Origin of the sequence: Campylobacter sp. LR291e (assembly GCF_008633915.1) — a bacterium.
Lineage (GTDB): Bacteria > Campylobacterota > Campylobacteria > Campylobacterales > Campylobacteraceae > Campylobacter_D.
On sequence record NZ_VJNV01000001.1, the window covers coordinates 1 to 115,343 of the forward strand.

Consider the following 115,343-nt stretch of genomic DNA (forward strand, 5'->3'; position numbering starts at 1 on the left):
AAAAATTAAAAAATTGTTTAATGCTTTAAAATTATAAATTTAAAGTATTAATATTACTTAAAACTATCACCTAAATCTCAAAAAATCATTAATTATAAAACTTTAATATGCTTTGTTGTAGCTTAAAAACATTTTTAATCCCAAAAAAGTTTGAAAAATACAAGTTTCAATACAAAAATTGATAATTTTTAAACTTTTTTAAAGTTTATTAAAGGATAAAAATGAAAATAACAGTTGTGATTCTAGTTAAGGCAAATTCATCAAGATTGCCAAATAAAAATATCTTACCCTTTGGAGAAAATGAAAATTCGCTTACAAGAAAAATTATATAGGTAAAAGATTCAAAAATATTTTCAAGTATCATTGTAAGTAGTGGTAGTGAGCTTATACTTGATATGGCTAAAAATATGGAAGTTGAAGTGATTTTGTGTCCCAAAAATATGCTGATAAAAGCAGACTATTTGGCGAATTTTTGATTTATTTGTGCGATATTATAAAAAATGGACATTTAGCACAGACTTGTGCTATTTCACCTTTTTTATATGAAAAATTAATGCAAGAAAAAAATTAAGTTACGAAAATGCTTTGCAAAATGATTTTGATAGCTTGATAACTTAAGCATTATGTGCTTTATGATAAAGGTCCATTAAATTATAAAATGGGTTTAAAACATAAAAATTCGTAAGATTTAAAGCATTTTGATTTATTTACAAATGGAATTTTATTTGCCCTATTAATAATATGAAAATTTGGCATTATAATTATGGTCCTAGGGTTTTTCGTTTTGAAGTTAATCAAAAAAAAGTATTGATATAAAATATGATTATTTAGCAATATTTGGTTTTCTATATGAAAATAAGCTTACGAGAGTATAAATGTATAAATTTATACTTTTTGCCTATTTTGTTAAGTTGCGTCTTGAAAATTTGAGACGTAATTTCAGCAATATAATTCAAGTAGATTTCTAGGAAAGTCTTTGGGTGATATTTTAGGTAAGTTTATGATTTGGTGGGTTTATCAAAATGCTAAAAAATCAAATATTAAAAAATAGTAGTTGCTAGTGACAATGAAAGAATAATAAAAGTTTGTGAAGACATTTTAATCCCTTGTATAAAAACCAATGAATTTGAAAGTGCTACTTCTAAGATTCATGCAGTTAGTTTAATTGAAAATGCAGATTTTATATGCAAATTAACGCAGATGAATCATTGCTTAGTGCTAGTTTAATAAATAAAATTTTATCAAATAAGCAAATTATACATAATAAAGAATATGTTTTAAATTTAATTCGCAAGCTTATTTATATGCTTGATAGTTCAAATATAAAGATTGTTTTTGATGAATATTTAAGGCCTTATATATATCTAGAATGTCTATTTTATATCATTTAAAAGGATTAATTTTAGTTATTATAAATATATAGGAGTTTTAGCTTATAACAAAAAGGCTTTAGAATTTTTTGTAAATACTAAACAAGGTTATTTAGAAAGCATTGAAGGACTTGAAACGTTGAGATTTATTGAAAATAATAAAGAATTTATTTATGTAAAGGTTGAAGAATGTAAAAGTTTATCTGTTTATACTTTGAAAGATTTAGATATGATAAGAATCACAATGAATGCATAAAATGAAGGTCTTATGATAACACAAAAAAACAAACTTCTTTTGTGTTTTGCTTCAACCGTAGGACATTTAAATTTAATAGAATATCATTTGCAAATTTTAAAACTACTTGGTTTTAAAGATGAAAATATAGTATTTGCATTAAAAAAGATTGGGTTTTAAATTTTGAAAAATTAAATCTTGGTGTTGAAATTTTAGAAGTTGATAATATTAATAAAAAAAGCTTTAATGTTTTATTTTTGTAAAATAAAACATTTTTAAACGGACTTTTAATAATCAATGGCAATACATTTTTTGAGCTTAAATATATAGAAAGATTGATTTTAATAGTGATTAAATAAAGGTTTTAGTAGAAAAAAAGAAATAGTTTTTATACAAAGGGTTTATCGCTTATTGTAGAAAAGGATGAAATAAAGTAAGTGCTAAAAAGCAGATAATTTTACCTTGGATTGCATATTATGGGGCTATGTATCTTAATGATAAAGATATTTTAAAGCTTAAAAAGCAAATAAAGTATTAAATTTGCCTTATATTGAAGTTTTAGTTAATCATCTTTTGATTAGACCTAAAAAAATAGATATTAATAAGACAAATGATAAAGAACTTAAGGGTGATTTTTTTGCTGGACTTTTTAAGATAAATATTAAAAAATTTGCTGATACAAATGGAAATGAAAAATTAATAGCAAAGATTAGGTAGCTTAAAGCCGTATCAAAGAATTTGCAAAATCACTTGCCTATTATTTTAGATTATAAGATTAGTGACAATGAATCGTGGTTTTCAATGCCTTTTTATGATTTATAAAATTTAAGAAAAAAGATTATTGAGAATAAATTTTCTACTGAAAAAATTTTATATTTTAATTTTTAAAATTTATATAAGATTGTTTTATTTAAAGCAAATAGTAATTTGGTTGACGCAAAGCATTTTCAAAGGGTTTTTAAAAGACTTGAAAAGATAAAAAATATCAAAGCTTTTGATTTAATATTAAAAAGTAAAAGTATAAAGATTAATAATAAAACTTATCCAAATTTATTAAATTTAGTACAAATTTTACATAGTTTTGAACAAAAAATACGCTTTTTTAGTCTAAAAAATTTAGTAATGTGCATGGAATTTTACACTTTCAAAATATGTTAATTGACGATGATAACGATGATTTTATTTAACTGTTTCTAGAGATGAGTTAGAAGGGTATGATATATACCATAATTTTGGAAAATTATGGTATTTTTTTTGATGGACTTTATGATTTAATACGTACAGATCTTTCAAAGGCAAGTTTAATTGCAATAAGTAAAGTGTAGTGAATTTATACTTAAATTAGGTGATGAAAAATTGCTTTTAAATTATGCAAAGATTAAAAAAAGCAATGCGAAAACTTATCGTAAAATATCCTTTGTCACAATATGAATATTATGAATTAAAAATAAAATTTACACAAACTATGCATTTTTCATAGTTAATGTGGTTTCATTTAAAATATGATGAAAAAGAAAGTCGTGCTTTGTGCCTTTATTTAACAGCTATTTTGCTTAATTTTGATTTAGTAAAATCGCTTAACGGGGCTTTATAGAAAATGCATTTTAATTTATATTTGTTGTTTGTATATTTTATTGGTGCAAAAATATTACTAAAAACTTTGCCTAAAATACTAGAATACGTTTTGCTAGATAAAATAAATTATTTACATAATAAACTTGAAAAATATTTAAAAAGACAATTAAATGATAAATTTGCAATAATTCCAAGACAAGATTAAAAAAATATCTTAGTGTGCTTAATTCAAAAAGCATTATTATTTTAAAGAATGATTTTTTGCTTTATAAAGAATTATTAAAAAAATACAAAAACATTAATATAATTATATTAGAACAGACAAATAACTTTAATTTTAAAAAGTTTTATAGTATCATTTTTATAAAATATTCAAAGCTATGTGCCTTTGATGAAAAACAAGATGAAATTTGTAAAGGTTAAATTTTAGCCGATGAGTTTGCATATAAACTTTGTTTATATGTTATAAATGGTGAAACAATTAATTTTAATTGTTTAGATAAAGACATTATAAGCTATAAACAAAAATATTGTTCTTTAAGATTGTTATATAAAAATGATGCAAATGATATTATTTTTTAATCAAAATGTAGGTGATTTTCGTATTAACTTAGAAAAAAAATTGGCAATATTTTTAAACAAAGATAATTTAAAAATATTGATTATATAGTGCTTGTGCTATCAAGCGGGATATTTTATGTTGTTGGTTTATCGTCCTACCTTCAAATTTCATTTTTACCAGCTTTAAAAAAAAGATACAAGTAAGCGAAAGGGCTTTTGAGATTGAAAATGTAGAAAGAGTTATCTTTATAAAAATATGTAACTTAGTTTTCATTTGCTTGAAAATAAAAAAAATCATTCTTGTTGATGAGGCTATTTTTACAGGTGCTATTAAAGTTGATATGTTATAATTGCAAGATAGTAAGGTAGATGAAATTCATTTAGCCTTGCTTTCTCCAAAATGTTTTAATAAATGTCCTTATTTAGTCTAATCTTAAAGAATATTATTGCTTAATAAAATTAAGAAGATTTTATTGAAAAATATTTTAATGTTAAATCTGTTAATTTTTTGCCTTTATTAGAATATGAAAAAACATTAAAAAATATAAATGAAAATTTATATTATGAATGCTTTAAAGATATATAATGTTTAGTGCTATTATTCCAATTAGAAAACAAAAGATAATTTATAAATAAGGTCTTTAAATCACGCAAATTTATTGCAAATAAAGATAGATTTTTTGAAAAGAAATTGATTTAATTAGTGAAATTATTATAGCTAGTAATGACAAGAATTTACAAAAATATATTGATTTAATGCAGGTTAAATTTATTTTAGAAATAAAAAAAAGTGGCGATAATATAGAATTTATGACTAAAACATTGCTTTAAATTTAAAAAATGAACACATAATTTATACACCTTATGCTACTTCTTTGTTTGATACAAAGCAGATTAAAAATGATATTGATGAGTATTTGAATTTAGATTTTAGTATTTATGATTCTTTAATTACTTGTGTTATTTCACAATCTTTTATTTTATAAAAATGGTCCTTTGCATTTTAACGCACATTTTTATACAAATTTAAAAAATCTTTCTAAGCTATATTATTGGTAAATGGTTGTTTTATTATGTCAAAACAATTAGCTTTAAAATATAAATATCAATTGTAGATTATACTTTAAGGGATGGTGTTTATATTAACAAGGGCTTTTTAGTGAAGAAAAAAATTAAAGCAATTATTCAAGGCTTGATAATTTCTAAAATAGACATTATTTAGATTGGTTTTTTGCAAGATTGCACTGCCAATAAAAATGCTATTTTTTAATAGTATAAAGATATCGATACTATTTTAAAAGAATTTGATAAAAAAGAGTCTAAAATTTCTATGATGATTAGAGTAGATAGATGCGAATTTTCAAAATTTCAAAGTTTTAAATATATAAACTTTGCAATAATAGCCCTTTATAAAGAATATTTAAAAGAGGTTAAAAAATACGCTACTTAGGCTATAAACTTTTTTAATCCAATAGCTATTATAAAATATAACAAGGATGATATTAAATTTTTGCTTGATGAGTGTTTACAATTAGAATCTTTTGGAATCTCTCCTGTAGATACCTTTGGAAGTTTTAACTTAGAAAATTTTAACTCAATTTTACAAATTTTTGATGAAAATATACCTAATAATTTTACACTTACACCAAAACTTAAATTTAGCCTTGCCCTTAGCTTTAAAGGCAAAAGAAAGTATTAAAAATAAAAAAACTTGTTATCGATTGTTCTATTAGTGGTATGGCTATGGTAATTTGCCAACTGAACTTTTAGCTGGTTTTGTTAATGATTATGACAAAGAACTTTTGTTTGATTTAAGTGAACCTTGTAAGGAATTTAAAAAGATAAATGAATGAGGATATAATCCAATTTATGCTTATAGTGCCTTGCTAAATATAGATAGAACATATCCTAAGTTATTTTTTAGAAAAAAGCTTTGTTGGTGCTAAAAATATAGCATTGCAAAAACTTGTAAAGGAAAAAAACTTATGAGATAAATTCGAACTTATAAATGCACAAAATACTATTAAGGAAATTAAATTTTAATTTCCTTAATTTAGTAACTTTTTTCTACTTTTCCTTTAAATTCACTTCGTTATAAGCCCCAAGTTGGAGAATTTTTTGCATTCTAGCTGCAACTAGTTCTCGCACGTCCATTTTTTGAAGTTTATCAAGGGATTTTTTAACATAATCAGCTATCATAACAGCAGCAGCTTCTTTGTTTCTATGAGCCCCGTTAGTTGGTTCGTTTATCACATCATCAATTAAACCCTGTGCCTTTAAATCATCAGCCGTTACTTTCATAGCCTTAGTAGCCGCCTCGCTTTTTGTAGGGTCATTCCATAAAATAGCAGCACATCCTTCAGGTGATATCACAGAAAAAACCGAATTTTTCATCATTGCTAATTTATCAGCAACGCCTATAGCTAGGGCCCCTCCACTACCTCCTTCTCCAATTACAACAGCGATTGTAGGGGTTTGCAAGTCGCTAAGTTCGTATAAATTCGTAGCAATGGCCTCGCTTTGTCCTCTTTCTTCTGCCCCTATGCCAGGGTAAGCCCCCGGGGTGTCTATTAAAAACAAGATAGGAATTTTAAATTTTTCAGCCATTCTAGCTACCCTTAAAGCCTTTCGGTAGCCCTCAGGATGAGGCATTCCAAAATTTCTAGCTATTTTTTCCTTAGTTCCTCTTCCCTTTTGTTCGGCTATTACTATGATTTTTTTATCGCTTAAATAGCCCATAAAGCACACTATAGCAGGGTCATCCCTAAATGTTCTATCTCCATGAATTTCATAAGCATCGCTTAAAATAAGCTCTATGTAATCTAGTGCATAAGGTCTATCAGGGTGACGAGCAAGTTGAAGACGTTGAAAGTCGCTTAAATTTTTATATGTTTTTGAAATTTCTTTTTCTAAATTTTTTTTCAAAATAGCAACAGCATCGCTATCGCCTTTAATTTGTGCATTTATAATATCTTCGTCAATTTGTTGAATATTTTTTTCAAAATCTAAATAAGAAGCCATTTTACTCTACTTTTTTAAAAATTATACTACCATTTGTACCACCAAAGCCAAAAGAATTACTCATCACTACTTGTAAATTTGTCTCTTTTGCCTTGTTTGGCACATAGTCAAGGTCACATTCTTCATCTTTAATAAATTGATTTATAGTAGGTGGAACTATATTTTTATTTAAAGCCATAATGCTAATAACAGCCTCAATAGCCCCAGCAGCACCCAGGCAATGACCAATCTGTCCCTTTGTAGAACTAATCAAAGGAATTTTATCCTTAAAAACTGCCTTAATTGCTGCAGTTTCGTTTTTATCATTTACAGGGGTTGAGGTACCATGGGCGTTTATGTAATCTACATTAACATTACCAGCCATTTTCAAAGCCTTTTGCATAGCCATCATAGGACCTTCAAGGGTTGGCGATGTGATATGATAAGCATCAGCACTTTCACCAAAGCCTATTAACTCAGCATAAATTTTAGCCCCTCTTTTTTTAGCCTCTTCGTATTCTTCAAATACTAAAGCCCCGGCACCCTCACCCATTACAAAGCCATCTCTTTCCTTATCAAAGGGCCTAGACGCAGTGGCAGGGTCATCATTTCTAGTAGATAAGGCTTTCATAGCAGCAAATCCACCAATGCCTACAGGACAAATGGCAGCTTCTGCCCCCACTACTAGCATCTTACTAGCACAGCCTAAAACTATGCTTTTATAGGCCTCGCCTACTGCATGCGTACCTGCGGCACAAGCTGTAACGCAAGATATATTTGGTCCTTTTAATTTATATTCTATAGAAATAATACCACCAAGCATATTTACAAGGGCGGAAGGAATGAAAAATGGGGAAATTTTACGAGGTCCTCTTTGTTCGCAAATCACCGAATTTTTTTCTATATTCGGCAAGCCACCAATCCCAGCAGCTGAAACTACGCCAAAGTCATCTAAATTTAAATTCTCATCAAAATTTGCATCACTCATGGCCTCTTTTGCTGCTTTAATGCCAAGTTGTATAAAGCGGTCAATCTTCTTAATCTCTTTACCATCGACTACTTGCAAGGGGTCAAAATTATCAATCTGCGCAGCGATTTGTACTGGAAATTCACTAGCATCAAAAAGGCTTATTTTTTTAACGCCACTTTTACCATCGCAGATATTTTTAAAAGAACTTTCCCTATCTAAACCAAGTGCATTTATCATTCCAATGCCTGTAACTACTACCCTTTTCAAGAATATTCTCCGGCTAAAAAACTATTTTTTCAAATTTTCAATATAATTTACAACATCTTCTATTTTAATAAGCTTTTCAGCATCTGCATCAGGAATTTCAATCTCAAATTTTTCTTCTAAAGCCATGATTAACTCAACCACATCCAAAGAATCAGCACCTAAATCTTCAATAATCTTAGATTCAAGCTTAACAGCATCTGCATCTATACTTAACTGCTCTACTACAACTGCTTTCACATCGTCAAATGTTGCCATTTGTTTCTCCTTAAAATAAATTTGAATTGCTATTTTACTATTAAAAAACTTAAAATTATTTATAGTTTTTTATTATACTATTAAAAATCTAAAAAAAGGAAAGAAAATGTTATTCAAAAATTTAATTAGCAAAAACACTGAAATTTGGGATTCTTACCTGCACCATGACTTTGTAAAAAGGCTTGAGAATCAAAGTTTAGATAGGGAAAATTTTTTGTTTTATTTAAAGCAAGATTATCTTTATTTAATAAATTATGCAAAGTGTTATGCAAGACTTGCTATAAATGCAAATAATGCTAAAGAACTTCGTTTTGCTATGAAATTTCAAAATTATATAATAAATGGCGAGTTAGAACTTCACAAAAGCATTTTAAATTTAGGCATAGATGCAAATAACTTAAATTTAAAGGATGAAAGCTTAGTAAATTTAGCCTATACGCGTTATATGCTAAGCGTTGGAGAAAGTGGGGATTTTTTAGATATGTTAGTAGCACTTAGTTCTTGTGCTATAGGCTATGCTTATATAGGAAAGGAAATTTTTGAAAACTTAGGCGAAGAGACCTTAAAAACTCATATTTATAAAGAATGGATACTAACTTATGCAGGAGAGGAATTTCAAAGTGAAACTAAGGAATTTGAAGATTTTTTAAATTCTTATACTTCAAAGATTAGCGAGACTAAATTTGAAAAATTAAGTCAAATTTTTCATGTAGTAACTAAGCTTGAAACTGCCTTTTGGCAACATGCCTTAGATAAAAAAATGTTTTAAGATTTTTTCTGGCATGTTAGTTTTATCTTATTTTTAGCTTCACTAAAATTATAAAAGTACTCATCCGTTTCATAAGTGATTTGTTTTTTTAGCTTTGGCGGGGTGTAATTCTTAAATTCTTCAAGCAGGGGTGGTAATTTCTTTTGTATAAGTGTCTTTAAGGACATAGCCATTCCATGCCTTAGGTTTTTAATAAATTTGCCATCAATGTCTTTTTTATCTTTTGCCACAAATAAACGGGTCTCAAAGCCTAAATTTTTTAAACACTCATAAAGCTTAATCTTTTCATGATAAGGAGAAATATCTTTATCAAATATTGAATGATAAGAGATATATTTTGATTTTGGGTAAGCACTTTGAGTTTTTAAGTGTTCTTCATTTAGTATATTTCTAATTTGTCTACGAGAAGGTGAGAAAAAATAAGGGTGTTTTGAATTCATGGTCCATAAGGTTTTATCATGGAAAGAAGTTATAATATGATATTCATTAGTCTCGCGTGTATAGTGTATAAGTATCATTGAAGAAAATCTAGTATAATCTATCTCTTTTCCAAGTCCCATAATGCCAAAATTATTATATTCATTTCTAGCAGGTATTAAACTAGTACTAAGTTTTAGTATAAATTTGTTTAAAATCTTAGCTTCTTTTTTCATTTTTATAATATGGCAATTAATTCTTGCAATAGTATTTTTAATACTTTGTGTATCTTTTATATCATCATCACTTATAGGAAAATCAATACTCTTACACGCTGTTTTTAATATAAATTTATCTATATAATCATAATCTAGCGTGGCTCCAAGTGGTTCTATATTTGCAATACAATGATAATCCACACTGCAAACTGCTACTGGATATTCGCTAGTTGTAAATTTGGCTAGTTTGTCCTTATACTTATGATTACTATCTTCTCCAAGCCCAGAAGATATAAAAAATAAGGCCTTTATCTCTTTTTCATCATCAAACCATAAATTAAAATGAAGTTTTGAGTCCCTTTTTTATGTTTAATTCTTCATCGTTACAACTTGTGATATTATAATCAAGCGTTTTTATTATTCTTTAAAACTTTCAAAGGAATTATCAAGCCCTTGTTTTCTTGCACTTAAATTTGCTAGATAAAAAACTTCAAAGTTAGGATTTTCAGGGCTTTCATATAAATTTTTTAAACTTGGATATTTTTTAAACATGGCTTCTTTTACTATTTTATTATCTTCAAAAATAGCATTTGCCCTTAATCTTAAAAAGGTCCCTTCCTTGTCGCAATTACAAAATTCTATGCCATTGTGATTTTTAATATGCTTAAAAAGCCCCTTAGTATTTGAGGTGCAAAAATATATTTTATTGTCAAATAAAAGTGGACTTTGCATAGGTCTTAGTCTAGGATTACCACAAGTTCCAAGCGTAGCTAAAAAGCAAGGACCATTTTCATCTAAAAATTTGTATATATATTCTAAATTCATGTTGTTTCCTTTTATAAAAAATTTTCTTAGTAATTTTAACTTAAATTCTTAACAATTTACTCAAAATCACTTTCTTTTAAGGCTGTGCCAAATTCTATATTTTTTGTAGCCTTTTTACCTAAGATAATACTTAAAAAACTAGGGTGAAGTCCAAAATTTGGCCTAACGCTTTTAACATTTTCTAGGCTAAAAAGTTCTCCTTTTTTAATATTTGCACTTGCATATAAACTTCTTGCAAATTCGCGATTTTTAAGGCCTTTTTGAGTAAGTTCTAAACTGCCTTCCCCAAGCATTTTTTCAGCCTGCCTTACTGCATCAACCATGCTTTTAAACTCATCAAAATCAAGGCTAAAGGCACTATCTTCGCTTTTTATAGACTTATCTATAACAAAATGCTTTTCAATAGCCCTTGCCCCAAAGGCTACTGCCATAACAGGTGCTAAAAAACCTGGGCTGTGGTCACTTAATCCAACTTCTACATTAAATTCATTTTTTAAGCTTAAAATCGCCCTTAAATTTAAATCTTGTGCTAGGGCAGGGTAAGCAGAGGTGCATTTTAAAAACATTAAATTTTCATTGCCCTCACTTTCAAAAATTTCTTTTATTTTTTTAAGTTCATTTATGGTGGCAATGCCCGTTGAAACTATGCTAGGCTTTTTTTCCTTAGCTATTAAACGAATGAAATTTTCATCATTTGCCTCAAAAGACGCTATCTTGTAGGCTACAGGGTCAAAGCGTTTTAAAAATTCAATGTCCTTTTGGCAAAATGGGCTTGAAAAGCATAAAATTCCATTATCTTGTGCGGCCTCAAAAATTTGAGAATGCCACTCATAAGGCGTTTTCGCACTCTCATAAAGTTCGTATAATCTTCTTTTATCCCAAAGTCCACCCTTAATCAAAAAATCATCCTTATCACAATTTAAAGTAAGGCTATCAGGGGTATAGGTTTGAATTTTAATAGCATCAGCCCCTGCCTTTTTTGCCATGGTTATACTTTTTAAAGCTAAATCTAAGTCCCCTGCGTGATTTGCTGAAAGTTCAGCTATGATAAATACTTTCTCATTTGTATCAAAATTTGCTATTTTCATTTACTATCCTAAATTTAAACTTTGTAAAATTATATAATATTTTGTTTTAATCAAAGGATAAAAATGAATGCATTAGAGAAAAAAATAGCCCTTAGTTTTAAGGTGAAAAACGCACTTTTTACAGGGTCTGGTACTACTGCTTTATATCTTAGTTTTTTATATTTAAAAAGACTAGGTAAAAATAAGATTTTAATACCAAGTATGGTTTGCTCACAAATTACTTGTGCAGCGATTAAGGCAGGTTGTGAGGTAATATTTTGCGATGTTAATTTAAAAAATTACACACTAGATTTTAAATCTTTAATTGAAATTTATAAAAAACAAAAAATTGATTGCATAGTTTTAGTGCATATTTATGGGCATTTTTGTGATGAAAAAATAATTGATTTTGCTAAAAAGCATAGTATATTTTTACTTGAAGATTGTGCCCAAACCTATAAGGTAAATAAAAAATGTGATTTAAGCATACTTAGTTTTGGACATACTAAATTCCTAGAAAATAGGCAATGGGGGGGGTATAGTAAGTAATAAACTTAGCTTAAATTTTTTAAAGAAAGAAAATAAAAAATTGCCCTTAAAAGAAAATTTCTTACAAAAATATGATGAATATAGACATAAGTATTATAGTTTAGATAAAAATAGTCCAAAGTATTATGAAAATTTAAAAAATTTATTACTTGAACATACTTTTTTCTTTAAAAGTAAAGAAAATCCTTTGATATTTAAAAGGTTAAAAGAACTTGATAAAATTTGTAAAAACAGAAAGAAAAACTTAAAAATTTATGAATCAATATTAAAACATAAGCTTATTAAAAAGCCTATTTTATCAAAAGATTGCATTCCTTGGCGCTATACTTTTAGATTGCTTAATAATAGAGAATTTATCTTAGAAGAACTTAGAAAGGCAAATATTGATTGTTCTTCTTGGTATATACCAAATCATTTGATTTTTTCTAGGCAAAATTTAAAAAATGCTGAACTTTTAAATAAAGAAATTGTAAATTTATGGCTTAATATAAGTACTAAGAAAATAAGGCAAAATTGTTTTTTTATGTTACAATTATTAAATTCTTTAAATTGTTAGGAGTAAATATGCAAAATCAAGAAGTATGGCATAACAATCATGCACAAAAAAGGCATCAAATAAAATACCCTCATCACACGGTAATTCCTTTTGTTTTTAAAAATTATAAGAAAAAGGATAGGATTTTAGACCTAGGTTGCGGGGCAGGTAGGCATGTTAAATTTTTAGCTGAAAATGGCTTTAAGGCTTATGGGATGGATTATTCTAAAAATGGCGTAAAATTTACTAAAAAGCTTTTAAAAAAGCACTCTTTAAAGGCAAAAATAAAATTATCAAGTGTGGATAATATCCCTTTTAAAGATGATTTTTTTGATGGTTTAATTTGTATAGGCGTACTTGATTATAATAATGAAGAGATTATACAAAAGGCTGCAAATGAAATTTATAGGGTTTTAAAAAAGGGTGCTAAGGCCTTGATAATTTCAAGGAATATCCAAGATTATAGATACGAAAAGGCTGAAAAATTAAGCAAGAATTATACTATCATTAGAGAAAGCAATCCTAGTCTTTCAGCATATGCAGAAAATGGAATGAATGCACATTTTTTTGATGAAGAAGAAGCAAGGTTGATATTTAAAAATTTTGAAAAAATAGAGATAAATGTACTTAGAACTTCTTATCAAAATAACACATTTTGTGATGAAAGCTTCATAATAATCTTGCAAAAATGAATTTAGATGAAAAATTAAAAAAAGACCAAAGGCTTGAAAGCAAGAAAAGCTACTATCTTAGCGAATATTTGTTAAGGGTTTTAATCATACAAAAATTTATTTTATTACCCTTAGCAAAAACTAAAATAACACCTAATCAAATAACCATACTTGCTGGAATTTTTGTTTTAATTTCTTTTGTTTTTATAAGCTTAAAAATGGCATTTGTGGCTGGAATTTTCTTTTTATTGTATGATTTTTTAGACCACATTGATGGCATGTTAGCAAGATATAAAAATATGTCAAGCAAATTTGGAAAATTTCTTGATGAATTTGTAGATAACATAGCCTTTAATGGTGTTTTTATCTTAATCTTTTTTTGTTTTGAAACTAATTTATACGCCCTTATTTTTATCTTATTTATTATGAATTTACACGGAATTATAGCTAGTTTTGTAATAGTTCCAAGGCTTAAAAAATTAAAAACTATAAAAAGATTTGGCTTAAAAAAATTTCTTTTAGACAGGGGTTTTATTTTAGGCATTGATGCAAGTTTATTAAGCTTTTTAATAGCCCTTTCTTTATTTACTAAGTACTTTGACGCCTTTTTTATCTTAATAGGACTTATTTACGCATTTGACATAGTTTACAGACTTATTGAATTAAAGAGAAACGAGATAAAAAATGAATCAAGATAGAGCGTATTGGAGTAAGTTTTACAAAGTTCATAAAGAACCTTTTAGCCATTCTTTATTTGCTGATTTTGTGCTTAAATTTTTAGGCAAAAATGAAAAAATTTTAGAACTTGGCTGTGGCAATGGCAGGGATAGCGTATTTTTTGCAAAAAAAGGTTTTGAGGTTTTGGGTGTTGATTTGTGTGAAAGTGAAATTTCTTTCTTGCAAAATCACTACGCAAATGATAAATTGACCTTTTTATGTGCAAATTTTTGTGAGTTAAATTTTGTCAATGAATTTAGCCTTATTTATTCTCGTTTTACCTTACATAGCATAAATAAAGATGATGAAAATAAGCTTTTTTCGTGGCTAAATAAGGGTTTAAAGAAAGGTGGCAAATTTTGCGTTGAGGTAAGAGGTAAGAAAAACTCACTCTTTGAAAAGGGTGAAAAAGTAAGCGAAGACTCTTTTATATATGAAAATCATTATAGAAGATTTTTAGATTTTAACGAACTTAAAATTAAGCTTAAAAATTTGGGTTTTGAATTATTGTTTAGCGAAGAAAATAAGGGCTTTGCACCCTTTAAAAATGAAGATGATTTTTTTATAAGAATCATAGCTATTAAGTCATAATTAAACGCATTAAATACATATCCTCTCCACTAAGCACCTTTAAATCAATGCTATCACATTTTGGACACCTAAAAATATTTTTTTCTAAAATGCTTTTTTTATCACAGCTTAGACAATGAATTTCAAATGGGGTTATCTCAACACTTAGCAAGGCATTTTTACAATATATACTACCTTCTTTAAAGCTATCAAAGCAACGTTTAAAAAGTTCAATCTCAATTCCACTTAGACGACCTATTTTAACGACAATTTCTTCAATCTTACTTGCATTTTTAACTCTTGCATTTTCTTCGCAAAGTTCTATTAAAGAACTGACAATGGAAAGTTCGTGCATTTAGCAAATTCTAGGCAATAACTCACCCTTAGGGCTTTCTAAAAATCTTTTAGCCCCAAAGGCAGTTTGTAGAATAACGCGTGAGTTTTTTTCGTTTAAAATTTCCCCTATTAAATTTGCATTTTTATTAAAATTTTGCAAAATTTCTAAGGCTTTTAAACTATCTTCTTTTTCAACGCAAAGCACAAAGGTTCCTTCGTTTGCAAGCTCGTATGCCTCGTATCCAAAAAGCTCACAAAGTCCTTTAACTTCATCTTGGATTATGATTTTTTCTTCATATATTAAGATATCATTTAGGCCCTGTTTTGCCCATTCATTAAGCACTCCACTAAGTCCCCCACGCGTTGCATCACGCATAGCAATTATTTTTACATTAGCATTTAAAAGGCTTAAAACTTCATCTTTTAAGCTCTTACAATCACTCTTAATACTTGCATCAAGATCGTTTCTTTTTATCAAAACACTAGCCCCATGCCTGCCTATATCTCCACTTATTAAGATATCAAGTTCGTTTTTTAAATTCTTACACTCGCATTTTTTGATAACTTGTCCTAGCATAGTGGTATTTATATAAATTTTATCACCCTTATCCTTTGGAACTACCTTAGTATCGCCACAAACTATTTTTATATCATTTTTTATACATTCTTCTTTTATGCTTTGTAAAATTTTTTCAAATTCATCAAAGGAAAAGCCCTCTTCAATGATAAAGGCTAAACTCATAAACAAAGGCTTTGCCCCTACCATTAAAATATCGTTTGTGCTTCCTACAACGCAAAGTTTGCCTATGTTTATATCCTCATCTAAAAAAAGAGGAGAAAGGGTAAAACTATCTGTGCTAAGTGCGATTTCATCAGCTTTTAAGCTTAAAATCGCACTATCATTTGCAGCCCTTAAAATTTCATTATCAAAGGTTTTAAAAATGAGTTCTGTTATAAGTTCATTCATTTCTTCACCACCGCCTCCATGTGCGAGTGAAATTTGTTTCATAATCAAGCCTTTTAAAAAATAATCTTAAAAGACACATTTTAGGATTATTGTTTAAATGGTCTTTAAATAATTAGTTTTCATTACAAGATTTTGAGTAAAGCACAGGCGAGACTTGTCCTTTTTTGCGATATTTTTCTGGGATTATTTTATCTTTAAACATTTGTCTTATATATTCTTGGGCTACTTCGCCTTCAAATTCATATATTATCCACATATCTTGAATCAGGTTTCCAATCCCCATTTACCTTATAAACTTCTTTTACTACGTCATTTAAAACGCATAAAACATAAGGATGGTTTTTTGCTCTTTGTGGGTCAATTTTCCAAGCAAAACGACAGGTTTCATAATACCCACTATCTAATGTTTTGCATTGTAATTCTTTTATCGATTTTATCTTGTCTAATTTTTATAATCATAAATTTAGACGTGTTTTTATTTTCTGTAAATACCTTTTTAGAGTAATTTTGTTGTAAAATTTCTGCAACATTGATTCCATGGTCTGCATTTATTCCAGCTACTTCATTATCTAGTGTTCCAAGTCCCTTAAAATCTATAAATGCAGATTCTAATTCTAATGCAGTATTCTCATCATTTAAGCCATGTCTTAAAATCATATGTATAGGACTTAAATCAATGTTAAGTATTTCTTTGATTATTTGAATTTTATTACTTGTTTTTTTTGAATTTATACCTTTCTCAGCTTCTTTAATATTGTTCAAAAACTCTATTTCCCTTGCCTATGCAAAAATAACGTCCATTTCTTGGGTCAATAAGCCCGTAAACATAATAGCCTAATTGTTCGATAATCTCTTGTGAAAATTCTTTTATCATTTTTTCTTCTTTTAAATAAAAAGGATATTGTAAAAAAAAATAAAAAGTCAAGTTTTTAAGCTTTGTAGTATTTATAATAAGCAGCACAGGCACCCTCGCCACTTACCATACAACTTCCTATAGGATTTTTTGGATTGCAAATTTTAGAAAAAACCTTGCAATCATAAGGTTTAGCAAGTCCTTTTAAAATTTGCCCACAAATACAGGTCTTATTTTCTTTTTTGCTTTGAACTTCGCAGTTAAATTTTTTACTTGCATCAAAATCGCTAAACTCATCCTTTAAAGCTAGGCCTCCATTTTCAACAAGTCCAAGTCCTCTAAATTCAAAGTCAACTTCTTTAAAGTATTTTTTAACTAAATTTTGTGCTTTTTCGTTGCCATTTTTGCTAACTGCTCTTTTATATTGATTAAAAACTTCAAAGGTATCATTATTTTTTTGACGTACTATATTTAAAACACTTTCCATTATGTCAACGGGCTCAAAGCCACTTACTGCAATTGGAGTTTTAAATCTTTTTGCAAGTGGTTCATAAATTTTATAACCTGTTATAACGCTTACATGAGAAGGACCTAAAAAGGCATCTATCTTTGCATTTTTATCACTCATTAAACTAATAATGGGCTGGGGTACTACAATATGATTAATATGCAAAAAAACATTTTTTAGCTTTTCTTCTATGATTTTTTCTAAAAGTAGGGCAGTCATGGGCGTAGTAGTTTCAAAGCCTATAGCAAAAAAAATAATATTTTTATCTAAGTTTTCCTTAGCTATTTTTAATACCTCAAGCGGAGAATAAAGTGCCCTTATATCAGCTCCTTTTGCCCTTAAATCAAGCAAGGAAAACTCACTTCCAGGTACCCTTAATAAGTCTCCTAGTGTGCAAAAAATACTATCTTTCATAGTGGCTAATTTTAAGGCTATGTCTATTCTATGGCGAGACATAACGCACACTGGACAGCCTGGACCATGTATAAAATTTATCTCTTTTGGAAGTATTGAAGGCAGGGCAAATTTCATAATAGAATGCGTGTGACCTCCACAAATTTCCATTATATTTATAGGAAATTTCACTTCTTTTTTTATAAGTTGATTTAAGGCTAATATAGTGTCTTTATCTCTAAATTCATCTATGAAATTCATTTAAGCCTAAATCTCCTTCATTTTGACTTATCTCGTTATTATTCATTTTACCAACTATTTCTTGATAGACCTTAATGCTTTCTTGTGCAGCTATTTTATCAATCTTTTCCATAGCCACTCCAACATGAATTAGCACAAAATCACCCACCTTACAAGGTTCACCTATAAGGTCTAAATTTACCTTTCTTTTGACGCCAAGGGTTTGTACTAAGGCGTTATTGTACTCATCTATGTCTAAAATTTCAGAAGGGATTGACAAACACATTTTAAAAAAGCTCTCTTTTTAAACGCAAAAACTTATACCAAAGTTCTAAATTTGTACCATTTTTAGCATCAAGCACTATAATATCAGCCCTTGGGCTCAATTCTTTTATATATTTACTTGCTTCTTTTATATCAAAGTCAAAATATTGTGCTAAATCAGCCTTAGCAATGATAACTAAATCAGCCTTTCTAAACATTACAGGATATTTTGCAGGTTTATCACTGCCCTCTGTTACACTTAAAAGCACCACATTTAAATGTTGTCCTAAATCATAACTTGCAGGGCAAACTAAATTCCCAACATTTTCAATAAAAAGTAAGTCGCAATTTTTATCTAATTCTAAATGGTGAAGCCCGTTGTGAACCATAAAGGCATCTAGGTGACAACTTTGTCCGGTAGTGATTTGATAAGCCTTTGCCCCTGCTTTTATAATCCTATTTGCATCGTTATTTGTCTCTAAATCCCCTTCTATAACGCAGATATTAAATTCATCCTTTAAGGCATGAATTGTGCTTTCTAGTAAGGTAGTTTTGCCACTTCCTGCTGAACTCATTAAATTTATGCAAAGAATGTTATTTTCGTTGAAATGCTCTCTATTATGCCTTGCTTCTTCATCGTTTTTACTTAGAATTTTACTTAACACTGCCACACTACTTGCCTCGTTTAAGCTAGGGTGTGCGTGGTGATTATGCTCGTGGTGACGATGATTATTGTCGTGGTGGTGATGATTTTCCAAAGAACAGCCACAATCCTTACACATTGTTTATCCTTTTTAAAAAATTTGCATATCTTAACATAAAAGCTTTAAAAACTAGTTAAGCGTATGTAAAAAATGAACCATTTGCCCAAGTGCTATTGAACTATCGTTACAAGGGAATTTTAAGGGGGTTAAAAACTTAAAATTTAAGCGAGTTAAAATTTCAAGTAAGGTCTTATTTTGAAAAACTCCACCGCTTAAAATAACTTCACAATCATAATTTTTACTATATTGTATTATAAACTTAGCTAAGCCATTTAAAAAGCCTGTACTTGCCTTTGTTTTATCATGAATTAAGGCCCCCTTTATAGCCTCTTTAAAATTGATAACACCATTTTCTATATAAAAATCATAGGCAAAATTTAGCTTTTTATCGTAATATTTTTCAAGTAAAAGTCCCATTTGAGCCTCAAAACTTAGATTTTGAATATTAAATAAAATGGCTGTAAAACCATCTATTATACGGCCAAGCGATGAAGTAGTAAGCGTGGAATTATTATAAATTTTTTTTAGATTTTGTAAATTTGTATTATTAAAATTATTTAAAAAAGAAGATGCTAAATTTTCTAAGTTATAGTGCCAAATAAGACTTAGGGCTAAATTTGATATCTTTTTAATATCGCTATTTATTAATTTAAAATATTCAAAATGCGTTATTCTTTCATATTCTTTTATATCGCCATAAAAAATCTCTCCTCCCCAAATTTGTTTATCGTCCCCATAACCAGTACCATCAAAGATAAAACCAAGTGCTTTGTTACAAAGTTTAAACTCAAAATAAGTTGCACAAAAATGTGCGTAATGGTGAGAAATTTTAACTGCGTTTTTAAAATCCTTTGTATAATGAAAATTTGGGTGTTTATCAGCTAGAAAATAATCAAATTTTAAATTATAATGAGTGGTAAAAAAGTCTAGTAATTTTTTCATTCTATCATAGCAATCAATGTTTTTTAAATCCCCTATATAAGGGCTAATTATAAGCTTTTTATCATAAAATATACAAAATTGATTTTTTAACTCAGCCCCAAGGGCTAAAATATTTTTATTTATATTGTTTTTAAGGTCTATATAATAGGGATTAACCCCCCTTGAAGTGCGTAAAAATTGCATTTTATTATCATAAATTTGAACTATTGAATCATCACTTGAATTTATAATATCTCTGTCATAATCTAGGTAAAAATCAAAAATTTTATCTAATTTTTCAAGCAGTTTTTCTTCATTAAAAATAATGCTTTCACCACTTAAATTTGCACTCGTAGCAATCAAAGGATTTTTAAAATATTTAAAAAGCAATAAATGAAGAGGGGTATAGGCTAACATTATGCCTATTTTATTGCTATTTGGGGCTATTAAATCATTTTTTATAAGCTTTTTTTGTAAAATCACAATGGGGGAGATATTTGATTTTAAGGCCTTTTTTTCAGCCCCTTTAATAAGGGCAAGTTTTTTTGCCATTTTGATATTTTTACACATTAGAGCAAAGGGCTTTAGTGGTCTATTTTTTCTAAGTCTAAGTTCTTTTAAGGCATTTTCATTTAAGGCATCACACATTAAATGAAAGCCACCCATTCCCTTAATAGCGATTATTTTTCCTTGTCTTAAAAGCCTTGCTACTTCTTTAAAGGCCTTTTTATTATTTGCTAAAATTTCTTGTTTTTTATCTTTTAAATAAGTGTTAATTTTGCACTTAGGACAGCTTAAGGGTTGGGCATGAAAGCGTCGATTTTTAGGGTCTTCATACTCATTTTTACAAAAATCACACATTTTAAAGTTAGTCATGCTCGTATTTTTTCTATCATAGGGCAAATTTTTAATAATGCTAAATCTTGGCCCACAATGAGTACAAGTGATAAAAGGATAAGAAAATCTAGGATTTTTTTTATCAAAAAATTCTTTTTTACAAGCCTTACAAATACTAAAATCACTTAGTAGGGGCGTAGTTTTGATATTTTGCTTTGAAGAAGTGATAATAAATTTTTCATAATTTAAAAAATTTGAGTTTTTAACCTCTAAGCTATCAATTCTAGCAAGAGGGGGCAGGTTTTTATATATCTTTTTTATAAATTTATTTAGTATTTTTTTAGTACAATTCATTTTTATTATCACCCCAAAGCCATCATTATAAACCTCGCCCTTTATTTTTAATTTTTTAGCTTGTTTATAAACAAAGGGGCGAAAACCTACGCCTTGTACTAAACCTGCAATTTCTATTTTAAAAGATTCTTGTTGGTACATAGCTTAGTTGAGATTTCCTAACATGCTTTAAACTCTCTCTTAATAAGGGCTTGCACTCAAAAAGTGAGCCACTAAGTATTGTTTCATCTATTAATTTTTTCTCAAATAAATCATCGTTTAAATCCCTTAAAAAATAAGCTAGGCTTTCAATAGTTCCATAAATGATATTTTCATCATTTACACCGGCTAATTTATAACTCATCATAGAACGAAGTGTAAAAATATAATTAAAAACGCCGTTTTCAGCCTTAAAATCAATCTTAACCCCACGCATTAACCTTGAATTTGAAGCTATATTTAAAAAGATATTACCGGCCCTTAAAAAATCATTATCTAAATGCAAAAACCTAGCTATAATGCAAAAAAGAGAAAAAAAGTTATTTTTGCAATTAAAACTTTCATTAGGCAATAAAAAGGCATTTTTGTAATTATTTAAAAGTTTGCTTGAAATTTCATCACTTTTTAATATTTTATAAATTTCATCGCTATTATTTGGCAAGTTAATCTTTAAGATATTATTTTTTTTATTGATTAATAAAATATCATCAAATTCTTGGGATAATTCTATTAAAAAAGGATTGTTAAATTTAGACAAAATATAAGAAATTCTAGTCATATTTTTATCTTCTTTGCTAAAAATTAATTCCTTTGCCTTTTGATTGATAAATTCAAAGCCCTTAATAATTAAAATACCATCATTTATAGCCATTAACTCAAAGTCATTCTCAAAGGTTTCAATCTTTTTAACAAGCATAAAATTAAAGCCAAGTTTGGTTAATCTTTGTCCTAAAACAAAGCTAAATAAATTTTGACTTAGTTTAAGTTTAAATTCTTTAATTTCTATTTTATATTTTTGTCTAAAAAGGGCATTAAATTTTAATTTTATCAAAGGTTTTTCAATACTTGCAAGTAGTTTTAAACTCTCATTTGAACAAGAAAAGACTGAATTTATAGTATTTATATCACAAGCCATTAAAAAGCTGTTTTCATCTTTAAAATCATAATTTTGAAGTAAGCTTACTTCGTAAATTCCTCTAGTATTTTTAAGATAAATTTTTTCATTGTTATTTAATGCATTTAAGGCATTTTCTAAACACTGGTTAAAATTTTCTTTGTTAAGCTTTATAAATTCGTTATTTAATGAAAATTCAAGCTCGCAAAATATCCCCCATTCGTTTTCTATTAAAATATTTTTTTCTAAATAAGCACTTGCATTTAACTGCGTTAAATAAGGAAAAATGCTAAATTCTTTTTTATGAGTTTTTTCTTTAAAATCTTGCCCTTCATTAACGCTAAAATTCCTTAAAAATACACTGGTGCTAATACTATTTAAACTTTGGCAAAATTTAGTTAATTCTTCTTCTTTGCCCTTGATTTTAAAAATATAAGTATTATTCTTTTTTTCTAAATCAAAAATATAATTTTTTGCATAAAAATAAAGTAAATATTCAAAAATATCATTATCGCTTACATATTCAAAATTAAATTCTAATACCATTTTTTATCCCTTACTTAATAAAGCCTCATCTTTGGAGTTGATAATAGAGTTTAAAATTCGCATAATCTCATCTTCTTCTTCGCTACTTAACTTACTTAAATCCTTTTGTAATAAATGGCTTACAAATTGTTCGTTTAATAAATCACTATCTGCAAATTCCCTTGCCTTTTGAATGATTTTAAGTATCTTTAAATCCTTCGTTTCATACATTTTTAAGCCTTTAAATAAATAACACTTGCAAAACGAGTTTGGGTTTTATCCTTTCTATATGAGGGAAAATTCTCATTTTCAAAGGTGCAAATTTCACTATCTTTTATATTCAAAATTCCATATTCTTTTGCCTTTTTTTTAATTAAGACCTGTAAATTTAAGTAATTTTCATTTAAAAAATCTTTAAAATTTTGCTTAGTAAAGTCTAAAACCTGCCCATTTATCTCATAATGCTTAACACAAATTGAAGGTCCTATGAAAAGGTGAAAGTTATTATTATCTAAATTTGGATATTTTTTATAAATTTTTTCAAGGCAAACTCCTAAAATATCATCAAAACAGCCCTTTCTTCCAGCATGAAGTCCTGCTATAATTCCACTTTCATGCCACAATAACAAAGGCAAACAATCAGCACTTAAAACGCAAAGTGCCATATTTTTTTCAGTGCCTATTAAGCCATCGCTTTGACTTAGATTTTCATCTAAAAATTGAACTATATTTGAGTGAATTTGGTCCATAAAAATACATTTTTTAATATTTGGGGTGTATTCTTTAAAAATATTTTCTTCGCATTTTTTACCCCTAAAAACACTATAATCCTTATCAAAGGCACAAAATACGCCAACTTTATCATTATCTAATAAAGATAAGAAATTTTTTCTATCTCTTCCCATGAAAGTTCCTTTTTTTTATGTATCTGTGCGTAAATATAACGGGATAGTAAATCACTTTCTATATTAATTCTGCGTCCTATTTTATACTCATTAAATAAAGTTTCTTTAAAGCTAATAGGAATAATTGTAAGTCTTATTTGATTATGTAAAATTTCATTTATAGTAAGGCTAACTCCATCAATGCCAATACTTCCCTTATGTCCCATAAAATTCATGGCCTTATCTGGCAAGTTTATAAAAAAATCTACCCCATTTTCATTTTTTTTAATCTTAGCTAAAATTCCTATAAAATCAATATGACCCTGCATTAAATGCCCATCTATTCTATCGCCAAATCTAAGGGCTGGTTCTATATGCACCCTATCTTTTAAATTTTCAGTGGCTAGGTTGTTTCTACTTTCTTTTGAAAGTTCAAGCAAAAAGCCATCTTTTTCAAGCTTTATCACGCTTAAACAAGCCCCATTTACTGCTATGCTATCGCCCAAATTTGGTCTATGTTTAGCCTTTAAGCTTAAAATATTATTTTGATAAGATTTAACTTTAGCAATCTCTCTTATAAGTCCATTAAACATTACTAGCCTTTAAAATAGCTTTTTAAGCAATTTATCAACACTCTTACCAATCTCTTCTTTTAATTCCTTAGTATTAGACTTTGTAGAATCAGTAATTACATTAGTAATAGTCTTTGCTATGCTTGAAGTATCTAGGCTAATCTTAGGATTTTGAGTAGTTCCTGTTATAGAACCATTAAAATCAGCCCTGTCAATCTTAGCACTAAATGGAATATTCAAAGACCCACTATCTGTGTTGATTTTGCCAGAATTTATAACTATATCACTTCTATCAGCCTTCATATTAAGATTAAAGCTAATATTGCTTTTATTAATATTTGCATTTGCGTTAGCAGTATGATAAACATCTGTTGTAATATCCTTTGATATAATGATATTTAAGGCATTTGTAATGGTACTTTTTTTAAGCTTTCCATTATTTAAATTTAAGCTAACCTCTCCTTTTTGAGTGTTTAAGTTATAAGTTGCATTTGCATTTGCCTTACTCTCATAAATATCAGTAAAATCAAAACCCTTAGCCAAACTTGAAAAATCAACATTTTCAAGCTTAGCATTTATGATATTATTTTTTAAGTTTGAATCTAGCTTTCCTTGATAAAAATTGTCACTCATTGCTGTTAAATCAAGGCTTTTATTGAAATTTAACTTTCCATTTAAATCAAGCTTTCCACTTAATTTTCTATCAAGTAAAAAACCAAGCTTTGATAAATCGCTAATATTTAATTTATAAGTTGAGTTTAAAAGCATTTTATTTAAATCAAAAGAACCATTCAAGTTACTCATCTTTGCTAAATCAGTATTTAACACACTTTCAAAATTTGCAAGAGAGTTTTTAAGGGTGATTTTAGCATTTAAATCATAATTTGTATTGCTGGGAAATTTTTTATCTAATAACTTGCTTAAAACACTAGCATTTAAAAGACCATTTGCCTTAATGTCTGCATTGCCATTTAAATTATTAAAATCAAGGCTTGTTAAATTTGCCTTTGCATTTAAAGACCCACTTGCATAAGTTGGCATTCCTATAATGCTTAAAATCTTTGTTATATCAAGTTTACTAGCTTCTAAATCAAGGGTTTTTCCGTTTGAGTTTATATTTAAGACCCCATCTGCAATTACTGCTTTTGCATTTAAGCTTTTTATTTCATTATTTGCAATATCACCATTTGCATTTAAACTAAGAGCCCCCTTAATATTATTATTAATCTTAGATAAATCATCAATATTTGCTTGTGTGTTAAATTTTAAGACCATTGAATTTAAGTCATAAGAGCCTTTAAATTCTTTTATATTTAATAAATTTGAACTAATAACAGCTTCATAATCAATAAGTCCTTTATTTGCCTTAGCATTTGCATCAAGGTTAAAACTCATACTTGGAAATTCAAGCCCTATAAACTCTTTAAGTCCATTAGAATTAAGCTTGCCATTTTTAACATCTGCTTTCGCATTGAAATTTTGAAAATCAAGTCCAATACTTTGTAAATTTGCATTTAAGACTCCAGTAGCTAAATTTCCATAACCTATAATGCCTAAAAGCTTATCAAGGCTAATTTGTTCTAATAAAACATTTAAAATACTATCCTTTAAACTAGCCTCTGCCTTTCTGCCAAGTCCATTAATATTTACATTTAAATTAGTTAAGGTATTATTTTGCAAACTTAAATCCCCATTTATGTTTAAATTCCCATTTAATTTTGTTTTTGTAAGGCTTTCAAGTTTAGCTAAATTTGGAATTTGTAAAGAAAAATCACTATTTAAAGTAGAATTTGCTAAATCATAATCTGTATTTTGCGTTTGAAAATTTAGATAATCGTTATAAATTTTACTAAGTATATTTATCTTATTATCCTTAATATTAGCATTAATTTCAGCCTTTGGATTTGAATTTTTAGGCAAGGTGATATTAAAATCTTCTTTAATTTTTACATAGTTTATACTAGTTGTATTAAGTTTTATGACAGCACTGCCATCAGGTTGTAGATTATTAGCTACAATGTTAGCATTAATATCAAGTACCCCATTTGCATAGTTAGGCTTAGAAAGCAAGCTTAATAGCTTTTCTATTTTAAGATTATTAGCATCGATTTTTAAAGCTATAGGGCTATATTTGTAAATTCTAGTATCTAGCTTTGTATTAGAACCAATCAACAAACCCTCGCCGTCTACATTAAAATCGCTTAACTTTCCAACAATAGACCCATTAAAATCAATGTTTTTATCAAGGTTTAAGCCCAAATTTTTAGCATTATCTTTATCAAAACTAAGCAAATAAGAAAGATTAAATTTTAAAGAAAAAATGCTTATATCCCCATTTAGATTAATATCAAGTAAATTTGCTAATTTAGCATTTAAGCTTAGACTTGAAGTACGAAGTTTAAACTCACTTATATTTAAATCAAGACCTGCCATTTTTGCCTTATCTTGTGCTATGTTTGCTATGATATTATTACCAAAAGTAGTAAAAAGTATAGTATAAAGGGCTATTAAAAGCACTATAAAAAGGGCTAAAAGGGCGTAAAGTATTTTTTTCATTTCATCTCCTTATAGTTTCATTTATAAAGTATATTTAGCTTAATGGACTAAAGTTTTATAAATATTTTTCTTTAAAGTATTGACAAAATTCATTTTTTATAGTATGATTTTGTCACTCAAAAATAAAGAGTGCTAAAAAATCACAAATTTTAAGGACGGACAAAATGAATTTTCAACCCTTAGGAAAACGCATTTTAGTAAAACGCGTTGAAGAAACTAATACAACAGCTTCTGGCATAATTATACCAGATAATGCTAAAGAAAAACCTTTAATAGGTGAAGTTGTTGCTGTAAGCAAGGAAGTAAGTGAGATTGCAGATAAAGATAAGGTAGTATTTGCTAAATATGGTGGTACTGAGATAAAGCTAGATAACCAAGATTACTTGGTACTAAATTTAGACGATGTTTTAGGAATTTTAAAATAAAGGATAAAAAATGGCAAAAGAAATTATTTTTTCAGATGAAGCAAGGAATCAACTTTATAACGGCGTTCAAAAACTAAATGACGCTGTAAAAGTTACTATGGGACCAAGAGGAAGAAATGTTTTGATTCAAAAAAGTTTTGGTACGCCAAGCATTACTAAGGATGGTGTAAGCGTAGCAAAAGAAGTAGAATTAAAAGACAATCTTGAAAATATGGGTGCTTCTCTTGTTAGAGAGGTTGCTAGTAAGACAGCTGATCAGGCTGGAGATGGTACTACAACAGCCACTGTTTTAGCCCATGCTATTTTTAAAGAAGGTTTAAGAAATATCACTGCTGGGGCTAATCCTATAGAGGTTAAAAGAGGTATGGATAAGGCTTGCGAGGCCATTGTTAATGAACTTCAAAAGCTTTCAAGAGAAGTAAAAGATAAAAAAGAAATCGCACAAGTTGCGACAATTTCAGCAAATTCTGATGAAAAAATTGGGGCATTAATTGCTGATGCTATGGAAAAAGTAGGAAAAGACGGCGTTATAACCGTTGAAGAGGCAAAATCAATTAACGATGAGTTAAGCGTTGTTGAGGGTATGCAATTTGATAGAGGTTATTTAAGCCCTTATTTTATCACTAATGCAGAAAAAATGATAGTAGAATTATCAAATCCTTATATATTACTTTTTGATAAAAAGATTACAAATTTAAAGGACCTTTTACCTGTGCTAGAACAAATTCAAAAGACAGGAAAGCCACTTTTAATTATAGCAGAAGACATTGAAGGCGAGGCCTTGGCTACCTTGGTTGTAAATAAATTGCGTGGAATTTTAAATATTTCTGCGGTTAAGGCACCTGGCTTTGGTGATAGAAGAAAGGCTATGCTTGAAGATATAGCTATTTTAACAGGTGGCGAGGTATTAGCAGAAGAGTTAGGAAGAACCCTTGAAAGTGCTACCTTACAAGACTTAGGACAAGCATCAAGCGTAATTATTGACAAAGATAACACAACTATAGTAAATGGGGCTGGTGAAAAAAGCAATATAGATGCAAGAATCACTCAAATAAAGGCACAAATTGCAGAAACTACAAGCGATTATGATAAGGAAAAATTGCAGGAAAGACTAGCAAAATTAAGTGGTGGCGTTGCTTTGATTAAGGTTGGGGCTGCTACTGAAACTGAAATGAAAGAGAAAAAAGATAGGGTTGATGATGCCCTAAGTGCTACAAAGGCAGCCGTTGAAGAAGGCATTGTAATAGGTGGGGGCGCTGCCTTTATCAAGGCTAAGGCTAAGATAAACTTATCTTTACAAGGCGATGAGTTAATTGGTGCAAATATCGTAGAAAGGGCACTAAAAGCTCCTTTAAGACAAATTGCAGAAAATGCTGGTTTTGATGCTGGCGTTGTTGTAAATAGCGTTGAAAATTCAAAGGATGAAAATATCGGTTTTGACGCTGCAAAGGGTGAGTATGTAGATATGTTTAGTGCTGGTATAATTGATCCTGTAAAGGTTGAAAGAATAGCACTTTTAAACGCAGTTTCTGTTGCAAGTATGCTTCTAACTACTGAGGCTACTATTAGCGAGATTAAAGAAGAAAAACCTGCTATGCCTGATATGAGTGGCATGGGAGGAATGGGTGGCATGGGTGGCATGATGTAACCCAAAATCAGCAAGAATTTCTTGCTGATTTTTCTTCTTAATATCTTTAATTTTTATAAATTTTCTTTCAAAAAAAATACAACATAATAAAAATACTTCACATAGCTTCTTTTATGGGAAATATTGGCAACAATGTTTCGCATTTTGGTTTTTACAATATATTAAAAAAAACTAGGAGTTAAATGTGAGTTAGTAAATTTAGAAATGAGAAGATTTTATGAAAATTATACTCACAAAGATAAGCTTTTTTTGGGATGATAGCTTTATTAATCATATAAACTCATTTGATGCAGTTATCGTTGGGTGGATTTTTAGATTCTAATTTAAAAAAATCACCAAGTGCTAACACACTAGCACTAAGCCCAAGTTTAATAAAAAAGATAAAATTTCCATTTTTCATAACAAGCATGGGTATGCACTCGCAAATTCCATTAAATTTAAAAAAAGGCAAAGCAATTTTATTTAAGTCTTTTTGATAATTCTAATATTTACCTTGCTTTAAAAAATGATTTTTCTAAAGAAATTTTTATCAAATACTTTTAACGATGATTGTTTTAAAAAAATAGCAGAAATTTTAGATAATGGTTCTTTCTTTGAAAGTTCAAAGGATACTTTTAAGCTAGAAAAAGAAAGCTACATAGCCATTAATATAGCACAAAGTCAGCTATCAAAAAATTGCGATATAAACTTATATTTTAAGCAATTCAAAAAAACTTTTTTTGTAAAAAATGGCATAAAAATTGTTTTTGTACTCCATTTATACGATGATTTAATGGATTTTTTAAATTTTTTTTGATTTTTTGAAAGATGATTATTTAGTGCGTAAAAATTTTATAATAGCCCCTGTTTTACAAGGCTTTAAAGGCACTCAAATTTTATTTTCTATTTATAAGAATTCTTTATTTAGCATTACTTCTAGGTTTCATTCTTGCATAGGAAATATAAATTACAAATTAACAGCCATAAGCACTTTAAATCGCATAAATTATCTTTTTAAAAGCATTGACATGAGCGAGTATTGTGTAAGCCTTGATAGTGATTTTTTTCAAATTATTATTGAAAATTTTAATTCTAATAAAAAGCCAAATTTTAGCAAACTTGAAAATTTTAAAAAAGAAAGCCTTAAAACTTATGAGAGTATTTTTAAGCAAATGAAAATACTTTAAATTACTTAAGTTTTATGAAATTGGTTCAATAAAAACTTGAAATTTACTTAAATTTGGTTTTTTAATAAATTATTGAATTAAAACTCAAAAAGTATTATTTATTACTCTATAAAACATTATTCTTTAGTTCTACTTCTGTGTTTTTCAATAATTCTTTTCCATCTTTTCTTAGTTTTAAAATTTGTTCAAAAATATTTTGATATTTAGCTTGTAATTCTTGTTCAAAGTTTGGAATTAAAATCTTTTTTAATTCATTTTTATTTATCGCAGCAAGTATAGTTTCACTTGGAAATTTTTTTAGATATTCTTGAAAAAATTCATTTTAAATAAAATAAAAAGAGTTGCATTATTGATTCGATTTGAACGAATTATATAAAATCCAGCAGAAACTAAACAATCATTAAATTAATCAGTGATAATTGCACATTTTGAAAGCGAACCTTCTATTGATGAAATAATTAAATCACCACTTTTTACAATTCTTCTAGCTCTGCTTGGTAAATCTTTACCCAAAGTCATTTTAGGTTCATCTATTTCACCATTTGACATAATATTTGCAAGTTCAATATATCTATAATATTCATCATTGTTTGGAGTAAAATTCGCATTAATTATTTCATTATCTTGTAAAGTTATAAAACCATTCTTATAGTTTTTAATTATTTTCTAGGTTTGCATATTTTAAAGCTATCTTTAAAGTTTACAATTCTATAACTTGGCAATTTGCTATTTAATAAATTTTCTAAAATCATTTTTCACTTCAAAAACTCAAATTTTGTGCTTTTGCAAATTCTATAAAAGCTTTTGCTATACCATCTTTACTATAAATGTTATTTGGATTTAGATTAATCATATTTGGGTCATGGTTAAATAAATCATGTTTTACAAAAATATGCCCAAGTGTATCTTTAATACGCTCGGTTATTTCAGTAATTTCTTCAGCTATTAGATAATATTTTTGAGTTTCTTTATCTAGCATATTATATTTGTCTAGATCAATAGGTATTTTGGTATTTAAGCCAATAATAGGAATTTCTTCATATTTAATTTTTCATCTTTATTAAGTTTCAAATATTCTTCAATACTGATTGTTTTATTATTTTGGTTATCTATTTTTTTAAAATTACTATTTTTTAAAATCCATTTTTTGTGTAAATCTAGTTTTCTAAATTTAGTTATAAAATTATCTTTGATAATTAATTCTTTATTATTATCGGTTCTATATTTTATTGTTGTAATTGTTTTGATTTTTTGATTGTAACTTTTTTTATCTACTAAGTTATCATACTCTTTTTTTAATATTTGTCTTTTATCTTTCTTATTTGTATAAATATTTTTTGTTTCATAAGTATAGATAGTATTTCTAACGTAATTTTCACTACCATATATTTTGTCTCCTGAATTATTTTTACTAGGTTCTTGCATGGTAGCAAAAAATATAGGATAATCATTATTAGATAATTTTGGGCAAATATTTGGAAAACCACACTTTTCATCAGTCCATTTTTGTATGAATAAAATATTAGTTTTTGGTGCAGTATGTGGTTTAAAAGTATTTTCGTGCAATCCTATTACCGCAAGTATTCTACATTTATCAGCAATATAATTACGCAAATATTCATCATTAGTATTATTAAATATGCCTTGTGGCAAAACAATTGCCATACGCCCACCTGGTTTTAAAAAATTTAAATTTCTTTCTATAAATAAAATATCTCTACCTATTTTCTTTTTTAATTCTTCATTTGAATTGTAGCTTAAATCATAAATTTCAAGTTGTTCTTTATTGTTAATATCGCATGCAAAAGGTGGATTTGCCATCAAAATATCAAAATTAAATGATTTAAATTTTTCATTATCATTGTTTGCCATCGGATTTGCACTCATATTAGAAAGTTTGACAAAACCTTTATTATATCTTTCTCTCCATTTTTCATTTTGGTATGATTTTTTCCAATTAGTATAATCTAGTGTATTTAATTCAACTACATTTGTTTGTCCATCACCTGCGATGATATTTAACATTCTGCTTACTCTAACAGATTTTTCACTAAAATCAATACCGACTATTTTATTAATGGCATATTCAAGCTCATCAGCAGTCCTTGTTCTAGTTGTAAACAAATTATAAGTTTTAGGATTTAGCTGTTTCCAAACATAAAAGATAGTATGCATGGGAAAACCACAGCTACCACAAGCTGTATCTATCATTGTTTCAGTTGATTTTGGATTTAACATTTTTACACATATCAATTACATATCTTGGAGTAAAATATTGCCCCATATCGCTTTTTTGATTTTTATTAACTAAATGTTCAAATGCTTCATCGACTATATCAAGGTTCGAATTAAAAAGTTTGACATTTTGCAATTCTTTTATGCAAGATTTTAATGTAGCATGTTGCATATCTATGATAGAATTTTTAGGAAATACACCTTGCCATTTATCATTTGCTTTTTTAAATAAATCACTAAATTTTCTATATATTTCATTTAGTGTGTCTTCATTCTAAATTCCATTACTCTAAAATCAGTATCATTTATTTCTTCAAGCACCTTTCCATAGTCATTTATCCCAATTGCAATTCTATCAGCATCTGAACTCGATTGAATTTCATCGTATAATTTGATAAAAATAAGTTTAAAAATTTCATCAAAGGCTTTTTCACTTGGTTCATTTGCACAAAATCTTTGTTCTACATTTAAAATAATATCTTTTAATATTTCGTTTTTCAGTCTGTCATTGAATATAAGTTGTTTTAATGTAAATCTGTGATTTTACATCCATTCGTTTAAATCTTCACCATTTTTAGGAAATTTATCTATACCGAGTTCTTCATTAAAATAGGGAAATGCATAAAATTTAAGTAGATTATCGCCATTTGCAATTACACCTATTTTTGGATTTTGTTGACTGCAATATGATTTCATTTGTTCATTAGGTCGTTTTACTTCTATGAGTAAATTTATTTTGTTTCTATCGTATTTATCTAATACAATAATATCTGTTCTTTTTTCTCTTATCTTTGATTTTTCAGCAAAGAGAACTGGTGTTTTAAATATAATTTGTTCTTTTGTATAATTGTAAGTTTCTATCAGCATATGTGCATAATGTTGTCTAACTATTTCTTCGGGTGTTAATTTAAAATAATCTCCATCATCATTTTGCCACGAATGATACATTCAATGCCTAACCTCTCCCCCTATACGCTCTTTAATACGATTATTTAGCCATTTAATGTCTTTTTCATTTATTTGAGCTAAACTTTTTGTATCTTCTTTATCAAAAATTTCATATATTGTTTTTGCCATTTTGTTCCCTTTATTTTTTATATGTTTTATGTTGTTATAAATTAAAATAATGGTGGCTCCGATTGGACTTGAACCAACGACTTCCACCATGTCAAGGTGGTGCTCTACCAGCTGAGCTACGGAACCAAAGGAGATATTATTGCAAAATTTTGCTAAAAAGCTTTTTAAAATTTTTAAATTTACAAGGGGCTAAATTATGTGATAAATTTAAATATAAAAATGAGAGAGAATAAAAGAAGTAAGAATAAGCTAAAGCAAGGTATAAAATTTCTTGCTTTAGCAAAAATTTACACAGGCATTACCCTAATATTTGGGCTTAATTCTTCTTGTAAGATAGTCTCAATGGCATACAAGGTAGCACCACTTCCACTTGAACACCCACTACAAGCTCCAAGGTAGCGAATATAAACGTCAATTGTCTTATCGGTTGCCTTTTGTATGTCAATTACTTCCATATCACCTCCATCATTTTGCAACATAGGGCGAACTTCGGTATCTAGGATATTTTCAACGGCCTTTAATTGTCCAACAAGGGTCATATCATCAAAGATGGTATCTGAATTTATAGCTTTTTCAACCCTTTCTTTATCCATTTCAGCCCTAGTTTGAGCTAGTATATCTACTAGATAATAATCCCTTTTTTCATGCCCTCCAGGTCTTACACAGGACTTACAAAACGCCCCTGCCTTTGTGTATTGAGTGATTTCTTCAACGCTTTTTAAATCATTTAATTTAATTACCTCTTTAATAGTCCCTAAACTTACCCTAGCACACTCACAAACTATAATCTGGTCTTCAAAATCCTCGGGAGAAATTCCCTTATAATGTGCTGCTGCTTGTTTTATAACATCATAAGCCATAACAGAACAATGCATTTTTTGAGGTGGCACAGCAGGGGTGTTTGGGTCATCTCTCATTGCAAATTCCACGTCTAAATTTGTTATCTTAACGGCTTCATCAACCGTTTTTCCTATACATAAATCAACCATAGTATCGCTACTTGCAATAGCAGTACCACAACCAAAGCTTTTAAATTTCGCATCTATTATAGTATCTGTTTTTTCATCTACTAGCCAAAAAAGTCTCACTGCATCCCCACAGCTTTCAGCCCCAAAATCAGCCACAATAAGCTTAGCATTAGCCTTTTTAGCATCCTCTTCATTAAATTCACCCATGTGTAAGGGATTATTCATTCTGTTTTGTACCTTTTGAGAATATTCATCCCAGATAGAACCACCTATTAAGTTATTTTTAGCCATAATTTATCCTTTGTAATTGTTCGGGTTATAAGCATAAGTGCTAGAAATCGCCCTTAATCTCTTCGTTGCCTTATTAATCTCTTCAATCGCATAATCAATCTCGCTTTCTGTATTAAAACGCGATAAAGAAAGCCTTAAAGCAGTGTGTGCAAGGTCGTTTTCAGCCCCGATTGCATTCATTATAGGATTGCTTTCTAAATCCTCACTAGCACAGGCTGAACCCGTACTTGCTGCTATGCCATTTTTATTTAAATCCCAAAGCATAGCCTCGCCTTCAACGCCTTTAATACTAGCTAAAATGGTATTTGGAATTCTATCTTCTTTCTTGCCAACCACGCTAGTATCAGGCATTTTTAAAATAGCATCTTCAAGTTTATCTCTTAATCTTCTAATGTGAGAGTCTTCAAAATTTAGCATAGAAGTAGCGATTTTTAAGGCCTCTCCCATAGCTACAATCCCAGCTACATTTAAGGTTCCACTTCTTCTTCCTGCCATATGTTCTCCTCCATGTAAAAGTGGACTAAGATTAATGCCTTTTTTAATGAAAAGTCCACCAATTCCCTTTGGTCCATGAAATTTATGAGCTGAAAAACTAGCTAAGTCAATCTCGCTTTGTTTTAAAATTATCTTTATTTTTCCTACAGCTTGAGTGGCGTCTGTGTGAAATAAAGCCCCTTTTTCATGGGCTATTTTAGCCATTTCATCTACATTAAAAATCATTCCCGTTTCATTATTTGCCCACATAACGCTAACTAGGGCAGTTTTATCGCTTATCACTTCTTTTAAATTTTGAGGCGTTGAAATGCCATCATTATTTACAGGTAAAGTGATAAGCTTAACGCCAAATTTTTCTAAAAAATTAGCAGCTGCACTAACAGCAGGGTGTTCTACGCCACTTATTATAATTTCGTTTCTATCTTTGTTTAAGATATAGTCAAAATACACGCTTTTAAATACCCAGTTAATACTTTCAGTAGCACAGGAAGTTATAATAATATCATCTAAATCACTTGCTCCAAGTCCAGCATATAATTTATCCATAGCATCTTTTAAGGGCTTGTGAGTATCGCTTCCAAAGCTATGTAAGGAATTTGGGTTGCCATAATTTTCTTTTAAAAATGGTAGCATTAACTCGTAAGCCTGTGGGTCTAGCATAGTAGTAGCGTTGTTATCTAAATATACTTTCAATTTTTTTCCTTTAAAAATTTAATTAGGATATACTTTATCTTTTTTGTAAAAAATCAAGGGATAATAACAAAAAAATATAAAAAAAAGTTTAAAAATTTAATTAATTTTCAATAATTTTTGCAAAATATTTAGCAAAATGATAATGTTAAATTTTTGTTTAAAATATATTTGTTTAAGGCTATATTTTTAAAGAAAATAAGACCTTAAAAGGTCTTATTTAGTGCCACAATCAAAAACAGTGGCCTCTATTTTTAAGAATAAGCTTTAGTTGAATTTGGGACACAAGCAATGGATTCAGGTGAACAAAATGTTTGCTCGCTAGTGATTGAAAGTACTATTCTTTTATTACTAGCATTTTTACCTATAACATCTAAAGCATTATTTTTTAAATCATTTATGGCTCCAGCTCTTAATTCACTGGTCCTACCTCTTTCAAAATACTGACTAGCCCCACCACTTAATGTTATAGTATCATTTCCTTCGATATTTCCTAGCGCCTTACAATCATAAGGGGCAGTTTCACTAGTAGCTATGCTTTTTGCTACTGCTTTTAAGGCAACTGGTTCATGGTCTACAATCATAGCAAAACCACAAGCACAAAAGCTGCAAGCTATAGCATAAGTAAGAATTTTTTTATACATTTTTTCTCCTTAGATATAATTTTTAGCGTGATTACACGTTTTTTTTAAATTTTTCTTAAAATAGGCATAAGAAATTTATATTTTTAAAAATAGATTAGAAAAAGGGGTGCAAATTTTAGAAAAATGATTTTAAAAATTTTGATAATATAAATTAAAATTTTAAAGCTATTTTTTAAAATAAATGATAATATATTTTAAATTTTTTTATATAAATAGGGCTTTTAAAGTCATTATTGTTACAAAATAAATTTATTAATAATTATTATTAAAAATTTATTTTTTTATAAGCATTATTATTTTAAACTCGATTTTTTTAAAATTAATTATCAAAAAGGAGAATATAGTGAGTAAATTCACAAATGGGGGGGGGGTATGCGTAAGCTTAGTTTTTGTGCTATTTGTGCTCTATTTTTTGCAAATGAGGTATTAGCTAATGAAAATTTATCTAGCGAGGGTAATTTTACACTTAAAGAAGTTGTAGTTAGTGCAACAGGTTATGAACAAGATATAAAAGACGCCCCTGCTAGTATAAGCATTATACCTAAGGAAGATTTTTTAAATAGACCTATTAGGGACTTAGGTGATATAGTAAATGAGGTGCCAGGCGTAGCTACCACGGTTACTAAAACGGGGGCTACTACTATACAAATGCGAGGTATGAGTAGTGATTATACCTTGGTGCTAGTAGATGGAAAAAGAATGAATATGTCTACTGGCTTTGATGGTAATGGCTTTGATGCGACAAGTGGTTTTATACCTCCTGCTAGTATGATAGAAAGGGTTGAAGTTATAAGAGGTCCTGCTTCTATCATTTATGGAAGTGATGCTATGGGTGGGGTTATAAACATTATCACTAAAAAGAATGTAGATAAGGTAAGTGCTAGTATAAGTGCTGAAACAAGACTTCAAGAACACCACGGGCGTTGGGGTAATGTTTATGGCTTAAATGGAAATATTTTTGTACCCTTTAGTGAAAGCTTTTTACTCAATTTAAGGGCTAAGTACTTTGAAGGAGAAAAAAATAGATTTTATATTAGTGAAATTCCAAATTATACTACAACAAGTACAAATCCTTACACAAGCCATTCTCCAACAGGTTATACAAATTATTCATTAGGTACTAGGCTTTCTTATTTTTTGGATCCTTATAATAGCTTTTATATAGACTTTGATTATGGCTTTCAAAGATTGGGTTCACTTAATACTTCTTCTTCTCAAGTTACAGCAGTAAGAGAATATCATAAGTATAATCTTGTTTTAAATCACGATGGTGAGTATGATTTTGGTAAATTTAACAATTATATTCAGTTCTCAGATACCATTAAAATGCCAGAAATAGTTGGAATAGGCGATGATTCAGGTCCAGCAAATCACGCATCTTTAGTTTATAATCAAGCAATAGCTTATGGTACTACCTTTACTACGGATTTGGATTTTGAAAATTATGGGGCTTTAATCTTAAATATGGGTCCTTATTTTTTCTATGAAAAGCTTGTAACTAGGTCAAATAGTTTTAGAAAGGATGCTTGGCAAGGGGCTATTTTTGGTGAGGGTGAGTATTTGATTAATGATTATGTCTCAACTACGGCTGGAATTAGAGTAAATGAGTTGCAAACCTATGGTACTCATGTAAATCCTAGATTTTATGTAAATTTTTATCCAAGTTCTTGGCTTACCTTTAAGGCAGGAATTGCTAGTGGCTTAAAATCTCCTGCCCTTGAAACTAGATATGATGGGATATATGATACTGCTACTAGTAGTACAGGCTATGATTATTATGGTAATACAGAACTTGACCCTGAACAAACTTTAAGCTATGAGTTAAGCTCTATTATAGAAAGTTCCTTTGCAAATTTCACTATAACAGGCTTTTATACTACCTTTAAGGATGCTATAAATAGTAAAATTTATCAAAATGGAGAAGAATTACCTTTTGGATATGGAACTTGTAATAGTAGTGTAGGTACAGGTTGTTCTTTGTATGAAAATGTGGACGAGGCAGTGTCAAGAGGTATAGAAATAGCTATGAATTCTAAGGCACTTTTTTCAAATATAATCCCAAGGGGAATTTGGCTTGATTTTAGCTACGCTTATACTGAAACAGAACAAAGAACAGGGGATAATAAGGGCTTAGCCTTAAATGATATCCCAAAATATAGTCTTTTTTCAAAGCTAACCTATAAAGGCACTAATTGGGATCTTTTTGCAAGATATTCAGGTAAATTAAAAACTCCTACTGATAATTCTCATACTGCAAATGTGGGACCTGGTGCTTATTTTAAAAATATGCATGTTGTGGATTTGGGAGCTGATTATCGCTTTAAAAATGGTATTACTATAAGTGGGGTTATAAATAACTTGTTTGATAAAGACTTTGTGGATTATTTTACCTATCAAGGTACTCGTGGTACAAGTTACTCAAATAACTATCAAAGAATGATACCGGGTAGAAATTTCTGGTTAAATGTTAGGGCTGATTTTTAATCTTCAATCTTAACGCGATTAGTTATAGCCTTGCTAAGTGAGATAAAATCTACATTTTCAAGGCTAACCCCACTTTGAATTCCTTGTGCTATTTGACTAAATTTTAAATTTAAAAATTTTAATTTATCTTCTACATAAAAAATAATCGCATCGCTGTTAATACTTGCAGTTATAGCAAAAAATAACTCATTTGCCTTTGTATTTTGTATCATTGAGATTAATTTTTCAATGTTTTCATTGCCTAAATCATTTAGCACAAAATAAAGCCCGTTATAACTTTTGCTTTCTTCAAGTATTAAGATATCCTTTGGGTTTTGTACTATGCAAATGATATTGTTATCTCTGTTTTCATCGCTACAAAACTCGCAAAGTTCGTTTTCACTAAGACCTCCGCATTGTTCGCAAAATCTTATAAATTGCAAGCCATTTTCTATATTATTTGCTAGTTTTAAGCCTTGAAATTTGTTTTCAATACATACAAAATAAGCAAGTTTTACTGCTGTTTTTTTACCAATGCTAGGTAAGCCCTCAAAGCTTTTAATTACTTCGTTAAATTTTTCTAAACCATTTTTCATTATTAAATTTTATCAAATATCACCTTAAAGCAGTGTTTTTTGTTTTCATAGGCATATAATAAATCAAAATTATGCATTTTACAAATTTCATTTATTATATAAAGTCCAAGGCCGGTCCCCTTTACCTTTGAATTTTTATCTCTTGCAAATGCCCCTAAATAATAAGAAAAATCTTCTTTTAAGGGCTCACCCTTATTTTTAATCAAAAAATACTTTCCATAGCACTCAAGTTCGCAACTATTATCGCTTGCATATTTTAAGGCATTATCAATTAAATTTTTTAAACACAAAGAAAACATTTCCATATCTACATTTAATAAAGCATCTTTCATTATCTTAACGCTTACTATCTTTTCAAAATTATCTTGCATTAAAAAGGTTTTGGCTTCTTTTAATATAGAAGTAAAGCTATGTTTTTTAAAATCTAAATTATAATTTTTAGAGAATAAATACTCAATCTTAGCAAATTCATTTATCAAAGAATCAAGCCTTTTAAAAATTTTAACGAGTCTGTTTTTTTGCCTGTTTTCAGTTATTAACTCAGTTACTATTCTACCTTTTCCAATGGGCGTTTTAAGTTCATGCATTATCATTCTTAAAAAAAGTTGACGAGAATGTATTAATTCTTGATTTTTATTAAAACTTTTTTTAAATTCATTTGCTATTTTTCCTATCTCATCATTTTTATAATGGCTAAAATCAACGCTTTTTCCATTATAGGTTGCACTAATTTGAAATTTTAAAGTATTTAGTGGCTTTAAGGATTTTAATATAGAAAAATACATAAACACAAGAAAAGAGCTAAAAACAATAAAGCTAGTTAACAAAAGCTTGTTAAAACCATAATCTAAATCGTGTTTGAAAGTTCCATTAAGGTCTTCGCAACTTACGTCAAAATATAGATTTTTTTGAAAGCTTACAGATGAGAGTATACAATTTGCATTGTTAGCCATAAATATAACCTGACCCTTACTTCTAATATCTTGTATAAGTCTAGCATTATTTATAGTTATAAAGCCACTAGTATTTAACTGCGTTTTGATATTGTTTTCAAGCTCACTTGTGTAATTATTTAGCAAATTTTTAATTAAATTTTCTTGCCTAAATCTTTCTTCGCTATCTTTAGTATTTATTTCAATGTATAGTAAAAGTACAAAGAAAGCACACATTAAAACAAAAATACTAACAAACAAAATATTTAATTTTGAATGTATAGAATAATTTTTCATCCTATAAGCTTATACCCTATGCCCCTTACTGAAAAAATATGAGTAGGATTTTTAGAACTATCACCTATCTTTGTCCTAAGTCTTCCTATGATAACATCTAGGCTTTTTGAATCCTTATCTTTTAAATTCTTACACCTGCTAACTAGTTGTCTGCGAGAGATTGAATATCCGTGCTGAGAGATTAGGTATTCTAAAATTTCATATTCTGCTGGAGTTAGGGTTAAGATCTTGCCCTTATATGAAATCTCATGTTTTTTATCATCTATGCTAAAGGCTGAATTTATAGCTTTATAAGAGGTGCTTTCTACCCTTTTTGCCCTTCTTATTAGGCTAATAATCCTTGCGTACATTTCTTTTGGGTCGTATGGCTTTGGTAGATAATCATCAGCCCCAATTTGTAGACCCACAACCTTATCGCTTAAATCACCTCTAGCTGATGAAATGATTATAGGAATATTACTTCTTTGGCGAAGTTCTTTACAAATTTCAAGCCCGTCAATTCCTGGCAAGGTTAAATCAAGTATCAAACAATCATAATTTGAGATATTATTTTGCAAGGCTATCTTTGGGTCTTCGTAATTTGTAATTTTTATATTAAATTGTTCCAAATATTCAGAAAGTAATTGAGCAAAATCGGGGTCATCTTCTATCATTAGCACATTAATCATTTTCTCTCCTTAGAATTACTACAGAAATTTAAAAAAATCAAATTTCTTTTGCGATTTTATCTAAATTATATTGTAAATTTGCTAAATTACATTTTTTATTTTTTTAAAAGGGTAAAAAAGTGGAATTAAGTTATTATGAAATTTTGCAAATTTCTCAAAGTGCGGATAAAGAAACCATAAAAAAGGCTTATAGAAAATTAGCCTTAGAATATCACCCTGACAGAAATCAAGGCAATAAAGAAGCAGAAGATAAATTTAAATTAATAAACGAGGCCTATGAAATTTTAAGCAATGATGAGAAAAGGGCAATTTATGACCAATATGGCAAAGAAGGGCTTAAATCAGCAGGTGGCTTTGGTGGAGGTTTTACTGATTTTGATGATATAAATGATATTTTTTCAAGCTTTTTTGGAGGTGGGGGTTTTTCAAGAAGAAAGCGTGCAAATGAGACAAATTTTGAATTAGATTTTGCTATTTTAGTACAACTTAGTTTTAAAGAAGCTGTTTTTGGTTGTTCAAAAAAGGTAGATTTTACTTATAAGAAATTTTGTCAATCTTGCAATGGTACAGGGGCAAAGGATGGCAAAATGAAGACTTGTACTAAGTGTGATGGCAGGGGTCAAGTTGGCATGAGACAAGGCTTTATAACCTTTGCCCAAACTTGCCCAGCTTGTAGGGGCAAGGGCGTTGAGGTGGCTCAAAGTTGTCATGATTGTAGTGGTAAGGGTTATAGCGAGTTAAAGGATAGTGCAGAGTTAAAAGTACCAGCAGGCATTGATACGGGTATGAATTTAAGGATACAAGAAAGAGGAAACATATCAAAAAATGGCAATCGTGGTAATGTTTATGTAAAAATTCAAGTTGCACAAGATGATACTTTTTACAGAGATGGCGATGATATTTATATAGAATTTCCTGTGTTTTTTACCCAAGCAATACTAGGGCAAAGCATAAAGGTACCTACCATTAGAGGAGAAGCTGTTTTAAATTTGCCAAAGGGTGCAAAAGATGGTCAAAGATTTGTTTTAGCAAATGAGGGAGTAAAGAATTTACATGCTGATAAACTAGGCAGACAAATAGTACAAATTGCCATTAAATTTCCTAATTCAATCAATGATGAACAAAAAGAATTACTAGAAAAATTAAGCGAAAGTTTTGGGATAAAGGATGGAATGCACCAAGAACAACAAGGCTTTTTTGAAAAAATTGCAGCCTGGTTTAAAAATTAATTGTTAAGGAAAAAAGGTTAAAATTTAAGTTTTTAAAAAGGGGATAAGGTTGTTAAAAAAGCTTTTTTTTATACTAAGCAAGGAAGATAAGCACTTTTTATTTTTATTGTTAATCTTTTCAATCTTTATTTCTTTTATTGAAAGCTTTGCAATATCCTTAATAATGCCCTTTGTAGCTTTAGCAAGTGATTTTTCATATTTTCAAACAAATAAATTTTTATCTCAAATTCAATCCTTTTTTGACTTTAGTCCTTATGAAATGGTACTTTATTTTGGCGTATTTTTAGTTATATTTTATCTTTTTAGAGCCCTTTTAAATGCCTTTTATTTTCATCTTTTAGCCTGTTTTTCAAAGGGTAGGTATTGCAATCTTTCTTATAGGTTATTTGCTAAGTTTTTAAATATAAATTATGAAGAATTTACTCAAAGAAATCAATCTGAAATTTTAAAGACAATAACAGGCGAAGTTTATAATCTAAGCACTATGTTATCATCGTTTTTATTAATGATGAGCGAAGTTTTTGTAGTATGCTTACTTTATATTTTAATGCTTTTTATAGATATAAAAATCACGCTTTTATTAAGCTTATTTATGCTTGTAAATGCCTTTATTTTAATAAAAATTCTTTCACCAATTATAAAAAAGGCAAGTGTAAGAAGAGAAAGTGCTATGAAATCTTTTTTTGAAATTTTAAACACGAATTTAAACAATTTTAAATTTATCAAGTTAAAAACTAAAGAAAGTGGGGTTATAAAGCTTTTTAAGGACCAAGCCTTTGTTTTTTCAAGGGCAAATATCACAAGTGAAAGCATTAACGCTATACCTAGAATTTATCTTGAAGGCGTTGGTTTTTGCGTTTTGGTCTTGCTTGTTTTGTTTTTACTTATTCAAAACAAGGGCGATATATCAAATTTTATGGCTACAATATCTGTTTTTGTACTAGCCCTTTATAGACTTATGCCAAGTGCAAATCGCCTTATTACAAGTTATCATGATCTGCTTTATTATAAAAATTCCCTTGATATTATTTATGAAAATTTATTATTAAAAGAAGAGAATTTAGGCGAAGAAAAGATAGAATTTAATAATGAAATAAGGGTTAAAAATCTTAGTTTTGCTTATGAAAATAAGGATTTTTTATTTAAAAATGTAAATTTTACTCTTAAAAATGGTGAAAAAATCGCCTTTATAGGTGAAAGTGGATGTGGGAAAAGCACCTTTGTGGATTTATTAATAGGGCTTTTAAGACCAAAGGCTGGGGAAATTTTAGTAGATAATAAGACTTTAAATAAGCTTAACTTAAAAAATTATCGCACAAAAATAGGTTATATCCCTCAACAAATTTATCTTTTTAATGATAGCATTAAAAATAATATTTGCTTTGGAGATAGTCCTGATAATGAAAGGTTAAGCGAGGTTATAAGACAGACAAATTTAAAGGAATTTATTGATTCTTTACCTAACGGGCTTGATACCATGGTAGGAGATAGTGGCAATAATCTAAGCGGAGGACAAAGACAAAGAATAGCCATTGCAAGGGCTTTGTATTTAGAACCTGAAATTTTAGTTTTAGACGAGGCCACTTCTGCACTTGATAGCAAAAGCGAGGAAAAAATAATGCAAGAACTTTATAAAATTTCAACTAATAAAACTATGATAATAATCGCACACAGACTTAGTACCATTACCCAATGTGATAAAATTTATCGCATTGAAAATGGCTTAATTAAAAGTGATAAGCAATGAAAATTTGTTTTATTATAGCTACCTTAAATGCAGGTGGGGCTGAAAGGGTCTTGGTAACCTTGGCTAATGCTTTTAGTAGCGAATATGAAGTAGAAATTATTAAATTTTATCCACAAGATTCATTTTATGCATTAAATGAAAATATCAAAATCACAACCTTAAAAAATTTCAAATTTAATAATATTTATAATAAAATAGCAAGTCGCTTTAAAAAAATGTTTGCTATAAGAAAGGCTTTAAAAGAAAGCAAGGCTGATATTTTTATATCTTTTTTAGATACTACAAATATACCTTGTATAATTGCTAAATTTAATCTTAAAACCCCTTTGATAATTTGCGAACACAGCTCAAAGGGTTATTTAAAGTCTAAATTTTGGCGTTGTGCAAGATATATATTTTATCCCTATGCAAATGCCCTAACCGTGTTAAGTACGGGCGATAAAAAATATTATGAAAAATTTGTAAAAAATGTGCATGTTATGTTAAATCCTTGTCATTTTGAGATTACAAATAATCTAAACAAAGAAGACTTAGTACTTTTTATAGGAAGACTTGATATAAATAAAAATGCAGCTATGTTTATAAAAATGATAAAAGAACTTGATGAAAATTTACAAAAAAATACAAAATTTATAATTATAGGCGATGGGGATGAAAGAAAGAATTTGCAAAATTTAGCCACTTTTTTAAATGTAAGGGTTGAGTTTTTAGGTCAAATTTCTAATGTTAAGCATTATTATGAAAGGGCTAAGGTTTTGTGTCTTTGTTCTTTTATAGAGGGGCTTCCAACTGTGTTAATTGAAAGTTTATATTTTGAGGTGTGTAGAATTTCAAATAGATATGAAGGAGGCTGTGAGGATTTAATAAATGATAAGGTGGATGGCTTTTTAGTAGATAATGAAAAGGCTATGGCAGACGCACTAAGTGTTATTTTAAAGGATGAAAATTTAAGAAAGCAAATAATAACAAATGCAAAAAAAAGATGCGTTGATTTTGAACTTTCAAATATAAAAAATAAATGGCTAAAATTAATACAAGGAGTAATTAATAATGCCTAAGCTTTCAGTTATAATCCCAACCTATAAAAGACCTAAGCTTTTAAGTAATGCAGTTAAAAGTGTGCAAAATCAAAATATAAAAGATATACAAATAATAATAAGCGATGATAATTCAAACGATGAAACAAGCGATATTGTAAAGGCATTGCAAAAAGAAGATAGTCGTATAGAATATGTATTAAATAAAAAATATAAATCAGGACCAAATGGTAACAAAAATAACGGGTTTGATTACGTAAGGGGCGAGTTTGTATGCTTTTTAGATGATGATGACATGCTTTTAGAAAATGCTTTTGATATTTTATTTGAAAAAATTAATCAGGGCTATTCTCATGTCTTTGGTAATTGTTTTTTTAAAAGGGGTGAGATTTTAAGTAATGAATTTAGTGGCTATGGCTTTGATAGAGATTGTGAGGTAAGTAAAAAGGACTTTTTAACTCAAAAATTTATAGGGGAGTTTTTTTCTATCTTTAAAAAATCCTTGCTTGATAACAATCGCTTTAACGATGAGTTTTATGGAAATGAGGCCATTTTGTGGGTGAATTTATATAAGGAAAAAAGTTTTTATATACACAAGGCCTTAAGAATTTATACTATAAATCAAAATACTAGCGTTACAACTCATTCTTATAAACATGCTTTAAGGGTGTTTAAGGGCTATTTAGAGATGGCTAGGATTATAGAAGAAGAATTGATTAAAACAGGTGATAAGGATTATAAAAAAGCATGTGCTAAAAATTATCAAATGGCTGCTTATTATGCAAAATTTGCAAAGGAATATAAGCTTATGTATAAGTATTTGTTTAAATCTTTAAGCTTGAAAATGGATATTAAAACTTTTATATTACTAAGTTTAAGTATAATGCCAAATTCATTAATAAAATTTTTATCAAGGATTAGGGCAAAGCTTTGAAAAAATTAGGAATTTTTATTTATTCTCTTGGTAGTGGTGGGGCTGAAAGGGTAGTAGCTACCTTGCTTGATTATTTAAATTTGCATTTTGAAGTGCATATTATTTTAATGAATGATAAAATTTCTTATGATATAAGTGGGGTTAAAATTCATTATTTAGAACACTCAAGCCCCAGTGAAAACAATATTTTAAAATTCTTAAAACTGCCCTTTTTAGCCTTAAAATATAAAAAACTTTGCTTAAATTTAGACATAAATACCCAGTTTGTCTTTTTAAATCGCCCAAATTATATAGCCTTACTTGCTAGAATCTTTGGTTTAAATGTAAGATTAATTATAAATGAATGCACCACACCAAGTCTTATGTATAAGGGCTTTTCTTTAAATTCGCTAATAAATAAATTTTTGATTAAAAGCCTTTATAAAAGGGCTGATTTAATCTTGCCAAATTCAAAGGGTAATGAATATGATTTAGTACAAAATTTTAATATAAACCCTAATAAATGCAAAATTCTTTATAATGCCATTGACTTAGAAAAAATAAATCAACAAGCCAAAGAAGAATTGCCTTTTGAGGATAAATTTATACTAAGTGTTGGAAGACTTCATAAAAGTAAAAATCACGCCTTATTAATCAAAGCTTATGCAAGGTTAAATACGAATTTAAAGCTTGTTATTTTAGGCGAGGGCGAGTTAGAAAATGAATTAAATGCTTTAATTAAGAATTTAAATTTAGAGCAAAAAGTATTTTTACTAGGCTTTGATAAAAATCCTTATAAATATATGAGTAAGTGTGAATTTTTTGCCTTTGCCTCAAGCTTTGAGGGCTTTTCAAATGTTTTAATTGAAAGCCTTGCTTGTGGTTGTGCTGTTGTTTGTAGTGAGCATAAAAGTGGGGCAAAAGAACTTTTTGAGGATAATAAATTTGGGCTTTTAGTTGAGGTAGATAATGAAAATTCCATGTTTAAGGGTTTGCAAAGAATGTTAAATGATGATGAGTTAAGAAATGCTTATAAAGTAAAGGCAAAAATAAGGGCTATGGACTTTGATAAGGATAAAATAGCTAGGATTGCTTTAAAATATTTATTAGGGTAAAAAATGAATATTATAAGATTGATATTAAAAAATGAGAATTTACAAGCCTTATTGCTTATAATCTTTGCTTATGCTTTTAGCGTTTTAGCTAGATTTTATTGGGTTTTATGGGCTGGGGGCTTTGAACAATTTTATTTTAACAACCAATTAATGATTATTTCAAATGATGGTTATGCCTTTGCTGAGGGTGCAAGGGATATGATAGCAGGATTTCACCAGGAAAATGATTTAAGCTATTATGGAAGTTCGCTTTCAACTCTTACTTATTTACTTTATAAATTTAGCCCCTTTCAATTTGAAAGCATACTTTTATATATGAGTACCTTTTTTTCATCCCTTATAGTAATACCTATAATATTAATCGCAAAAGAATATAAAGTCTTATTTATGGGCTTTATGGCTGCCATTATAGCTTGTATAGCTAAGAGTTATTATAATAGGACCATGAGTGGATACTATGATACTGATATGCTAGTTATAGTTTTGCCTATGTTTATTTTATATTTTATGATAAGACTTATTCTAAGAAAAGATGATTTAATGCTTTTAGCCCTACCACTTTGTATAGGAATTTATCTTTGGTGGTATCCATCAAGCTATACTTTAAATGTTTCATTAATAGGGCTTTTTTTAATTTATAATTTTATTTTTCACAGAAAAGAAAAGCTTTTTTATATGGCTGTTATTTTAAGTGCGATTTGTCTTTCAAATATAGCTTGGTTTTATCAAAGTGCTATCATAGTTTTATTATTTACTTTCTTTATCTTAAAAGAAAAATATTGCAATTTTTTATTTTTAGGAATTTTAGGACTTTTAACTTTAGTATTTTTAATTTTTAGTGGTGGTATTGACCCCATACTTTATCAGCTAAAATTCTATATTTTTAGAGATGATGCAAGCACCTCTTTAACTCAAGGTTTTGTGTATTTTAATGTAAATTTAACCATACAAGAAGTAGAAAGCATAGACCTTGATACCTTTATGCAAAGAATTAGCAATAATGCTTTGATATTTTTAGCATCATTTTTAGGATTTTTATGGCTTGTAAAAGAACACAAAAGCATGATTTTATCCTTGCCTATGTTAGTACTTGGCTTTTTAGCCTTAAAGGGTGGACTTAGATTTACTATTTATTCAGTACCTATCATGGCCCTTGGCTTTGGCTTTTTAAGCTTAAAATTATTAAATTTTTTAAAAAGTTTTAACTTTAAAACACTCATTCAAAAAAGGCTTTATCAACTCAGTATTTTTGCCTTTTGTTTAGTAGTTTTATTAATAAGCGTAGTTATATTTTATAAGGAATTATTAGAATATGAGTTTTTACAAAATGAACTTGGCATTAATAATAAGCTAGATTATACTTTTTTAAGCTTTATTTTTGAACATGAACTCGTTTTTAGCATTATAGTACTTAGCTTTTTTATGTTTTTTATCCTAGAATTTATTTATAGAAAGAAAAAAGAATTATTTCAAACTTGCTTTATTGTTTTAATGCTTGTTTTATCTTTAACTTACGCCTTTAAGCATATTTATGAGTACAAGGCATCAAGCGTATTTACTCAAAGTGAGGCCCTGCTTTTGGATGATTTATGGGCTGTGGCAAAAAGGGATGATTATGTTATAGCTTGGTGGGATTATGGCTATGGAATTCGCTATTATAGTGATGTTAAGACCTTAGTTGACGGGGGCAAGCATTTGGGTAAGGATAATTTTTTCCCATCCTTTGTTTTAAGTAAGGACCAAATTTCAGCAGCAAATATGGCAAGACTTAGCGTAGAATATGTAGAAAAGGATTTTAAAGAACACTACACGGATATTTTACAAGCTATGATGAGAGATTATAATCAAAGCAATGTTGATTTATTTTTAGACTCTTTAAGCGATAAAAAATTTAAATTTAAGGGTGAAAAAACAAGGGATATTTATATTTATATGCCTACAAAAATGGCGTTAATCTTCCCTACTATAGCTAGTTTTTCTAATATTGATTTAGAAAGTGGAAAATCCATGGGCTCATTTTTTGCCCCATCTTATGTGCAAGGTTCTAACAAGGGTCAAATTTATTTAAATAATGGCATAATTTTAAGCGATGATTTTAGATATTTTATCCTAGATGATGATATTTATACCATTAATAGCTTTGTAGAGATTAATTCTATTCGCCAAAATGAAAATAACATAGTTTCTATTGATAAAAATGCCAATTTTTATTTGTTTTTAATCAAAGATACAAGCTTACAAGCTAGATTTATAATAATGGATAAAAATATGTATAAAAGTGCTTTTGTGCAAATGTTTTTCTTTTCAAATTATGATAATGACTTGTATGAGTTAGTTATGAATACAAAAGATGCTAAGGTCTTTAAGCTTAAGGATTAAAATGAGAGTTGGAATTTTAAGCCATAGTGGTATGAGTGTTTATCATTTTAGAAAGGCCTTAATCTTAGCCTTGCAAGAAAGAAAGGACGAGGTTTTTGTGATAGTTCCAAAAGATGATTATGCTGATAAATTGCTAAATTTAGGCTTTAAAGTGGTATTTTACGACCTACAAAGAAACTCACTTAATCCTTTTATAGTATTAAAAAATTTCTTTTCTTTAAAAAAGGTTTTAAAGTCCTTAAATTTAACTCTCATTCAAACAAGTGCCCATAAAAGCAATACTTTTGGCATAATAGCTAGTTTTTTAGCAAAAATTCCTTATAAAATCGCCCTTGTAGAAGGGCTTGGTTCTTTTTATGTAGATAATAATTTTAAAACTAAATTAGTTCGTTTAAACATAAATTTATTGTATAAAATAGCCTTTAAAATCGCAAATAAATTTATCTTTGTAAATTCAAGTGACGCACAATTTATGCAAGATTTAGGACTTAAACAAGAAAAAATTTGCATTATAAAATCTGTTGGAATAAATTTAAAAAGGTTTTTTCCTTATAAAGTTGATAAGGATGAATTTTTAAAAGAGCATAATATGCCTAAAAAGCCTATAGTTTTAATGGTTGCAAGGGTGTTATGGCATAAGGGTATTAAGGAATTTTACGAGGCAGCCTTTGCTTTAAAGGATAAGGCAAATTTTATTTTAATCGGGGGTAGGGATGATAATAGTTCTTGTGCACCCTTAGAATTCTTGCAAAATGGAGCAGTTTATTATCTAGGACAAAAAGAAAATATAGAATATTTTTTAAATTTAAGCGATATTTTTGTGCTACCTTCTTATAAAGAGGGTTTTCCTATCAGTGTTTTAGAGGCTAAGGCCTGTGCTAAGACTTGTGTGGTAAGTGATGCACAAGGTTGCGTTGAAGCCATTAGTAATGGTTATGATGGGCTTTTATCAAGGGTTAAAGATAGCAAGGATTTAATAAACAAAATCAATCTTTTATTAGTTGATGAAAAACTTCGTTTAAATTTGGGTTCAAATGCCTTTAAAGAGGCCATTAAATTTGATGAAAATGAGATTGCAAAAAGATATTTAAGCTTGTATAATAAGGTTGTTAATGTATAAGAATTTTTTTAAAAGGATACTAGATTTTTTAGGGGCTTTGTTATTGCTTATTTGTTTTTCACCCCTTATAATTATAATTTTTATAGTGCTTAAAATTTTGCAAGGAAGTGCTATTTTTACGCAAGAAAGACCAGGACTTCATGAAAAAAGTTTTATTATTTATAAGTTTAAAACAATGAGCGATGAAAGGGATGAATTTGGTGCTTTATTACCCGATGAACTTCGCTTAAAGCCCTTTGGTAAGTTAGTAAGGAGTCTAAGTTTAGACGAGCTACCCCAGCTTTTTAATGTCTTAAAGGGCGATATGAGTTTTATAGGTCCAAGACCTCTTTTAATGGAGTATTTAGCACTTTATAGTGATATGCAAAGATTAAGGCATAATGTAAGACCGGGCATTACAGGCTGGGCACAGGTAAATGGAAGAAATGCTATTTCTTGGGAGAAAAAATTTGAACTTGATGTGTATTATGTGCAAAATTGTTCTTTTATCTTTGATATAAAGATATTTTTTTTAACCATTTTAAAGGTCTTAAAAAGAAGTGGGGTAAATAAAGAAGGTCATGTTACAACGGAAAAATTCAATGGAAAAAACTAAAAAAATTTATATTTATGGAAGTGGAGGCCATGGCCTTGTAAGTGCTGATGTGGCTAGGGCTATGGGTTATAAAAAATGTATTTTTTTAGATGATAATAAGGGGCTTAAATTTGATATATCTTTACCAAAATATGATATTTTCATAGCAATAGGTGATAATAAGACTAGGGAGAAAATTTTTAAAAGAGTTAATAAATGTGGCTTTAACATAGTAAGTTTAATTCATCCAAGTGCGATAATTTCTAAAAGTGCTAAGATTTCAAAAAAAGGTGTTTTGATTATGCCACAAGTCATAGTAAATGCAAGGGCTAACATTCAAAAAGGAGTTATCTTAAATTCAAGTTGTGTAATAGAACATGAATGCAAGGTAGCAGAATTTTCACATATTAGCGTAGGGGCAAAATTAGCAGGTAATGTTAATATAAAAAAACGTTGTTTTTTGGGTATAAATTCGGCTATCTTGCCAAATTTAAGCTTAGAAAAAGATAGTATCTTAGGTGGAGGTGCCTTGCTTTGTAAAAGTGCTATAACAGGCATTTATATAGGCGTTCCAGCTAGAATCAAAGAATAATATTTAATTAATTTATGCTAAAATATCTAAATTTTATAAAGGCTTAGTTATGAGATTTTTTTTATCGCCTCCTCATATGAGTGGCAAAGAACTTACTTATATAAAAGAAGTTTTTAAAAGTAATTATATAGCCCCCTTGGGTGAGTATGTAAATCGTTTTGAAGAAAGCATTAAAAACTATACTAAAAGTCAAAATGCCCTGGCTCTAAATTCAGCCACGGTCGCACTTCATTTAGCCTTAAGGGTAAGTGGGGTAAAACAAGGTGATATTGTCCTAGCATCAAACTTTACCTTTATAGCCTCGGTTGTGCCTATTTTATATTTAAAGGCTAAGCCTGTTTTTATTGATTGTGATGAGAGTTTTAATATAGATATTGCTTTATTAAAAAAGGCTATTAAAGAAAGTAAGAAGAAACCAAAAGCCCTTATTTTAACGCATTTATACGGCAATGCAGCTAGAATGAAAGAAATAGTTAAAATTTGTAAGGATGAAAAGATTGTTTTAATAGAAGATGCAGCCGAGGCCTTGGGTAGCTTTTATAATGGTAAAGCCCTTGGGACCTTTGGGAAATTTGGAGTTTATAGCTTTAATGGCAATAAAATAATAACTACTTCTGGTGGTGGAATGCTAGTTTCCCCTAATACAAAAAAGCTTGAAAAGGCTAGATTTTATAGTACTCAAGCAAGAGAACCTTTCTTGCATTATGAACATAAAGACTATGGCTACAATTATAGGCTTAGTAATGTTTTAGGGGCAATTGGCGTTGGTCAAATGGAAATTTTAGAAGAAAGGGTGATTAAAAGAAGGCAAATTTATGAGTGGTATAAAGAATTGTTAAGTCCTTATTTTACTTTTTTACCAGAACTTAATAATTCAAGAAGTAATAGGTGGCTAAGTACCGCTTTGATAAATTTTAACGAAAACAAGCTTTTTACTAAGCAAAAATGTATTAAGGCAAAACATAAAAATTTAAAAATAAATCCTAAAATTTTAAAATTAATAGATGATTTAAAAGAACAAGGCATTGAAAGTAGGCCTCTTTGGAAACCTATGCACGCACAAGCTGTTTTTAAGGATGAAAAAGCCTATATTAATGGGAATAGCGAATTTTTCTTTAAAAATGGAATTTGCTTACCAAGTGGTACTGCTTTAAATGAGAATGATATAAAAGAAATTTGTGAAATCATTATAAAAAGCATTGAAGGCTAGGTTATGAATTTAGCTTTAAGAAAAACGCAAAGATTAATCTTTTTTTTAAGCTTAGATATTATTTTATTAAGCCTTTCTATATACTTAGCCTTTGAGTTAAGATTTAGTGGAGAAATAGGGGAGGAATTTTACCCTGGCTTAATAAAGGCATGGATTATTTTACTTATCTTAAAGCTTTATTTTTTGTATTTATTTGAAATTTATCGCGTTGCGTGGAGATTTTTTTCACTAAGCGAGGCTAGGAAAATTTTCTTTGCACTAGCCTTAGCAGAATGTGCTTTTTTAATCATCTTTTATTTTTTTAGTGATTTTTTTAATCCCTTTCCAAGAAGTGTTATAGGCATTGATTTTGTACTTTCTTATATGTTTATAGGCACCTTGCGTATATCAAAAAGAATGCTAATTGATTTTAAACCATCTCGCTTAAAGGATGAAGAAAAGCCTTGTATAGTGGTAGGTGCAACCTCAAAGGCGTTGCATTTGTTAAAGGGAGCAAAAGAAGGCTCACTAGGACTTTTTCCTATATGCGTAGTTGATGCTAGAAAAGAATTAATTGGTACTTATTGTGATAAATTTATAGTACAAGAAAAAAGCGAGATTAAAAATTATGTAGCCCAGGGTGTTAAAACAGCTATAATTGCTTTAAAGCTTGAACAAGATGATTTAAAAGCCTTGTTCGATGAGTTAATATCTTATGGGATAAGCGATGTTAAGCTTTTTTCTTTTACAAATAATGAGACAAGAAATATAAGCATAGAAGACTTACTAGCTAGAAAACCAAAGGACTTAGATGATAGTGCTGTAAAGGCATTTTTAAAAGATAAGATTGTTTTAGTAAGTGGGGCAGGTGGTAGTATAGGCAGTGAGTTATGTAAGCAATGTATTAAATTTGGTGTTAAAAAGCTTATAATGCTTGACCATAGTGAATATAATTTATATAAGATAAATGAAGATTTAAATAAATTTAAAGATAAAATTGTACCTATTTTGCTTTCTATATTGGATGAAAAGGCAGTTGATGAGCTTTTAAAACAAGAAAGACCTGATTTAATACTTCACGCAGCAGCTTATAAACATGTACCACTTTGTGAGCAAAATCCACATTCTGCCGTGCTTAATAATATCTTAGGTACAAAAATTTTAATAGATTTAGCTAAAAAAAATCAGGTTAAAAAATTTGTAATGATTAGCACAGATAAAGCGGTCAGGCCAACTAGTATTATGGGTTGTTCTAAAAGGGTTTGTGAACTTTATACCTTAAATTCAACTAGTGAAAATTTTGAAGTAGCCAGTGTTCGCTTTGGAAATGTTTTAGGTTCTAGTGGTAGTGTTATACCTAAATTTAAGGCACAAATTGCAGCAAATGAGCCCTTAACCTTAACTCACCCTGATATAGTTCGTTATTTTATGTTAGTTGATGAGGCCGTGCAATTGGTTTTACAAGCTAGTGCTATTGCTAGGGGTGGTGAGCTTTTCGTGCTTGATATGGGAGAGCCTGTGAAGATTATGGATTTAGCTAAAAAAATGCTTTTATTATCAAATAAAGAGAATTTAGAGATTAAAATAACAGGTCTTAGAAAGGGAGAAAAATTATTTGAAGAACTTTTGATAGATGAAGAAGATACAAAAACAAAGTATGAAAGTATTTTTGTCACAAAAAGTCAAAGCATGGATTTAAATTTTTTAAATGAAAAAATCCAAGAATTATTAAAAAATGAAAATATAATTGATATTTTACAAAGCATAGTACCTGAATTTAAGCATAATAAAAAAGACGGAAACTAACCATTGTTTAATAAAAATTGCTATAATTTTGCAATTTTTTACTATTAATTAAAAAAAAATATAGCTAAAAATGCTATAATGCGAATTTATAAATTTTTCAAAAAGGATGAATTGTGAAATTGCTGGTTGTTGATGATAGTTCTACTATGAGAAGAATTATTAAAAATACCTTAACAAGACTAGGGCATAACGATGTTCTTGAGGCAGAGCACGGAGTTGAGGCTTGGGATTTGCTTTCGCAAAATGATGATGTTAAAGTTTTGATAACAGATTGGAATATGCCTGAAATGAATGGATTGGAACTAGTCCAAAAGGTTAGGGCAGAGAAAAAATACGAAGATATGCCTATTATTATGGTTACCACAGAAGGTGGTAAAGCAGAAGTTATTACCGCTTTGAAGGCTGGTGTTAATAACTACATAGTAAAACCTTTTACTCCACAAGTTTTAAAAGAAAAACTTGAAGATGTGTTGGGTACAGGAAGTGATGTGGCTGGTTGAGTTGTAATCTTAACTTAAGCGATACTATGAAAAAATCTTATTACGAGTTATTTTTTAAGAGCGATGAAAATTATAAAGCCTTGTTTATAGACTTGGTCTTTGACCTTGGCATTGAAGCCATAGAAGAAAAAGATAGTGGTATTTATCTTCGCTCAATTTATGATTTAACAAATATATCAACAGCTCTAAGCGACTTTGCTACTAAACTTTCAAAGTTATACAATAAAGAAATTTTTTTAGAACAAAATATCACAAAAAAAGAAAATAAAGACTACATAGAAGAATATAAAAAAAATATTCAACCCATTTTAATAGATAAATTTTATATACATACAAGTTGGCAAAAAGATAAAAAAAATTTGAAAAATATCATAATAGACCCAGCCTTAGCCTTTGGTTCAGGGCACCATGAAAGTACTTATTCTTGTTTAAAACTTTTGCAAAAATTTGCAAAAAAAGATATGAAAGCCTTAGACCTTGGCTGTGGTAGTGGAATTTTAGGCATGGCACTTTGCAAATTAAAAGCCAGTGTTGAATGTTGTGATACCGATGAACTAGCCATTAAAAGCAGTTTAAAAAATGCAAAATTAAATAAGGTTAAATTTAAAAAAACTTGGTGTGGTTCTATTAATAAAGCAACTCACAAATATGATTTAATAGTAGTTAATCTTGTTTTTGATATTATTAATATTTTGCATAAGGATATTAAAAAGCATTTAAAAGATAATGCTATACTTATTTTGTCTGGAATTTTAAAAAAACATGCTGATTTAGTTAAAGAAAATTTCAAAGACTTAAAATTGTTAGAAAGCCTTGAAATGAATGAATGGCTTAGTTTAGTTTATAAAAATGATAAAAAAGGAATAAAATGAATAATAACAATCCTAATAACCCAAAGGGCAATCCTCAAAATAACAATAATTTTTTTAACAAAAATCCACTTTTGATATTTGGAATTTTTGCTATTGTTATGATAGTCCTTTTTAGAGGGTTTTTTGACGGAAGTAGTCCAATAGGCGGTTTAAGTGGTAATGAATCAAGTAAATCTGTGCCTTATTCTGAATTTAAAAAGCTTGTTGAAAGTGGTCAGATTAATCAAGTTAGCATAGGTCAAACTATGATTAAGGCAGTTTCTAGTTCTACAAATACCATTTATAATGTAAAAAGGGTTAGCAATGACCCTGAATTAATCTCTTTACTTGAAAGAAAAAATATAGCTTATGGGGCTTTTTCTGAGTCAAATTGGCTAACCGACATGCTTTTTTCTTGGGTTTTGCCGATTTTTATCTTTTTTGCTATATGGATGTTTTTAGCCTCTCGTATGCAAAAAAATATGGGTAGTTCTATACTTGGAATAGGCAGTTCAAAAAAGCTTGTAAATTCTGAAAAACCAAAGGTTAAATTTGGCGATGTAGCAGGTGTTGAAGAGGCTAAAGAAGAGGTAAAAGAAATAGTTGATTTTTTAAAGTACCCAGAAAGATATATCCAGCTTGGGGCTAAAATTCCAAAGGGGCTTTTATTAGTAGGACCTCCAGGAACCGGCAAAACCTTACTTGCAAAGGCAGTTGCAGGAGAGGCTGATGTGCCATTTTTTAGCGTTTCTGGTTCATCTTTTATAGAAATGTTTGTAGGTGTTGGGGCTAGTCGTGTTAGAGATTTATTTGAAAATGCTAAAAAAGAAGCCCCGGCCATTGTCTTTATAGATGAGATTGATGCTATAGGAAAAAGTCGTGCAGCAAGTGGAATGATGGGAGGAAACGATGAAAGAGAACAAACCTTAAATCAACTTTTAGCAGAAATGGATGGTTTTGGTTCTGAAAGTTCTCCTGTCATTGTCCTAGCAGCTACAAATCGCCCTGAAGTACTTGATGCAGCACTTCTTAGACCGGGTCGTTTTGATAGGCAAGTACTTGTTGATAAGCCTGATTTTAAGGGTAGGTGTGAAATTTTAAAGGTGCATATGAAAGATGTAAAAATTTCATCAAAGGTTAAGGTTGAAGATGTAGCAAGACTTACTGCAGGTTTAGCAGGTGCTGATTTAGCAAATATTATAAACGAGGCAGCCCTTTTAGCAGGTAGAGATTCTAAAAAATATGTAGAGCAAAAAGACCTTGTAGAAGCGGTAGAAAGGGCGATTGCAGGACTTGAAAAAAAATCTCGTCGCATAAATGATAAGGAGAAAAAAATAGTTACCTATCATGAATGTGGACATGCCTTGATTGCCGAAACTACAAAGGGAGCAAAAAGAGTTAGCAAGGTTTCAGTTATACCTAGAGGACTTGCAGCCTTAGGTTATACCTTAAATACCCCAGAAGAAAATAAATTTTTAATGCAAAAGCATGAATTAATAGCAGAAGTTGACGTACTTTTAGGGGGCAGGGCTGCAGAAGAAGTTTTTATAGGAGAAATTTCAACAGGGGCTAGTAATGACTTAGAAAGGGCGACAGATATCATTAAGGCCATGATTTCTATGTATGGAATGAGTGAGATTGCCGGTTTAATGGTCCTTGAAAAGCAAAGAAATACCTTTTTAACAGGTGGACAAACCATTAAGGATTATTCTGAAAAAATGTCTGAAAGCCTTGATGATTATGTTAAAAAAACTTTGGATGATAGATATAAGGATGTTAAAGATACTTTAAATTCTTATAAGGGTGCTATTGAAACTATGGTTGCTACACTTTATGAAGAAGAAACCATTGAAGGCGTGAAAGTTAGAGAGATTATTAAAGATTATGAAGAAGAAAATAATATGCCTACTCGCTTGCAAGAAGTAGAAAATAAAGATTTAAATTTACAAGAAGGCCAAGAAAGCTAATGAAAGCTTTTATCGCAAAAGAAGGCTATATAAGTTTAGCAGTAGTTTTAATCTTACTACTTTTATGCTGGATATTTTATAGCTTTTCTTTTTTGCTTGCCTTTTTGTTTATAGTGTTTTTAATCTTATTTAGAACACCAAGCATTAATCTAGCTTGTGTTGATAAAAAGGCTATTTTAGTACCCATTGATGGCAGAGTAGTTACCCTTAATACAAGTTTTTGCGATGACTTAGGAGAATGCATAGAACTTAGCATTAAAAATGCCTTGTATGATAGGGGTTCTCTTTACTCACCTTGCAATATGTACATTAAAAATATAAGCATAAAACATGGCTTAAATTTATGCTCTAATTTTAAACTAGCAGATAAATTAAACGAAAGAATTCATATCTTAGCTAAGTCAAATGATTATAAAATAGGCTTTTTGATAAGGGCAAATGCACTTGATAGAAGATTAAAACTTGATAATATAAGTGATACCTTACTTAGTGGACAAAGACTTTCTTTTTTATTAAATGCTAATGTGAGCTTGTTTTTACCATTAAATACGCGTTTGTATGTTGGCCTGGGCGATGAGATTAAGGCAGGGTCTTTGCTTGGATATTTTGAATAGGGTTTAAAAATGAAAAAATTACAACTTATTTATATTTTACCAAATTTATTTACAGCAGCCTCCGCTTTTTTAGGCGTTATTTCAATCATATCTTCTTTGCAAGGTAATTACCAAAAGGCCCTGCTTTATATTATCTTATCTTTGATTTGTGATGGACTTGATGGTAGGATAGCAAGACTTACAAATTCTACTTCTAAATTTGGGGTTGAATTTGACTCCTTGGCTGATTTAGTAGCCTTTGGCGTAGCTCCTGCGATTTTTTTCTATGTTAGTATAGGCATTAATTTTGGTAGGTTTGGGGCATTAATTACTGCTTTTTTTGTAATCTTTGGGGCCATTCGCTTAGCAAGATTTAATGTTACAACAGGTACTTATGAACCTTCTATTTTTATAGGGCTACCAATCCCTACAGCTGCCATTGTAAGTGCTATTTATACCTATGCTTATGTGAGTTATGATTTTTTAAGAGATTATGATACCATCTTTTTAATCTTACAAGCCTTGCTTAGTTTTTTAATGGTAAGCAATATTCGCTATCCTAGCTTTAAAAAGATAGATTTTAGTCGTTCAAGTGTTTTAAAAGTCCTTGTTTGCTTAATAATTTCTTTTTCAATACTTTATCTTTATCCACTTGAAAGCGTTGTAATAGTAGTTAGTGTTTATGTACTTTATGGTCTACTTCGTGCTATTTATATGCTTTGTAATGCTAAATTTAAAAAGCAGTAGATTTTCTTAAAAGGCTTTTTAGTAAAATTTTGTAATAATATTTTTTGATTTCTTAAAAGTAGTAAAAATAAGGAAATTTAGTGAATATAGGAAGTTTATTTGCAGGAATTGGTGGTATAGAAATTGGCTTTAAAAAGTGTGGTTTTGATACGGCTTGGGCGATAGAGATTGATTCAAAAGCTTGCGAAACTTACGCCTTAAATTATAAAAATAAAATTATCAATAATGATTTAAGCAAAGTTAATTTAAACGAGCTTGAAAATATTGACATCTTAACCGCTGGATTTCCTTGTCAAGCCTTCAGCATTGCTGGCTATCAAAAAGGATTCAAAGATGAGCGCGGAAATGTATTTTTTGAAATAATAAGATATTTGAAGCATTTTAAGCCACAAATTATTTTTTTAGAAAATGTTAAAAATTTAATTAATCACGATAAGAAAAACACTTTTAAAATCATTAAAAGCGAGCTTGAAAATTTAGGTTATCATTTAAAATATAAAGTCTTAAATACTGCTGAATATGGCAATATTCCACAAAATAGAGAACGAATTTATATAATTGGATTTTTAGATTTTGCAAAGTATGAAAAATTTTGTTTTCCACAAAAAGTGCCCTTAAAAAGAAAAATTACAGATTTTATAGATAAACGCGTAAATGATGAGTTTTATTATACTAAAAGTAAGTATTATCCAAAACTAAAAGCTGAGATGAAAAATCCTCATACGCTCTATCAATGGCGAAGGCATTATGTAAGAGAAAATAAATCTAATCTTTGTCCAACACTAACTGCAAATATGGGAACAGGCGGGCATAATGTGCCTTTGATAATTGATAGCGTAGATATTAGAAAATTAACTCCAAGAGAATGTGCGAGGTTTCAAGGTTTTAGTGAGAGTTTTCGCTTTCCGCCTCATTTAGCTAAATCAACGATTTATAAACAAATTGGTAATAGTGTTTCAATTAGCGTTATAGAAGCGATTGCAAGAGAAATTAAAAAAGTTGTAAAAGATGACATTAGAGCAGTTTGTTAGGGAAAATATTGTCAAAATAAACGATAAATTCAAAGATAGCTTAGTGCATAGTGATTTTAATGAAATTCAAGTGAAAGAATATTTAAAAAATTGCTTTATTGAAAAAATAAATTCAAAGGATTTTAAAAATACTCTTTTAGAAAAATTTGCTAATATGGAATATAAAAAAAGTAAAATCGTAGAAATTGCCAATGAAGAAATTCTTTATAAGGCAGATTTATAAAATTTTTTAGAAATAAGTATTTTTTTAGAACTTTGGCATTTAATTGACTTTGAAAAATTAAAACAAGTAAATCTTGATTTTATTCAAAATGTCTTAGCAAAAGATAAATTTAAATTTATAGAAAATAAGCTTGAAAAAATTTTAGAAAAAGCTTTGTATTTAGCTTCTATCGATGGCTTTTCTACAAATTTGTTGCATATAAATTCTGGAGTAATGACTGCTAATGCTGGTGATAGTGCCCAATTTCTTTTTTTTGGCAAGGGCGATTTTGGCTGGATTCAATGCCTCAAATGTAGATGTTAGAAGTAGCAGGTATGACGGATAGTAGATTTTGAAAACACGCTTTTACGCATTCAAGTAAGGGGAATTTCAACAGGAAATATCATAAGTTTTAAGGATAGAGACAGAGGTGGTCAAGGAATAGATTATACTCACGAAAGAAATCGTGGAAAAAGGATTACACAAAAAGATTGTGATATTTATGTGGCTGTGGATAAACAAGTGGGATTTTGTTATATTATTCCAATGACTTACGCAGACAAATTAAGCGATGAAGAATGTAAGAAAGTTAAGCTAAAAGATGTCCAAATGTATAAAGAAAATTGGGATATTATCAAGGAAGTAGCTAAAATTAAAGTCGATAAAAAAGGTATTTTTGCGTAAAGTTGTTTAGTATTATATGTTTTTATCTTTTAAATTTATTTTCGTATCTTATTTAGGTTATTAAAATAAAATAAATTCATTTCATCCTTATACTCATAAGTAAGCTTCATGCCATGTGTTTCTAGTATGGTGCTTACTATGTAAAGACCAAGGCCAAAGCTATCTTTTTGTTTTGAACCTTGCGTAAAGGCTTGAGTGTAGTATTCAAGGGAGTTGTTTAGTTTATTGCCCTTGTTTTTAAAGCAAATAAAATCACTTTTTATATAAATTTGTAAGAATTTATCTTGAGAATATTTTATGGCATTGTCTATCATATTTTTAATAGCTGTTGTAAAGAGTTTAAAATCAACATTTACAAAAAAACTTTCATTCATAAAAATTTGGACATTGCTTTCATCAATCATAGCAATTTCTTTTGACTCATCTAAGATATCTAAAATATTGTATTTTTTACGATTGATAAAGGTAGCCCCTGAGGTGATTTGTTCAATGGCAGCAAATTCATTTATTAAAATTTCAAGTCTATTAAAAATATTTGCAAGTCTTTCTTTATATTTTGTATCTTCAAGCATTTCAAGGGTGATAAGCCCCTTAGTGATAGGCGTTTTAAGTTCGTGCATCATATTTCTTATAAAAAAATGCCTAGATTGATTTAGTTTTTCTATCTGTCTAGTAGCTTGATAAAAGGCATCGCCAACCTGTGAAATTTCATCAAAGCCCGTGCTTATGTTTTTTATCTCATTTAATTTGCCCTGTGCGAATTTGTCAATTTGTATCTTTAAGGTCCTTAAAGGCTTGATTTTTTTCAAAACAAAGGCATAAAGTAAGATAATTATACAAATAACAACCACTGAGATTATCTTAAAAACCACATATCTATAACCTTGATAATCCTCGTCCTTATAAAGATGTACTACGCCATTATATATGATATTCAAATAAACACTTTGCTTATAAGATATGATTTGAACTATGCCATTATCTACTTTATCGGTATATAAAACCTCTCCTAAACGAAAAACCTCTCTTATTTCTTTTGGTATGTTAATCTTTTTTAAAGAATCATAATTTTTAGTTCTTTCTTTTAATTGATTTTCATCAATCAAGCCTTTTAAGTGCCAAATTCTAACATTTGCAATTAAGCTATATTTGTTATTTAATTCATTTGTATAATTTTGCTGGTCGTATTTTATAAGCCATAAAAAGGCTAAAACAACACTCACCCCTGTTAAGATAAAAACAAAGGTGATTATATAAAAGATTGACGAGCGATTCATTGAGTAAGTTTGTAGCCTATACCACGTATAGAATGGATATATTTTGGTGTTTTTGGGTCATCTCCCATTTTTTGACGAATTCTACTTATTATAACATCTATGCTTTTATTTGAACTATCTTCTCCAATTGATGAACAATTATAAACTAATTCTTCCCTGCTTACAACTCCACCTTCTTTTTTGATTAAATAGCTTAAAATATCAAATTCAGCATTTGTTAATACCAATTCTTGCCCTTTCATAGTGATAATATGTTTATATTGGTCGTATATTAAGTCTTTTATACTTTTTTCAATGGCTGATTTTGTATTATAAATTCTTCTTAAATGACTTTTAATCCTAGCTTGTAATTCTTTTGGATTATAAGGCTTTGGTAGATAATCATCAGCACCAAGCTCAAGGGCATTTACCTTATCGCTTATATCATGCCTTGCACTTGATATAATAATAGGGGTATCGTATTTTTTACGAATTTCTTCACAAACTTCAAGTCCATCAAGTCCAGGCAAGGATAAATCTAATATTATTAATTGATATTCTTTTAAGGCAAGTTTAGAAAGGCCTATGTATGGTTCATGTGCTATATCAACTTTCATATCAAATTTTTCTAAGTACTCTGCTATAATCTCTGCTAATTCTAAATCATCTTCTATCATAAGGATATTTGTCATGTTAAAATTCCTTTAAAAAAATTTTATAAATTTTAAACTAAAATCTAAAATGAAAGGATAATCCTTTCATTTTAATATCAATAAATTTGCACTTCCATTCCTATAAACCCAAACTTTTAACAAGCCTTTTTTATGCTTTAATATTGTGTTTAAATCATTTAAATTTCTAATTTCTAATTGACCAACAGCAATGATTATATCATTTGCTTTAAAGCCTGTTTCTTGACCTAGTGATTTTTCTTTTACCTTTGTAACCAAAACCCCATTTATATCATTTGTGATTTTAAGCTTAGTTCTATCACTTGCATCTAAATTTTTCAAGGTTAAACCCTCGATTAAGCTTTCTTGAGTGCTAGTATTATTTACTTCATCGCTTTTTAACATAAAGCTAAGTTCTTTAAATTCCCCATCTCTTTCAAAATAAATAGTTATTTTTTGATCAGGTTCAAGTGTGCCTATGTAATTTTTTAAATCAGTTGGAGTTTTAATAACCTTATTATTTACCTTTGTTACCAAATCCCCTCTTTTAAGTCCGGCTAAATCAGCTGATGAACCCTTTTGAATTTCAGTTATTAATGCCCCTTCCTGGCTTTTATAAGCCTTTTTACTATCAGCTTGCAATGGGGCTATTGTAACGCCTAAAAAGCCTCTTTCAATCTTGCCTTTTTCTATAAGTTTTTTAGCAATATCCTTTACCATGTTTGAAGGAATGGCAAAACCTATGCCATTATTTCCTCCACTTCTTGAAAGAATGGCTGAGTTTATCCCAACAAGCACCCCTCTACTATCTACTAAGGCACCCCCTGAATTTCCAGGGTTAATAGATGCATCTGTTTGAATGAAATTTTCGTATTGATTTAAGCCTATGTTATCTTTATTAAGTGCTGATATAATCCCACTTGTAACGCTAAAACCAACGCCAAAAGGATTACCTAAGGCAAATACTACATCCCCTTCTAAAAGCTCGTCAGAATTTCCAAAACTAACAGCATTTAAATTTGAAGTTTCTATTTTAATCACGGCTAAATCCGTTTTAGAATCCTTTCCTATAAGCTTTGCTTGATACTCTGTATCACTACCTGGCAGAGTAACCGTGATTTTATCTACATTATCAACTACATGATTGTTTGTAACAATGTAGCCATCTTTTGAGATAATAACGCCTGAACCTAGCGAACTAACCACTTCTTGATTATTTCTTTGTTGAGGCATATTAAAGTCAAAAAAATGTTTAAAATAAGGGTCGTTAAAAAAATCATCAAAGGCACTTCTAGTGTTTCTAGTAACTGTTTTTGAAGTAGATATATTAACCACTGATTTTTTAACATTTTGAATAGAACTAGAATAAGAAAGAATTTCATCATTTTGTGTAGGATTAATGCGTTTTACATTACTTGGGGCTTCATTAATATTAATAGTTGCTGAAAACAAAGCACAGGCAAGGCTGGTGCATAAAAATATTTTTTTCATAATTTTTCCTTTCTTTAAGAAATTATTTTGCAAGTATAAGCTTAAAACTTTTCTCATTTGTAAATGAAAAAAAACTTGAGTTAAAAAATTAATTAAACTTGATTGACTAAGGCTAAAGTTTTATGTTATAATAGTTGCAAAATTCAAAGGATTTAAAAATATGAGTAATAGTTTATATGACACTCTTGGCATAGCTAAGGATGCAAGTAGCGATGAGATAAAAAAAGCTTATAGGAGGTTAGCTAGAAAATATCATCCTGATATTAATAAAGAAAAAGGTGCAGAGGATAAATTTAAAGAGATTAACGCAGCCTATGAAATTTTAAGCGATCCTAAAAAACGAGCCCAATATGATAAATATGGCGATTCTATGTTTGGTGGGCAAAGTTTTCACGATTTTACAAGAAATGCTGGTGGGGTTGATATGTCTGATATTATAAGAGATATATTTAATAGACATTTTGGTGAAAGTGAATTTAATAGAGGTGGCAATTTTTCAGGCTTTAAATCAAATGGCTTTTCTGGTTTTAAGTCGCGTTTTGAAGAAGAAAATTTAGATAAAAATACTAAGCTTAGTATACCTTTTGAGTTGGCTATTTTAGGCGGAGAATATAGCATAAATTTAAATGGCGAAAATGTTAAGATTAAAATTCCTTATGGTATGAAAAATGGAGAAAAGCTTAGAGTTCGTGGCAAGGGCAAAAAGAGTGGTTCAAATGTTGGGGATTTAATCATACAGCTTGAAGTAGAAAAAAGTAACATTTATGAAAGGGACGAGGATGATTTAAGCCGCAATTTTGATATTAGTTTGCATACTGCTTTTTTTGGTGCAAAATTAAATATCAAAACACCTAAAAGAGAAGTTAGCGTTAAGATTCCTGCAAATTCAAAAAATGGACAAAAAATTCGCCTTAAGGGCTTTGGCGTTCAAAATAGAAAAACGGGAATTTATGGAGATTTATATTTAATTTTAAATATTGTTTTACCTAAACTTGATAGTTTGGACGAAAAATTTGTTAAACTATTGGATGAGAATTTACCTAAGGATTAAAGATGGAGCATAATTACGATGAACCGGTTTATTTAATAAGTGTAGTTGCAAAGGTGCTAAGCATTCACCCTCAAACACTTAGACAATACGAAAGAGAGGGGCTTGTAGAACCAAGTAGAACAGATGGCAAAATAAGGCTTTATTCTCAAAGGGATATAGATAGAATCAAGCTTATTTTAAGGCTTACTCGTGATATGGGAGTAAATTTAGCAGGTGTTGATGTGATTTTAAAACTTAAAAGTCAATTACAAGAATTTGAAAATTTGGTAGAAGAATTGCGTTTAGAACTTAGCAAAAAAGAAAATGGAGATAAATCAAAGGCTGTTGTAGAAAGAAAAAATAGCTTTGATTTGATATTTTACGAGAAACTTTAATGGATATTGTTTTAAAAGCCTTTTTAATAGCATCTTTTAGTGCTATTGTTTTAAATGTTATATTTAAAAAATTTGAATTGCCAACTATAATTGGCTACATAATAGCAGGTATTATTATATCACAACTTTATCATTTTAGTGGGAGCGAGGAATTTTCTCATATTGCTGAATTTGGTATAGTTTTTTTAATGTTTAGCATAGGGCTTGAATTTTCTTTTCGTCATTTAATGGCAATGAAAAGAGAGGTTTTTTTAAATGGTAGTTTTCAAATGCTACTTTGTGGAATAACCTGTTTTTTTATAGCTGCTTATATATTAAATTTAAACGACAAAACAGCTTTAATTGTAGGTTTTGCCTTAGCCCTTTCATCAACTGCTGTAGTGCTTAAAATTTTAAATGATAATGGAGATATTAATAATACTTACGGCAGAAAGGCACTTGGAATTTTACTTTTTCAAGATATAGCAGTTATCCCTTTACTTTTATTAGTCGACGTTTTTTCATCAAACAACCAAGACATAGCAAAGCTTATTTTAACGACTTTATTTAGCGTTATAATCTTATTTTCTATGCTTTTTTTAATAGGAAAATATCTACTTGATAGAATGCTTCGCTTTGTAATTAGGGCTTCTAGCCAAGAAATTTTTATACTAACAATATTATTTATAGTAATAGGGGCTAGTTTTTTAGCACATGATTTTGGCTTTTCTTATTCTTTGGGAGCCTTTATAGCAGGGGTTTTAATAGCTGAAACAAGATATAAGCATAAAATTGAAGCAGATTTAATCCCCTTTAGAGACCTTTTGCTTGGCTTTTTTTTTATAACTATAGGCATGCAAATAAATTTTAATATAGTTTTTGAAAATTATATAATGATTTTGTTTTTATTTGTAGCTGTGCAAGTGGCTAAATTTGTAATTAGCTTTGGTTTTTTATGTTTATTTACTAAAAAAAGAAGTGCCTTGAAAACTTCCTTTTCTACTATGCAAATAGGGGAATTTGCCCTAGCTATATTTGCTCTTTTACAAGCAAAAAATATGATTAATGCTAATACAGCTCAAATTTTAATAGTAACAGCTATTTTAACAATGATTTTAACACCCTTTGTTTTAAAACATATAAGCAAGATAACTGATATTGTAGAAGATTTTACAAGCAATGAAAATATAAAGCAAAGATTGCCAGAAAATAAACCTAGCAATCATTTAGTAATTTTTGGTTATGGTCGCTTAGGACAAGAGGTTGTTCAAAGGATTAAAAATACAGGTGTTTCTTATTTGGTTTTAGAAAGTGATTTAAATTTGGTAGAACTTGGGGTAAGTCGTGGCGAAAATGTATATTTTGCAAATGCTACCCAAGAAGAAACATTAAAGATAGCAAATATAGAAGAGTGTGCTGTTGCCATTATTACTATAAATAACGAGGTTAAGCTTGAAATGATTTGTGAGTGTTTAACACATTTTAAAAAGCCTATTGATACGATTATTCAAGTAAATGGCTCATATAAAAAGCTACTTTTTTCAAGCATAGATGAAAATATTCATGTAGTAAGTTCTGAAAAAGTAGTAGCAAGAACCCTAATACAAGAGGCCCTAGAATGCAAGATTCGCAAAAATTTATAAAAAATAACGAAAAGGCTAAGCGAGTAAAATATATAAGAAGCTTAGAAAAATTTGCAAGCGTTGCTGTAAATACTTTAAAAAAAGATGATTTTGATAAGGATAAATTTAAAGAAAGGATGCTAAAAAATATGAAATTTTTTGAAAAAAATGAAGCAGTAATTTTAAATGCTAATTATGCAAAGAGTTTAGAAAATTTTGTTAATGCTTGTTTGGATTTTTCAAAGGAAAAAAGCGAGCTATTAAATCTTGCAAATGCCCTTGACAAGCTTAAAAACAAAAATAAAAAAGAAAAACACAAAAATTATTTAAAGGATTTTTAATGATAAATGTATTTTTTGATATGGATGGGACCTTAATTGATAGTTCAAATGCCATTGCTATGGCTGTTAATGAGATAAGGACTGATAATAAACTACCAGCACTTTCAAAGGCTGAAATTTATGGTATTATAAATACTCCTGGCATTGATTGGGCTAAGGAACTTTATGACGCAAATGACTTTACTCACAAAAGCTTTAAACAAGGCTTTGAAAGGTATTTTGTAAAGCATTATGAACAAAGCGTGGTGCTTTTTGAAGGCGTTATGGATGTGCTTAAATTTTTAAGAGGGAAAAATTGTTATTTAGCAATTGCTACAAATGCTCCTCAAAGTTCTTTAAAACGCATTTTAAATAAGTATAATATCTTACCTTTTTTTGATAAGGTTGTAGGGGTTAGTGAAAATATGGAACCTAAGCCTCATCCCATGATGCTAAATTTATTACACGAAGAAGCAATCTTTGAAAAAAGTATTTTTGTGGGCGATAGTTTAAAGGATAGAGAATGTGCTATGAATGCAAATATACCTTATTATCATGCAAAATGGTATCAAAATGAGTTAAAAGACAATGAATTTAATAACGCTCAAATGTTGATTGAATTTTTACAAACTCATTTATAAGGATTAATTAATTTTAGTTAAAATTTTTAAATTATAAAGAAAGAGTTAGAATGAGTGAATTATTAATTGAAGTTGGAGTAGAAGAATTACCTGCTATTCCATTATTAAAAACCCTAAATCAAATTCAAAATAATTGGGAAAATACTCTCAAAGAATATCGCTTGCAAAGTGAGTTTGAATTTTTTTATACTCCTAGAAGATTAGTTTTTTTTCATAAAAATTTTAAAGAAAAACAAGAAGAAAGTTTTGAAGAATTTATAGGAGCCCCAAAAGAAATAGCATTTAAAGACGGAGTTTTATCAAAGGCTGGACTTAGTTTTTTACAAAAGGCTAATATTAGTGAAAATGAGTTAGGCTTTAAAGAGATTAAAGGAAAAGAGGTTTTGTACTATCAAAAGCAAGTTAAAGGCAAAAACGCAAAAGAATGTTTAGGCTTAATGATAGAAGAGTTTTTAAAGGGTTTAAATTTTGGAAAAAGTATGCGTTGGGGGGCTTACGATTTTGAATTTATACGTGCAATTCGTTCTTTTGTTTGTATCTTAGGAGATGAGTTAGTAGAGTTTGAAAGCTATGGGGTAAAAAGTGCTAAAAAGACCTTTATTCATAGAAGCATAAGCTATGATTTACTTGAATTTGACACTATACAAGATTATTTTAAACTTTTAGAAAAAAATTTTATTATCTTAAATCAAGAAAAAAGAAGAGAAAAGATTATAAGCGAGTTTAATCACTTAGAAAATAATTTTAATATAAAAATAGCAAATGATGAAGAACTTTTGCAAGAAGTAGTTGCTATTACTGAATATCCAAAGGCGTTGCTAGGTACTTTTGATAAGGAATTTTTACAAATTCCAAGCGAGGTTATTATAACTTCTATGAGAGAAAATCAACGTTATTTTGCTGTTTTTAATGAAAATACTTTAAGTAATCATTTTGTAGCGATATGTAATGCTGTGTGTGATGATTATTCTTTGATAATTAAGGGCAATGAAAGGGTATTAAGGGCCAGATTAAGCGATGCTATGTTTTTTTATAAAAATGACTTACAAAGTGGTTTAGAGCCTAAAAAACTTGATAATGTAGCATATCTTGATGGGCTTGGTTCTATGAATGATAAGGTTGAAAGAGAAAAGAAGATAGCTAAAATTTTATGCAAAATTTATAATAATGAAAAAATTGATGAAATCAATAAGGCCTTAACTTACGCAAAGGCTGACTTGCTTACTCAAATGGTTTATGAGTTTACGAATTTACAAGGTGTTATGGGGGCTTATTATGCAAAAAATATGGGTTTTTCTTATGAAATTTGCAAGGCTATTAAAGAACAATATCTGCCAAATTCTGAAAACTCACCCCTGCCAAGTAGTGAGTTTTCAAGCATAGTAGCCTTAGCAAATAAGCTTGATACGCTTTTAAGCTTATTTAGCATAGGTAAAATTCCAAGTGGGACAAAGGACCCTTATGCGTTAAGAAGGGCTGCAAATGGGGTTATTAAGATAGTTTTAAATTTAAATTCAAATTTTGATTTAAATGAGTTTTTAAACCAAGCAAAAAGTGCATATAAGGCCTTTGATATAGATATTTTAAAAGAATTCATACTTGAAAGACTTTATACCTTTTATGAGGTTAATGCTTCTTTTGTGAGTGCTGTTTTAAGTTCTAAAAATAGTGATTTAATTTATATTAATGAATGCGTTAAGGCCTTGATAAATCTTAGTAAAAAAGATGAATTTGAAACGAATTTTAGCACCTTTAAAAGACTTGCAAATATCGTAGTTAAGATTGAAAATGATATTGATGAGGGCTTATTTGAAGAGGTTGAGATTAAGCTTTTTAAGGCCTTTAAAGAAGCCATTAAACAAACAAATATACAAATTAGACTTGAAAATTTATTTTTCCTAAAGCCTTTAATTGATGATTTTTTTGATAAGATAATGATAAATGTCGATGATACAAGGCTTAAAACGAATCGCCAAGCCTTAGTTTATAGTATTTACAAAGAATTTTTAAAAATTGCTGATATAAAGGAGTTAAGTTTATGAAACATATATTTTTAAGTTTAATAATCGCCATTTTCTGCCACGCTTATGATGATTTAAGCTTAATAAAGGGACAAGCCTTATTTTTAGAATTTGACAAAAAAGACTTAGTAAGCTTAAAGGCAGGGGATAAGAATTTACCATTTTTTGCACACCCTAGTAAGGAAGATAAGGTTGCGGCCTTATTTGGAATTTCTTATAAAAATCCTCCAACAAGCACAAAAATAACAGCTACTTACAAGGATAAAACTAGTAGCTTTAATATAAAAACCTTACAAGGTAATTATAAAAGTGAAAAATTGCAAGTTGAACCAAAAAAGATTAATCCTCCAAAAGAAGTACAAGAAAGAATAGCCAAGGAGTTAAAAGAGGCAAATGCTGTATATACAAGCTATACAAATAAGGCACTTTTTGATGGTAAATTTGAAAAACCCTTAAATAGTGTTATTACAAGTGATTTTGGCAAGGCAAGGGTCTATAATAACATGCTTTCAGGCTATCATGGCGGGACTGATTTTAGAGCTCAAACTCCAACTCCTATAAAGGCAGCAAATTCAGGTGTTGTACGCATTGCAAAGGATAGATATTATGCTGGAGGTTCGGTTATAATTGACCATGGCTATGGAATTTACTCACAATATTATCATCTCTCACAAATTGATGTTAAAGTGGGACAAGAAATAAAAAAAGGCGATATTATAGGACTTAGTGGGGCTACTGGTAGGGTTAGTGGGCCTCATTTGCATTTTGGAATTTTTGCAAATTCAAAGCAAGTTGACCCCCTTGATTTTATTGAAAAATTTAATTTGCTTTGGCAATGAAATTTAGTCAATTTTTCAATACTTGGTTACATGAACTTTATTATAAACAGGGCGTAAAAATCGGCAAGGATGGCGATTTTTACACAAGCGTAAGCGTAGGTTCTTTATTTGGGACACTTATAGCAAAACATTTTTTAAGCTTAATTGATAATAAAATTTTAAAATTTCCTTGTGAAGTTATAGAAATAGGGGCAAATGAGGGCTTTTTAAGCAAGGATTTTTTAACTGCTTTATTAATGTTTAGACCTAGTATTTTTAAGGATATAAGCTTTTTTATAATAGAACCTCACGAAAATTTGCGTTTAATGCAAAGAAAAACCCTTGAAGGAGTTGAGTTTTTGCATAAAAACAGTCTTAAAAAATGTAGCTTTGATAATGCCTTTATTTTTTGCAACGAGTTATTTGACAGCTTTACACTAGAATTAATAGATAATGATAAAATGGGATTTATAGATGATTTTAAAATATATTTTGATGATATAGATAAAGAACTTTTAAAAGAATGCAAAAAAATAAATTTAAAAAAGGGCGAATTTAGCACTGCTTTGCTAGGTTTTTTTGAAGATTTAAATTTAGCCTTTAAAAAATTTATTTTTGCTAGTTTTGATTATGGTAAAAAAAATATTAATGATTTTTCTTTAAGAATTTTTAAAAAACATGAACTTATTAATCCCTTTGAATGCGATTTAAAAGAGTTTTTTGGAAAAAGTGATTTAACCTATAATGTAAATTTCAATCATATTTTTTATCTTTTAAAAAGATATAATTTTAAGCTTTTGGCCTTTGAAAAACAAAATGTAGCCCTTTTAAATTTTGGCTTTGAAGAACTTTTAAAAAGGTATTTTAAAGAAGAGTGGTTAAACCAAGCAAAATACCTTTTTTTTAATTTCGATGAAAAATTTCATTTCTTAGAATTTCAAAAAATTTAATCTATCGTAGGAGGTGGCAAAAAGTCGTATTCTTCTCTTTTTAATAAAGGAAATCTTTTAAACATACGAGAACAATACAAATTTAGCTTATTCTCATCATAATCCTTAAATCTAGGGTCAAATTCTTGTATAGCTTGCAACATAACATTTCTAGGAATTCCTCTTTTCATGCAACATGCTAGATAGTTTCTATATTCAGCAATAGGGCTTTTATCGGGTCTGCTTTTCCTACCCATCTTGCCTACATAAATAACTTTATATTTTCTTTGTAATTTTTTCATATATTCTCCTTATAAAATTTAAGAGATATTATAACCTAAATTTTCTTAAAAAACAAATTATACTAAGTAAACTGATGAATTATTTTCATAAGCTTTTATTTTTTCTTTATATTGCAAGGTTAAATCAATGGTATCAAGCCCTTCTAAAAGGCATTTTTGATGAAATTCATCTATTTCAAAATTAAATTCCTTACCAAAGGCAAATACTTTTTTATCTATTAATGAAATTTCTATATTTTTATCATCGCTATTTTCTAGGCTTTCAATTAAAAAATCCACCTCTTTTTCTGTTAAAACAACGGCTAAAAGCCCGTTTCCTAGTGCGTTATTTTTAAAAATATCACCAAATCTTGGGGCAATTATAGCCCTGATTCCAAAGTCCATTAATGCCCAAGGTGCGTGTTCTCTTGATGAGCCATTGCCAAAATTATCCTTTGCAACTATGATAGAAGCACCCTTATAAGCTTCTTGATTTAGTTTAAATTCAGGGTTTAAAACGCTTTCTTTATCATCCAAATAACGCAAATCATGAAACAAATGCTTTCCAAAGCCTATTTTTGAAACAGAAAGCAAAAATTGCTTAGGGATAATCTGGTCAGTATCTATATTTGCGAAATTCAAAGGACAGGCTATTCCTTTATGAGTTATAAATTTTTGCATATTCTCTCCTATAAATAAGTTCTAACATCACAAATTGCACCCTCAATAGCACAAGCTGTAGCACTTGCTGGTGACATTAAATGAGTTATTGAATCCTTGCCCTGTCTTCCTACGAAATTTCTATTTGAAGTAGAGGCTACTCTTTGTCCAGGAAGTGCCTTATCATCATTCATAGCAAGGCACATTGAACAGCCGGGCAATCTCCATTCAAAACCTGCTTGAATGAAAATTTTATCAAGCCCTTCTTCTTCTGCCTTATTCTTAACCCACATAGAACCAGGCACAGCTAAAGCCTTTACATTTGGACTAATTTTTCTTCCCTTTAAAACACTAGCAGCAGCCCTAAAATCTTCAATCCTACCATTTGTACAAGAACCTATAAAAACAACATCTATCTTTTCACCTAAAAGACTTTGATTTTCTTTAAGCTTAGTATATTTAAGGGCATCTGTTAGGCTTTTTTTATCTACTTCATTTGTAAAATCATTTACACAAGGTACTTTTTCATCTATGCCTATAACTTGTCCTGGATTTGTACCATAAGTAATTTGAGGGCTAATCTTTGAAGAATCAATTTCTACAATCTTATCAAATTTGGCGTCCTCATCGCTTTTTAAATTTTGCCAATTTTTTATACACTTATCAAAGTCAAGGTCTTTCGGGGCAAAAACACGGCCCTTAATGTATTCAAAGGTAATATTATCAGGTGCTATCATGGCAGCTTTAGCCCCAAGTTCTATAGCCATATTTGAAAGGGTCATTCTCCCTTCCATGCTTAAATTTTCAATACTTTCACCACAAAATTCCACACAATATCCAGTTCCTCCAGCAGTACCTAAAACGCCTATTATATAAAGTATTAAATCCTTTGCATAAACGCCCTTTGCTAAATGGTTAAAGCAGTGAATTTTCATAGTTTTAAGTCTTGCTTGTTTAAGCGTTTGTGTAGCCATTACATGTTCAACTTCTGATGTGCCTATCCCAAAGGCAAGTGCTCCAAATGCCCCGTGCGTAGCAGTGTGAGAATCCCCACACACAAGAGTAGTACCTGGCAAGGTAAAGCCAAGTTGAGGTCCTATGATATGAACTATGCCTTGATTTTTATCTCCCATTCCAAAGAGTTTAACGCCAAAATCCTTTGTATTTTGCATTAAAGTAGTGATTTGTTCTTTTGCCATAGGCGAACAGGCGTTTAAATCAGAACTTTGTGTTGATACATCATGGTCTATTGTAGCTATTGTTAAATCAGGCCTTGCCATTTGTCTTTTAGCTAGTTTTAGTCCTGAAAAGGCTTGTGGACTAGTTACTTCGTGTACTAAATGTCTATCTATGTATAGGGTTGGAATTTCATTTGGTGCTTGAAAGACAATATGGCTTTCATATACCTTTTCATAAAGTGTTTTACCCATTTTTTACTCCAAATTTTCTAAGATTGCATTGCCCATTTCATCGGTATTTAAGGCATTATTAGGATTTAAATCCCTTGTGTGTTTTCCTTGTTCTAAGGTTTTTGAAACAGCATTTTCAATATCATTAGCTGCATTAACTTCACCTAGTGAAAATTTTAGCATTAAGGCAGCACTTAGGATTTGTGCTATAGGATTTGCTATGTTTAAGTGTGCTATATCAGGAGCTGATCCACCTGCTGGTTCGAAAAGCCCAAAAGATTTTTCATTTATACTAGCTGATGGTAACATTCCCATAGAACCCGTAATCATAGCCATTTCATCAGATAATATATCACCAAAGATATTATTACAAAGCATAACATCAAATTGAGATGGATTTTTAACAAGTTGCATAGTAGCATTATCAACATACATATGTTCTAAACTTACATCTTTATACTCATTTGCTACTTCGCTAACTACCTTTCTCCATAAAATAGAACTTTGCAAGACATTTGCCTTATCAATAGAACAAACCTTTTTTCTTCTTAATCTAGCACTTTTAAAGGCAGTATGTGTGATTCTTTCAATCTCGGTCCTTGTGTAAATTTCAGTATCAAAGGCACAATCTCCATTATCTTTAACGCCTTGTGGCTTTCCAAAATAAATTCCACCAGTCAATTCTCTAATGCACAAAATATCCATTCCCTTATCTACAATCTCATTTTTTAAAGGAGATAGGTTTTGTAAACCCTTATAAATTTTAGCAGGGCGAAAATTTGCAAAAAGATTAAAATGCTTTCTTAATGGCAAAAGCGATGCCCTTTCTGGACGTTGTTCTATGGGTAAATTATCCCATTTCGGACCTCCAACTGAACCAAATAATATAGCATCTGAGTTTTCACAAAGTTTTAAGGTTTCATCGCTTAAAGCTATTTTATGAACGTCAATTGAAGCACCACCAATTAAAGCTTCATTAAATTTCAATTCAAAGTTATATTTTAAACTTATTTTATTTAAAATTTTCAAAGCCTCTTTCATTACCGATGGACCTATGCCATCCCCTGGTAAAACTGCTATTTTGTAAGAATTCATACTGCATTTTTCCTTTTTACAACTTCTATTTGCATAGCCTTTGCTATTGCGTTAAAAGTATTTATAAAAGCTTGAGTTGATGCTTCTATAACATCAGTTGAAAGTCCCATTCCATGAAATTTTCTACCTTGAAATTCCATTACAACATCAACTTGACCCTGTGCATCAACACCACTTCCCTTAGCCCCGATAACATAATTTAAAAGCTTGCAATCTATCTCAACTAATTTTATCAAGCAATTAAACACGGCCTCAACAGGACCATTGCCTATATCAGCCATTGTTTTAGAACACCCATCAATGTTTAATTGCACGCAAGCTGTAGGAATAACATTTTCCCCACCACTTATAACATTTAAATTTTCAAGCACAAATCTTGGTTTTTCTTGCAATTCTTGGCTTAAAAACATTAGAGCCTCTAAATCATAATCATACACTTGCCCCTTTTTATCGGCAAGTTTTAAAAAACTCTCATAAATATCATCTAAATCATAGGTATTTTCTGCATAGCCTAAGTTTTCAAGGCAAGTTTTTATCATATTTCTACCCGAACGGGCTGTTAAAAGCATACGATTTTCATTTAAGCCTATGCTTTCAGGCGTGATAATCTCATAAGTTTGGCGATTTTTAATAACTCCGTCTTGATGAATGCCTGAACTATGTGAAAAGGCATTTGAACCAACTATTGCCTTATGCGAAGGGACAGGTTCGTTACAAATGGCAGCTACTAATTTTGAAGTTTTAGCTATATTTTCGTGTATTATATTTGTATAAAGTCCATTAAATAATTTAGAACGCGTTTTTATAGCCATAACTACTTCTTCTAAGGCACAATTTCCAGCCCTTTCTCCTAAGCCATTCATAGCACATTCAATTTGCCTAGCCCCTTGCATTATAGCAGAAAGGCTATTACCAGTTGCCATTCCCAAATCATTATGGCAATGTACTGAAATAACTGCTTTATCTATATTTGGAACCCTATTAAAAAGCGTTTTTATAATATCTCCAAATTCATAAGGTAAGGTATAGCCGACAGTATCTGGTATATTAATCGTTTTTGCCCCTGCATTTATAGCCACTTCGACCATGCGACATAAATCATCAATAGGCGTCCTACCTGCATCCTCGCAAGAAAATTCCACGTCCTCAGTATAATTTCTAGCTCTCATCACAGCATTCTTAGCCATATTTACTACCTCATTAAAATCCTTTTTTAACTTATCTTTTACATGCAAGGTAGAAGTTGCTATAAAGGTATGAATTCTAAATCTTTTTGCTACTTTTAATGCCTCGTAACACGCATCAATATCCTTATTTACAGCACGGCTAAGTCCACATACTACGGAATTTTTAACATTTTTTGCTATGCTTTGTACAGACTCAAAATCACCGGGAGAAGATACCGGGAATCCTGCTTCGATTATATCTACGCCTAAATTTTCTAGAGCAAGGGCTATTTGTAATTTTTGATTAATATTTAAAGATTGACTTAGTGCTTGTTCACCATCTCTTAAAGTTGTGTCAAATATGATAACTTGCTTATTATCTTTCATTTTTTGCTCCTTGTTTTAAATTTAGAATGTTGATTATACTATTTTTTGGTTTAAACTTAGTTTTTTTGTAACATTTTAATTTTTAAAAATTTGTTTATAAAAGGGGGTTTAATATTTTTATGCTAAAATGGCATTTTTTGCATTTTGCAAAAAAAAAAAAAAAACAAAAGAAATAGCAATGAGGGCTTATTTTATAAATGCAGAAAATATAAGTTTAAATCTTTTTTTAGAAAAGCATAATTTTGATGAAGAAGATAAAAATAGCAAATTTCATATCTTTGCTTGTTCAAGGACCTCTTTAAATTTTAAGAGTTTGTATATTTTAAACAAATATAAATTTAAGGTTTATACCTTTGATAATCACAATGAAAATTACGCTGATAAGCAAATTCTAACAACCCTAGGTTTCGTTGTTTCAAAGAAAAAATATAAAGAATTTATCATAGTTAGCGATGATAAGATTTTTAATAATTTAGAATATATGATTAAAAATTATGGAAAAAATATTAGTTATATTAGGAAAAAGGACTTAATAGAAAGGAATTTGCCGACCACTTCAACTTCTACAACTTCACAGACTCAGTCGGTTTCAAATTTGGTTAGTGGTAAGATAAATATTAGTGATGATAAACTTAGCATTGAAAAATTTTGTAAAAAATATAAAGATGAAATTTTAAATATTAGAAATAACTCAAATAATCTTAATAATCTTCATTTAAATTTAACAAAGCATTTTGGACAAGATAAAGTAATAAAATTGTATAGATATATTAATCACAATCTAAAAGATGAGTTAAAACTTAGCAAATTAAAAAATAAAAAAGAAGTTAAACAAGCTGTAAAAAAGGATACTAAAAATCTTACAATAAAAGATGAAATGTTACAAAAACAAGATGAAATTCAAAAAATGTTTGAAAATTATAACAAACAAATTTTATTACTTGAATACAATACAAGTACTAGGTGTGATTTTCATAATGCTTTGCGTGAAACTTTTGGCAATGAAGAAGATTTAATTTATCAATACATAAAACACATTTTAAAATACAATGTTGGAAAGTTAAAAAACAAATAGTGAGTGAGCTTTTAAATACCCTTTCTTATCCTACTCTTTTTTTAGTGTGCCTTCTCTCAAGTACGCTTTTGCCCTTAGCTAGTGAGCTTTTTGTACTTAGTTTTTTAAATTTTGATTTTAATCCCTTTTTGGTGCTTTTCACATCCACACTAGCTAATAGCCTAGGTTCAATCACTACTTATTTACTAGCTTTTCTTGGCAAAAAAGAAATTTTAGAAAGGTATTTTAAAAATTCCTTAAAAAAGATTAGCAAGGTAGATAAAAATTTTAATCATTTTGGTGCTTTTTATGCCTTTTTTAGCTTTTTACCATTATTTGGAGATATTTTTGTACTAGGGCTTGGCTTTGCTAAATATTCATTGTTAAAAACTTGTATTTTTATAGGTCTTGGAAAATTTGTTCGTTATTTTTGTCTTTTTTTATTATATTTTTACGAAATCATAAAGTTTTAATCAAATTTTAGGCAAAATTGACACTAAATTTAATTGAAAGAGTGCCATGAAAACACTAACTTTAATTGACAGCTTTGGCTTTTTTTTTCGTTTATTTTATGCTCTTAAAGGACTTAGTACCTCAAAGGGCGAGCCAAGTTCGATGATAACAGGTTTTAGTAATTTTATTTATAGCTTAGAAAAAGAATATAAAAGCGATTTTTTAATCTTTGCACTTGATAGCAAGGGACCTACTTTAAGAAGTGAGTTATTTGATTGTTACAAGGGCAATAGAACCCCACCTCCACCAGAATTAAAGGCCCAGCTTCCAATTTGTATACAAATGATTGAAAGAATGGGTTTTGCAAGTTATTCAAGGGAAAAATACGAAGCTGATGATATAATCGCTTCTATTGTGAAATTTTGCGAGGATAAGGATATATTTGTTCGCATTGTAAGCACTGATAAGGACCTTTATCAACTTATAAAAGATGGCAAGGTAAGCATTTATAGCCCTATTTCAAAAAGAGAGTATAACGAGACAGCTTGTTATGAAAAATTTGGGGTTAAGCCTAGTCAGATTATTGATTTTTTAGCACTTTGTGGAGATAGTGCTGATAATATTCCAGGGGTTAAGGGTATAGGAGAAAAGGGGGCTAAAAAATTACTTGATGATTTTGATAATTTAGAAAATATTTATGAAAATTTGCTCTTAATCAAAAATGAAAAAACCAAACAAAAGCTTTTAGAAAGCAAAGAATCAGCCTTTTTAAGCAAAAAACTTGCAACACTTTATGATAATGTAAATTTAGAAAATATACTTGAAAATGCAAATTTTCCAGATACAGAACCACTCTTAAAGATACTTGACATACTAGAAAAATATGAACTTAATAATCTTATTAAAAAGCTAGATAACAAGGAAAAAACAAAGCAAAATTTAAGTTTTAGCCCTATTTTAATGAATGATGAGAACGAGTTAATAAAAATTTTACAAGATTTAAACGAAGATAGCATAATAGCCTTTGATACTGAAACTACAGGACTTGATGCAAGAAGTGCTAAAATAGTTGGTTTTAGTTTTTGTTTTAACGAAGAAAGGGCCTTTTATGTTCCTATAAATCACAGATACTTAGGCGTTAAAAAGCAAATTAGTTTTGAAGTAGCAAAACAAGCAATAGAACTTATCTTTAAGCATTTTGTAATAGGGCATAATCTTAAATTTGATTTTAAGATAATCAAGGAAAATTTTAATATAAACTATCCATTAAAATACGCTGATACGATGATTTTAGCCTGGCTTGAAAATTCAAGTTTGCGTTGTGGCATGGATGAGTTAGCAAAAAGGCTTTTTGATTATGAGACCTTAAAATTTGAAGATTTAGTAAAAAATGGTGAAACTTTTGCAAATGTAAGCCTTGAAAAAGCTTGTGAGTATGCAAGTGAGGATGCCTTTATAACCTTGAAATTTTATCTTTATTTTATGAAAAAACTTGACAAAAATTTATTAAAAATTGCACAAGATTATGAATTTGACTTTATAAAAGTACTGATTATGATGCAAGATAACGGAATAAAACTTGATATAAATGCACTTTCTTTATTAATGAGTAAATTTGAAACACAGATTAAAATTTTGAGTGAAGAAATTTATAATTTGTCAGGTGAAAGATTTAATATAAATTCTCCTAAGCAAATAGGTGAAATTTTATTTGAAAAATTAAATTTAAGCGATAGCAAGGCTAAAACAAAAACAGGTTATAAAACAGATGAAGCCGTGTTAAGTAGGCTTTTAGGTAAGCATGAAATAGTTGGTAAAATTTTAGCTTATAGGGAGTTAGCAAAGCTAGTAGGAACTTATTGTGAGCCCTTGTTAAAACTTGCAAAAGAAAATGAAAAATCAAGAATTTATTCAAGCTTTTTACAAACAGGAACGGTTACTGGTCGCCTTGCATCAAAGGACCCAAATTTACAAAATATCCCAGCTCATGGTCAATATGCAAAGGATTATAAATCATGTTTTATAGCAGAGGATGGCTATAGTTTTATAAGCCTTGATTATTCTCAAATAGAATTAAGAATGTTGGCACATTTTAGTCAAGATGAAAAGCTTTTAAGAGCCTTTGAAAACGATGAGGATATCCATGCAAGAACGGCGATTATGATTTTTGGTTATAGCGATTTTCACACTAGAAGCGTGGCAAAAAGTATAAATTTTGGCTTAATTTATGGCATGGGCTATAAAAGACTTAGTGAAAGTTTAAAGATTGATGCAGGTCTTGCAAAAGAATATATAGAAAAATATTTTGCAAATTTTACTAGCATTAAGGGCTTTTTTGAAGAGATTAAGAAAAAAACAAAAAGCGAGGGCTATATTAGCACACTACTTGGACGCAGACGTTATTTTGATTTTTCAAATGCAAATTCAATGCAAGTTGCTATGTTTGAAAGAGAAAGTATAAACTCAATCTTGCAAGGCAGTGCAGCAGATATTATAAAACTTGCAATGCTTGAATTTTATAAGTATTTAGACAATGATACAAGGCTTATTTTGCAAATTCACGATGAATTAATTTTTGAAGTAAAAGATGAATTATGTGAAAATTTTGTAAAAAAAGCTAGAAATATTATGGAAAATATAGTAAAATTAAAGCTAAAATTAAAAACTTCCTCAAGTGTTGCTAAAAATTGGGGCATATTAAAGTAAGGAGTGTGGTCATATGGATATTTCAACTCTGCTAGGTGTTATTTTTTCTTTTACAAGTCTTTCTGTAGGAGACATATTAGAAGGTGGAAATCCTTTGCATCTTATACACATTTCATCGCTTATAATCGTGATTCCAACAGCTTGTTGTTGTGCGATAACTGCTACTCATAAAAAGATTGTAAAGGCGGCTTTTAAAGAATTAAAAATAGTTTTTAAGGGTTCAAATGTAAATATCTCAGAAAGAATAGCCCAGCTTATAGAATATGCCATTATTGCAAGAAGGGACGGCTTACTAGCCCTTGAATCAAGGACAAATGAAATAGATAATGAATTTATGAAAAATGCTATGATGATGCTAGTTGATGGTAAGAGTTATGAAGAAATAAGAGATAGCATGGAAATACAAACAGAAGAACTTGAAGAACATTATAAAGAATGTGCTGAATTTTGGACTAGATTTGGTGAAACTTGCCCTACTATTGGGCTTGTTGGGGCTGTTATGGGTTTGACACTTGCCTTGCAACTTTTGGATAATCCTCAAGCTATGGCTGCTGGTATTGCAGGTGCGTTTACAGCTACGGTTACTGGCATATTTGGTGCTTATGCCTTGTTTGCTCCTTGGGGTTCAAAATTAAAGGCTAATGGCATGGATTATGTAAAAGAACAAATAGTTATAACAGAAGCTGTTAAAGGTATAGCAGAAGGTGCTAATCCTAGGGATTTAGAAGCAAAGCTTTTTAATTTTCTAGGACATGATGATAAGAGAATTTCACAATTTGATAAGGGTTAAAAATGGCTAAAAAAAGTAAATGTCCACCTTGTTCAGCTGGTGAAAAATGGGCCGTGCCTTATGCGGATTTTTTATCCTTGCTTTTGGCCTTATTTATTGCCTTGTGGGCTATTTCTGAAAATAATCCAACAAAAACAGAGGCCCTAAAAACTGAATTTGTTAAAATTTTTGATTATACTACTACTCAAACGATCCAACAAGAAAGTCAAAACACTGAAAAATATCCAGGGGCTACAAGGCAAAAAAGCGATGAGTTAGAAGCCTTAAAGCAAATGACACTTTCTCAACAAGAAACAATCAATAAATTAAAAGCTATGCTCGAACAATCAGAAAATCAAGTTGCTTTAAATTTACCTTCTCGCGTAGAATTTGCAAGAAATAGTGCTGAGATAGTTTCTGCTGATATACAAGATTTTTTAAGGAGAATGTCACAACTTGCCTTAAAACTTCCACCTCAGGTTAAGATTGAAATTCGTGGTTATACTGATAATAGCGATACTGCATTAAGAAGCTATGAACTAGGCTATGAAAGGGCTAAGGCGGTTTTAAAATACTTTTTAGATGGTGGGGTTAGTGTGAAGAATTTAAGCGTTAAAAGCTATGGTTTAAATAATCCACTTGATAATGACCCAAAGGCAGCTAAAAACAATCGTGCCGAAATTTATTTTCATTTTAGCCCTGATGATGATGGCTTACAAAAATCAGTTTTGGATTTGATAAATGATAGTAAAAGGTAGCTTTTAAATTTTAGCAACGCATTCTTTAAACACTTCACCTCTATGAGCGTAAGAGGTAAACTGGTCTAAACTAGCACAAGCTGGGCTTAAAAGTGCTACTTCATTATCTTTTAAAAGCTTTGAAATTTCATCAACTGCTTTTGGTAAAAGTTCGCATTTAATAGCATTTATTTTATAAGTACTTGCTAAGTTTATTAATTTATTGCTACTTATGCCTATTATATAAAGGTTAATATCAAGTTTTTGCATTATCTCAAATAAGGGATTTAAATCAACCCCCTTATCATCGCCCCCTATGATAAGATGAATTTTTTTATCACTATAACGTTTTAAGGCAGCCATTACAGCATCGATATTTGTAGCCTTTGTATCATTAATCCAAAGCCTATTTTTACTATCATAAATTTCTTCTAGCTTATTTTTTTCCATTACAAAGCTATTTAATTTTTCATAACTTAAAGAATCAAGTAAGATTTTTTCAATACTTAAAGACATTATGGCATCAAGTAAAAAAGGGCTTTTAAATTGAATTTTTTCTATATTTATACCCATTTTTAAGGCTAAATCTTTTTCATCTTCATAAGCTATGATATGTGCCTTTGTTGGAGTTTTTTCATAAATTTTTGGTAAGATTGCCACATCGCATTCATTCATTCTAGCTAAAATACTTAATTTATCATTTACATAATTTTCAAAACTTCCATGCCAAGAAAGATGATCGGCGCTAATAGGCAAAAGTGCGTAAATTTCAGGCTTAGCAATTTTTGTGTAATGCAAGCTAAAAGAAGAGGTTTCAAGTATCCAAAGTTTTGCGTTAGTATCTAACAAGGCTAATGGAATTCCTACATTTGCCCCTATTAGTGCCCCTATTTTTTCAAGTAAAAAACCTGCCATTTGAGTAGTGGTAGTTTTACCATTTGTACCACTTATCCAAACGCTTTTTGGCATAGCATCATAGAAAAAATCATACTCGCTTATTAAATTCTTAGCCTTTTTTATTAAGATATGGTCTTTTGGAAAACCAGGGCTTGGAAGTTCTAATTTACTAAATTCAGGCTTAAATTCATCTATGGTTAAAAATCTATTATTAAGTTTATCGTGTGAAATTTCTTTAAAACTATCATCATAAATATCAAAGCCACCAAATTTTAAGCCTAAATTTTCAACAATGGCCTTTGTAGTTTTTCCATAACCAAATAAAGATATTCTCATATTTTTTCCTAGCGAAGTTTTATAGAAGCAAGGGCTAATAAATTTGAAAGCAAGGCTATCATCCAAAAGCGAACGATTATTTTATTTTCAACCCAGCCTACCTTTTCAAAATGATGGTGAATGGGTGCCATTTTAAATACCCTTTTATTGAAAATTTTAAAGCTACCAACCTGTAAAATTACAGAAATTGTTTCAAGCACAAAAACAAAGCCTATTAATAAAAGTAAAAATTCATTTTTGCTAATAATGCCTAAAAAGCCAATAAATGCCCCCAGTGCTAAACTACCACTGTCTCCCATAAAAACTTGTGCAGGGTAGCAGTTATACCATAAAAAGCCCATTAAAGACCCAACCAAAGAAGCACAAATAATAACCACCTCGCCTAGTCCTTGAATTTTAGGCAAAAGCAAATACTCACTATAAATTAAATTTCCACTCAAATAAAGAAAAATTCCAAGCGTAACAATGGATATTATGCTAGGAACGGTCGCAAGACCATCTAGTCCATCCGTTAAATTTACGGCATTTGAACTAGCAATTAAAACAAGTATCCAAAAAACTATAGTAAAAATATGCATATTAAATAAGGCATGTTTATAAAAAGGTATGTAAAAATCGCCATTTAAATCGGTAAAAAAATACAACAGTAAGCCACAACAAAGACTTGCAAGGCATTGTAAAAAAAGCTTAGTTTTTGGGCTTAATCCTAAGTGGTTATCCTTTTTTAAGATTTTATTTAAATCATCAATCAAGCCTATTAAGCAAAATAAAATAAGGCATAAAAGACTGATAAGGGTTAAGACATTGAATTTAATGCAAAGTAAGGAGCTAAAGACTGCACAGCCAACAAAAATAAGTCCTCCCATTGTAGGCGTATTTGATTTTGTTTTGTGATTATCAGGGGCTAGTTCATAAATGGGTTGTTTAGCGTTTTTTGATCTAGCCCAATTGATAAATTTTGGCATGATAAATAAAGATAAACATAAAGCTATAAAAAATGCAAAACCAGCCCGAACGCTAATATAAGTAAAGAAAGCATAATCACTAAAATAAGAAATATAAAACAAAATTTTTGCCTTTTTTGGTTTTTAAAAGTTTAATTTTAGTAAAATCTTGCAAAAAAAAATCTTATAAAGAGTAAAAAAATGAGTCAAAAATGTATTTTAGTCATTACCGATGGCGTAGGTTTTAATCCTAGTGAAAAATTTAATGCTTTTTTTAGTGCAAAAAAGCCAAATTATGAAAGATTATTTAAAGAGGTGCCAAATTCTTTGTTAAAAACTAGTGGTTTGGCTGTGGGATTGCCAGAAGGTCAAATGGGAAATAGCGAAGTAGGGCATATGTGCATAGGTAGTGGCCGCATTATCTATCAAAATTTAGTTAAGATAAATAAGGCTATTGAGGATGGGTCTTTATCAAAGAATAAAAATTTAAATACCCTGCTTGAAAAATGTAAAAATATCCATGTGATAGGGCTTTATAGCGATGGAGGGGTCCATTCTTTAAATACGCATTTTAATACCTTGCTTAAACTTTGCAAGCAAAGGGGTAAAAATGTGTTTGCCCATGCAATTACTGATGGACGAGATGTTGGACCTAAAACAGGGCTTAAATTTATAAAAGAATTAGAAGAATCTTGTCAAAAAAATGATATTTGTTTTGCTACGCTTTGTGGTAGATTTTATGCTATGGATAGGGATAAACGTTGGGATAGGGTGGAAAAATATTATAAGTGCTTAATGGGTGAAGTTGATGAAGTATCAAATTTTAGTGCTTATATGCAAGAAAGCTATGAAAAGGGTATTACTGATGAGTTTATAGAAGGTGTTAAGAGTGCAAATTTTAAGGGCATTAATGAAGAAGATGGGCTTATCTTTGTAAATTTTAGAAACGATAGAATGAAAGAGTTAATTTACGTTTTAAATTCAAAGGATTTTAACGAGTTTAAAAGGGATAAAATTTTTAATAATCTACTTACAATGAGCGTTTATGATGATAAATTTAATTTGCCTGTTTTATTTGAAAAAGAAGTGCTAAATGATACCTTAGCTCAGGTTATTGCCAGGGCAAATTTAACACAACTTCATACAGCAGAAACTGAAAAATACGCCCATGTTACCTTCTTTTTTAATGGTGGGATAGAAGAAAGTGTTGAAAATGAAAGCAGGGTATTAATCCCTAGTCCAAAGGTTAAAACCTATGATGAAAGGCCTGAAATGAGTGCTTTTGAGGTGCTTGATGAGGTTAAAAAAGGGATTAATCAAGGTAAGGATTTTATAGTAGTAAATTTTGCAAATGGCGATATGGTAGGGCATACGGGTAGTTTTGAGGCCTCTGTTAAGGCTGTGGAGGCTGTTGATTTTTGTCTTGGAGAACTTGTTAAAGAGGCTCGTAAAAAGGATTATGCCTTTATTATTACAAGCGACCATGGAAACTGCGAGGCAATGCAAGATGAAAAGGGAAACATACTTACAAATCACACTACTTTCGATGTCTTTGTCTTTGTTGAGGCACAAGGAGTAAGTAAGATTAAGGAAAATATGGGACTTAGTAATATTGCTGCTTCTGTACTTAAAATTTTAGGTTTGCAAAAGCCAAGTGCTATGAACGAGGCTATGTTTTAAGGGTATAAATGGCTAGTTTTTTGGGACTTTTTTCAAGCATAGTCCCCCTTTATTTTTGTATATTTTTAGGCAGTTTTTCAAGTAAATTTTTAAAATGTGATAAAAAAACTATAGCAAATATCCTTTTTTACATACTTTCACCTCTTGTTATCTTTAATGCTACTATAAGTATCAATTTTAGTTTTGAAATTTTATTAATCCCTGTTTTGCCATACTTAGCAAGCGTTTTTATAGCCTTTACAAGCTTGATTATCTTGCAAAGAATTTATAAGGACAACAGGGCGAATTTATTAGCTTTTTCAACTGCTGTTGGAAATTCTGCATATCTTGGCATTCCCTTAGCCCTTATTTTTTTAGATGAAAATTTAGTAGAAATTTTTATTTTTGCAATCTTTGCTGTGATTTTATATCAAAATAGTGCTGGTTATTTTATAGTAGCAAGAAGTACCTATTCTTTTAAAGAAAGCCTTTTAAAGATTTTAAAATTGCCTTCAATCCATGCTTTTTTAATAGCCATTATTTTAAACATAAGTTCTTTTAAAATGCCTGATTCTATAAGTTCTATTTTTTTGTATGCAAAGGGAACACTTTCAATTTTAGGAATGATGATTATAGGCATGGGGCTTGAAAAAATAAGGCTTAGTAGCTTTGAGTTTAAATTTATAGGCATTGCCATTTTTATTAAATTTTTAATACACCCTTTTATAATGTGTTTTTTAATATATTTGGATAGTACCTTTTTTCACATTTATGAATTAAAATATTATATTATCTTTTTTATACTCTCCATAGTGCCAATTGCTAGTGATTCTATAATAGTTACATCTGTATTAAATTTAAACACAGAAAAAATTTCTTTACTAGTATTTATAACAAGTTTAATTTCTTTATTTACTATTCCATTAATGATGATATTTTATGAGAATTTTAAAGGATTTTTATAAGAAAGGCAAAAAATGAAAGATTTAGTACACTCTCATCACCATTCAAACAAACATATAAAGGCAATTTCCAATCGCCTAAGTCGCACTATAGGGCACTTAGAATCTGTTAAAAGAATGGTTGAAATGGATAAGGATTGTAGTGAAATTTTAATTCAACTAGCTGCTATTAAAGGCGAGGTAAATAATACTGCAAAGGCTATTTTAAAAGAACATTTAGCACATTGTATGATACATTTTGTCTTAGAAAAAGACGAACAAGGCATTGAGGATTTAAATAAGGCTATTGATATGTTTATGAAGTGAAAAATTTAAGAATGTTTTTAATTTAAAAATCTTATTTGAAAGCCTATTATAACATTATTTTCAAGATTTTAAAAAGATAAAAGAACGCAAAAAGTTTCAAGCTTTTAAAATTTAAAAGCTAGGTAAATTAGCAAGTAAATTTTGAAGTTTTATTAAATCCCTTGGCAAACACTCAGCCACGCTTAATCCTACTAATCTTTTTTTTCTTGATGCTATTTTTAAAAGGCTAATGATTTGAGTAATTTTCATTTTACCAGTATTGCCAACTGCTATATAAAGTTCATCTTTATCAAGTACGTCTAAATCAAAATGTATTAAAAGCTTAGTGGCACTAATGCTATCTAGCCACGATATAACGGCTTTTTCATTGTATTCACTTGTATTAATGCTTTTAAGATTAAAATCATTTTGCCTTTGTTTATAATGCTTTTCTTCTTTTGAATTTAAGCCAACAAGCAGTAAATTTTCAGGTCTTATAAAGTCTTTTTTATTTTTAATCACACTTAAAAGTTCCTCGTCCCCATATCCTAAAAGCATACTAACAGCCATTGCATGATAACCTTGATAAAAATCATCATAAGGAAGGCCAATATCAGGGTGAGAATCAAGATAAATCACACACACATCATCACTACCATATTTTTTAGCTAAGTACAAAAAAGGTACTATACTAATAGAACATTCCCCACCAAGGCTAAGAATTTTATCAGCCTTGCTTTTTTTGACAAGCTTTGCTACCTTTTTTGTTTGGTGTAAAATGATTTTTTTATCTATAATACCATCCTTAATCTCTCTTTTAAATTTCGTTGAAATAGGTAAATATATGTTTTGTACATTTTTTCGTTTTTTCATTAAAAGGTCTAAAATTCTAGCACCTAAAATATAGCCTTGTGAGCTTTGTTTTTCATTAAGGTCTTCAAAGTAAGCACTAATTTCGCCTCCTTGCCATTGAGGGTAAATAAGACGAATGGATTTCATTTTTTATCCTTTAAAATCACTAGTGTTTTTATTTTAACATAGTTTGATAAATTATTCTGGCTTTTAAAGCCAGAAATTTATATTTTGTTAATGATTATTTTATCATCTTTTGCATCTATTAAAAGCTCGTCCTCTTCTTTTATCTCATCACTTAAAAGCATATCGCTAAGTTTATCTTCAACTAAATCATAAAGTGCCCTTTTTAAAGGCCTAGCCCCAAAATCAGGGTCAAAGCCCTCGTTTGCTATAAGTAAAGTCGCATCCTCGCTTAAACTAGCTTTTATACCCTTACTAGTTAGAATTTTTTGCAAATCCACAAATAATAATTTTACTATCTCATAGGTCTCATCTTTTCCAAGTGGATTAAAGGTGATAATATCATCTAATCTATTTAAAAATTCAGGTCTAAAAAAGTTTTTAAGTGCTACGTTTATAGCATCTTCTTGTTCTTTACCTTTAAGCTTAAAAATGGCATCTGAGGCTATATTTGAGGTTAAGATTATAATAGTGTTTTTAAAATCAACTGTTACGCCCTTGCTATCAGTAGCTCTGCCATCATCCAAAATTCCTAAAAGTATGTTAAAAACATCTTGGTGTGCCTTTTCAACTTCATCAAATAAAAGCACAGAATAAGGCTTTCTACGCACGGCCTCTGTTAATTCTCCCCCTTCTTCATGCCCTATATATCCAGGAGGTGCCCCTAAAAGCCTTGAAACACTATGTTTTTCCATAAATTCACTCATATCAAAGCGAATCATTGCCTTTTCATCATCAAATAAAAATTTAGCCAAAGCCTTAGCAGATTGAGTTTTTCCAACCCCTGTTGGACCTAAGAATAAAAAGCTACCTATTGGCTTATTACCAGCATTTAATCCAGCTTTATTGCGTTTAATGGCCCTTGCTAAAGCATTTAAGGCCTTATCTTGCCCGATTACACTTTCTTTTAAATGTTCTTCAACTTGCAAAAATTTTTGCTTTTCACTAGTAAGCATTTTTTTAACGCTAATTCCAGTCCATTTACTTAAAATTCCAGCGACCATATCCTCATCCACCTCGTTTTTAAGTAGTACTCCTTCCTTGCTCATATTTTGCCATTTAAGTTCTAATTCTTGTACTTCCTTGCTAATGCTTGGAATTTTGCCATATTCAATCTCAGCAGCCTTTTGAAATTCACTATCTCTTTTAGCCATACTTGCTTCATAGCGCAATAAATCAATCTCTTTTTTCTTGACACTAATGGCCTCAAAAACTTGCTTTTCGTTTTCAAATTGTGCTTGTAAGTGATTTTGCCTTTCCTTTAAATTTGCTAGTTCTTTTACAATCTCACTAAGCCTTTTTTGATTGCTTTCTTTATTTTCCATTTTTAAGGCTTCATTTTCAACTTGCAAGGTTTCAATCTCTTTTCTAACCTTTCTTAGCGAACTAGGCTCTGATTCAATTTGCATTTTTAACTCAGCAGCCGCCTCATCTATTAAATCAATGGCCTTATCGGGCAAAAAGCGATCAGAAATATACCTTTTTGAAAGCTTTGCAGCAGCTACTAGGGCACTATCTGTTATGCTAACATTATGATGAATTTCAAGTCTTTCTTTAATGCCTCTAAGCATTGCTAAGGCCTCGTTAACGCTTGGTTCGTTTACATTTACAGGCTGAAACCTACGTTGTAAAGCAGCATCTTTTTCAAAATATTTTCTATATTCTTTAAGCGTGGTAGCCCCAATTGTATGAAGTTCTCCCCTTGCAAGTGCTGGTTTTAAGATATTTGCAGCATCCATACTACCCTCACTTGCACCAGCCCCTACAATAGTGTGAATTTCATCAATGAAAAGTATCACATTTTCAGACTTTATTACCTCGTTTATTACAGCTTTTAATCTATCTTCAAATTCACCCCTATATTTTGCCCCAGCTATTAAAGCACTCATATCAAGGGCTATTACCTTTTGATTTTGCAAAGAAGTAGGCACATCTTTTTTTACTATTCTTTGGGCTAAGGCCTCTACAATAGCTGTTTTACCAACGCCAGGTTCTCCAAGCAAGATAGGATTGTTTTTTGTTTTTCTAATTAAAATTTGCATTAATCTTTGAATTTCTTCTTCTCTTCCTATAATAGGGTCAAGCTCACCATTATTTGCCTTTTTTGTTAAATCTATACCAAATTTATTAAGGCTATCTAGGGTTTCATCAGCACTTTTACTATCTATATTACGACCTGCCCTTAGTGTTTGAAATTCCTTTTGTAATTCTTTTAAATCCATGAATTTTGTTAGAATTTCTTTAATAACCTTTGAATCCTTACTTTCACTTACAATCCAAGTATCAACGCTTAAAAAGCTATCACCATTTGCACTCATTAATCCCTTAGCCCTTTCAAGTGAATTCATAAATTCATTTGAAAATCTGATATTATCGCGATTTACATTTGAACTAGTAGGCAATTTTGCAACCTGGCTTTTAATCTCAAGTATTAAAGCCTCCTTTGAAACATTCATTTTATTTAAAATTTGATTAAAAATACTAGTACTATCAACGCTTAATGCCCATAAAAGATGCAAGGGCTCTACTTCGTTATTTTTAGTGTGTATAGCCAAAGATATAGCACTATCTACACTTGCTTGCATTGAGTCTGTTAAAAATTCTTGTATATTTGACATTTTTTCTCCTTAAACTTTATATTGGTAGTATTATATAACTTTAGTCTATTATTGTCAAGTTTAAGAGAAATTTTTTAAAATTATTTTATAATAAGTTAGAAAGGCATTGCCTTTCTAACTATGTGGAGCAGCTTCCTTTGCGTATTTAATACCTAAATCAAAGGCCTTAGCATTTGCATCCCTTGTTTTAGCAGGTACCATATGTAGCATGGTTTCTTTTAAAACGTCTAAGTCTATGCACTTACTCATATAAGCAGCTATGGCTAAGGCTACTACTGATTGAGTAGCTACATTTCCTACTTCATCCTTTGCTATGGTAATAATAGGAATTTCAAAGATTTTCCATTTTTTATAATCATCTTGTTCTGGGTGTACTAAATTTGGTTCTACAACTATAATGCCACCATCTTTAACCCCACTTTTAAAGCCCTTATAACCTTTATCAGCAGTTGAAAGCATAAAATCAACCTCGCCTTCTATAGCATAAGGGAATAAAATTTCATTCTCATCAATAATAATGTCAACCTTTGTAGGACCTCCACGAACTTGCGAGGTATAAGTTGAGGCCTTAAAAGCACTTCTACCTTCTTTAATAGCTGCTTCGGCTAAAATTTCACCAGCGGTAATAACGCCTTGACCGCCCTCACCGCCAAATCTTAATTGATATTTCATTTTAAAGCTCCTAAATCAACCATTCTTTTTTCTTTTGCTGCCCTACGAACTTCTTCATAAGCATGGCAGTATTCAGGCTGGCTTTCATCTTGGTATAAAATGCCTGTTGGGAATTTATCTTTTCTTTGTTCAAAGTCCATTTTATCAAATTCAGCTTTATCAACAATGCGAGATTTTATCCACTCAAGCACAGAAACAGCCTCGCCCATTTTATTTTTTCTACCTAAATTTATATGGCAGTTTGAAAAAACATCAACAAAGCTATAACCCTTATGTTCTAAGGCCTTAAAGATTAAATTTTCAAGCTTTTTTGCCTCGATTATATTGCCCCTTGCTACAAAGGAAGCTCCAGCAGCTTGAGTAAGTTTGCAAGCATCAAAATTTGGGTCAATGTTACCAAATTGTGCTGTAACTGTGTAAAAGCCCTTTGGAGTAGTAGGAGAGGTTTGAGAATTTGTAAGTCCGTAAATAAAATTGTTAATTACAATATGAGTTAAATCTATATTTCTACGACAGCCATGAATGGTATGGTTTCCTCCAATTGCTAGTGTATCGCCATCCCCACTAACTACTATTACATGTTTGCTAGGATTTGCTAATTTTATACCTGTAGCATAGGCAATCGCCCTACCATGTGTAGTATGAACTGTGTTGCAATTTACATAAGAACTCATTCTTCCACTACAACCTATACCAGAAACTAAGCACACATCATCCATATTCCAGCCGATTTTTTGAATAGCCCTAATAATAGCCTTTAAAACAACGCCATCACCACAACCCCAACACCATTGCGTAGGCAATTTATCTACGCGTAAATATTCATCATAATCAAAAGCCATTACAAATTCTCCTTTATTTTTGCGATAATTTCACTTGGTGTAATAGGTCGCCCATTTGCCCTATGTAAGCTTATAAAATCTCTTCTACTACTTACCCTTTCAATCTCTTCAAGGTATTGACCCATATTAAGCTCACTTACCATTACTTTTTTAAATTTATTAACTATTTGTGCGATTTTTTCTTCGGCTACTGGATAAAGGGTAATAGGTCTAAAAAGTCCTACCTTAACGCCTTCTTCTCTTAGTCTATTAATGGCTTCTTTTGCCGAACGACTAACGCTACCATAAGCAATTATAAGAAATTCAGCATCATCAAGCTTATATTCTTCCCATTTGCAAATTTCATTTTTGCGATTTTTAATTTTGCCTATAAGCCTTTCCATATTTTTCTTAACCAATTCACCATCTTCTGTTGGAAAGCCTATTTCTCCATGGTGAAGTCCTGTTACATGGTAACGATAACCTGTGAAAAATGGATTTAAAGTAGCTGGTTGATTAGCCTCTGCCTTATAAGCCTTATATTCTTTTTTATCGCCAGTAAATTTAGCCCTATTAATAATCTCAATATCCTTTGCATCAGGTATCACAGCCTTACCATTCATATGTCCTACTGTTTCATCCATTAATAAAAATACAGGGGTCATAAATTTTTCTGCTAAATTAAAGGCCCTTACGGTTTCTAAATAGGCTTCTTCAAGCGAGGCAGGGGCTATTGCTATACTAGCAAAATCGCCATGAGTTGGGGCCTTTGCTTGGAATAAATCTCCTTGTGCAACGCGAGTTGGAAGACCAGTTGAAGGACCACCACGCATAACATTTACAATAACAAGTGGAATTTCAGCTATAAAAGCAAGACCTATTTGTTCAGCCTTTAATGAAATTCCAGGACCACTACTTGCTGTCATTGCCTTAGTACCACTCATAGAAGCACCTATTGTTACACTAATGCCTGAAATTTCATCCTCCATTTGTATAAAGGTACCATCATTTGCAGGTAGCATATGGCTTAATTCGTGTGCTATTTCTGAACTTGGAGTTATAGGATAACCCCCAAAAAATCTACATCCACAATCAATTGCAGCCTGTGCAATTAAAACATTTCCTGTTGCTATAACTTCTCTCATTTTTTTGTCCTAAGAATTTAATTTTTTATATTTATTATTTTTTACAGCCAAAGCTCTATCTTTTGATTCAGGCGTTAATTTAGCAAATTTAAATTCATCTCTTTTTGCTACCATGATAGCAAAATCAGGACAATGTACTTCGCATTCTGCACAACCTATACAGGAATCAGGATGTACTACTTCAATCATTTGTCCTAGTACGGCTTGTACATCATCGCGCATAGCTAAAACCCCAGCAGGGCAGTAGCTAACGCAGATATTACAAGCTTTGCACCTTTTTTCATCAACCCAAACGGGTGTGTCTTTTGGAGCATTTATACTCATAATATTTTCCTTTTAACCTAAAATCTTTTTAACTTCTTCACCTATTAAGGCTGGTGAATCAGCGACTTTAATCCCATAACTTCTAAGTGCTTCTTTTTTCGCAGCCGCACTTTCATCAGCACTTCCAACAATAGCACCAGCATGTCCCATTCTCTTACCTTTTGGAGCAGTAGCACCGGCTATAAAGGCAACAACAGGTTTAGTAATATTTTCTTTTATAAATTTAGCAGCCTCAATTTCAAGACTTCCACCTATCTCACCTATCATTATAATAGCCTTTGTTTCATCATCTTTTTGAAATTCGCTTAAAAGTTCTTTATAAGCTAGACCTATAATAGGGTCCCCACCTATACCAACAGCTGTTGAAATTCCATATCCAGCTTTTACAGCTTGATTAGCAGCCTCATAAGTTAGAGTACCTGATTTTGAAATTAAACCAACGCAACCTTTTTTAAAGATAAAACCAGGCATAATTCCAAGCTTACACTCATCAGAAGTAATAATACCAGGGCAATTTGGACCTATGATTTTCATGCCTTTTTTATTTGCATAATTTTTAGCAAACATCATATCCTTTACAGGTGTGTGTTCAGTGATAACAACTGCAAGTTTAATACCTGCATCAGCTGCTTCTATAACACTATCTCCAACAGCAAAAGCTGGTACAAAAATAAGGCTAACATCAGCCCCAGTTGCCTTTACTGCCTCTGCAACTGTATCAAAAACAGGCTTTCCAAGGTGAGTTTGTCCACCTTTGTGAGGAGTAACTCCACCTACTATATTTGTACCATATGCTATGCATTGTTCAGCATGAAAAGTTGCCTCTTTGCCTGTAAAACCTTGAACTATAACCTTTGTGTTTTTATTAACTAAAATACTCATTATTTTTCCTTATATTAAACTTTTTACAAGCTCTGCACCACTTTTTAAATCAGTAGCTGCTTTTACATTTGTAAGATTTGAATTTTCTAAGATTGCCTTTGCCTCTGCTGCATTTGTACCATCAAGGCGAACAACAACAGGAACATTTACTTCAACATTTTTAGTAGCTTCTAAAATTCCATTTGCAATTCTATCGCAACGAACGATTCCACCAAATATATTTATGAAAATAACCTTTACATTTTTATCTCTTAAAATAATCTCAAAGGCCTTAGCCACGGTTTCAGCACTAGCCCCACCACCAACATCTAAGAAATTTGCTGGTTTTGCCCCACTATAATTAATAATATCCATAGTAGCCATTGCTAAACCTGCACCATTAACCATGCAAGCAACATCTCCATCAAGTTTAACATAACTTAATCCAAATTCAGAGGCCTCTCTTTCAGCTGGATTTTCTTCGCTAATATCTCTAAGGGTTGCTATGTCTTGATTTCTATAAAGTCCACTATCATCAAAGCTACATTTTGCATCAAGTGCGTAAAAATCGCCTTCAGCAGTTTTGATTAAAGGATTAATCTCAAGCATATTCATATCTTTATCCATATATAGTTTATAAAGCTTATCTATCATAGAAATTAATTTTTTGCTTTCATCCTTGTTGAGTCCTAAAACCTTTGAAACTTCTAAGCCATGAAACATTTTAAAACCAATTTGAGGGTCTATGCTAACCTTAGCGATTTTATCAGGGCTTTCCTTTGCTACCTTTTCAATGTCCATACCACCTTCGCTTGATGCAATGATAGTGATTTTTTCAGCCATTCTATTAAAAAGTATAGCCAAATAATATTCTTTTACTATATTTGCACCACTTTCAATATATAGTTTTTGGACTAGTTTTCCTTCTGGTCCTGTTTGGTGAGTAACCAAATTCATACCTAGAATTTGACTTGCATAACTTTTTACTTCATCTAAATTTTTAGCAATTTTAACACCACCTCCAAGGCCACGACCTCCAGCGTGAATTTGAGCCTTTACGGCCCACACACTGCCTCCAAGTTCTTTAGCGTTTGCGACTGCTTCATCAACACTAAATGCTACCTTACCCTTTAAAGTAGGTATCTTATAACTTGCAAAAATTTCTTTTGCCTGATATTCGTGTATATTCATTTATTCTCCTTTGTAATGATATTTGATTAACGATTTTTCAAGTTTGTCTGTTTCGTCCTGACTTAAATCAAGCTTCATTATCTCAATAACACCTTCTAAGCCAAGCCTAGCCATTACGCCAAATGCTTTATTTTTGACGCCTAATTCCCCATTTAAAATTACACTTATAGGTAAAAACTCACCACTCCTAGTAGCTTCTAGCATTCTAACACAAGCTGCTGCTGGTGCTAGGTAGGCTGAGGATTTTAAATGTCTAATAATCTTTGCCCCACCCGTTTTCACTTCATTTTCAATATATTCAAAGCCTTCTTCGTTTAAAAACTCAGACAAGGGTTTATTATTAATCCTTGCGTATGATTTTAACAATACCATATCATCATTATGAAAGCCGATTAATCTAGTGTCAATATTTGACATTTTAACCCTTAATTTTTTAGATAATTCGTATTTAAAACGGGCATTATCTAAAATTCCAGCCATGGCAATGATTTTTTTGGTAGAAAAAATTTTATGTTCATAAAGCGTGTTAAGTAAAAAATCAACAGGATTTGTAAGTATGATAAATAGTGGGTCCTCAACATATTTTTTTATATTTTTTGCACAACTTAGCATAATTTCAGTATTTATTTGCAAAAGTTCTTGTCTACTTTGCCCTTCTTGCCTTGCTAAACCTGCACAAAATATAACTATATCGCTATTTTTTGTATGAGAATAATCTTGAGTACAGATTAAATTTATATCTAAATTAAAAGAAGCTATGCTTTGTTCAAGCTCTAATTCCCTTGCTATTAAAATTTCATCGCTTTTATCAATTAAGACAAGTTCATCTGCAAATTCTCTTAAAATTAAGGCGTAAGTAATGCTTACACCAACATGTCCAGCACCGATAATTGTAATTTTCATTATGCTTCTATCTTTGCAATAATGGCATTAAATGTAGCACTTGGTCTCATAATTTTATTTGTTTTATCATCATCAAATTTATAATAGCCTCCTAAATCCACCTTAATGCCTTGTGTATCGTTAAATTCGGCACGAATTTTTTCTTCATTTGAACTTAATTCTAAGGCTATATCTTTAAAGAAACTTTGCAATTCAAGGTCATTTGCTTGTCTTGCTAAATGATTTGCTAGGTAAAGGGCTAAATAAAAATGACTTGTACGATTATCATCTTCTTTTACCTTTCTAGAAGGGGCTTTATTGTTTTCAAGCCATTCTCCAATGGCTTCGTCTAAACAAGCTGCTAAAACCTTTGCTTTATTGTTGCTACATTTTTGAGCGTAAAATTCTAAACTTGCTTGTAAGGCTAGAAATTCACCCAAGCTATCCCAACGCAAGTGATTTTCTTCTACTAATTGTTCTACTTGTTTAGGGGCTGATCCACCAGCTCCTGTTTCAAACATAGCACCATTATTTAACATAGGCACCACCGAAAGCATTTTTGCACTAGTTCCAAGTTCTAATATAGGGAATAAATCGGTTAGGTAATCTCTTAAAACATTGCCTGTTATTGAGATAGCATCCTTTCCAGCACGGATTAATTCAAGGCTTTTTAAACAAGCTTCAAAGGGTTCTAAAATGTCAATTTGTACGTTTTTTTCATTTAATCTTTTTTTGACTAAATCTATCATTATTTTATTACTAGCCCTTTTTTCATCTAGCCAAAAAATCGCTTTAGCACCACTAAGTTGCATTCTTTCAATGCCTAAATCTATCCAGTTAATAACAGCATCAAATTTAGCTTGATTCGCCCTATAAATATCACCTTTTCTTACCTTATGTTCAAGCAAGGTTTTATTATTTGCTACTATTTTAAATATCCCATCTTCTTTTGCAATGAAAGTTTTATCGTGTGAGCCATATTCTTGTGCTTTTTTAGCCATTAAACCTACATTTGAAACGCTACCTAATTTACTAGGATTTAAAGTACCATTCTTGTGTAAGTCCTTAATCACGGCTTCATAAATTGTAGCATAGGTTTTATCAGGGATAACTGCGTTTGTATCTTTTTCTTTGCCATCCTTATCCCAAAGTCTAGCACCATTTTTTAACATAGCAGGCATGGACGCATCAACTATAACATCGCTTGGTACATGTAAATTTGTAATACCTTTATCTGAATTTACCATTGAAATTTTGGCACTTTTATCTAAAATTTCTTTGTATTTTTTTAAGATTTCATCTTTTTTAGGCGAATTTTCTATTTTGCTTAAAAGTTCAGAAAGTCCATTATTTGCATTAACGCCAAGTTTTTCTAACTCATCTTTAAACTCAGCAAATAATTCTTTAAAGAAAACCTTAACTGCATAACCAAAAAGAACAGGGTCGCTTACTTTCATCATAGTTGCTTTTAAGTGTAGAGAAAAAAGTATATCTTCTTTTTTGCAAAGTTCAATTTGTTCGCTATAAAATTCTTGTAATTTTTCCACATCCATAAAGGTAGCATCTAAAATTTCATTTTTTTCTAATTTTAGATTGTCTTTTAAAATTTCACTTTTGCCACTATTTGAAATAAATTCAATACTTGCAACACAATCTTCTTTTATTAAAACAGCCTTTTCATTATCAAAAAAATCGCCATCTTTCATATAAGAAACTATGGTTTTTGAATTTGGATTAAATTCAGTAACCCTGTAAGGATTATTCCTTGCATAGTCTTTAACTGCCTTTGTTGAACGGCGATCTGAGTTACCTTGACGAAGTACTGGATTAACGGCTGAGCCTAAAATTTTTTGATATTTTGCCTTGATTTGAATTTCTTCATCATTTTTTGGCTCGTCTGGGTAATTTGGTAACATATAACCTTTAGATTGAAGTTCCTTAATCGCTGTTTTGAGCTGAGGAATTGAAGCAGAGATATTTGGGGTTTTGATTAGATTTGCATCTGCTTGTTTTACGAGTTTGCCTAGGTTTTCTAGGGCATCTTCACATCTTTGTTCTTCTTTTAAATACTCGCCAAAATTAGCAATAATCCTACCAGATAGTGAAATATCCGAGGTTTTAACCACTATATTAGCTTTTTTTAAAAAGGCTCTAACTATTGGTAAAAACGAGTAGGTAGCAAGCGCTGGCGACTCATCTGTAAGAGTGTAAGTAATGTGCATTTTTTGTCCTTTAAAATATTATTTTTTTATTTCATTGCAAAGTATAGTAAAATTTAAAAAAAAAGCAAGAGGAAATTTAAACTTTTTTTTATTTTTTATTATAAAACTAATCATCGAAGTCAAATAAATTCACAGGTAGCATTATGATATTTCTTATTAAATTAAAAGGAGTTTTTAGGGTATCTAATAAAATTTGCGTGTGAAATTGAGGATTATCAATACTTCCGTCAACCTTTAAAATGGTTGAAATTTCTTTGTTTTTTCCTAAAAGAACGTAGTTTAAAATAGGCACACTGGCAATTGCTGTAGTGGCTGATTTTAAGGTTTTTAATTCTAGGTTAAAGTCCACTGAATTATCGCTTAAATTTGCATTGCCAAGCCCGTAAATATCAACGCTATCTCCATTTAAATTTATAGTTGTAAAATTTATTAAATCCTTTTTTTTCTCAAATGCTACCACTCCTTCTTCAAATTTTAAGCCACTATTATTAAAAGTAGGGCTTTTAAATAATAGTAGGCTAGGGATTGTGTCTATGAAGGATATTAGATTATTCGTTCCTTTTAAGTCTTTTACATAAGTATTGCTAAGTTCAAATCTTCCATTTAAAAATTTTAAATTATCCCCCCTTACATAAAGGCTTAAATTTCCTTCTTTAAAGGCTTGTTTGCCTAAAAAGGTGTTAATAAAATTATCATCCATATTTTTAGCTACAAGACTTAATTTATCCTTTGACATGTGAAGGCGAAAATTTGCCTTATTCTTACTTGCTGTTGCTTGCATAGTACTATTTTTAAGGGAAAATTCAAGCTTATCAAAATTTAAGGTCTTATTAAAATCCTTTAAAATCACGCCGACATTTGCCCCCCCAAGTTCTATATTTTCTTTATAATCTTCTATGTTAAATTCCTTGCCTTCTTTATCATTTTTATAAACATAAATTAAATTTTTAAGGTGAATTTCTTTTAAATTTGAAGTAATTGTAGCACTTGCAAGATTACTTTTTGAACTAATCTTAGTAACGCCTTTTTGCCTTGTAACATAAAAAGTATCGTTTTCATACACGCTTTTATCAGCCTTTAAAAATGAACCATTAAATTTCATATCTGTTAGCTGGGCATCAAAATCATCAAAATTTGTACTATTATAAGTTATGCTTTTTCCACCTATTATACCCATGCCTTGAAGTAGGCTTGAATTTTGTACGCAAAGGTTTAAATCATTTAAGGTTAGGGTTAGACCCTTATTAAAATTCATTTCTAATTGCCACTTTGGAATGCTTAATAAAATATCCTTTGTATAATCTAAATTTAAAATCGTATCTTGATTTGAAATATCTAAAAGTCCTTCAAAATGAAGTCTATTTATATGCGTATCAAAGCTTCCTTTTTTTGTTTGTAAATTTATATTTGCATTAAAATTTGAGTCTAAAAATTCATTTTTAGCACTTGCATTTTCTATACGCAAGTCATCTTGTTTTAATTTAACATTTGCTTGTTTTATAACAAAATCTGCAAGAGAAATTCCAACATTATTTAGGGTAAAGCTACCATTATAAAGTACTTCTCCACTTTCATCAAAGTCAATTTTAAGTTCTAACTCGCTTTTCATAGTCCCACTTGTTTGATAAAAAGGAAGTTCAAATACATATTGTTTTAAGGCATTGTTTAATTTTTCATCAAAACGCAAGGAATTTGACTTAATCTTTATGTAAATTCCCATTTTTTTATCATCAAAAATATCGTATAAATACACCTTGCTACCACTTAAATCACCATTATTATAGCTTGCCTTTGGAAAGTAAAAATCAATCTTTTGTTTACTTAAATTTAAGTCCAGGTTAGGAATTTTAATAGCATTCATTACCTTATCTAGTTTAACTTCTACATTTGTAGCAGTAGCACTTGCACTAATATCATTAAAATAAAAATTATTCTTTCTTAAATCTGCAAAACCTTGTAAAAAATGAAAATGATAAAATTCCGCCCTTGCCTTGTCGATCACCCATTCTACCAAACTTTTAGGCAATATAATTTTTTCTTGGATATGTGCAAAAAGCTTAGTAATATCTTGTATATTAATATCTTCAAATTTATAAGAAAGTTGAGAATGTCTATAATTTAGCAAGGTATTAAAACTTATAACAGGTGAGTTTATTTTTGCATTTAATGAGTAAAATTTATTCTTTATGCCTATGCTTAAATTTCCTTCTATATCAGCATTATAATCTGTTAAGTGTATATTTTTAATATTTGCAAATAAAGCACCGGGCTGGCTATGTAAGCTAAGATTTGCTAGTAAAAAATTATTATGTAAGAAAAATTCATTATCTTTGTATAAAATTCTTACATGGTTATCATTAATCAATATTTTTTCTATATCTACTTCTTGAAAAAAGGTATAAAAATAATTTAAATTCGTAGCTATATCTACTAGTTCGTGTACGCTTTTTTCTATAGTTTTTAAATTTGTGCTTGAGTTTGAATCTTGCTTAAAAGAAATATTTTTTGCCCTTAAAATTAGTTTTTTATCTAATTTAATATATAATTGTTCTAAATTTACAAAATTAAGATGGATACTAGATATGGAAAAGCCGTTTTTTAATACAAAAAATAATGCTAAAAATAATACCACTAGCACAAGCAGTGTGTATAAAATCTTTTTTTTCATAGTTGAGCTCTTTATTATATTTATAATAGGGCTATTTTTTTATCTTACTAAACCTTTTACTAGTAGCGAGGTCGTTTTTGTACCTCAAGGTTCAATAGCTGACATTATAACACAATTTAAACAAAAAAATTATGTATTAAGCGATATTGATAAATTTATTTTGCGTTTTATAGGGAGGCCACAATCTGGCTGGATTAACATAGGTAAAGAAAAATTAAATAGATTTGAATTTTTATATAAGCTCACAAAGGCTAAGGCTGCTACGCAAAATATTACTTTAATCCCCGGTGAAACTACTATAATCTTTTTAGAACAAGTTGCTAAGAAATTTAATTTAGATAAAGATATATTAATTTTTGAATTTAACAAACAATCCCCATTTAAAGAAGGTATGTTAATACCTGATACTTATAAAATTCCACGCAATATTTCAGAAGCAAATTTTATAAAATTATTAATTACTCATTCTGAAAGACAGCACAAAGAATGGAGTACTAAGTTATATGGAGAATATAATCCTAAAAAATGGTATAAAACTATAATAATGGCATCAGTTATTCAAAAAGAAGCAGCAAGTGAAGAAGAAATGCCACTTGTTGCAAGTGTTATTAATAATCGCTTAAAAATCGGTATGAAACTTCAAATGGATGGTACTTTAAATTATGGTGTTTATTCTCATGTTAGGGTGAGTCCTGAGCGTATAAGAAATGATACAAGTTCGTATAATACCTATAAAAATTTAGGCTTACCTCAGGACGCAGTTTGTAATGTTTCAATCGCTGCTATAAAGGCTACTAAAAATCCACCAGATACGCCTTATTTGTATTTTGTACGCGATAAAAAAACAGGAAAGCATATATTTAGTACGAATTTAAACGAGCACAATAAGGCCATTGATGGACAAAGAAATTAAAAGTTGGCATTCTTTTTGCTTGTTCTTGGTTAAGAAAAAAATAAAGGATAAAAGATGATTAATCCATTTAAATCAAAAGAACTAGTAGTTGGGGCACTAGCAGGTAGGAATTTAAGAAATCAAGTTATAAATTCAAACCTTGCAAATGTGGATACTCCATTTTATAAGGCAAGGGATATAGAATTTGAAACAGCTTTGGTTAATAGGGCAAATGAAATTTTTAAAAAGGGTGATAACAAAGAGTTAAAATTAGCAAACACAGATGAAAATCACCAACAACCTTGGAAATTTCCAGACCCAAATAAGTCTATTATTTATTTAAGGGATGGACATTTAGCAAGGAATGATGCAAATACCGTGGATTTAGATGTGGAAACTACTGAGATGAGTAAAAATACTACTATGATTACAGCACTTGATGGTGTTTTAAGAAGACAGGGTAATATTTTTACTTCAATAATTGACGCAAGTTCAAAAATATAAAATAAGTTAAAGGTAAGTTATGGCATACTTAAGTGATTTTGATATTAGTGGTTATGGATTAAGTGCTCAACGTTTTAGAATGAATGTTATAAGTTCGAATATAGCAAACGCTAACACTACTAGAACGGCTGAGGGAGGACCTTATAGACGCAGGTCGGTTGTTTTTAAAGCTACTGAATTTGATGAGCTTTTAAACAAACAAATCAAAGAGGATAATAATTTTTTAAAATATGAAAATCCTTTAAATGATTCTTTTGCACCAGAAGATGCAAATCCTGCGATTATGAGTGTGATTGTAGATAAGGTTGTTAGGGATGATACTGATTTTCGTATGAAGTATGAACCAGGACACCCTGATGCAAATGAAGAAGGGTATGTGGCCTATCCAAATATAAACCCTGTTATAGAAATGGCCGATTTAATAGAAGCAACAAGGGCTTATCAAGCTAATGTAAGTGCCTTTACAAGTGCAAAGGCTATAGCCCAAAGTGCGATTGAATTGTTACAAGGAAGTTAGTAAATGAATACTATTAACGATTTAAATCAACTTAGCAAGGTAGCAAATTCAGGCATTCAAAGCCAAAACCAAAAGGGAATAGGTGATGAATTTGCGAATTTGTTAAAAGAATCTATTGAAGATTTAAATAAAACCCAAGAAACAGCTGAGGCTGCTATGACTGATATTGCTACTGGCGAGGTGAAGGATTTACACCAAGCAGCTATTGCTATTAGTAAGGCTGAAACCAGTATGAAATTTATGCTTGAAGTGAGAAATAAGGCAATTAGTGCTTATAAAGAAATTAAAAATACACAAGTTTAAGCTTTATGCAAGAATATAGGAAAAATAGAGTTTCAAAGGTTGCATTTGCCTATTGTATGGCGTTTTTACTTATGCTTATATTTTTAAGCTCTACCTTTTTCCTTACTTCAAAAAGACATATCCCAAACACAGAAAAAGACCAATATTCACTAGCCCTAAGAGGAAACATTATAACAAAGGATAATTTTACCCTTGTAAGTTCTAAGCAAAGTTACAGGGCTGAGATTGATTTAAGAAGTATAAATACCGATAAAATTGACCTATTTTTAAAGCTTTTTCAAATTTATAGTGGCATTAGTGATAAACAGATTAGCGATATAAAAAAAAGAATGCAAAATCACAAAAAACGTTCTTATAATTTTGTTTTATTACAAGAACTTGACACAAAACAAGCAAATCATTTAAAAGACTTAGCTAAAAAACTTTATACCCAAGGCTTTTTTAAGGCATTTACTAACAATAATGGACGCGTTGAAATAAGAGGGCTTAGTATTATAGAACATGAAGAAGATAGAATTTATCCTATAACAAATACCCTAACTCCTGCTATAGGTTATACAAAAACGATTTTAGATAAAAATGTAGGAATACTTAAAAATGTAGGGGTTAAGGGGCTTGAAAAATATTACGAGGCTTGTTTAAATCCCTTGCAAGATGAGAAAATTCAAGGGCTAAAGGATATAGGTGGAAATATCATTTTAAATTCAAATTCTTTATTACAAAGAAAAATAAATGGTTGTGATTTATATCTTAACATTTTTTTAAAATTACAAAAAAATATAGAACAAGCAATTGACATAAGAAATGATGATTTAAAGGCAAATGAGATTATTGTAGGTGTTATGGAAAGTAAGAGTGGTAAGCTTTTAGCATTGGTTAGTTCGAGAAGATACGACCCTCAAAATAGAGGCAAGGATTTATCCGTATTAAATGCAAGTGCTATAGAATATGGATATGAGGCAGGTTCGGTTATAAAGCCTTTTATTTTTACTACGGCCTTGCAACTTGGTAAATTAAAGAAAAATGAGATAATTAATACCTATGGTGGCAAATATAAGCTTGGAAAATTTATTATAACTGATGATCATAAAGAAGATAAAATGAGTTTAGAAGAGATTATTATGTATTCTTCAAATATAGGAATGATACAAATTGCAAAAAGACTTAGCAATCTTGAAATTATTTCAGGGCTTAAAATCTTTAAATTTAGTGAAAAAAGTGGCATAGATTTACCATACGAACAAAAAGGAGAGTTGCCAAATCATAAAAAAATGCGTGATATTGAAAAATCCGTTTTAAGCTATGGTTATGGACTTAAAACTACCTTTATGCAACTTTTAGCTGCTTATAATGTCTTTAATAATGATGGGGTTTATGTTACTCCTAGATTAGCTGAAAAATTTTATCAAAATGGTCGTTTTGTTGAGTTAAACGATGAGGTAAAAACAGAAAAAATTCTTTCAAGCGATGCTGCAAAAACCATGCAAAAAATTCTAATTGGTGTGGTAGAAAAAGGAACGGGTAGAAAGGCTTTAACTCAAGGTATAACCTTAGGTGGAAAAACGGGTACTGCAAGGATTGCTGAACGTCAAGGTTATGCAAGCAATCGTTATAATTCATCTTTTTTTGGCTTTGCAAATGATGAAAAAAATAATTATACCATAGGTGTTTTAGTAAGAAATGCTACAAAGCCTTATAGTTATTATGCTGCCCAAAGTGCCTTGCCTATATTTAAAGACGTGGTTGATATTTTAATAAATGAGAATTTTTTAAGCATAAAAAAAGAAGAACCAACCACGCAAACACTAACTCTAAGATAATTACATATATAAGCCACCATTTATTTTAAGCACTTCACCTGTCACATAAGATGCATAATCACTTAATAAAAAAGCTACACAATTTGCAACCTCTTCAGGCTGTGCAAAACGTTTTAGGGGTATATTATTTTGATAACTTTGCTTTATTTCTTCGCTTAAAATTTCAGTCATATCACTTTGAATAAAACCTGGTGTAACGCAGTTAAATCTTAAATTTCTACTTGCACCTTCCTTTGCAAAGGACTTTGTCATGGCTATCATACCACCCTTGCTTGCTGAGTAGTTAACCTGTCCTGCATTACCCATTTCACCAACTATTGAGGCTATATTTACAACGGCTCCAAAACGTTTTTTACTCATTACTTTTAAAGCCTCTTTACAACCTAAAAAGGCAGAAAATAAATTTGTGTTTACTACCTTGCTAAAATCATCTAAACTCATTCTAAGGGCTAATTTATCATTGGTTATTCCGGCGTTATTGACAAGATAGCTTAATTCTCCATCACTTTGAATAATTGTCTTAATGCCATTTTCAAATTCTTCTTCAATACTAGCATCAAAATTAATCACAGCTGCTATTCCACCAGCCTTTTCAATCTCTTTTTTTAAAGCATCAGCAAGTTCAGGCTTACTTCTATAATTAATCCATACCTTTAAACCAAAACTAGCTAAAACATTTGCAATACTAGCCCCTATACCCTTACTAGCCCCTGTAATCAAAACATTTTTTCCACTAAATTTCATAAGCTTTCCTTTTTAAAAAATGGCTTAATTTTAACATAAAAATATTTAAAAATTAAAAACTTCATTTTTTTCTTTATCATTTACAAATTTTTAAGTAATTTTTACTAGAATTTAAACTTAATTTTCAAAATGGGAGATAAATTTGAATAAAAAAAGAATTTTAGCAAGTTTTGCTGGTTTTGTTAGCTGTTTAGTACTTTGCGTATTTTTTGCAAGTTCTTTGGAGGCTAAAACTAGCACTAAAGAAGATGATATAACTAAACGTTTAAATGCCTTAGATAAATTAACAAAAGCCTTAGATATAGTTGAACAATATTATGTGGATGATCAAAATATAAGCGATTTAGTGGATAAATCAATTTCAGGTCTGCTTGGAAATTTAGATGCTCATTCTTCTTTTTTAAATGAAAAAGAATTTAATGATATGAAAATTCAAACAAGTGGGAAATTTGGAGGACTTGGCGTTACTGTAGGCTTAAAGGATGGGGCATTGAGCGTTATAGCCCCTATTGAGGGAACCCCTGCTGATAAGGCTGGTATAAAAACAGGGGATATTATCCTTAAAATAGATGATGAGGCTACCTTGGATATGTCCTTAGATGATGCTGTTGATAAAATGCGAGGAAAGCCAAATACCCCTATTAAATTAACCATTTATAGACAAAGTTTGCAAAAACCTTTTGAAGTGCGTTTAATAAGGGATATTATAAAGGTTGAAAGCGTTTATGCTAAGATGATTGAAGATGAAAATATACTTTTTTTAAGGGTTACAAATTTTGATGAAAATGTAGTTGAAAAGGCCAGTAAGGAACTTAGAAAATACCCAAATGTAAAGGGTGTTATACTTGATTTAAGGCAAAATCCAGGAGGACTTTTAAATCAAGCTATAGGTTTGAGTAATTTATTTTTAGATAATGGCGTTATAGTAGTTCAAAAAGGACGGGTACAATCTGAAAATCAAGAATATAAAGCCGAGCCTAAAAATAAAATTTCTAGTGCTCCTTTAGTTGTTTTGGTAAATGGTGGAAGTGCTAGTGCTAGTGAGATTGTAAGTGGGGCTTTACAGGATTTAAAAAGGGCGGTTATAGTAGGTGAAAATACCTTTGGTAAGGGAAGCGTACAGCAAATCATACCAATAAGCAAAACAGAGGCTTTAAGACTAACCATTGCAAGATATTATTTGCCAAGTGGTAGGACCATTCAAGCAGTTGGCGTTAAGCCTGATGTTGAGGTATTTCCTGGCAAGGTTAGTATGCTTGAAAATAATTTTTCTATAAAAGAAAGTGACCTTAAAAAACACCTTGAAAGTGAACTTGAAAAGCTTTCTAAAACAAAGGTTGATAAAAAAGATAAGGATGAAAAATACTTTATAACTCAAAGGCAAATTAATGATGATGTGCAGTTAAAATCGGCAATTGATACAATCAAAATTTTAAATATTAAAGGAAAATTCAAATGATAAAGGGTGAATTACTTTACGAGGGTAAGGGAAAAAGACTTTATAAAAGCGATGATGAGAATTTATTAATAAGTGAATTTAAGGATGATTTAACTGCCTTTAATGCCGAAAAAAAGGGTAATGAAAGTGGTAAGGGTGCTTTAAATTGTAAGATTAGTACTCAGTTATTTCACTTGCTTGAACAAAAGGGAATTCTTACTCATTTAGTAGATGTGATTAGCGAAAACGAACAAGTTGTTAAAAAATGCAAAATTTTACCTATTGAAATTATAGTTAGAAATGTAGCCACTGGGTCTTTAACAAAAAGACTTGGCATAAAAGATGGAACCGTTTTACCTTTTGCTTTGGTTGAGTTTTGTTTAAAAGATGATGCCTTGGGCGACCCATTTATAAATGATGAACACTGCTTACTTTTAAATTTGGTAAAGGATAAAGAACAAATAGCACAAATAAAAACTATAGCAAGAAAGATAAATGAAATTTTGCTAAACTTTTTTGATACCAAAAATTTAAGATTAATTGATTTTAAAATAGAACTTGGCTTGACAAAGGATAATGAATTAGTATTAGCTGATGAGATAAGCCCTGATAGTTGTCGTTTTTGGGATAAGGATACAAATGAAAAGCTTGATAAGGATAGATTTAGACAAGATTTAGGCAATGTTAAAATGGCTTATGAAGAGATTTTAAAAAGAATTTTAAGTTAAGGTAAAATAATGAAAATAACCATAAATGTTTTCTTAAAAGATGGTGTCTTAGACCCACAAGGAAAGGCTACGCAAAAGGCCTTACACGCACTTGGTTTTCACAATGTAAAAGATACTAAGATTGCTAAGCAAATTAGCATTGACCTTGATGAAAGCGATGAAACAAAGGCTAGGCAAGAGGTTGAAAAGATGTGCGAAGAATTGCTTGTAAATAGTGTTATAGAAGATTATGAGCTTGTGATATGAAGGTAGCCATTATTAGATTTTTAGGTACAAATTGTGAATTTGATACAGCTTATGCCTTTGAAAAAATCGGTGCAAAAACAAAGATTATCTGGCAAGAAAATGAAGATTTTGAAGCTGATTTAGTTGTTTTGCCAGGAGGTTTTTCTTATGGGGATTATTTAAGATGTGCTGCCATTGCTAAATTTGCACCTGCTATGAAGGGCGTTTTAAGACATGTAAAAAAGGGAGGCTTTGTACTTGGAATTTGCAATGGTTTTCAAATGCTTTTAGAACTTGGACTTTTAAAGGGTGCCATGAAACATAATAAAAATTTAAATTTTATCTCAAAAGAACAAAGATTAAAAGTAATTTCAAATGACAATGCCTTTTTGCAAAATTTTAAAAAAGATGAGATTATAACTTTGCCTATAGCACATGGCGAGGGTAATTATTTTGCAGATGAAAATGATTTAAAAACTTTGCAAGATAAGGATTTAATTTTATTAAAATATGTTGATAATCCAAATGGTTCAATATGTGATATAGCTGGAATTTGTGATGAGAATAAAAAAATTTTTGGACTTATGCCTCATCCTGAAAGGGCTTGTGATAAAATTTTAGGCAATGAAGTTGGCTTAAAAATGTTAAAAGGCTTGATTTGAGATTATTATTTATATGTTGTATTAGCATTTTTTTCTTATTTGCTCAGCAAGAGGTTTCAGTTTTTGATACCCCAAAAAGCAGTACTAAAAAGCTTGGAAAAGAAGAAAGAAAAATTTATCAAAGTATAAGTGCAAGTGATGAAAATACAGATTTTGAAAAAAATGTAGAAGTACCTTACATTAGTCAAAGTGCCTTAGTTCTTAATAGTCAAAATTATCCACAAAATGTTTATGTTGGTGAGCTTTTTTCTATAGAACTTGAGGTTAAGACAAATGAAGATACGAATTTTGATTTTAAGATTGTGCTTGATAAAAATGATGAGCTTAGTTTTTTAAATCCAAATTTAAAATGGGTGCAAAATAATGATATTTACAAGGCTCAATTATTTTTTGAGGCTAAAACTTCAAATGCTATCTTAAATAGTATCATTGTCCAACTTACTAGAAATAACAAGGTCTTTCAAGAATCAAAGCTTGAAATCAACTCTATAAGATTTGATAGTACGCCTACAAATAAAGATTTTTCGCATTTAGTGGCCTCTTCTTTGGATATAAAAAAGGTTAAAACGAGTCAATTTGACACAGAAAATAATATTATGATGATAGAATTAAACGCTCAAAATACTAATCTTAAAAGCTTTTACATTGAAGGCATTAAAAAGCAAGGTGTTGAGAATTTAAGGGGTGATTTTAATAATTCTACTGCTTATTATTATGCGATTTTGCCAAATAATAAATTAAATTTTGATTTTTCTTATTTTAATAAAGAAACAGCAAAGCTTGAAAATTTCAGTTTTAAATTAAAATTAAGCGATGATGAGTTAAGTACACAAAGTGATTTAAACCCTATAAGCAAGGATTTTAACGAGTATAAAAGATATGGACTTTGGATAATAGGGCTTTTAATAATCTTAGTGTTTATCTTTAATCACAGCTACATAGCCTTAATAATTGCCTTTATTTGCTTTATTTCTGGCTTTTTAATAGATACCAGCATAGAAAATGGCGTACTTAAAGCAGGGGCTAGGGTTAAAATTTTGCCTACTGAAAACTCTACTTATTTTTACACAGCCCAAAACGATGAAGACATTGAAATTTTAGGTCATAGACAAGATTATATTAAAATTTTGCTAAATGATGGCAAGATAGGCTGGGCAAATAAAAATGATTTACAAAAGAATTAAAGCCTTAATTTATTGGTGTAATTTTATATTTAGTGTAGCATTAGTTTTAATCTTTTTTTGTTTTCTTAAAAATCAAAATATTATTTATAAAATTAGGCACAACTGGGCAAAAATGCAAAGATATATTATAAATTATAGTATTGATTTAGAAGGCGAGTTTGATAAAGAGGCAAAAATGATAATTATGAATCATCAAAGCGTACTTGATATTATCGCACTCGAAGATTTATACCCTGCAAATTTAGCCTGGATTGCAAAAAAAGAATTAGCCCAAATTCCAGTTTTTAAAATAGCTATGCTAAGACCTAAATTTTTATGTATTGATAGAAAAAACCCAAGAGATTTAGTACGCATTTTAAAAGAGGCAAAACAAAGACTTAGCGAGGGTAGAGTGCTATCTATCTTTCCAGAAGGAACTCGTTCAAAGTCTGAAAAATTGCTTAAATTTCAAAGTGGGGCAGCTGTACTAGCTCAAAAATTAAATATAAAAGTACAACCTATTCTTATAGTTGATTCAGCTAAAATTTTAGATACTAAGAATTTTACGGCTAGTAGCGGGGTGCTTAAAATGATAGCCTTGCCTATAGTTGATACAAACGATGAAAAATGGCTTGAAAATACTAGAAAGCTTATGCAAGAAAGACTTGATAAAGAAAGATTAAAAAATACGACTTAGAGATGGTGACCCATACGAGACTCGAACTCGTGTTACCGCCGTGAAAGGGCGATGTCCTAACCGCTAGACGAATGGGCCAAAACTAAGAAATATAAGTCAAAATTATATCTTTTTGACCTTAATATAAGCTGAAAAATGGGCTTTTTTCATATTTTCAAAATAATAATTATTCGTTTACTTTATAATATTATTTTATTTGTTTTATTAAAAATACAAAGGGGAAAATAAATGGATATTTTAAGCCTTATTTTTTTAAGTTTCGCACTTGCAATGGATGCCTTTGCTGTTTCCTTATGTAAGGGTTTTAGCGTTAAAAATTTACAAATTAAGCATTATTTGATAGTCGGGGCTTATTTTGGAGGTTTTCAAGCCTTAATGCCAGTGCTAGGTTATTTACTAGGTATTAGCTTTGCTTCTTTTGTAGCTAGAATTGATCATTACATAGCCTTTATTTTACTTAGCTTAATAGGGCTTAAAATGATAAAAGAAGGGTTTGATAAAAACGCCTGTGATAAAAACTCAAATGCCTTTGATAATAAAACCATGTTTTTTTTAGCCATAGCTACAAGTATTGACGCACTAGCTGTTGGGGTAAGTTTTGCTTTTTTAGATACAAATCCTTTAATAGCCCTTATTTTAATAGGCTTAATCACCTTTATACTTTGTGCAATAGCTTTAAAAATAGGTCATGTTTTTGGAATTTTTCTTAAAAATAAGGCTGAAATTTTAGGAGGCATTGTTTTAATTATAATTGCTTGTAAAATCTTAATAGAAGACTTATATAAGGAATTTTAAGTATAAGGAATTTTAAGCTTTTTTATCATAACCTTTAGCTAAAAATACACCAAGTAAGCCCCATACAAAAGATATTAAAGCCCCTGTTAATAAAACGCAAGTTAGGCTAATCTTTGCTAAAAAGCCTTCAATTTGAGCTGATAAGGCATCTCCGCCTCTGTAAACTACGGTATCTAAGAAATTTTTTACCTTATATTTTTCACTTGCATTTAAAGGTACAAAAAGCATTTCCCGTCCTGGTTTTACAAGGGCGTATTCTCCTATCCTTCTTATACTCATAACTATTACAAAAGGTAAAAAAGCAGGGTGGGTAAAGACTAAGCAAATAAAGCCAAGACTTATTATAAAGCCAAGCAAGGATAAAAGCCATTTTAAACCGAGACTAGCGATTTTTGCAGTAAAAAAGCATTGCATTATAAAACTAGCACTTTGTACTATTAAATCAATATTTGCAAAGGCTGCAATTCTTGCTTCTCTTGTTGGAAAAAGTTCTTTTATAATCCTTGCTTGTTCCATATATAAAAAGGTAGACACGCTTGTTAAAAGTAGTATAAAGGCGACAAAGGCAAGTAGGTATTTTGATTTGATAATTAAAAAAATCGCTTCAAATGGGTTTTTTGAACCTATGCTTTTTTCAAAACGAAGATTAAAAATTTCTTTTTGATTATCTTCTAATAAAGAAAATGATTCTTTTATTAATAAATTTTTAGTGATTATGGCTAAAAGAAGTAAAAATATACATACAAAAATAAAATTATGCAAGGATAAAAAAGTACTTAAAAGACTAACGCTTAAACTGCCTATTATACTTCCTAAGCTAGCCCCTGCTGAAATAATGCCAAAAAGCCTTTTAGACCTATCTTTGCTAAATAAATCAGCCAAAAGCGACCAAGCACTAGAAATTATAAATAGATTAAAAACACTAACCCACATATAAAAAATGTATGCAAAATAAGTAAAGTCCTTGCTATTTTCATCAAGTAGGCTTAAGGCTATGAAAAAAAGTATTAAATTTATAGTAAAAAAATAATAAATTATATCAATATAATGTCTTCTTTTAACAGCTCCACTTAGATACATAGCTAAAAATGAACTAAATATCATTAATATAAAGGTGCCTAAAAATAGCCATTTTAACGCTTCTTGTGAGTTATGAATTCCAAGGGCATCTCTTATTGGTCTAAGCGTGGCATAACTTGCAAAAAGTATAAATATAAAAAAAGTAGCATAGAATAATAACTTAAATTCTTTCATATTAAAAGAAAAAATTTTATAAAAATAATCTTTCATTATTATCCTTTTTTTGCAATTTTATAATATTAAATTTAATATTTTTGAATTTTAAGATTAAAATCCTAGTAAAAACTAGGATTAATTAGCTTTATGTTCGTTAAGCATTTCCTTAAATATTTCAAATAAAACATCAGAAGCATTTTCAGCAACTGTACATTTATCAAGGATTTTATGTCTAATTTCTCTATCATTTAAGTCTTCATTGTGCGAAGTTTCTATAGCTGAGTTGATATTTTTATGTACTGCTTCGTGTGGGCTGTCTATCTTTAAGAATGATGCATTATGTCCAAATCTAGTCTTGCCATCACCTGCTACCCATTTGCCTAAGCGACAAGACGTAAAGTCTGCAAGTTTTTTGCCTGTTCTTAAGAAAATTTCTTTATAGCCATTTAATTTAAAAATGACATGGTCAAGTTTTACAAGGGCGACAAAGGATTCTGCACTAATGCTTACTGAATCTTTTTTAGAATTATTAGCATCTTCTGCAAGCTTAGCAAATTTTTCACTAAAATTCATAATATGAGCATTTGAATCAATAGAAATTTTTTCAACTTGTTCGCTTTGAGAGTACATTTCGTTAGCATTTTGTTTAAGTAAATTTATATTTACTTCAACCTCTGCTGTAGCCTTTTGAGTTTTTT

The 115,343-nt window shown here is 29.9% G+C and carries 121 protein-coding genes, 2 tRNA genes and 2 pseudogenes (1 of these 125 running past the window's edge); 65 read left to right on the forward strand and 60 right to left on the reverse strand.

Annotated elements, in window-relative coordinates:
* Window positions 1–427: 427 nt before the first annotated feature.
* The 6 genes from FMM58_RS08825 (at window position 428) to FMM58_RS00025 (ending at window position 5,440) form a co-directional block, all read left to right on the forward strand.
* On the forward strand, window positions 428–571 hold the full coding sequence (locus FMM58_RS08825) for a hypothetical protein (RefSeq protein WP_223810126.1): 144 nt from the start codon (window positions 428–430) through the stop codon (window positions 569–571).
* 405 nt (window positions 572–976) lie between these two features.
* Entirely contained in the window at window positions 977–1,051 is a 75-nt protein-coding gene (locus FMM58_RS09280; protein WP_150139272.1) for a hypothetical protein, read from the forward strand.
* Between the two features lie 133 nt (window positions 1,052–1,184).
* On the forward strand, window positions 1,185–1,391 hold the full coding sequence (locus tag FMM58_RS00015) for a hypothetical protein (protein ID WP_150150843.1): 207 nt from the start codon (window positions 1,185–1,187) through the stop codon (window positions 1,389–1,391).
* A 247-nt stretch (window positions 1,392–1,638) separates the two neighbouring features.
* Window positions 1,639–1,785 carry a hypothetical protein gene (locus FMM58_RS08540; protein WP_190317905.1) on the forward strand — a complete coding sequence of 49 codons (147 nt, stop codon included), beginning with the start codon at window positions 1,639–1,641 and terminating at the stop codon, window positions 1,783–1,785.
* 360 nt (window positions 1,786–2,145) lie between these two features.
* Window positions 2,146–2,322 carry a hypothetical protein gene (locus FMM58_RS08545; protein ID WP_190317906.1) on the forward strand — a complete coding sequence of 59 codons (177 nt, stop codon included), beginning with the start codon at window positions 2,146–2,148 and terminating at the stop codon, window positions 2,320–2,322.
* Window positions 2,323–5,251: 2,929 nt separating this feature from the next.
* Window positions 5,252–5,440 (forward strand): hypothetical protein, encoded by a 189-nt coding sequence (locus FMM58_RS00025; protein WP_150150846.1) that lies wholly within the window; start codon window positions 5,252–5,254, stop codon window positions 5,438–5,440.
* A 368-nt stretch (window positions 5,441–5,808) separates the two neighbouring features.
* On the opposite strand, the gene FMM58_RS00030 is transcribed toward FMM58_RS00025, so the two are convergent.
* Genes FMM58_RS00030 through acpP form a run of 3 tightly spaced genes read right to left on the reverse strand, consistent with a single transcriptional unit; the run spans window position 5,809 to window position 8,233 of the window.
* Window positions 5,809–6,762, reverse strand: coding sequence for an acetyl-CoA carboxylase carboxyltransferase subunit alpha (locus tag FMM58_RS00030; RefSeq protein ID WP_150139217.1), 954 nt, complete (start codon window positions 6,760–6,762; stop codon window positions 5,809–5,811).
* A 1-nt stretch (window position 6,763) separates the two neighbouring features.
* Window positions 6,764–7,978 carry a beta-ketoacyl-ACP synthase II gene (locus FMM58_RS00035; RefSeq protein ID WP_150139218.1) on the reverse strand — a complete coding sequence of 405 codons (1,215 nt, stop codon included), beginning with the start codon at window positions 7,976–7,978 and terminating at the stop codon, window positions 6,764–6,766.
* 21 nt (window positions 7,979–7,999) lie between these two features.
* Entirely contained in the window at window positions 8,000–8,233 is a 234-nt protein-coding gene (gene acpP, locus FMM58_RS00040; protein WP_150150849.1) for an acyl carrier protein, read from the reverse strand.
* A 106-nt stretch (window positions 8,234–8,339) separates the two neighbouring features.
* Here acpP and tenA point away from each other — a divergent pair, with 106 nt between their 5' ends.
* The gene (tenA, locus tag FMM58_RS00045; protein WP_150150852.1) at window positions 8,340–9,002 is read left to right on the forward strand and encodes a thiaminase II; all 663 of its coding nucleotides are present in this window, start codon (window positions 8,340–8,342) and stop codon (window positions 9,000–9,002) included.
* On the opposite strand, the gene FMM58_RS09050 is transcribed toward tenA, so the two are convergent.
* The 4 genes and pseudogenes from FMM58_RS09050 to pseI form a co-directional block, all read right to left on the reverse strand.
* Complete coding sequence (locus FMM58_RS09050) at window positions 8,999–9,562, reverse strand: DUF2920 family protein (RefSeq protein WP_150180272.1); 564 nt, start codon at window positions 9,560–9,562, stop codon at window positions 8,999–9,001. The two genes, tenA and FMM58_RS09050, sit on opposite strands and share 4 nt — an antisense overlap.
* Before the next feature lie 6 nt (window positions 9,563–9,568).
* Window positions 9,569–9,988, reverse strand: a pseudogene (locus FMM58_RS09055) (DUF2920 family protein); the annotation flags it as partial.
* Between the two features lie 66 nt (window positions 9,989–10,054).
* Window positions 10,055–10,462, reverse strand: a complete 408-nt coding sequence (locus FMM58_RS00055; RefSeq protein ID WP_150150862.1) for a pyridoxamine 5'-phosphate oxidase family protein — start codon at window positions 10,460–10,462, stop codon at window positions 10,055–10,057.
* Window positions 10,463–10,518: 56 nt separating this feature from the next.
* Window positions 10,519–11,550, reverse strand: a complete 1,032-nt coding sequence (gene pseI / locus FMM58_RS00060; protein WP_150150865.1) for a pseudaminic acid synthase — start codon at window positions 11,548–11,550, stop codon at window positions 10,519–10,521.
* Between the two features lie 63 nt (window positions 11,551–11,613).
* On the opposite strand from pseI, the gene FMM58_RS00065 reads away from it, so the two are divergent.
* Genes FMM58_RS00065 through FMM58_RS00085 form a run of 5 tightly spaced genes read left to right on the forward strand, consistent with a single transcriptional unit; the run spans window position 11,614 to window position 14,592 of the window.
* Window positions 11,614–12,078 (forward strand): aminotransferase class I/II-fold pyridoxal phosphate-dependent enzyme, encoded by a 465-nt coding sequence (locus FMM58_RS00065; RefSeq protein ID WP_150180241.1) that lies wholly within the window; start codon window positions 11,614–11,616, stop codon window positions 12,076–12,078.
* A gap of 40 nt (window positions 12,079–12,118) precedes the next feature.
* Window positions 12,119–12,634, forward strand: a complete 516-nt coding sequence (locus FMM58_RS00070; RefSeq protein ID WP_150180242.1) for a hypothetical protein — start codon at window positions 12,119–12,121, stop codon at window positions 12,632–12,634.
* A gap of 8 nt (window positions 12,635–12,642) precedes the next feature.
* On the forward strand, window positions 12,643–13,305 hold the full coding sequence (locus tag FMM58_RS00075; protein ID WP_150180243.1) for a class I SAM-dependent methyltransferase: 663 nt from the start codon (window positions 12,643–12,645) through the stop codon (window positions 13,303–13,305).
* Window positions 13,302–13,982 (forward strand): CDP-alcohol phosphatidyltransferase family protein, encoded by a 681-nt coding sequence (locus FMM58_RS00080; RefSeq protein ID WP_150139228.1) that lies wholly within the window; start codon window positions 13,302–13,304, stop codon window positions 13,980–13,982. The genes FMM58_RS00075 and FMM58_RS00080 overlap by 4 nt, the downstream gene beginning before the upstream one ends.
* Window positions 13,969–14,592, forward strand: a complete 624-nt coding sequence (locus FMM58_RS00085) for a class I SAM-dependent methyltransferase (protein ID WP_150180244.1) — start codon at window positions 13,969–13,971, stop codon at window positions 14,590–14,592. Before FMM58_RS00080 ends, FMM58_RS00085 begins: the two co-directional genes overlap by 14 nt.
* Here FMM58_RS00085 and hypA read toward each other — a convergent pair.
* The 14 genes from hypA to FMM58_RS00145 all read right to left on the reverse strand — a co-directional run bounded on the left by hypA (window position 14,582) and on the right by FMM58_RS00145 (window position 26,638).
* Window positions 14,582–14,926 carry a hydrogenase maturation nickel metallochaperone HypA gene (gene hypA / locus FMM58_RS00090; RefSeq protein WP_150139230.1) on the reverse strand — a complete coding sequence of 115 codons (345 nt, stop codon included), beginning with the start codon at window positions 14,924–14,926 and terminating at the stop codon, window positions 14,582–14,584. The genes FMM58_RS00085 and hypA overlap by 11 nt on opposite strands.
* Window positions 14,927–15,916, reverse strand: coding sequence for a hydrogenase expression/formation protein HypE (gene hypE, locus FMM58_RS00095; protein WP_150180245.1), 990 nt, complete (start codon window positions 15,914–15,916; stop codon window positions 14,927–14,929).
* 70 nt (window positions 15,917–15,986) lie between these two features.
* A complete protein-coding gene (locus FMM58_RS08550) occupies window positions 15,987–16,157 on the reverse strand; it encodes a hypothetical protein (protein WP_190317908.1) in 171 nt (56 codons plus the stop codon).
* Between the two features lie 113 nt (window positions 16,158–16,270).
* A complete protein-coding gene (locus FMM58_RS00100; protein ID WP_150139232.1) occupies window positions 16,271–16,636 on the reverse strand; it encodes a hypothetical protein in 366 nt (121 codons plus the stop codon).
* Window positions 16,623–16,748, reverse strand: coding sequence for a hypothetical protein (locus FMM58_RS09060; RefSeq protein WP_263312774.1), 126 nt, complete (start codon window positions 16,746–16,748; stop codon window positions 16,623–16,625). Before FMM58_RS09060 ends, FMM58_RS00100 begins: the two co-directional genes overlap by 14 nt.
* Window positions 16,749–16,803: 55 nt before the next feature.
* Window positions 16,804–17,889 carry a hydrogenase formation protein HypD gene (gene hypD, locus FMM58_RS00105; RefSeq protein WP_150139233.1) on the reverse strand — a complete coding sequence of 362 codons (1,086 nt, stop codon included), beginning with the start codon at window positions 17,887–17,889 and terminating at the stop codon, window positions 16,804–16,806.
* Entirely contained in the window at window positions 17,873–18,154 is a 282-nt protein-coding gene (locus FMM58_RS00110; RefSeq protein WP_150139234.1) for a HypC/HybG/HupF family hydrogenase formation chaperone, read from the reverse strand. Before FMM58_RS00110 ends, hypD begins: the two co-directional genes overlap by 17 nt.
* A gap of 1 nt (window position 18,155) precedes the next feature.
* Entirely contained in the window at window positions 18,156–18,914 is a 759-nt protein-coding gene (gene hypB, locus FMM58_RS00115; protein ID WP_150150877.1) for a hydrogenase nickel incorporation protein HypB, read from the reverse strand.
* A gap of 51 nt (window positions 18,915–18,965) precedes the next feature.
* Entirely contained in the window at window positions 18,966–21,149 is a 2,184-nt protein-coding gene (gene hypF / locus FMM58_RS00120; RefSeq protein WP_150139237.1) for a carbamoyltransferase HypF, read from the reverse strand.
* Window positions 21,127–22,647, reverse strand: a complete 1,521-nt coding sequence (locus FMM58_RS00125) for a hypothetical protein (protein WP_150150880.1) — start codon at window positions 22,645–22,647, stop codon at window positions 21,127–21,129. The genes hypF and FMM58_RS00125 overlap by 23 nt, the downstream gene beginning before the upstream one ends.
* 3 nt (window positions 22,648–22,650) lie before the next feature.
* Window positions 22,651–22,857, reverse strand: coding sequence for a hypothetical protein (locus FMM58_RS00130; protein ID WP_150139241.1), 207 nt, complete (start codon window positions 22,855–22,857; stop codon window positions 22,651–22,653).
* A 2-nt stretch (window positions 22,858–22,859) separates the two neighbouring features.
* The gene (locus tag FMM58_RS00135; protein WP_150139243.1) at window positions 22,860–23,531 is read right to left on the reverse strand and encodes a polyphenol oxidase family protein; all 672 of its coding nucleotides are present in this window, start codon (window positions 23,529–23,531) and stop codon (window positions 22,860–22,862) included.
* Window positions 23,495–24,103 (reverse strand): riboflavin synthase, encoded by a 609-nt coding sequence (ribE, locus tag FMM58_RS00140; protein ID WP_150139245.1) that lies wholly within the window; start codon window positions 24,101–24,103, stop codon window positions 23,495–23,497. The genes FMM58_RS00135 and ribE overlap by 37 nt, the downstream gene beginning before the upstream one ends.
* Before the next feature lie 9 nt (window positions 24,104–24,112).
* Window positions 24,113–26,638 carry a hypothetical protein gene (locus tag FMM58_RS00145; RefSeq protein WP_150150883.1) on the reverse strand — a complete coding sequence of 842 codons (2,526 nt, stop codon included), beginning with the start codon at window positions 26,636–26,638 and terminating at the stop codon, window positions 24,113–24,115.
* 164 nt (window positions 26,639–26,802) lie between these two features.
* Between FMM58_RS00145 and groES the strand changes: the two genes are divergently transcribed.
* The 4 genes from groES to FMM58_RS00165 all read left to right on the forward strand — a co-directional run bounded on the left by groES (window position 26,803) and on the right by FMM58_RS00165 (window position 29,877).
* Window positions 26,803–27,063: a co-chaperone GroES gene (gene groES, locus FMM58_RS00150; RefSeq protein ID WP_150139249.1), complete on the forward strand. Its 261-nt coding sequence runs from the start codon at window positions 26,803–26,805 to the stop codon at window positions 27,061–27,063.
* 10 nt (window positions 27,064–27,073) lie between these two features.
* Entirely contained in the window at window positions 27,074–28,711 is a 1,638-nt protein-coding gene (gene groL / locus FMM58_RS00155) for a chaperonin GroEL (RefSeq protein WP_150139251.1), read from the forward strand.
* Window positions 28,712–29,216: 505 nt separating this feature from the next.
* Entirely contained in the window at window positions 29,217–29,507 is a 291-nt protein-coding gene (locus FMM58_RS00160) for a hypothetical protein (RefSeq protein ID WP_150139253.1), read from the forward strand.
* Between the two features lie 22 nt (window positions 29,508–29,529).
* Window positions 29,530–29,877, forward strand: coding sequence for a hypothetical protein (locus FMM58_RS00165; protein ID WP_150150889.1), 348 nt, complete (start codon window positions 29,530–29,532; stop codon window positions 29,875–29,877).
* 405 nt (window positions 29,878–30,282) lie between these two features.
* Here FMM58_RS00165 and FMM58_RS08555 read toward each other — a convergent pair whose 3' ends face one another.
* The 10 genes from FMM58_RS08555 to FMM58_RS00200 all read right to left on the reverse strand — a co-directional run bounded on the left by FMM58_RS08555 (window position 30,283) and on the right by FMM58_RS00200 (window position 36,277).
* Complete coding sequence (locus FMM58_RS08555; protein ID WP_190317909.1) at window positions 30,283–30,426, reverse strand: hypothetical protein; 144 nt, start codon at window positions 30,424–30,426, stop codon at window positions 30,283–30,285.
* A 211-nt stretch (window positions 30,427–30,637) separates the two neighbouring features.
* Entirely contained in the window at window positions 30,638–30,856 is a 219-nt protein-coding gene (locus FMM58_RS00170; protein WP_150150892.1) for a hypothetical protein, read from the reverse strand.
* 35 nt (window positions 30,857–30,891) lie between these two features.
* A complete protein-coding gene (locus FMM58_RS00175) occupies window positions 30,892–32,115 on the reverse strand; it encodes a class I SAM-dependent DNA methyltransferase (RefSeq protein WP_150150895.1) in 1,224 nt (407 codons plus the stop codon).
* A complete protein-coding gene (locus FMM58_RS08560; RefSeq protein WP_150179546.1) occupies window positions 32,093–32,284 on the reverse strand; it encodes a hypothetical protein in 192 nt (63 codons plus the stop codon). Before FMM58_RS08560 ends, FMM58_RS00175 begins: the two co-directional genes overlap by 23 nt.
* 371 nt (window positions 32,285–32,655) lie before the next feature.
* Window positions 32,656–33,060 (reverse strand): type I restriction enzyme HsdR N-terminal domain-containing protein, encoded by a 405-nt coding sequence (locus FMM58_RS00180; protein WP_150150898.1) that lies wholly within the window; start codon window positions 33,058–33,060, stop codon window positions 32,656–32,658.
* Entirely contained in the window at window positions 33,061–33,189 is a 129-nt protein-coding gene (locus FMM58_RS09065) for a hypothetical protein (RefSeq protein ID WP_263312591.1), read from the reverse strand.
* Between the two features lie 50 nt (window positions 33,190–33,239).
* Window positions 33,240–33,315: transfer RNA gene (locus FMM58_RS00185), tRNA-Val, on the reverse strand.
* A gap of 161 nt (window positions 33,316–33,476) precedes the next feature.
* A complete protein-coding gene (locus FMM58_RS00190; protein ID WP_150139265.1) occupies window positions 33,477–34,448 on the reverse strand; it encodes an iron-sulfur cluster assembly scaffold protein in 972 nt (323 codons plus the stop codon).
* A 3-nt stretch (window positions 34,449–34,451) separates the two neighbouring features.
* On the reverse strand, window positions 34,452–35,636 hold the full coding sequence (locus FMM58_RS00195) for a NifS family cysteine desulfurase (protein WP_150139267.1): 1,185 nt from the start codon (window positions 35,634–35,636) through the stop codon (window positions 34,452–34,454).
* A 251-nt stretch (window positions 35,637–35,887) separates the two neighbouring features.
* The gene (locus FMM58_RS00200; protein WP_150180246.1) at window positions 35,888–36,277 is read right to left on the reverse strand and encodes a DUF4156 domain-containing protein; all 390 of its coding nucleotides are present in this window, start codon (window positions 36,275–36,277) and stop codon (window positions 35,888–35,890) included.
* A gap of 372 nt (window positions 36,278–36,649) precedes the next feature.
* Here FMM58_RS00200 and FMM58_RS00205 point away from each other — a divergent pair, with 372 nt between their 5' ends.
* The gene (locus FMM58_RS00205; RefSeq protein WP_150180247.1) at window positions 36,650–38,761 is read left to right on the forward strand and encodes a TonB-dependent receptor domain-containing protein; all 2,112 of its coding nucleotides are present in this window, start codon (window positions 36,650–36,652) and stop codon (window positions 38,759–38,761) included.
* Here the strand turns inward: FMM58_RS00205 and recR are convergent.
* The 3 genes from recR to FMM58_RS00220 are packed head-to-tail and all read right to left on the reverse strand — an operon-like array spanning window position 38,758 to window position 41,233.
* Window positions 38,758–39,336, reverse strand: a complete 579-nt coding sequence (gene recR, locus FMM58_RS00210) for a recombination mediator RecR (protein ID WP_150139278.1) — start codon at window positions 39,334–39,336, stop codon at window positions 38,758–38,760. The two genes, FMM58_RS00205 and recR, sit on opposite strands and share 4 nt — an antisense overlap.
* A gap of 2 nt (window positions 39,337–39,338) precedes the next feature.
* Window positions 39,339–40,565, reverse strand: a complete 1,227-nt coding sequence (locus tag FMM58_RS00215) for an ArsS family sensor histidine kinase (RefSeq protein ID WP_150180248.1) — start codon at window positions 40,563–40,565, stop codon at window positions 39,339–39,341.
* On the reverse strand, window positions 40,562–41,233 hold the full coding sequence (locus tag FMM58_RS00220) for a response regulator transcription factor (RefSeq protein ID WP_150139282.1): 672 nt from the start codon (window positions 41,231–41,233) through the stop codon (window positions 40,562–40,564). The genes FMM58_RS00215 and FMM58_RS00220 overlap by 4 nt, the downstream gene beginning before the upstream one ends.
* Window positions 41,234–41,352: 119 nt before the next feature.
* Between FMM58_RS00220 and dnaJ the strand changes: the two genes are divergently transcribed.
* The 20 genes from dnaJ (at window position 41,353) to FMM58_RS08840 (ending at window position 61,509) form a co-directional block, all read left to right on the forward strand.
* Entirely contained in the window at window positions 41,353–42,462 is a 1,110-nt protein-coding gene (gene dnaJ, locus FMM58_RS00225; protein ID WP_150139284.1) for a molecular chaperone DnaJ, read from the forward strand.
* Window positions 42,463–42,511: 49 nt separating this feature from the next.
* On the forward strand, window positions 42,512–44,209 hold the full coding sequence (locus tag FMM58_RS00230) for an ABC transporter ATP-binding protein (protein ID WP_150180249.1): 1,698 nt from the start codon (window positions 42,512–42,514) through the stop codon (window positions 44,207–44,209).
* The gene (locus FMM58_RS00235; RefSeq protein ID WP_150139288.1) at window positions 44,206–45,267 is read left to right on the forward strand and encodes a glycosyltransferase; all 1,062 of its coding nucleotides are present in this window, start codon (window positions 44,206–44,208) and stop codon (window positions 45,265–45,267) included. The genes FMM58_RS00230 and FMM58_RS00235 overlap by 4 nt, the downstream gene beginning before the upstream one ends.
* Window positions 45,260–46,180, forward strand: coding sequence for a glycosyltransferase family 2 protein (locus FMM58_RS00240; protein WP_150139290.1), 921 nt, complete (start codon window positions 45,260–45,262; stop codon window positions 46,178–46,180). The genes FMM58_RS00235 and FMM58_RS00240 overlap by 8 nt, the downstream gene beginning before the upstream one ends.
* Window positions 46,177–47,274 carry a glycosyltransferase gene (locus FMM58_RS00245; protein WP_150139292.1) on the forward strand — a complete coding sequence of 366 codons (1,098 nt, stop codon included), beginning with the start codon at window positions 46,177–46,179 and terminating at the stop codon, window positions 47,272–47,274. The genes FMM58_RS00240 and FMM58_RS00245 overlap by 4 nt, the downstream gene beginning before the upstream one ends.
* A 3-nt stretch (window positions 47,275–47,277) precedes the next feature.
* On the forward strand, window positions 47,278–49,653 hold the full coding sequence (locus FMM58_RS00250) for an STT3 domain-containing protein (protein WP_150151326.1): 2,376 nt from the start codon (window positions 47,278–47,280) through the stop codon (window positions 49,651–49,653).
* Between the two features lies 1 nt (window position 49,654).
* Complete coding sequence (locus tag FMM58_RS00255; protein WP_150139296.1) at window positions 49,655–50,773, forward strand: glycosyltransferase family 4 protein; 1,119 nt, start codon at window positions 49,655–49,657, stop codon at window positions 50,771–50,773.
* Window positions 50,766–51,368 carry an undecaprenyl phosphate N,N'-diacetylbacillosamine 1-phosphate transferase gene (gene pglC / locus FMM58_RS00260; RefSeq protein ID WP_150139298.1) on the forward strand — a complete coding sequence of 201 codons (603 nt, stop codon included), beginning with the start codon at window positions 50,766–50,768 and terminating at the stop codon, window positions 51,366–51,368. Before FMM58_RS00255 ends, pglC begins: the two co-directional genes overlap by 8 nt.
* Window positions 51,355–51,939, forward strand: coding sequence for a NeuD/PglB/VioB family sugar acetyltransferase (locus FMM58_RS00265; protein ID WP_150139300.1), 585 nt, complete (start codon window positions 51,355–51,357; stop codon window positions 51,937–51,939). The genes pglC and FMM58_RS00265 overlap by 14 nt, the downstream gene beginning before the upstream one ends.
* A gap of 49 nt (window positions 51,940–51,988) precedes the next feature.
* Complete coding sequence (locus tag FMM58_RS00270) at window positions 51,989–53,149, forward strand: aminotransferase class V-fold PLP-dependent enzyme (protein ID WP_150180250.1); 1,161 nt, start codon at window positions 51,989–51,991, stop codon at window positions 53,147–53,149.
* 3 nt (window positions 53,150–53,152) lie between these two features.
* Window positions 53,153–54,934, forward strand: a complete 1,782-nt coding sequence (gene pglF, locus FMM58_RS00275; RefSeq protein WP_150180251.1) for a UDP-N-acetylglucosamine 4,6-dehydratase (configuration-retaining) — start codon at window positions 53,153–53,155, stop codon at window positions 54,932–54,934.
* 113 nt (window positions 54,935–55,047) lie between these two features.
* Window positions 55,048–55,434: a chemotaxis response regulator CheY gene (locus FMM58_RS00280; protein ID WP_150180252.1), complete on the forward strand. Its 387-nt coding sequence runs from the start codon at window positions 55,048–55,050 to the stop codon at window positions 55,432–55,434.
* Window positions 55,435–55,460: 26 nt separating this feature from the next.
* Window positions 55,461–56,306, forward strand: coding sequence for a 50S ribosomal protein L11 methyltransferase (locus FMM58_RS00285; protein WP_150180253.1), 846 nt, complete (start codon window positions 55,461–55,463; stop codon window positions 56,304–56,306).
* A complete protein-coding gene (gene ftsH / locus FMM58_RS00290; RefSeq protein ID WP_150180254.1) occupies window positions 56,303–58,252 on the forward strand; it encodes an ATP-dependent zinc metalloprotease FtsH in 1,950 nt (649 codons plus the stop codon). Before FMM58_RS00285 ends, ftsH begins: the two co-directional genes overlap by 4 nt.
* Window positions 58,252–58,866: a phosphatidylserine decarboxylase gene (locus tag FMM58_RS00295; protein WP_150180255.1), complete on the forward strand. Its 615-nt coding sequence runs from the start codon at window positions 58,252–58,254 to the stop codon at window positions 58,864–58,866. The genes ftsH and FMM58_RS00295 overlap by 1 nt, the downstream gene beginning before the upstream one ends.
* 9 nt (window positions 58,867–58,875) lie before the next feature.
* Entirely contained in the window at window positions 58,876–59,592 is a 717-nt protein-coding gene (gene pssA / locus FMM58_RS00300) for a CDP-diacylglycerol--serine O-phosphatidyltransferase (RefSeq protein ID WP_150139314.1), read from the forward strand.
* An 80-nt stretch (window positions 59,593–59,672) separates the two neighbouring features.
* Window positions 59,673–60,623 (forward strand): DNA cytosine methyltransferase, encoded by a 951-nt coding sequence (locus tag FMM58_RS00305; RefSeq protein ID WP_150180256.1) that lies wholly within the window; start codon window positions 59,673–59,675, stop codon window positions 60,621–60,623.
* Entirely contained in the window at window positions 60,601–60,846 is a 246-nt protein-coding gene (locus FMM58_RS08830; RefSeq protein WP_223810424.1) for a hypothetical protein, read from the forward strand. Before FMM58_RS00305 ends, FMM58_RS08830 begins: the two co-directional genes overlap by 23 nt.
* 153 nt (window positions 60,847–60,999) lie before the next feature.
* Window positions 61,000–61,149, forward strand: coding sequence for a hypothetical protein (locus FMM58_RS08835; RefSeq protein WP_223810425.1), 150 nt, complete (start codon window positions 61,000–61,002; stop codon window positions 61,147–61,149).
* A gap of 180 nt (window positions 61,150–61,329) precedes the next feature.
* A complete protein-coding gene (locus tag FMM58_RS08840) occupies window positions 61,330–61,509 on the forward strand; it encodes a hypothetical protein (RefSeq protein WP_223810426.1) in 180 nt (59 codons plus the stop codon).
* Window positions 61,510–61,544: 35 nt separating this feature from the next.
* Here FMM58_RS08840 and FMM58_RS00315 read toward each other — a convergent pair whose 3' ends face one another.
* The 3 genes from FMM58_RS00315 to FMM58_RS00325 all read right to left on the reverse strand — a co-directional run bounded on the left by FMM58_RS00315 (window position 61,545) and on the right by FMM58_RS00325 (window position 64,927).
* Window positions 61,545–62,786 carry an ArsS family sensor histidine kinase gene (locus FMM58_RS00315; protein ID WP_150180257.1) on the reverse strand — a complete coding sequence of 414 codons (1,242 nt, stop codon included), beginning with the start codon at window positions 62,784–62,786 and terminating at the stop codon, window positions 61,545–61,547.
* Window positions 62,783–63,457: a response regulator transcription factor gene (locus FMM58_RS00320; protein ID WP_150139320.1), complete on the reverse strand. Its 675-nt coding sequence runs from the start codon at window positions 63,455–63,457 to the stop codon at window positions 62,783–62,785. Before FMM58_RS00320 ends, FMM58_RS00315 begins: the two co-directional genes overlap by 4 nt.
* A gap of 66 nt (window positions 63,458–63,523) precedes the next feature.
* Window positions 63,524–64,927 carry a DegQ family serine endoprotease gene (locus FMM58_RS00325; protein WP_150139322.1) on the reverse strand — a complete coding sequence of 468 codons (1,404 nt, stop codon included), beginning with the start codon at window positions 64,925–64,927 and terminating at the stop codon, window positions 63,524–63,526.
* Between the two features lie 160 nt (window positions 64,928–65,087).
* Here FMM58_RS00325 and FMM58_RS00330 point away from each other — a divergent pair, with 160 nt between their 5' ends.
* From FMM58_RS00330 to FMM58_RS00365, 8 genes are read left to right on the forward strand one after another with little or no spacing between them, the layout of a single operon-like run.
* Window positions 65,088–65,978 (forward strand): DnaJ C-terminal domain-containing protein, encoded by an 891-nt coding sequence (locus FMM58_RS00330; RefSeq protein WP_150139324.1) that lies wholly within the window; start codon window positions 65,088–65,090, stop codon window positions 65,976–65,978.
* Between the two features lie 2 nt (window positions 65,979–65,980).
* The gene (locus FMM58_RS00335) at window positions 65,981–66,352 is read left to right on the forward strand and encodes a heat shock protein transcriptional repressor HspR (RefSeq protein ID WP_150180258.1); all 372 of its coding nucleotides are present in this window, start codon (window positions 65,981–65,983) and stop codon (window positions 66,350–66,352) included.
* On the forward strand, window positions 66,352–67,974 hold the full coding sequence (locus FMM58_RS00340) for a cation:proton antiporter (protein WP_150139327.1): 1,623 nt from the start codon (window positions 66,352–66,354) through the stop codon (window positions 67,972–67,974). The genes FMM58_RS00335 and FMM58_RS00340 overlap by 1 nt, the downstream gene beginning before the upstream one ends.
* Entirely contained in the window at window positions 67,950–68,294 is a 345-nt protein-coding gene (locus FMM58_RS00345) for a hypothetical protein (protein WP_150139329.1), read from the forward strand. Before FMM58_RS00340 ends, FMM58_RS00345 begins: the two co-directional genes overlap by 25 nt.
* Window positions 68,294–68,914 carry an HAD family hydrolase gene (locus tag FMM58_RS00350; protein WP_150139331.1) on the forward strand — a complete coding sequence of 207 codons (621 nt, stop codon included), beginning with the start codon at window positions 68,294–68,296 and terminating at the stop codon, window positions 68,912–68,914. Before FMM58_RS00345 ends, FMM58_RS00350 begins: the two co-directional genes overlap by 1 nt.
* 50 nt (window positions 68,915–68,964) lie before the next feature.
* Window positions 68,965–70,956 (forward strand): glycine--tRNA ligase subunit beta, encoded by a 1,992-nt coding sequence (gene glyS, locus FMM58_RS00355; RefSeq protein ID WP_150139333.1) that lies wholly within the window; start codon window positions 68,965–68,967, stop codon window positions 70,954–70,956.
* Complete coding sequence (locus FMM58_RS00360; protein ID WP_150139334.1) at window positions 70,953–71,774, forward strand: M23 family metallopeptidase; 822 nt, start codon at window positions 70,953–70,955, stop codon at window positions 71,772–71,774. The genes glyS and FMM58_RS00360 overlap by 4 nt, the downstream gene beginning before the upstream one ends.
* Window positions 71,771–72,703 carry an SAM-dependent methyltransferase gene (locus FMM58_RS00365; protein WP_150139336.1) on the forward strand — a complete coding sequence of 311 codons (933 nt, stop codon included), beginning with the start codon at window positions 71,771–71,773 and terminating at the stop codon, window positions 72,701–72,703. The genes FMM58_RS00360 and FMM58_RS00365 overlap by 4 nt, the downstream gene beginning before the upstream one ends.
* On the opposite strand, the gene FMM58_RS00370 is transcribed toward FMM58_RS00365, so the two are convergent.
* The 5 genes from FMM58_RS00370 to leuA are packed head-to-tail and all read right to left on the reverse strand — an operon-like array spanning window position 72,700 to window position 77,680.
* The gene (locus FMM58_RS00370; protein ID WP_150180259.1) at window positions 72,700–72,984 is read right to left on the reverse strand and encodes a hypothetical protein; all 285 of its coding nucleotides are present in this window, start codon (window positions 72,982–72,984) and stop codon (window positions 72,700–72,702) included. The two genes, FMM58_RS00365 and FMM58_RS00370, sit on opposite strands and share 4 nt — an antisense overlap.
* A 57-nt stretch (window positions 72,985–73,041) precedes the next feature.
* Entirely contained in the window at window positions 73,042–73,644 is a 603-nt protein-coding gene (gene leuD, locus FMM58_RS00375) for a 3-isopropylmalate dehydratase small subunit (protein ID WP_150139339.1), read from the reverse strand.
* An 8-nt stretch (window positions 73,645–73,652) separates the two neighbouring features.
* The gene (gene leuC / locus FMM58_RS00380; protein ID WP_150139341.1) at window positions 73,653–75,053 is read right to left on the reverse strand and encodes a 3-isopropylmalate dehydratase large subunit; all 1,401 of its coding nucleotides are present in this window, start codon (window positions 75,051–75,053) and stop codon (window positions 73,653–73,655) included.
* Window positions 75,054–75,056: 3 nt separating this feature from the next.
* Window positions 75,057–76,127, reverse strand: a complete 1,071-nt coding sequence (leuB, locus tag FMM58_RS00385) for a 3-isopropylmalate dehydrogenase (protein WP_150139343.1) — start codon at window positions 76,125–76,127, stop codon at window positions 75,057–75,059.
* A complete protein-coding gene (leuA, locus tag FMM58_RS00390; protein WP_150139345.1) occupies window positions 76,124–77,680 on the reverse strand; it encodes a 2-isopropylmalate synthase in 1,557 nt (518 codons plus the stop codon). Before leuA ends, leuB begins: the two co-directional genes overlap by 4 nt.
* A gap of 178 nt (window positions 77,681–77,858) precedes the next feature.
* Here leuA and FMM58_RS00395 point away from each other — a divergent pair, with 178 nt between their 5' ends.
* Genes FMM58_RS00395 through motB form a run of 5 tightly spaced genes read left to right on the forward strand, consistent with a single transcriptional unit; the run spans window position 77,859 to window position 83,420 of the window.
* The gene (locus tag FMM58_RS00395) at window positions 77,859–78,755 is read left to right on the forward strand and encodes a hypothetical protein (RefSeq protein WP_150139347.1); all 897 of its coding nucleotides are present in this window, start codon (window positions 77,859–77,861) and stop codon (window positions 78,753–78,755) included.
* Window positions 78,752–79,207, forward strand: a complete 456-nt coding sequence (locus tag FMM58_RS00400) for a YqaA family protein (RefSeq protein ID WP_150139349.1) — start codon at window positions 78,752–78,754, stop codon at window positions 79,205–79,207. Before FMM58_RS00395 ends, FMM58_RS00400 begins: the two co-directional genes overlap by 4 nt.
* A gap of 46 nt (window positions 79,208–79,253) precedes the next feature.
* Entirely contained in the window at window positions 79,254–81,893 is a 2,640-nt protein-coding gene (gene polA / locus FMM58_RS00405) for a DNA polymerase I (RefSeq protein ID WP_150139351.1), read from the forward strand.
* A gap of 13 nt (window positions 81,894–81,906) precedes the next feature.
* Window positions 81,907–82,683, forward strand: a complete 777-nt coding sequence (gene motA / locus FMM58_RS00410; RefSeq protein WP_150139353.1) for a flagellar motor stator protein MotA — start codon at window positions 81,907–81,909, stop codon at window positions 82,681–82,683.
* 2 nt (window positions 82,684–82,685) lie between these two features.
* Window positions 82,686–83,420: a flagellar motor protein MotB gene (gene motB, locus FMM58_RS00415; protein WP_150139355.1), complete on the forward strand. Its 735-nt coding sequence runs from the start codon at window positions 82,686–82,688 to the stop codon at window positions 83,418–83,420.
* A gap of 3 nt (window positions 83,421–83,423) precedes the next feature.
* Here motB and murD read toward each other — a convergent pair whose 3' ends face one another.
* Both murD and mraY read right to left on the reverse strand, forming a co-directional pair.
* Window positions 83,424–84,632 carry a UDP-N-acetylmuramoyl-L-alanine--D-glutamate ligase gene (gene murD / locus FMM58_RS00420; RefSeq protein WP_150180260.1) on the reverse strand — a complete coding sequence of 403 codons (1,209 nt, stop codon included), beginning with the start codon at window positions 84,630–84,632 and terminating at the stop codon, window positions 83,424–83,426.
* An 8-nt stretch (window positions 84,633–84,640) separates the two neighbouring features.
* Complete coding sequence (gene mraY / locus FMM58_RS00425; RefSeq protein ID WP_411675273.1) at window positions 84,641–85,702, reverse strand: phospho-N-acetylmuramoyl-pentapeptide-transferase; 1,062 nt, start codon at window positions 85,700–85,702, stop codon at window positions 84,641–84,643.
* 75 nt (window positions 85,703–85,777) lie between these two features.
* On the opposite strand from mraY, the gene gpmI reads away from it, so the two are divergent.
* From gpmI to FMM58_RS00440, 3 genes are read left to right on the forward strand one after another with little or no spacing between them, the layout of a single operon-like run.
* Complete coding sequence (gpmI, locus tag FMM58_RS00430; RefSeq protein ID WP_150139361.1) at window positions 85,778–87,256, forward strand: 2,3-bisphosphoglycerate-independent phosphoglycerate mutase; 1,479 nt, start codon at window positions 85,778–85,780, stop codon at window positions 87,254–87,256.
* 8 nt (window positions 87,257–87,264) lie between these two features.
* Window positions 87,265–88,200, forward strand: coding sequence for an AEC family transporter (locus FMM58_RS00435; RefSeq protein ID WP_150180261.1), 936 nt, complete (start codon window positions 87,265–87,267; stop codon window positions 88,198–88,200).
* A gap of 12 nt (window positions 88,201–88,212) precedes the next feature.
* Entirely contained in the window at window positions 88,213–88,503 is a 291-nt protein-coding gene (locus tag FMM58_RS00440) for a metal-sensing transcriptional repressor (RefSeq protein ID WP_150139365.1), read from the forward strand.
* 111 nt (window positions 88,504–88,614) lie between these two features.
* On the opposite strand, the gene FMM58_RS00445 is transcribed toward FMM58_RS00440, so the two are convergent.
* The 11 genes from FMM58_RS00445 to FMM58_RS00495 all read right to left on the reverse strand — a co-directional run bounded on the left by FMM58_RS00445 (window position 88,615) and on the right by FMM58_RS00495 (window position 102,921).
* Window positions 88,615–89,481: an arginase family protein gene (locus FMM58_RS00445; protein WP_150180262.1), complete on the reverse strand. Its 867-nt coding sequence runs from the start codon at window positions 89,479–89,481 to the stop codon at window positions 88,615–88,617.
* Window positions 89,482–89,558: 77 nt separating this feature from the next.
* The gene (locus FMM58_RS00450; protein ID WP_150180263.1) at window positions 89,559–92,135 is read right to left on the reverse strand and encodes an ATP-dependent Clp protease ATP-binding subunit; all 2,577 of its coding nucleotides are present in this window, start codon (window positions 92,133–92,135) and stop codon (window positions 89,559–89,561) included.
* A gap of 114 nt (window positions 92,136–92,249) precedes the next feature.
* Window positions 92,250–92,807, reverse strand: a complete 558-nt coding sequence (locus tag FMM58_RS00455; protein ID WP_150139370.1) for a 2-oxoacid:acceptor oxidoreductase family protein — start codon at window positions 92,805–92,807, stop codon at window positions 92,250–92,252.
* A complete protein-coding gene (locus FMM58_RS00460) occupies window positions 92,804–93,649 on the reverse strand; it encodes a 2-oxoglutarate ferredoxin oxidoreductase subunit beta (RefSeq protein WP_150139372.1) in 846 nt (281 codons plus the stop codon). Before FMM58_RS00460 ends, FMM58_RS00455 begins: the two co-directional genes overlap by 4 nt.
* On the reverse strand, window positions 93,649–94,773 hold the full coding sequence (locus tag FMM58_RS00465) for a 2-oxoglutarate synthase subunit alpha (protein ID WP_150139374.1): 1,125 nt from the start codon (window positions 94,771–94,773) through the stop codon (window positions 93,649–93,651). Before FMM58_RS00465 ends, FMM58_RS00460 begins: the two co-directional genes overlap by 1 nt.
* 9 nt (window positions 94,774–94,782) lie before the next feature.
* Window positions 94,783–95,097, reverse strand: coding sequence for a 4Fe-4S dicluster domain-containing protein (locus tag FMM58_RS00470; protein ID WP_150139376.1), 315 nt, complete (start codon window positions 95,095–95,097; stop codon window positions 94,783–94,785).
* Between the two features lie 12 nt (window positions 95,098–95,109).
* Window positions 95,110–95,979 (reverse strand): succinate--CoA ligase subunit alpha, encoded by an 870-nt coding sequence (gene sucD / locus FMM58_RS00475; RefSeq protein ID WP_150180264.1) that lies wholly within the window; start codon window positions 95,977–95,979, stop codon window positions 95,110–95,112.
* Window positions 95,980–95,988: 9 nt separating this feature from the next.
* Window positions 95,989–97,149 (reverse strand): ADP-forming succinate--CoA ligase subunit beta, encoded by a 1,161-nt coding sequence (gene sucC / locus FMM58_RS00480; protein WP_150139380.1) that lies wholly within the window; start codon window positions 97,147–97,149, stop codon window positions 95,989–95,991.
* A complete protein-coding gene (locus FMM58_RS00485; RefSeq protein ID WP_150180265.1) occupies window positions 97,150–98,052 on the reverse strand; it encodes a malate dehydrogenase in 903 nt (300 codons plus the stop codon).
* On the reverse strand, window positions 98,052–100,253 hold the full coding sequence (locus tag FMM58_RS00490; RefSeq protein ID WP_150151403.1) for an NADP-dependent isocitrate dehydrogenase: 2,202 nt from the start codon (window positions 100,251–100,253) through the stop codon (window positions 98,052–98,054). The genes FMM58_RS00485 and FMM58_RS00490 overlap by 1 nt, the downstream gene beginning before the upstream one ends.
* Window positions 100,254–100,359: 106 nt before the next feature.
* Window positions 100,360–102,921 (reverse strand): AsmA-like C-terminal domain-containing protein, encoded by a 2,562-nt coding sequence (locus FMM58_RS00495; RefSeq protein WP_150151406.1) that lies wholly within the window; start codon window positions 102,919–102,921, stop codon window positions 100,360–100,362.
* Here FMM58_RS00495 and mltG point away from each other — a divergent pair.
* The 5 genes from mltG to FMM58_RS00520 are packed head-to-tail and all read left to right on the forward strand — an operon-like array spanning window position 102,836 to window position 106,957.
* Window positions 102,836–103,834: an endolytic transglycosylase MltG gene (gene mltG, locus FMM58_RS00500; protein WP_150139387.1), complete on the forward strand. Its 999-nt coding sequence runs from the start codon at window positions 102,836–102,838 to the stop codon at window positions 103,832–103,834. The two genes, FMM58_RS00495 and mltG, sit on opposite strands and share 86 nt — an antisense overlap.
* Window positions 103,835–103,888: 54 nt before the next feature.
* A complete protein-coding gene (gene flgB / locus FMM58_RS00505) occupies window positions 103,889–104,317 on the forward strand; it encodes a flagellar basal body rod protein FlgB (protein WP_150139389.1) in 429 nt (142 codons plus the stop codon).
* A gap of 19 nt (window positions 104,318–104,336) precedes the next feature.
* Window positions 104,337–104,834 (forward strand): flagellar basal body rod protein FlgC, encoded by a 498-nt coding sequence (gene flgC / locus FMM58_RS00510; protein ID WP_150139391.1) that lies wholly within the window; start codon window positions 104,337–104,339, stop codon window positions 104,832–104,834.
* A gap of 3 nt (window positions 104,835–104,837) precedes the next feature.
* Window positions 104,838–105,137: a flagellar hook-basal body complex protein FliE gene (gene fliE, locus FMM58_RS00515; RefSeq protein ID WP_150139393.1), complete on the forward strand. Its 300-nt coding sequence runs from the start codon at window positions 104,838–104,840 to the stop codon at window positions 105,135–105,137.
* A gap of 5 nt (window positions 105,138–105,142) precedes the next feature.
* On the forward strand, window positions 105,143–106,957 hold the full coding sequence (locus tag FMM58_RS00520; RefSeq protein ID WP_150139395.1) for a peptidoglycan D,D-transpeptidase FtsI family protein: 1,815 nt from the start codon (window positions 105,143–105,145) through the stop codon (window positions 106,955–106,957).
* Here the strand turns inward: FMM58_RS00520 and fabG are convergent, their stop codons facing one another.
* Window positions 106,958–107,701, reverse strand: coding sequence for a 3-oxoacyl-ACP reductase FabG (gene fabG, locus FMM58_RS00525; RefSeq protein ID WP_150139397.1), 744 nt, complete (start codon window positions 107,699–107,701; stop codon window positions 106,958–106,960).
* A gap of 142 nt (window positions 107,702–107,843) precedes the next feature.
* On the opposite strand from fabG, the gene FMM58_RS00530 reads away from it, so the two are divergent.
* Genes FMM58_RS00530 through FMM58_RS00555 form a run of 6 tightly spaced genes read left to right on the forward strand, consistent with a single transcriptional unit; the run spans window position 107,844 to window position 112,614 of the window.
* Entirely contained in the window at window positions 107,844–109,160 is a 1,317-nt protein-coding gene (locus FMM58_RS00530; protein ID WP_150139399.1) for a S41 family peptidase, read from the forward strand.
* Complete coding sequence (gene purC / locus FMM58_RS00535; protein WP_150180266.1) at window positions 109,157–109,867, forward strand: phosphoribosylaminoimidazolesuccinocarboxamide synthase; 711 nt, start codon at window positions 109,157–109,159, stop codon at window positions 109,865–109,867. Before FMM58_RS00530 ends, purC begins: the two co-directional genes overlap by 4 nt.
* Before the next feature lie 9 nt (window positions 109,868–109,876).
* On the forward strand, window positions 109,877–110,113 hold the full coding sequence (gene purS, locus FMM58_RS00540; protein WP_150139402.1) for a phosphoribosylformylglycinamidine synthase subunit PurS: 237 nt from the start codon (window positions 109,877–109,879) through the stop codon (window positions 110,111–110,113).
* On the forward strand, window positions 110,110–110,754 hold the full coding sequence (purQ, locus tag FMM58_RS00545; RefSeq protein ID WP_150139404.1) for a phosphoribosylformylglycinamidine synthase I: 645 nt from the start codon (window positions 110,110–110,112) through the stop codon (window positions 110,752–110,754). Before purS ends, purQ begins: the two co-directional genes overlap by 4 nt.
* A complete protein-coding gene (locus FMM58_RS00550; protein WP_223810427.1) occupies window positions 110,751–111,938 on the forward strand; it encodes a hypothetical protein in 1,188 nt (395 codons plus the stop codon). The genes purQ and FMM58_RS00550 overlap by 4 nt, the downstream gene beginning before the upstream one ends.
* Complete coding sequence (locus FMM58_RS00555; protein WP_150139406.1) at window positions 111,919–112,614, forward strand: lysophospholipid acyltransferase family protein; 696 nt, start codon at window positions 111,919–111,921, stop codon at window positions 112,612–112,614. Before FMM58_RS00550 ends, FMM58_RS00555 begins: the two co-directional genes overlap by 20 nt.
* A gap of 3 nt (window positions 112,615–112,617) precedes the next feature.
* On the opposite strand, the gene FMM58_RS00560 is transcribed toward FMM58_RS00555, so the two are convergent.
* Window positions 112,618–112,692: transfer RNA gene (locus tag FMM58_RS00560), tRNA-Glu, on the reverse strand.
* Window positions 112,693–112,842: 150 nt separating this feature from the next.
* Here FMM58_RS00560 and FMM58_RS00565 point away from each other — a divergent pair.
* Window positions 112,843–113,409, forward strand: coding sequence for a manganese efflux pump MntP family protein (locus tag FMM58_RS00565; protein ID WP_150180267.1), 567 nt, complete (start codon window positions 112,843–112,845; stop codon window positions 113,407–113,409).
* A gap of 12 nt (window positions 113,410–113,421) precedes the next feature.
* On the opposite strand, the gene FMM58_RS00570 is transcribed toward FMM58_RS00565, so the two are convergent.
* The 3 genes and pseudogenes from FMM58_RS00570 to FMM58_RS09290 form a co-directional block, all read right to left on the reverse strand.
* The gene (locus tag FMM58_RS00570; RefSeq protein WP_150180268.1) at window positions 113,422–114,699 is read right to left on the reverse strand and encodes an NTP/NDP exchange transporter; all 1,278 of its coding nucleotides are present in this window, start codon (window positions 114,697–114,699) and stop codon (window positions 113,422–113,424) included.
* An 81-nt stretch (window positions 114,700–114,780) separates the two neighbouring features.
* Window positions 114,781–115,218, reverse strand: coding sequence for a CZB domain-containing protein (locus FMM58_RS09285; protein ID WP_411675274.1), 438 nt, complete (start codon window positions 115,216–115,218; stop codon window positions 114,781–114,783).
* 12 nt (window positions 115,219–115,230) lie between these two features.
* Window positions 115,231–115,343 (reverse strand): annotated as a pseudogene (locus FMM58_RS09290) (methyl-accepting chemotaxis protein); its annotated part runs 124 nt beyond the window's last position; the annotation flags it as partial.

Bases quoted from the DNA above. Each gene is read 5' to 3' on its own strand.
- FMM58_RS00015 (WP_150150843.1), top strand. From the start codon at position 1,185: ATGCAAATTAACGCAGATGAATCATTGCTTAGTGCTAGTTTAATAAAT.
- FMM58_RS08540 (WP_190317905.1), top strand. From the start codon at position 1,639: ATGATAACACAAAAAAACAAACTTCTTTTGTGTTTTGCTTCAACCGTA.
- FMM58_RS00030 (WP_150139217.1), bottom strand. From the start codon at position 6,762: ATGGCTTCTTATTTAGATTTTGAAAAAAATATTCAACAAATTGACGAA.
- acpP (WP_150150849.1), bottom strand. From the start codon at position 8,233: ATGGCAACATTTGACGATGTGAAAGCAGTTGTAGTAGAGCAGTTAAGT.
- tenA (WP_150150852.1), top strand. From the start codon at position 8,340: ATGTTATTCAAAAATTTAATTAGCAAAAACACTGAAATTTGGGATTCT.
- FMM58_RS09050 (WP_150180272.1), bottom strand. From the start codon at position 9,562: ATGGGACTTGGAAAAGAGATAGATTATACTAGATTTTCTTCAATGATA.
- FMM58_RS00055 (WP_150150862.1), bottom strand. From the start codon at position 10,462: ATGAATTTAGAATATATATACAAATTTTTAGATGAAAATGGTCCTTGC.
- pseI (WP_150150865.1), bottom strand. From the start codon at position 11,550: ATGAAAATAGCAAATTTTGATACAAATGAGAAAGTATTTATCATAGCT.
- FMM58_RS00065 (WP_150180241.1), top strand. From the start codon at position 11,614: ATGAATGCATTAGAGAAAAAAATAGCCCTTAGTTTTAAGGTGAAAAAC.
- FMM58_RS00075 (WP_150180243.1), top strand. From the start codon at position 12,643: ATGCAAAATCAAGAAGTATGGCATAACAATCATGCACAAAAAAGGCAT.
- FMM58_RS00080 (WP_150139228.1), top strand. From the start codon at position 13,302: ATGAATTTAGATGAAAAATTAAAAAAAGACCAAAGGCTTGAAAGCAAG.
- FMM58_RS00085 (WP_150180244.1), top strand. From the start codon at position 13,969: ATGAATCAAGATAGAGCGTATTGGAGTAAGTTTTACAAAGTTCATAAA.
- hypA (WP_150139230.1), bottom strand. From the start codon at position 14,926: ATGCACGAACTTTCCATTGTCAGTTCTTTAATAGAACTTTGCGAAGAA.
- hypE (WP_150180245.1), bottom strand. From the start codon at position 15,916: ATGAAACAAATTTCACTCGCACATGGAGGCGGTGGTGAAGAAATGAAT.
- FMM58_RS08550 (WP_190317908.1), bottom strand. From the start codon at position 16,157: ATGGGGATTGGAAACCTGATTCAAGATATGTGGATAATATATGAATTT.
- FMM58_RS09060 (WP_263312774.1), bottom strand. From the start codon at position 16,748: ATGATAAAAGAATTTTCACAAGAGATTATCGAACAATTAGGCTATTAT.
- hypD (WP_150139233.1), bottom strand. From the start codon at position 17,889: ATGAATTTCATAGATGAATTTAGAGATAAAGACACTATATTAGCCTTA.
- FMM58_RS00110 (WP_150139234.1), bottom strand. From the start codon at position 18,154: ATGTGTTTGTCAATCCCTTCTGAAATTTTAGACATAGATGAGTACAAT.
- hypB (WP_150150877.1), bottom strand. From the start codon at position 18,914: ATGTGTAAGGATTGTGGCTGTTCTTTGGAAAATCATCACCACCACGAC.
- hypF (WP_150139237.1), bottom strand. From the start codon at position 21,149: ATGTACCAACAAGAATCTTTTAAAATAGAAATTGCAGGTTTAGTACAA.
- FMM58_RS00125 (WP_150150880.1), bottom strand. From the start codon at position 22,647: ATGGTATTAGAATTTAATTTTGAATATGTAAGCGATAATGATATTTTT.
- FMM58_RS00130 (WP_150139241.1), bottom strand. From the start codon at position 22,857: ATGTATGAAACGAAGGATTTAAAGATACTTAAAATCATTCAAAAGGCA.
- FMM58_RS00135 (WP_150139243.1), bottom strand. From the start codon at position 23,531: ATGGGAAGAGATAGAAAAAATTTCTTATCTTTATTAGATAATGATAAA.
- ribE (WP_150139245.1), bottom strand. From the start codon at position 24,103: ATGTTTAATGGACTTATAAGAGAGATTGCTAAAGTTAAATCTTATCAA.
- FMM58_RS00145 (WP_150150883.1), bottom strand. From the start codon at position 26,638: ATGAAAAAAATACTTTACGCCCTTTTAGCCCTTTTTATAGTGCTTTTA.
- groES (WP_150139249.1), top strand. From the start codon at position 26,803: ATGAATTTTCAACCCTTAGGAAAACGCATTTTAGTAAAACGCGTTGAA.
- groL (WP_150139251.1), top strand. From the start codon at position 27,074: ATGGCAAAAGAAATTATTTTTTCAGATGAAGCAAGGAATCAACTTTAT.
- FMM58_RS00160 (WP_150139253.1), top strand. From the start codon at position 29,217: ATGATTTTTCTAAAGAAATTTTTATCAAATACTTTTAACGATGATTGT.
- FMM58_RS08555 (WP_190317909.1), bottom strand. From the start codon at position 30,426: ATGTCAAATGGTGAAATAGATGAACCTAAAATGACTTTGGGTAAAGAT.
- FMM58_RS00170 (WP_150150892.1), bottom strand. From the start codon at position 30,856: ATGCTAGATAAAGAAACTCAAAAATATTATCTAATAGCTGAAGAAATT.
- FMM58_RS00175 (WP_150150895.1), bottom strand. From the start codon at position 32,115: ATGTTAAATCCAAAATCAACTGAAACAATGATAGATACAGCTTGTGGT.
- FMM58_RS08560 (WP_150179546.1), bottom strand. From the start codon at position 32,284: ATGCAACATGCTACATTAAAATCTTGCATAAAAGAATTGCAAAATGTC.
- FMM58_RS00180 (WP_150150898.1), bottom strand. From the start codon at position 33,060: ATGTATCATTCGTGGCAAAATGATGATGGAGATTATTTTAAATTAACA.
- FMM58_RS09065 (WP_263312591.1), bottom strand. From the start codon at position 33,189: ATGGCAAAAACAATATATGAAATTTTTGATAAAGAAGATACAAAAAGT.
- FMM58_RS00190 (WP_150139265.1), bottom strand. From the start codon at position 34,448: ATGGCTAAAAATAACTTAATAGGTGGTTCTATCTGGGATGAATATTCT.
- FMM58_RS00200 (WP_150180246.1), bottom strand. From the start codon at position 36,277: ATGTATAAAAAAATTCTTACTTATGCTATAGCTTGCAGCTTTTGTGCT.
- FMM58_RS00205 (WP_150180247.1), top strand. From the start codon at position 36,650: ATGCGTAAGCTTAGTTTTTGTGCTATTTGTGCTCTATTTTTTGCAAAT.
- recR (WP_150139278.1), bottom strand. From the start codon at position 39,336: ATGAAAAATGGTTTAGAAAAATTTAACGAAGTAATTAAAAGCTTTGAG.
- FMM58_RS00215 (WP_150180248.1), bottom strand. From the start codon at position 40,565: ATGAAAAATTATTCTATACATTCAAAATTAAATATTTTGTTTGTTAGT.
- FMM58_RS00220 (WP_150139282.1), bottom strand. From the start codon at position 41,233: ATGATTAATGTGCTAATGATAGAAGATGACCCCGATTTTGCTCAATTA.
- FMM58_RS00235 (WP_150139288.1), top strand. From the start codon at position 44,206: ATGAAAATTTGTTTTATTATAGCTACCTTAAATGCAGGTGGGGCTGAA.
- FMM58_RS00240 (WP_150139290.1), top strand. From the start codon at position 45,260: ATGCCTAAGCTTTCAGTTATAATCCCAACCTATAAAAGACCTAAGCTT.
- FMM58_RS00250 (WP_150151326.1), top strand. From the start codon at position 47,278: ATGAATATTATAAGATTGATATTAAAAAATGAGAATTTACAAGCCTTA.
- FMM58_RS00255 (WP_150139296.1), top strand. From the start codon at position 49,655: ATGAGAGTTGGAATTTTAAGCCATAGTGGTATGAGTGTTTATCATTTT.
- pglC (WP_150139298.1), top strand. From the start codon at position 50,766: ATGTATAAGAATTTTTTTAAAAGGATACTAGATTTTTTAGGGGCTTTG.
- FMM58_RS00265 (WP_150139300.1), top strand. From the start codon at position 51,355: ATGGAAAAAACTAAAAAAATTTATATTTATGGAAGTGGAGGCCATGGC.
- FMM58_RS00270 (WP_150180250.1), top strand. From the start codon at position 51,989: ATGAGATTTTTTTTATCGCCTCCTCATATGAGTGGCAAAGAACTTACT.
- pglF (WP_150180251.1), top strand. From the start codon at position 53,153: ATGAATTTAGCTTTAAGAAAAACGCAAAGATTAATCTTTTTTTTAAGC.
- FMM58_RS00285 (WP_150180253.1), top strand. From the start codon at position 55,461: ATGAAAAAATCTTATTACGAGTTATTTTTTAAGAGCGATGAAAATTAT.
- ftsH (WP_150180254.1), top strand. From the start codon at position 56,303: ATGAATAATAACAATCCTAATAACCCAAAGGGCAATCCTCAAAATAAC.
- FMM58_RS00295 (WP_150180255.1), top strand. From the start codon at position 58,252: ATGAAAGCTTTTATCGCAAAAGAAGGCTATATAAGTTTAGCAGTAGTT.
- pssA (WP_150139314.1), top strand. From the start codon at position 58,876: ATGAAAAAATTACAACTTATTTATATTTTACCAAATTTATTTACAGCA.
- FMM58_RS08830 (WP_223810424.1), top strand. From the start codon at position 60,601: ATGACATTAGAGCAGTTTGTTAGGGAAAATATTGTCAAAATAAACGAT.
- FMM58_RS00315 (WP_150180257.1), bottom strand. From the start codon at position 62,786: ATGAATCGCTCGTCAATCTTTTATATAATCACCTTTGTTTTTATCTTA.
- FMM58_RS00320 (WP_150139320.1), bottom strand. From the start codon at position 63,457: ATGACAAATATCCTTATGATAGAAGATGATTTAGAATTAGCAGAGATT.
- FMM58_RS00325 (WP_150139322.1), bottom strand. From the start codon at position 64,927: ATGAAAAAAATATTTTTATGCACCAGCCTTGCCTGTGCTTTGTTTTCA.
- FMM58_RS00330 (WP_150139324.1), top strand. From the start codon at position 65,088: ATGAGTAATAGTTTATATGACACTCTTGGCATAGCTAAGGATGCAAGT.
- FMM58_RS00335 (WP_150180258.1), top strand. From the start codon at position 65,981: ATGGAGCATAATTACGATGAACCGGTTTATTTAATAAGTGTAGTTGCA.
- FMM58_RS00340 (WP_150139327.1), top strand. From the start codon at position 66,352: ATGGATATTGTTTTAAAAGCCTTTTTAATAGCATCTTTTAGTGCTATT.
- FMM58_RS00345 (WP_150139329.1), top strand. From the start codon at position 67,950: ATGCAAGATTCGCAAAAATTTATAAAAAATAACGAAAAGGCTAAGCGA.
- FMM58_RS00350 (WP_150139331.1), top strand. From the start codon at position 68,294: ATGATAAATGTATTTTTTGATATGGATGGGACCTTAATTGATAGTTCA.
- glyS (WP_150139333.1), top strand. From the start codon at position 68,965: ATGAGTGAATTATTAATTGAAGTTGGAGTAGAAGAATTACCTGCTATT.
- FMM58_RS00360 (WP_150139334.1), top strand. From the start codon at position 70,953: ATGAAACATATATTTTTAAGTTTAATAATCGCCATTTTCTGCCACGCT.
- FMM58_RS00365 (WP_150139336.1), top strand. From the start codon at position 71,771: ATGAAATTTAGTCAATTTTTCAATACTTGGTTACATGAACTTTATTAT.
- FMM58_RS00370 (WP_150180259.1), bottom strand. From the start codon at position 72,984: ATGAAAAAATTACAAAGAAAATATAAAGTTATTTATGTAGGCAAGATG.
- leuD (WP_150139339.1), bottom strand. From the start codon at position 73,644: ATGCAAAAATTTATAACTCATAAAGGAATAGCCTGTCCTTTGAATTTC.
- leuC (WP_150139341.1), bottom strand. From the start codon at position 75,053: ATGGGTAAAACACTTTATGAAAAGGTATATGAAAGCCATATTGTCTTT.
- leuB (WP_150139343.1), bottom strand. From the start codon at position 76,127: ATGAATTCTTACAAAATAGCAGTTTTACCAGGGGATGGCATAGGTCCA.
- leuA (WP_150139345.1), bottom strand. From the start codon at position 77,680: ATGAAAGATAATAAGCAAGTTATCATATTTGACACAACTTTAAGAGAT.
- FMM58_RS00395 (WP_150139347.1), top strand. From the start codon at position 77,859: ATGAGGGCTTATTTTATAAATGCAGAAAATATAAGTTTAAATCTTTTT.
- polA (WP_150139351.1), top strand. From the start codon at position 79,254: ATGAAAACACTAACTTTAATTGACAGCTTTGGCTTTTTTTTTCGTTTA.
- motA (WP_150139353.1), top strand. From the start codon at position 81,907: ATGGATATTTCAACTCTGCTAGGTGTTATTTTTTCTTTTACAAGTCTT.
- motB (WP_150139355.1), top strand. From the start codon at position 82,686: ATGGCTAAAAAAAGTAAATGTCCACCTTGTTCAGCTGGTGAAAAATGG.
- murD (WP_150180260.1), bottom strand. From the start codon at position 84,632: ATGAGAATATCTTTATTTGGTTATGGAAAAACTACAAAGGCCATTGTT.
- gpmI (WP_150139361.1), top strand. From the start codon at position 85,778: ATGAGTCAAAAATGTATTTTAGTCATTACCGATGGCGTAGGTTTTAAT.
- FMM58_RS00435 (WP_150180261.1), top strand. From the start codon at position 87,265: ATGGCTAGTTTTTTGGGACTTTTTTCAAGCATAGTCCCCCTTTATTTT.
- FMM58_RS00440 (WP_150139365.1), top strand. From the start codon at position 88,213: ATGAAAGATTTAGTACACTCTCATCACCATTCAAACAAACATATAAAG.
- FMM58_RS00445 (WP_150180262.1), bottom strand. From the start codon at position 89,481: ATGAAATCCATTCGTCTTATTTACCCTCAATGGCAAGGAGGCGAAATT.
- FMM58_RS00450 (WP_150180263.1), bottom strand. From the start codon at position 92,135: ATGTCAAATATACAAGAATTTTTAACAGACTCAATGCAAGCAAGTGTA.
- FMM58_RS00455 (WP_150139370.1), bottom strand. From the start codon at position 92,807: ATGAAATATCAATTAAGATTTGGCGGTGAGGGCGGTCAAGGCGTTATT.
- FMM58_RS00460 (WP_150139372.1), bottom strand. From the start codon at position 93,649: ATGGCTTTTGATTATGATGAATATTTACGCGTAGATAAATTGCCTACG.
- FMM58_RS00465 (WP_150139374.1), bottom strand. From the start codon at position 94,773: ATGAGAGAAGTTATAGCAACAGGAAATGTTTTAATTGCACAGGCTGCA.
- FMM58_RS00470 (WP_150139376.1), bottom strand. From the start codon at position 95,097: ATGAGTATAAATGCTCCAAAAGACACACCCGTTTGGGTTGATGAAAAA.
- sucD (WP_150180264.1), bottom strand. From the start codon at position 95,979: ATGAGTATTTTAGTTAATAAAAACACAAAGGTTATAGTTCAAGGTTTT.
- sucC (WP_150139380.1), bottom strand. From the start codon at position 97,149: ATGAATATACACGAATATCAGGCAAAAGAAATTTTTGCAAGTTATAAG.
- FMM58_RS00485 (WP_150180265.1), bottom strand. From the start codon at position 98,052: ATGAAAATTACAATTATCGGTGCTGGACATGTTGGTGTAAGCATTACT.
- FMM58_RS00490 (WP_150151403.1), bottom strand. From the start codon at position 100,253: ATGCACATTACTTACACTCTTACAGATGAGTCGCCAGCGCTTGCTACC.
- mltG (WP_150139387.1), top strand. From the start codon at position 102,836: ATGGAAAAGCCGTTTTTTAATACAAAAAATAATGCTAAAAATAATACC.
- FMM58_RS00495 (WP_150151406.1), bottom strand. From the start codon at position 102,921: ATGAAAAAAAAGATTTTATACACACTGCTTGTGCTAGTGGTATTATTT.
- flgB (WP_150139389.1), top strand. From the start codon at position 103,889: ATGATTAATCCATTTAAATCAAAAGAACTAGTAGTTGGGGCACTAGCA.
- flgC (WP_150139391.1), top strand. From the start codon at position 104,337: ATGGCATACTTAAGTGATTTTGATATTAGTGGTTATGGATTAAGTGCT.
- fliE (WP_150139393.1), top strand. From the start codon at position 104,838: ATGAATACTATTAACGATTTAAATCAACTTAGCAAGGTAGCAAATTCA.
- FMM58_RS00520 (WP_150139395.1), top strand. From the start codon at position 105,143: ATGCAAGAATATAGGAAAAATAGAGTTTCAAAGGTTGCATTTGCCTAT.
- fabG (WP_150139397.1), bottom strand. From the start codon at position 107,701: ATGAAATTTAGTGGAAAAAATGTTTTGATTACAGGGGCTAGTAAGGGT.
- purC (WP_150180266.1), top strand. From the start codon at position 109,157: ATGATAAAGGGTGAATTACTTTACGAGGGTAAGGGAAAAAGACTTTAT.
- purS (WP_150139402.1), top strand. From the start codon at position 109,877: ATGAAAATAACCATAAATGTTTTCTTAAAAGATGGTGTCTTAGACCCA.
- purQ (WP_150139404.1), top strand. From the start codon at position 110,110: ATGAAGGTAGCCATTATTAGATTTTTAGGTACAAATTGTGAATTTGAT.
- FMM58_RS00555 (WP_150139406.1), top strand. From the start codon at position 111,919: ATGATTTACAAAAGAATTAAAGCCTTAATTTATTGGTGTAATTTTATA.
- FMM58_RS00565 (WP_150180267.1), top strand. From the start codon at position 112,843: ATGGATATTTTAAGCCTTATTTTTTTAAGTTTCGCACTTGCAATGGAT.
- FMM58_RS00570 (WP_150180268.1), bottom strand. From the start codon at position 114,699: ATGAAAGATTATTTTTATAAAATTTTTTCTTTTAATATGAAAGAATTT.
- FMM58_RS09285 (WP_411675274.1), bottom strand. From the start codon at position 115,218: ATGAATTTTAGTGAAAAATTTGCTAAGCTTGCAGAAGATGCTAATAAT.